This window comes from Clostridium malenominatum, from assembly GCF_039521365.1.
Taxonomy (GTDB): domain Bacteria; phylum Bacillota; class Clostridia; order Clostridiales; family Clostridiaceae; genus Clostridium_AW; species Clostridium_AW malenominatum.
In genome coordinates, this window is the sequence record NZ_BAAACF010000001.1 from 288,358 (window position 1) to 403,700 (window position 115,343).

General features: G+C 31.6%; 101 protein-coding genes, 22 tRNA genes, 1 pseudogene, 2 riboswitches and 1 other annotated feature (2 of these 127 only partly in view). Of the genes and pseudogenes, 97 read left to right on the forward strand and 27 right to left on the reverse strand.

What is annotated here, in order from left to right; genetic code table 11:
* Positions 1-1,111, forward strand: partial view of a glycoside hydrolase family 94 protein gene (locus ABDZ69_RS01485; RefSeq protein ID WP_343765721.1) — the end only. It extends 7,325 nt beyond the left edge of the window; only the last 1,111 of its 8,436 coding nucleotides appear in the window; its start codon lies off the left edge, out of view; it ends in the stop codon at positions 1,109-1,111.
* A 126-nt stretch (positions 1,112-1,237) separates the two neighbouring features.
* On the opposite strand, the gene ABDZ69_RS01490 is transcribed toward ABDZ69_RS01485, so the two are convergent.
* Positions 1,238-1,441 (reverse strand): hypothetical protein, encoded by a 204-nt coding sequence (locus ABDZ69_RS01490; RefSeq protein WP_343765723.1) that lies wholly within the window; start codon positions 1,439-1,441, stop codon positions 1,238-1,240.
* A 184-nt stretch (positions 1,442-1,625) separates the two neighbouring features.
* Here ABDZ69_RS01490 and ABDZ69_RS01495 point away from each other — a divergent pair, with 184 nt between their 5' ends.
* From ABDZ69_RS01495 to ABDZ69_RS01510, 4 genes are all read left to right on the forward strand, one after another.
* Positions 1,626-2,000: a desulfoferrodoxin gene (locus tag ABDZ69_RS01495; RefSeq protein ID WP_343765726.1), complete on the forward strand. Its 375-nt coding sequence runs from the start codon at positions 1,626-1,628 to the stop codon at positions 1,998-2,000.
* Between the two features lie 46 nt (positions 2,001-2,046).
* Positions 2,047-2,276, forward strand: a binding site (T-box leader).
* A gap of 58 nt (positions 2,277-2,334) precedes the next feature.
* Complete coding sequence (gene trpS / locus ABDZ69_RS01500; protein ID WP_343765728.1) at positions 2,335-3,330, forward strand: tryptophan--tRNA ligase; 996 nt, start codon at positions 2,335-2,337, stop codon at positions 3,328-3,330.
* 175 nt (positions 3,331-3,505) lie between these two features.
* On the forward strand, positions 3,506-5,248 hold the full coding sequence (locus ABDZ69_RS01505; RefSeq protein WP_343765730.1) for a sensor histidine kinase: 1,743 nt from the start codon (positions 3,506-3,508) through the stop codon (positions 5,246-5,248).
* A gap of 86 nt (positions 5,249-5,334) precedes the next feature.
* Positions 5,335-6,927 carry a peptide chain release factor 3 gene (locus ABDZ69_RS01510; protein ID WP_343765732.1) on the forward strand — a complete coding sequence of 531 codons (1,593 nt, stop codon included), beginning with the start codon at positions 5,335-5,337 and terminating at the stop codon, positions 6,925-6,927.
* Positions 6,928-6,942: 15 nt separating this feature from the next.
* Here ABDZ69_RS01510 and ABDZ69_RS01515 read toward each other — a convergent pair whose 3' ends face one another.
* The 3 genes from ABDZ69_RS01515 to ABDZ69_RS01525 form a co-directional block, all read right to left on the reverse strand.
* Complete coding sequence (locus ABDZ69_RS01515) at positions 6,943-7,098, reverse strand: DUF5670 family protein (protein ID WP_343765734.1); 156 nt, start codon at positions 7,096-7,098, stop codon at positions 6,943-6,945.
* Positions 7,099-7,208: 110 nt separating this feature from the next.
* On the reverse strand, positions 7,209-7,376 hold the full coding sequence (locus ABDZ69_RS01520; protein ID WP_343765736.1) for a zinc-ribbon domain-containing protein: 168 nt from the start codon (positions 7,374-7,376) through the stop codon (positions 7,209-7,211).
* Between the two features lie 154 nt (positions 7,377-7,530).
* On the reverse strand, positions 7,531-8,631 hold the full coding sequence (locus ABDZ69_RS01525; protein ID WP_343765738.1) for an endospore germination permease: 1,101 nt from the start codon (positions 8,629-8,631) through the stop codon (positions 7,531-7,533).
* Between the two features lie 93 nt (positions 8,632-8,724).
* Here ABDZ69_RS01525 and ABDZ69_RS01530 point away from each other — a divergent pair, with 93 nt between their 5' ends.
* From ABDZ69_RS01530 to ABDZ69_RS01580, 11 genes are all read left to right on the forward strand, one after another.
* Positions 8,725-10,140, forward strand: a complete 1,416-nt coding sequence (locus tag ABDZ69_RS01530; protein ID WP_343765740.1) for a spore germination protein — start codon at positions 8,725-8,727, stop codon at positions 10,138-10,140.
* A complete protein-coding gene (locus ABDZ69_RS01535; RefSeq protein WP_343765742.1) occupies positions 10,121-11,230 on the forward strand; it encodes a Ger(x)C family spore germination protein in 1,110 nt (369 codons plus the stop codon). Before ABDZ69_RS01530 ends, ABDZ69_RS01535 begins: the two co-directional genes overlap by 20 nt.
* A gap of 59 nt (positions 11,231-11,289) precedes the next feature.
* Positions 11,290-12,441 (forward strand): AlbA family DNA-binding domain-containing protein, encoded by a 1,152-nt coding sequence (locus ABDZ69_RS01540; protein WP_343765744.1) that lies wholly within the window; start codon positions 11,290-11,292, stop codon positions 12,439-12,441.
* Between the two features lie 121 nt (positions 12,442-12,562).
* On the forward strand, positions 12,563-12,982 hold the full coding sequence (locus tag ABDZ69_RS01545; RefSeq protein WP_343765746.1) for a hypothetical protein: 420 nt from the start codon (positions 12,563-12,565) through the stop codon (positions 12,980-12,982).
* A gap of 188 nt (positions 12,983-13,170) precedes the next feature.
* A complete protein-coding gene (gene tyrS, locus ABDZ69_RS01550) occupies positions 13,171-14,391 on the forward strand; it encodes a tyrosine--tRNA ligase (protein ID WP_343765748.1) in 1,221 nt (406 codons plus the stop codon).
* Between the two features lie 264 nt (positions 14,392-14,655).
* Entirely contained in the window at positions 14,656-15,036 is a 381-nt protein-coding gene (locus ABDZ69_RS01555; RefSeq protein ID WP_343765750.1) for a RidA family protein, read from the forward strand.
* Positions 15,037-15,065: 29 nt separating this feature from the next.
* Positions 15,066-16,286, forward strand: a complete 1,221-nt coding sequence (gene dpaL, locus ABDZ69_RS01560; RefSeq protein WP_343765752.1) for a diaminopropionate ammonia-lyase — start codon at positions 15,066-15,068, stop codon at positions 16,284-16,286.
* 31 nt (positions 16,287-16,317) lie between these two features.
* Positions 16,318-17,502, forward strand: a complete 1,185-nt coding sequence (locus ABDZ69_RS01565) for a YgeY family selenium metabolism-linked hydrolase (protein ID WP_343765754.1) — start codon at positions 16,318-16,320, stop codon at positions 17,500-17,502.
* A gap of 27 nt (positions 17,503-17,529) precedes the next feature.
* On the forward strand, positions 17,530-19,002 hold the full coding sequence (locus tag ABDZ69_RS01570; protein WP_343765756.1) for a sodium:solute symporter family protein: 1,473 nt from the start codon (positions 17,530-17,532) through the stop codon (positions 19,000-19,002).
* Between the two features lie 35 nt (positions 19,003-19,037).
* Complete coding sequence (locus ABDZ69_RS01575) at positions 19,038-20,630, forward strand: N-acyl-D-amino-acid deacylase family protein (protein ID WP_343765758.1); 1,593 nt, start codon at positions 19,038-19,040, stop codon at positions 20,628-20,630.
* Between the two features lie 154 nt (positions 20,631-20,784).
* The gene (locus ABDZ69_RS01580) at positions 20,785-22,815 is read left to right on the forward strand and encodes a methyl-accepting chemotaxis protein (protein WP_343765761.1); all 2,031 of its coding nucleotides are present in this window, start codon (positions 20,785-20,787) and stop codon (positions 22,813-22,815) included.
* A gap of 147 nt (positions 22,816-22,962) precedes the next feature.
* On the opposite strand, the gene rimI is transcribed toward ABDZ69_RS01580, so the two are convergent.
* From rimI to ABDZ69_RS01600, 4 genes are read right to left on the reverse strand one after another with little or no spacing between them, the layout of a single operon-like run.
* Positions 22,963-23,406, reverse strand: coding sequence for a ribosomal protein S18-alanine N-acetyltransferase (gene rimI, locus ABDZ69_RS01585; protein ID WP_343765764.1), 444 nt, complete (start codon positions 23,404-23,406; stop codon positions 22,963-22,965).
* Positions 23,396-24,094, reverse strand: a complete 699-nt coding sequence (gene tsaB, locus ABDZ69_RS01590; protein WP_343765768.1) for a tRNA (adenosine(37)-N6)-threonylcarbamoyltransferase complex dimerization subunit type 1 TsaB — start codon at positions 24,092-24,094, stop codon at positions 23,396-23,398. Before tsaB ends, rimI begins: the two co-directional genes overlap by 11 nt.
* Positions 24,091-24,549, reverse strand: coding sequence for a tRNA (adenosine(37)-N6)-threonylcarbamoyltransferase complex ATPase subunit type 1 TsaE (gene tsaE / locus ABDZ69_RS01595; protein ID WP_343765771.1), 459 nt, complete (start codon positions 24,547-24,549; stop codon positions 24,091-24,093). Before tsaE ends, tsaB begins: the two co-directional genes overlap by 4 nt.
* A gap of 16 nt (positions 24,550-24,565) precedes the next feature.
* Positions 24,566-25,810: an HD domain-containing phosphohydrolase gene (locus ABDZ69_RS01600; RefSeq protein WP_343765774.1), complete on the reverse strand. Its 1,245-nt coding sequence runs from the start codon at positions 25,808-25,810 to the stop codon at positions 24,566-24,568.
* A 133-nt stretch (positions 25,811-25,943) separates the two neighbouring features.
* Between ABDZ69_RS01600 and ABDZ69_RS01605 the strand changes: the two genes are divergently transcribed.
* The 3 genes from ABDZ69_RS01605 (at position 25,944) to ABDZ69_RS01615 (ending at position 27,367) form a co-directional block, all read left to right on the forward strand.
* Positions 25,944-26,837: a metal ABC transporter substrate-binding protein gene (locus ABDZ69_RS01605; RefSeq protein ID WP_343765776.1), complete on the forward strand. Its 894-nt coding sequence runs from the start codon at positions 25,944-25,946 to the stop codon at positions 26,835-26,837.
* Between the two features lie 17 nt (positions 26,838-26,854).
* Positions 26,855-27,211, forward strand: coding sequence for a zinc ribbon domain-containing protein (locus ABDZ69_RS01610; protein ID WP_343765779.1), 357 nt, complete (start codon positions 26,855-26,857; stop codon positions 27,209-27,211).
* An 80-nt stretch (positions 27,212-27,291) separates the two neighbouring features.
* Positions 27,292-27,367, forward strand: a tRNA-Trp gene (locus ABDZ69_RS01615).
* Positions 27,368-27,434: 67 nt separating this feature from the next.
* On the opposite strand, the gene ABDZ69_RS01620 is transcribed toward ABDZ69_RS01615, so the two are convergent.
* Entirely contained in the window at positions 27,435-27,827 is a 393-nt protein-coding gene (locus tag ABDZ69_RS01620) for an HD-GYP domain-containing protein (protein ID WP_343769550.1), read from the reverse strand.
* A gap of 165 nt (positions 27,828-27,992) precedes the next feature.
* On the opposite strand from ABDZ69_RS01620, the gene ABDZ69_RS01625 reads away from it, so the two are divergent.
* Positions 27,993-29,714, forward strand: a complete 1,722-nt coding sequence (locus tag ABDZ69_RS01625; protein ID WP_343765782.1) for a methyl-accepting chemotaxis protein — start codon at positions 27,993-27,995, stop codon at positions 29,712-29,714.
* A 50-nt stretch (positions 29,715-29,764) separates the two neighbouring features.
* Here ABDZ69_RS01625 and ABDZ69_RS01630 read toward each other — a convergent pair whose 3' ends face one another.
* Genes ABDZ69_RS01630 through ABDZ69_RS01640 form a run of 3 tightly spaced genes read right to left on the reverse strand, consistent with a single transcriptional unit; the run spans position 29,765 to position 33,419 of the window.
* Positions 29,765-31,195: a spore germination protein gene (locus ABDZ69_RS01630; RefSeq protein ID WP_343765785.1), complete on the reverse strand. Its 1,431-nt coding sequence runs from the start codon at positions 31,193-31,195 to the stop codon at positions 29,765-29,767.
* Between the two features lie 12 nt (positions 31,196-31,207).
* A complete protein-coding gene (locus ABDZ69_RS01635; RefSeq protein WP_343765788.1) occupies positions 31,208-32,344 on the reverse strand; it encodes a Ger(x)C family spore germination protein in 1,137 nt (378 codons plus the stop codon).
* Positions 32,325-33,419 (reverse strand): GerAB/ArcD/ProY family transporter, encoded by a 1,095-nt coding sequence (locus ABDZ69_RS01640; protein WP_343765790.1) that lies wholly within the window; start codon positions 33,417-33,419, stop codon positions 32,325-32,327. Before ABDZ69_RS01640 ends, ABDZ69_RS01635 begins: the two co-directional genes overlap by 20 nt.
* A gap of 63 nt (positions 33,420-33,482) precedes the next feature.
* Here ABDZ69_RS01640 and ABDZ69_RS01645 point away from each other — a divergent pair, with 63 nt between their 5' ends.
* From ABDZ69_RS01645 to ABDZ69_RS01660, 4 genes are read left to right on the forward strand one after another with little or no spacing between them, the layout of a single operon-like run.
* Positions 33,483-35,048 carry a spore germination protein gene (locus ABDZ69_RS01645; RefSeq protein WP_343765793.1) on the forward strand — a complete coding sequence of 522 codons (1,566 nt, stop codon included), beginning with the start codon at positions 33,483-33,485 and terminating at the stop codon, positions 35,046-35,048.
* 6 nt (positions 35,049-35,054) lie between these two features.
* Complete coding sequence (locus tag ABDZ69_RS01650; RefSeq protein WP_343765796.1) at positions 35,055-36,218, forward strand: Ger(x)C family spore germination protein; 1,164 nt, start codon at positions 35,055-35,057, stop codon at positions 36,216-36,218.
* A complete protein-coding gene (locus ABDZ69_RS01655; RefSeq protein ID WP_343765798.1) occupies positions 36,218-37,330 on the forward strand; it encodes a GerAB/ArcD/ProY family transporter in 1,113 nt (370 codons plus the stop codon). Before ABDZ69_RS01650 ends, ABDZ69_RS01655 begins: the two co-directional genes overlap by 1 nt.
* Before the next feature lie 55 nt (positions 37,331-37,385).
* Complete coding sequence (locus ABDZ69_RS01660; RefSeq protein ID WP_343765801.1) at positions 37,386-38,648, forward strand: NAD(P)/FAD-dependent oxidoreductase; 1,263 nt, start codon at positions 37,386-37,388, stop codon at positions 38,646-38,648.
* Between the two features lie 18 nt (positions 38,649-38,666).
* Here ABDZ69_RS01660 and ABDZ69_RS01665 read toward each other — a convergent pair whose 3' ends face one another.
* Complete coding sequence (locus ABDZ69_RS01665; protein WP_343765804.1) at positions 38,667-39,287, reverse strand: RusA family crossover junction endodeoxyribonuclease; 621 nt, start codon at positions 39,285-39,287, stop codon at positions 38,667-38,669.
* Between the two features lie 118 nt (positions 39,288-39,405).
* Here ABDZ69_RS01665 and tsaD point away from each other — a divergent pair, with 118 nt between their 5' ends.
* Positions 39,406-40,437, forward strand: coding sequence for a tRNA (adenosine(37)-N6)-threonylcarbamoyltransferase complex transferase subunit TsaD (gene tsaD / locus ABDZ69_RS01670; protein ID WP_343765807.1), 1,032 nt, complete (start codon positions 39,406-39,408; stop codon positions 40,435-40,437).
* A 16-nt stretch (positions 40,438-40,453) separates the two neighbouring features.
* Positions 40,454-41,260 carry a pyrroline-5-carboxylate reductase gene (proC, locus tag ABDZ69_RS01675; protein ID WP_343765809.1) on the forward strand — a complete coding sequence of 269 codons (807 nt, stop codon included), beginning with the start codon at positions 40,454-40,456 and terminating at the stop codon, positions 41,258-41,260.
* A 136-nt stretch (positions 41,261-41,396) separates the two neighbouring features.
* Here the strand turns inward: proC and ABDZ69_RS01680 are convergent, their stop codons facing one another.
* The 4 genes from ABDZ69_RS01680 to abc-f form a co-directional block, all read right to left on the reverse strand.
* Positions 41,397-41,723, reverse strand: coding sequence for a DUF1904 domain-containing protein (locus ABDZ69_RS01680; RefSeq protein WP_343765811.1), 327 nt, complete (start codon positions 41,721-41,723; stop codon positions 41,397-41,399).
* Positions 41,704-42,663: a DMT family transporter gene (locus ABDZ69_RS01685; protein WP_343765813.1), complete on the reverse strand. Its 960-nt coding sequence runs from the start codon at positions 42,661-42,663 to the stop codon at positions 41,704-41,706. The genes ABDZ69_RS01680 and ABDZ69_RS01685 overlap by 20 nt, the downstream gene beginning before the upstream one ends.
* Before the next feature lie 51 nt (positions 42,664-42,714).
* Positions 42,715-43,179 (reverse strand): response regulator, encoded by a 465-nt coding sequence (locus ABDZ69_RS01690; protein ID WP_343765816.1) that lies wholly within the window; start codon positions 43,177-43,179, stop codon positions 42,715-42,717.
* A 194-nt stretch (positions 43,180-43,373) separates the two neighbouring features.
* Positions 43,374-45,290: a ribosomal protection-like ABC-F family protein gene (abc-f, locus tag ABDZ69_RS01695; RefSeq protein ID WP_343765819.1), complete on the reverse strand. Its 1,917-nt coding sequence runs from the start codon at positions 45,288-45,290 to the stop codon at positions 43,374-43,376.
* Between the two features lie 165 nt (positions 45,291-45,455).
* On the opposite strand from abc-f, the gene ABDZ69_RS01700 reads away from it, so the two are divergent.
* The 11 genes from ABDZ69_RS01700 to ABDZ69_RS01750 all read left to right on the forward strand — a co-directional run bounded on the left by ABDZ69_RS01700 (position 45,456) and on the right by ABDZ69_RS01750 (position 56,990).
* Positions 45,456-46,088 carry a redox-sensing transcriptional repressor Rex gene (locus tag ABDZ69_RS01700; RefSeq protein WP_343765821.1) on the forward strand — a complete coding sequence of 211 codons (633 nt, stop codon included), beginning with the start codon at positions 45,456-45,458 and terminating at the stop codon, positions 46,086-46,088.
* 263 nt (positions 46,089-46,351) lie between these two features.
* Positions 46,352-47,131 carry a short-chain-enoyl-CoA hydratase gene (locus ABDZ69_RS01705; protein ID WP_343765823.1) on the forward strand — a complete coding sequence of 260 codons (780 nt, stop codon included), beginning with the start codon at positions 46,352-46,354 and terminating at the stop codon, positions 47,129-47,131.
* A gap of 12 nt (positions 47,132-47,143) precedes the next feature.
* Positions 47,144-48,283, forward strand: coding sequence for an acyl-CoA dehydrogenase (locus ABDZ69_RS01710; protein WP_343765825.1), 1,140 nt, complete (start codon positions 47,144-47,146; stop codon positions 48,281-48,283).
* Positions 48,284-48,299: 16 nt separating this feature from the next.
* Positions 48,300-49,079, forward strand: coding sequence for an electron transfer flavoprotein subunit beta/FixA family protein (locus ABDZ69_RS01715; protein ID WP_343765828.1), 780 nt, complete (start codon positions 48,300-48,302; stop codon positions 49,077-49,079).
* Between the two features lie 19 nt (positions 49,080-49,098).
* The gene (locus tag ABDZ69_RS01720; protein ID WP_343765831.1) at positions 49,099-50,106 is read left to right on the forward strand and encodes an electron transfer flavoprotein subunit alpha/FixB family protein; all 1,008 of its coding nucleotides are present in this window, start codon (positions 49,099-49,101) and stop codon (positions 50,104-50,106) included.
* Between the two features lie 39 nt (positions 50,107-50,145).
* Entirely contained in the window at positions 50,146-50,994 is an 849-nt protein-coding gene (locus ABDZ69_RS01725) for a 3-hydroxybutyryl-CoA dehydrogenase (RefSeq protein WP_343765834.1), read from the forward strand.
* Positions 50,995-51,197: 203 nt separating this feature from the next.
* Positions 51,198-52,097, forward strand: coding sequence for a sulfide/dihydroorotate dehydrogenase-like FAD/NAD-binding protein (locus tag ABDZ69_RS01730; protein ID WP_343765837.1), 900 nt, complete (start codon positions 51,198-51,200; stop codon positions 52,095-52,097).
* Positions 52,090-53,481 (forward strand): NADPH-dependent glutamate synthase, encoded by a 1,392-nt coding sequence (gene gltA / locus ABDZ69_RS01735; RefSeq protein ID WP_343765840.1) that lies wholly within the window; start codon positions 52,090-52,092, stop codon positions 53,479-53,481. Before ABDZ69_RS01730 ends, gltA begins: the two co-directional genes overlap by 8 nt.
* A gap of 123 nt (positions 53,482-53,604) precedes the next feature.
* Positions 53,605-54,495, forward strand: coding sequence for a DNA-3-methyladenine glycosylase family protein (locus ABDZ69_RS01740; protein ID WP_343765843.1), 891 nt, complete (start codon positions 53,605-53,607; stop codon positions 54,493-54,495).
* A gap of 181 nt (positions 54,496-54,676) precedes the next feature.
* Positions 54,677-56,164 (forward strand): 4Fe-4S dicluster domain-containing protein, encoded by a 1,488-nt coding sequence (locus ABDZ69_RS01745; RefSeq protein ID WP_343765846.1) that lies wholly within the window; start codon positions 54,677-54,679, stop codon positions 56,162-56,164.
* Between the two features lie 304 nt (positions 56,165-56,468).
* Complete coding sequence (locus ABDZ69_RS01750) at positions 56,469-56,990, forward strand: TVP38/TMEM64 family protein (RefSeq protein WP_343765848.1); 522 nt, start codon at positions 56,469-56,471, stop codon at positions 56,988-56,990.
* Here the strand turns inward: ABDZ69_RS01750 and ABDZ69_RS01755 are convergent.
* Positions 56,987-57,613: a TIGR01906 family membrane protein gene (locus ABDZ69_RS01755; RefSeq protein ID WP_343765850.1), complete on the reverse strand. Its 627-nt coding sequence runs from the start codon at positions 57,611-57,613 to the stop codon at positions 56,987-56,989. The two genes, ABDZ69_RS01750 and ABDZ69_RS01755, sit on opposite strands and share 4 nt — an antisense overlap.
* Positions 57,614-57,926: 313 nt before the next feature.
* On the opposite strand from ABDZ69_RS01755, the gene groES reads away from it, so the two are divergent.
* Together groES and groL are read left to right on the forward strand one after the other, a co-directional pair.
* A complete protein-coding gene (gene groES, locus ABDZ69_RS01760; protein ID WP_343765852.1) occupies positions 57,927-58,211 on the forward strand; it encodes a co-chaperone GroES in 285 nt (94 codons plus the stop codon).
* Between the two features lie 30 nt (positions 58,212-58,241).
* On the forward strand, positions 58,242-59,867 hold the full coding sequence (groL, locus tag ABDZ69_RS01765) for a chaperonin GroEL (RefSeq protein WP_343765855.1): 1,626 nt from the start codon (positions 58,242-58,244) through the stop codon (positions 59,865-59,867).
* A gap of 40 nt (positions 59,868-59,907) precedes the next feature.
* Here groL and ABDZ69_RS01770 read toward each other — a convergent pair whose 3' ends face one another.
* Both ABDZ69_RS01770 and ABDZ69_RS01775 read right to left on the reverse strand, forming a co-directional pair.
* On the reverse strand, positions 59,908-61,668 hold the full coding sequence (locus ABDZ69_RS01770; protein ID WP_343765858.1) for a GGDEF domain-containing protein: 1,761 nt from the start codon (positions 61,666-61,668) through the stop codon (positions 59,908-59,910).
* Positions 61,669-61,746: 78 nt separating this feature from the next.
* Complete coding sequence (locus tag ABDZ69_RS01775) at positions 61,747-62,484, reverse strand: tRNA lysidine(34) synthetase (protein ID WP_343765861.1); 738 nt, start codon at positions 62,482-62,484, stop codon at positions 61,747-61,749.
* Between the two features lie 134 nt (positions 62,485-62,618).
* Positions 62,619-62,704, forward strand: a riboswitch (cyclic di-GMP riboswitch).
* A gap of 66 nt (positions 62,705-62,770) precedes the next feature.
* On the opposite strand from ABDZ69_RS01775, the gene ABDZ69_RS01780 reads away from it, so the two are divergent.
* The 13 genes from ABDZ69_RS01780 to guaA all read left to right on the forward strand — a co-directional run bounded on the left by ABDZ69_RS01780 (position 62,771) and on the right by guaA (position 76,437).
* On the forward strand, positions 62,771-63,226 hold the full coding sequence (locus tag ABDZ69_RS01780) for a prepilin-type N-terminal cleavage/methylation domain-containing protein (RefSeq protein WP_343765864.1): 456 nt from the start codon (positions 62,771-62,773) through the stop codon (positions 63,224-63,226).
* A gap of 15 nt (positions 63,227-63,241) precedes the next feature.
* Complete coding sequence (locus ABDZ69_RS01785; protein ID WP_343765867.1) at positions 63,242-63,739, forward strand: prepilin-type N-terminal cleavage/methylation domain-containing protein; 498 nt, start codon at positions 63,242-63,244, stop codon at positions 63,737-63,739.
* A gap of 157 nt (positions 63,740-63,896) precedes the next feature.
* Positions 63,897-64,454, forward strand: a complete 558-nt coding sequence (locus ABDZ69_RS01790; RefSeq protein WP_343765870.1) for a type II secretion system protein — start codon at positions 63,897-63,899, stop codon at positions 64,452-64,454.
* Between the two features lie 122 nt (positions 64,455-64,576).
* Positions 64,577-65,014 carry a type IV pilus modification PilV family protein gene (locus ABDZ69_RS01795; protein WP_343765872.1) on the forward strand — a complete coding sequence of 146 codons (438 nt, stop codon included), beginning with the start codon at positions 64,577-64,579 and terminating at the stop codon, positions 65,012-65,014.
* A gap of 100 nt (positions 65,015-65,114) precedes the next feature.
* Positions 65,115-65,552 carry a hypothetical protein gene (locus ABDZ69_RS01800; protein ID WP_343765874.1) on the forward strand — a complete coding sequence of 146 codons (438 nt, stop codon included), beginning with the start codon at positions 65,115-65,117 and terminating at the stop codon, positions 65,550-65,552.
* A 2-nt stretch (positions 65,553-65,554) separates the two neighbouring features.
* Entirely contained in the window at positions 65,555-67,381 is a 1,827-nt protein-coding gene (locus tag ABDZ69_RS01805) for an Ig-like domain-containing protein (RefSeq protein WP_343765877.1), read from the forward strand.
* Positions 67,382-67,409: 28 nt separating this feature from the next.
* Complete coding sequence (locus ABDZ69_RS01810; RefSeq protein WP_343765880.1) at positions 67,410-69,083, forward strand: GspE/PulE family protein; 1,674 nt, start codon at positions 67,410-67,412, stop codon at positions 69,081-69,083.
* Positions 69,073-70,263: a type II secretion system F family protein gene (locus ABDZ69_RS01815; RefSeq protein ID WP_343765883.1), complete on the forward strand. Its 1,191-nt coding sequence runs from the start codon at positions 69,073-69,075 to the stop codon at positions 70,261-70,263. Before ABDZ69_RS01810 ends, ABDZ69_RS01815 begins: the two co-directional genes overlap by 11 nt.
* 24 nt (positions 70,264-70,287) lie before the next feature.
* Positions 70,288-71,676: a hypothetical protein gene (locus tag ABDZ69_RS01820; protein WP_343765886.1), complete on the forward strand. Its 1,389-nt coding sequence runs from the start codon at positions 70,288-70,290 to the stop codon at positions 71,674-71,676.
* A gap of 13 nt (positions 71,677-71,689) precedes the next feature.
* Positions 71,690-72,355, forward strand: coding sequence for a hypothetical protein (locus ABDZ69_RS01825; protein ID WP_343765889.1), 666 nt, complete (start codon positions 71,690-71,692; stop codon positions 72,353-72,355).
* 38 nt (positions 72,356-72,393) lie between these two features.
* Positions 72,394-73,155: a prepilin peptidase gene (locus ABDZ69_RS01830; RefSeq protein WP_343765891.1), complete on the forward strand. Its 762-nt coding sequence runs from the start codon at positions 72,394-72,396 to the stop codon at positions 73,153-73,155.
* Positions 73,156-73,229: 74 nt separating this feature from the next.
* Positions 73,230-73,327: riboswitch (purine riboswitch) on the forward strand.
* 104 nt (positions 73,328-73,431) lie between these two features.
* A complete protein-coding gene (gene guaB / locus ABDZ69_RS01835; RefSeq protein ID WP_343765893.1) occupies positions 73,432-74,886 on the forward strand; it encodes an IMP dehydrogenase in 1,455 nt (484 codons plus the stop codon).
* Between the two features lie 18 nt (positions 74,887-74,904).
* Positions 74,905-76,437, forward strand: coding sequence for a glutamine-hydrolyzing GMP synthase (guaA, locus tag ABDZ69_RS01840; protein WP_343765896.1), 1,533 nt, complete (start codon positions 74,905-74,907; stop codon positions 76,435-76,437).
* A gap of 538 nt (positions 76,438-76,975) precedes the next feature.
* Here the strand turns inward: guaA and ABDZ69_RS01845 are convergent.
* Positions 76,976-77,920: a hypothetical protein gene (locus ABDZ69_RS01845; RefSeq protein WP_343765899.1), complete on the reverse strand. Its 945-nt coding sequence runs from the start codon at positions 77,918-77,920 to the stop codon at positions 76,976-76,978.
* Positions 77,921-78,426: 506 nt separating this feature from the next.
* On the opposite strand from ABDZ69_RS01845, the gene ABDZ69_RS01850 reads away from it, so the two are divergent.
* On the forward strand, positions 78,427-78,711 hold the full coding sequence (locus ABDZ69_RS01850) for a hypothetical protein (RefSeq protein ID WP_343765902.1): 285 nt from the start codon (positions 78,427-78,429) through the stop codon (positions 78,709-78,711).
* 232 nt (positions 78,712-78,943) lie between these two features.
* On the opposite strand, the gene ABDZ69_RS01855 is transcribed toward ABDZ69_RS01850, so the two are convergent.
* Entirely contained in the window at positions 78,944-79,888 is a 945-nt protein-coding gene (locus ABDZ69_RS01855; RefSeq protein WP_343765905.1) for a LysR family transcriptional regulator, read from the reverse strand.
* A 221-nt stretch (positions 79,889-80,109) separates the two neighbouring features.
* Here ABDZ69_RS01855 and glsA point away from each other — a divergent pair, with 221 nt between their 5' ends.
* Both glsA and ABDZ69_RS01865 read left to right on the forward strand, forming a co-directional pair.
* The gene (gene glsA, locus ABDZ69_RS01860; protein WP_425544636.1) at positions 80,110-81,042 is read left to right on the forward strand and encodes a glutaminase A; all 933 of its coding nucleotides are present in this window, start codon (positions 80,110-80,112) and stop codon (positions 81,040-81,042) included.
* A 113-nt stretch (positions 81,043-81,155) separates the two neighbouring features.
* Entirely contained in the window at positions 81,156-82,559 is a 1,404-nt protein-coding gene (locus ABDZ69_RS01865; protein WP_343765911.1) for an alanine/glycine:cation symporter family protein, read from the forward strand.
* Positions 82,560-83,094: 535 nt separating this feature from the next.
* Here the strand turns inward: ABDZ69_RS01865 and ABDZ69_RS17095 are convergent.
* Together ABDZ69_RS17095 and ABDZ69_RS01875 are read right to left on the reverse strand one after the other, a co-directional pair.
* Positions 83,095-83,208 (reverse strand): annotated as a pseudogene (locus ABDZ69_RS17095) (GNAT family acetyltransferase); the annotation flags it as partial.
* A gap of 76 nt (positions 83,209-83,284) precedes the next feature.
* Positions 83,285-84,046 carry a Nif3-like dinuclear metal center hexameric protein gene (locus ABDZ69_RS01875; RefSeq protein WP_343765915.1) on the reverse strand — a complete coding sequence of 254 codons (762 nt, stop codon included), beginning with the start codon at positions 84,044-84,046 and terminating at the stop codon, positions 83,285-83,287.
* A gap of 495 nt (positions 84,047-84,541) precedes the next feature.
* On the opposite strand from ABDZ69_RS01875, the gene ABDZ69_RS01880 reads away from it, so the two are divergent.
* From ABDZ69_RS01880 to ABDZ69_RS01895, 4 genes are all read left to right on the forward strand, one after another.
* Positions 84,542-85,870: an MATE family efflux transporter gene (locus ABDZ69_RS01880; RefSeq protein ID WP_343765918.1), complete on the forward strand. Its 1,329-nt coding sequence runs from the start codon at positions 84,542-84,544 to the stop codon at positions 85,868-85,870.
* Between the two features lie 79 nt (positions 85,871-85,949).
* Positions 85,950-86,762, forward strand: coding sequence for a DUF368 domain-containing protein (locus tag ABDZ69_RS01885; RefSeq protein WP_343765922.1), 813 nt, complete (start codon positions 85,950-85,952; stop codon positions 86,760-86,762).
* Between the two features lie 70 nt (positions 86,763-86,832).
* Positions 86,833-88,185 carry a glucose-6-phosphate isomerase gene (locus ABDZ69_RS01890; protein WP_343765925.1) on the forward strand — a complete coding sequence of 451 codons (1,353 nt, stop codon included), beginning with the start codon at positions 86,833-86,835 and terminating at the stop codon, positions 88,183-88,185.
* Positions 88,186-88,191: 6 nt separating this feature from the next.
* Positions 88,192-88,641 (forward strand): YaiI/YqxD family protein, encoded by a 450-nt coding sequence (locus ABDZ69_RS01895; protein ID WP_343765928.1) that lies wholly within the window; start codon positions 88,192-88,194, stop codon positions 88,639-88,641.
* A gap of 120 nt (positions 88,642-88,761) precedes the next feature.
* On the opposite strand, the gene pulA is transcribed toward ABDZ69_RS01895, so the two are convergent.
* On the reverse strand, positions 88,762-90,846 hold the full coding sequence (gene pulA, locus ABDZ69_RS01900) for a type I pullulanase (protein ID WP_343765930.1): 2,085 nt from the start codon (positions 90,844-90,846) through the stop codon (positions 88,762-88,764).
* Between the two features lie 134 nt (positions 90,847-90,980).
* Here pulA and ABDZ69_RS01905 point away from each other — a divergent pair, with 134 nt between their 5' ends.
* The 14 genes from ABDZ69_RS01905 (at position 90,981) to ABDZ69_RS01970 (ending at position 109,100) form a co-directional block, all read left to right on the forward strand.
* Positions 90,981-92,984: a triple tyrosine motif-containing protein gene (locus ABDZ69_RS01905; protein ID WP_343765932.1), complete on the forward strand. Its 2,004-nt coding sequence runs from the start codon at positions 90,981-90,983 to the stop codon at positions 92,982-92,984.
* Positions 92,985-93,000: 16 nt separating this feature from the next.
* Positions 93,001-93,576 carry a lytic transglycosylase domain-containing protein gene (locus tag ABDZ69_RS01910; protein WP_343765936.1) on the forward strand — a complete coding sequence of 192 codons (576 nt, stop codon included), beginning with the start codon at positions 93,001-93,003 and terminating at the stop codon, positions 93,574-93,576.
* A gap of 21 nt (positions 93,577-93,597) precedes the next feature.
* Positions 93,598-94,317, forward strand: coding sequence for a pseudouridine synthase (locus ABDZ69_RS01915; protein WP_343765938.1), 720 nt, complete (start codon positions 93,598-93,600; stop codon positions 94,315-94,317).
* 306 nt (positions 94,318-94,623) lie between these two features.
* On the forward strand, positions 94,624-94,926 hold the full coding sequence (locus ABDZ69_RS01920; protein ID WP_343765940.1) for a YerC/YecD family TrpR-related protein: 303 nt from the start codon (positions 94,624-94,626) through the stop codon (positions 94,924-94,926).
* A 181-nt stretch (positions 94,927-95,107) separates the two neighbouring features.
* Positions 95,108-96,430: a M20 family metallo-hydrolase gene (locus ABDZ69_RS01925; RefSeq protein WP_343765942.1), complete on the forward strand. Its 1,323-nt coding sequence runs from the start codon at positions 95,108-95,110 to the stop codon at positions 96,428-96,430.
* 43 nt (positions 96,431-96,473) lie between these two features.
* Positions 96,474-97,997, forward strand: a complete 1,524-nt coding sequence (locus ABDZ69_RS01930) for an AbgT family transporter (protein WP_343765944.1) — start codon at positions 96,474-96,476, stop codon at positions 97,995-97,997.
* A 6-nt stretch (positions 97,998-98,003) separates the two neighbouring features.
* A complete protein-coding gene (locus ABDZ69_RS01935; protein WP_343765947.1) occupies positions 98,004-99,197 on the forward strand; it encodes a M20 metallopeptidase family protein in 1,194 nt (397 codons plus the stop codon).
* 341 nt (positions 99,198-99,538) lie between these two features.
* Positions 99,539-101,773 (forward strand): DNA helicase PcrA, encoded by a 2,235-nt coding sequence (gene pcrA, locus ABDZ69_RS01940; protein WP_343765950.1) that lies wholly within the window; start codon positions 99,539-99,541, stop codon positions 101,771-101,773.
* A gap of 18 nt (positions 101,774-101,791) precedes the next feature.
* Positions 101,792-103,795: an NAD-dependent DNA ligase LigA gene (gene ligA / locus ABDZ69_RS01945; protein WP_425544637.1), complete on the forward strand. Its 2,004-nt coding sequence runs from the start codon at positions 101,792-101,794 to the stop codon at positions 103,793-103,795.
* Positions 103,796-103,826: 31 nt separating this feature from the next.
* Complete coding sequence (locus tag ABDZ69_RS01950; protein WP_343765953.1) at positions 103,827-104,090, forward strand: hypothetical protein; 264 nt, start codon at positions 103,827-103,829, stop codon at positions 104,088-104,090.
* A gap of 143 nt (positions 104,091-104,233) precedes the next feature.
* Entirely contained in the window at positions 104,234-104,527 is a 294-nt protein-coding gene (gene gatC / locus ABDZ69_RS01955) for an Asp-tRNA(Asn)/Glu-tRNA(Gln) amidotransferase subunit GatC (protein WP_343765956.1), read from the forward strand.
* Positions 104,528-104,551: 24 nt separating this feature from the next.
* Positions 104,552-106,009 (forward strand): Asp-tRNA(Asn)/Glu-tRNA(Gln) amidotransferase subunit GatA, encoded by a 1,458-nt coding sequence (gene gatA / locus ABDZ69_RS01960; RefSeq protein ID WP_343765958.1) that lies wholly within the window; start codon positions 104,552-104,554, stop codon positions 106,007-106,009.
* Between the two features lie 33 nt (positions 106,010-106,042).
* A complete protein-coding gene (gatB, locus tag ABDZ69_RS01965) occupies positions 106,043-107,473 on the forward strand; it encodes an Asp-tRNA(Asn)/Glu-tRNA(Gln) amidotransferase subunit GatB (RefSeq protein ID WP_343765960.1) in 1,431 nt (476 codons plus the stop codon).
* 133 nt (positions 107,474-107,606) lie between these two features.
* Complete coding sequence (locus ABDZ69_RS01970) at positions 107,607-109,100, forward strand: peptide ABC transporter substrate-binding protein (protein ID WP_343765962.1); 1,494 nt, start codon at positions 107,607-107,609, stop codon at positions 109,098-109,100.
* A gap of 10 nt (positions 109,101-109,110) precedes the next feature.
* On the opposite strand, the gene ABDZ69_RS01975 is transcribed toward ABDZ69_RS01970, so the two are convergent.
* Positions 109,111-109,269, reverse strand: a complete 159-nt coding sequence (locus tag ABDZ69_RS01975) for a hydroxymyristoyl-ACP dehydratase (protein ID WP_343765965.1) — start codon at positions 109,267-109,269, stop codon at positions 109,111-109,113.
* A gap of 99 nt (positions 109,270-109,368) precedes the next feature.
* Positions 109,369-110,763, reverse strand: a complete 1,395-nt coding sequence (locus ABDZ69_RS01980; RefSeq protein WP_343765967.1) for a hypothetical protein — start codon at positions 110,761-110,763, stop codon at positions 109,369-109,371.
* A 146-nt stretch (positions 110,764-110,909) separates the two neighbouring features.
* On the opposite strand from ABDZ69_RS01980, the gene ABDZ69_RS01985 reads away from it, so the two are divergent.
* The 24 genes from ABDZ69_RS01985 to ABDZ69_RS02100 form a co-directional block, all read left to right on the forward strand.
* Positions 110,910-111,515 (forward strand): XTP/dITP diphosphatase, encoded by a 606-nt coding sequence (locus ABDZ69_RS01985; protein WP_343765969.1) that lies wholly within the window; start codon positions 110,910-110,912, stop codon positions 111,513-111,515.
* Between the two features lie 3 nt (positions 111,516-111,518).
* Positions 111,519-111,992 (forward strand): metallophosphoesterase family protein, encoded by a 474-nt coding sequence (locus tag ABDZ69_RS01990; protein WP_343765971.1) that lies wholly within the window; start codon positions 111,519-111,521, stop codon positions 111,990-111,992.
* A 99-nt stretch (positions 111,993-112,091) separates the two neighbouring features.
* A tRNA-Pro gene (locus ABDZ69_RS01995) sits at positions 112,092-112,167 on the forward strand.
* Positions 112,168-112,177: 10 nt separating this feature from the next.
* A tRNA-Gly gene (locus ABDZ69_RS02000) sits at positions 112,178-112,251 on the forward strand.
* A gap of 5 nt (positions 112,252-112,256) precedes the next feature.
* Positions 112,257-112,333, forward strand: a tRNA-Arg gene (locus tag ABDZ69_RS02005).
* 6 nt (positions 112,334-112,339) lie between these two features.
* Positions 112,340-112,415: transfer RNA gene (locus ABDZ69_RS02010), tRNA-His, on the forward strand.
* An 11-nt stretch (positions 112,416-112,426) separates the two neighbouring features.
* Positions 112,427-112,501, forward strand: a tRNA-Gln gene (locus ABDZ69_RS02015).
* A gap of 5 nt (positions 112,502-112,506) precedes the next feature.
* Positions 112,507-112,582 (forward strand) — tRNA-Lys (locus ABDZ69_RS02020).
* 122 nt (positions 112,583-112,704) lie between these two features.
* Positions 112,705-112,788, forward strand: a tRNA-Leu gene (locus ABDZ69_RS02025).
* Positions 112,789-112,793: 5 nt separating this feature from the next.
* Positions 112,794-112,868, forward strand: a tRNA-Gly gene (locus ABDZ69_RS02030).
* Between the two features lie 7 nt (positions 112,869-112,875).
* Positions 112,876-112,949 (forward strand) — tRNA-Gly (locus tag ABDZ69_RS02035).
* A 3-nt stretch (positions 112,950-112,952) separates the two neighbouring features.
* A tRNA-Arg gene (locus ABDZ69_RS02040) sits at positions 112,953-113,029 on the forward strand.
* Positions 113,030-113,035: 6 nt separating this feature from the next.
* Positions 113,036-113,111: transfer RNA gene (locus ABDZ69_RS02045), tRNA-Lys, on the forward strand.
* A gap of 34 nt (positions 113,112-113,145) precedes the next feature.
* Positions 113,146-113,221: transfer RNA gene (locus tag ABDZ69_RS02050), tRNA-Pro, on the forward strand.
* A 10-nt stretch (positions 113,222-113,231) separates the two neighbouring features.
* Positions 113,232-113,305 (forward strand) — tRNA-Gly (locus ABDZ69_RS02055).
* A 3-nt stretch (positions 113,306-113,308) separates the two neighbouring features.
* Positions 113,309-113,385 (forward strand) — tRNA-Arg (locus tag ABDZ69_RS02060).
* A 5-nt stretch (positions 113,386-113,390) separates the two neighbouring features.
* Positions 113,391-113,466: transfer RNA gene (locus ABDZ69_RS02065), tRNA-Lys, on the forward strand.
* A gap of 9 nt (positions 113,467-113,475) precedes the next feature.
* Positions 113,476-113,551, forward strand: a tRNA-His gene (locus ABDZ69_RS02070).
* Between the two features lie 10 nt (positions 113,552-113,561).
* Positions 113,562-113,637: transfer RNA gene (locus ABDZ69_RS02075), tRNA-Lys, on the forward strand.
* A gap of 3 nt (positions 113,638-113,640) precedes the next feature.
* A tRNA-Leu gene (locus ABDZ69_RS02080) sits at positions 113,641-113,724 on the forward strand.
* A gap of 5 nt (positions 113,725-113,729) precedes the next feature.
* A tRNA-Gly gene (locus ABDZ69_RS02085) sits at positions 113,730-113,804 on the forward strand.
* Between the two features lie 7 nt (positions 113,805-113,811).
* Positions 113,812-113,885, forward strand: a tRNA-Gly gene (locus ABDZ69_RS02090).
* Between the two features lie 24 nt (positions 113,886-113,909).
* A tRNA-Arg gene (locus ABDZ69_RS02095) sits at positions 113,910-113,986 on the forward strand.
* 193 nt (positions 113,987-114,179) lie between these two features.
* On the forward strand, positions 114,180-115,343 hold the 5' portion of the coding sequence (locus ABDZ69_RS02100; RefSeq protein ID WP_343765973.1) for an ABC transporter ATP-binding protein. 549 nt of this gene lie beyond the right edge of the window; only the first 1,164 of its 1,713 coding nucleotides appear in the window; its start codon is at positions 114,180-114,182; its stop codon lies off the right edge, out of view.

Sequence of the window (115,343 nt, forward strand, 5' to 3'; positions counted from 1 at the left end):
AACTCCTTATTTAGAGGATGAACCTTTAAGAGAAGGAGAAGATGAAAGATATAATATTGCAAGAAAATCCGAAAGAAAAGGAAGTATATATGAACATTGTGTTAAGACTATTGATAGAGCTTTGAAATTTGGAGAACATAATATACCACTTATGGGATCTGGAGACTGGAATGACGGTATGAGTACCGTAGGAAATAAAGGCAAAGGTGAAAGTGTATGGCTTGGGTGGTTTTTATATACCATCATTAAAGATTTTATTAATCTATGCAGAGTGCAAGGAGATTTTGAAAGAGAAAAAATATATAAGGAAATGTTAGAATTCATCTCAGAAAATATAGAGAAAAATGCTTGGGATGGTAATTGGTATAGAAGGGCCTACTTTGATGATGGAACCCCGTTGGGTTCAGCGCAAAATGATGAATGTCAAATAGACTCTCTTTCACAATCTTGGTCAGTTATTTCAGGAGCGGCTAGGGAAAGTAGAAGTAAAGAGGCTATATTATCCGTTGAAAGATATTTAGTGAAATATGATAAGGGTATAGTAATGCTGCTATCACCACCTTTTAATGAATCTTCTTTAGAGCCGGGGTATATAAAGGGATATGTACCAGGAGTAAGAGAAAATGGTGGGCAATATACTCACGCAGCGGTGTGGTATATACTAGCCTTAGCTATGGCTGGCTTTAACGATAAGGCTTGGAATATATATAATATGATTAACCCTATAAATCATACTGCTTCATATTTAGACTGTGAAAGATATAAAGTAGAGCCTTACGTAATATCAGCAGATGTTTATGCCATAGAACCACACATAGGAAGAGGAGGTTGGAGTTGGTACACAGGAGCAGCAGGATGGATGTATACTACTGCTATAAATGGAATACTAGGGTTTGAGTTAAAAGAAGATAAGGGATTTATATTGGAGCCAAGAATACCAAAAAGTTGGAATGGTTACAAAATGACTTACAAAAGAGGAGAAAACACATATTATATAGAGGTAGAAAGAGGAGAAGAAAAGGAAATAACTTTAAATGGAGAAAAGTTAGATGGAGAAGTGATTCCATTTTTAGAAAGTGGGGAACACAGAATTAAAATGATTATAGAATAAAAGTTGCAGAGCAACTTTTATTCAGTTTTTTAGTTGGTTAGTTAACGAAGAAATTTCCCAAAGGGAATTTCCACCATAACTAAAGCACTAAAAAACTAAAACACTAGAAAAATTGCCCTGCAATTTTTAAAACAAATCGTCGGTTTTCCACATGTCCTTTGAAGTGTTATCAAATTCCCAGGTGGCGATATTATTTGCAACAATATCATCCCTTACGTTGTCTGGTAGTTTTGTGTAGTCTTTTTTCTTTGCAGAATAAGATTTAAGCACCTTTTGGCTGGCTTCTAAATAATCTCTACTATCAGGTAAATAAGTTTTCCCTCTATCCATATTAAGACCTCCTTTTTATTTTCTATGTTTTTATTATTTGAAGGGTGAGAAATACTATTCACCCATTTAGTAAATAAATTTATTTGTAAAATTTTCGTAAACTAAGAAGGGGAAAAAGAACTTATATGGAATTAGTACTATATACTAATAATGTTTGAAATTTTATTATTAAGGAGGTTTTTTTATGACAGAATTAAGACAAATTTATAAATGTGAAGTATGTGGAAACATAGTTGAGGTGGTTCATGCATCTGGTGGAGTTTTAGTATGCTGCGGCAAGCCAATGACACTACAAGTTGAAAATACTGTAGATGCTTCAAAAGAAAAGCACGTTCCTTATGTAGAAATGGTAGAAGGTGGAGTTTTAGTTAGAGTTGGAGAAGTTGAACATCCAATGCTTGATGCCCACTATATTGAATGGATAGAAGTTATTACAGAAAATAAAACTTATAGAAAATTCTTAAATCCAGGTGAAAAACCGGAAGCGTTCTTTAAGCTTGACGAAGAAATAATAGCTGTTAGAGAATATTGTAACCTACATGGTTTGTGGAAAAAATAATGATGTTGACAAAAAATTAAAAGTATAATATCATGATTTAAATAATGTTAACCTAATGAGAGAAAGCAAGTAAGCTTAAAAACAGATTTAAAGAGAGTTGTATGTGGTGGAATTACAACAATTATGATTAAGCTGAATGGGTTCTGGAGGGGCGAGATGAAGTTAAGTAGTTGTAGACGTTGGTCTCCCGTTATAGAGACAGGATATTTTGTATCCTTTAAGGAAAAAGTATTGCTTTTTCGAAAATAGGTGGTACCGCGTTATCACGCCCTATAGATTTGCTATAGGGCTTTTTTATTTTAAGTAAATAATGTTTAAAAATAGGAGGATTACAATGGAAGAAAATAAAAAAGTTATATTCAGTGGAATTCAACCTTCAGGAAATTTAACTATAGGAAATTACTATGGTGCTCTAAAAAATTGGGTGAAACTACAAGAGCAATATGACACATATTATTGCATAGTAGATTTACATGCTATCACTGTTAAACAAGAACCAAAGGATCTTAGAAGAAGGACACTAGAAGTTCTAGCTATTTATTTAGCAGCGGGACTAGATCCAGAAAAAAATACAATATTTATACAGTCTCACGTACCAGCTCATAGTGAGGCTGCATGGCTTTTGAATTGCTATACTTACATGGGAGAACTTTCTAGAATGACTCAGTTTAAGGACAAATCTGCAAGGTATGGAGAGTCCATAAGTGCAGGATTATTTAGCTATCCAGTTCTTATGGCAGCAGACATCCTACTGTACAATACGGATTTAGTGCCTGTAGGAAGTGATCAAAAACAACATTTAGAAATAACTAGAGATATTGCTGATAGGTTTAATAATATATATAGTCCTACTTTTAAAATTCCAGAACCTTATATACCAGAAGTAGGAGCAAGAATAATGGATTTGCAGAGTCCAGAAAAGAAAATGTCAAAATCCGCTGATAATCCAAACAGTTATATACTTATAATGGATTCACCAGAAGTGATAAAAAACAAAATAAGTAGAGCTGTTACGGATACTATAGGAATTGTACAGTATACTAATGATCAACCAGGTATAAAAAACCTAATGGATATTATGAGTGTTGCTACAGGAAAAACTATAGATGAAATACAAAAAGAATATGAAGGATTAGGATATGCTCAGTTTAAAAAAGATGTAGCAGAGGCTTTAATTACAGAGTTAAAACCAATTCAAAGTAAAATAAAAGAATATCTAGATAATAAAGAACTATTAGAAGAAATATATACAAAAGGCGCTGAAAAAGCAAACTATGTTGCCAGAAAAACCTTGTCAAAAATGCAAAGAAAAATAGGATTTATAAAATAAAGAGAATTCCAGCAGGAGTTCTCTTTATTTTTGTAAATAGTAATGAAAAATCCACAATAAACTGTTGATAAACTGTTGATAAGTTGTTAATAAACTGTTGAATATATATGTAATTATTGGTATAATTTTCTTGAATGGTGACGAAATAATACTTTGTATACTTGGAGGGATTGTCATGGAGAAGAATAAAATTAGATGGAGAATGATATTATTAATTTTTATTACATTAATTCCTTTATCGATTTTACAGGCAATAAGTGTAAAGTCTAATTTCGATTCTATGATAGAAATGGATTTAAAGTCTAGCCAAGAGTATGCAGAAGCAATTAAGGTTTCTTTTTTAAATTATTTAGACAGAACTTGGGCTAATCAACTTGTTATGGGAAAAGTAATTATCTCAAATCCTGAGTGGAGCTCAGAAGACATAGAAAAATACTTGAAAAATACAATGTCAGAGGATTTAGTAGGTGGAAGATACCTTTGGGTAAGCCCAGAAGGGACCGTGATTACCACCACAAATCCTGAAGAAGAAAACTTAAGCTTATTAGATAGACCATATATTCAAAGGATACTCCAGGGAGAGGACAAGACTATATCGGATTTAAGAGTGTCTGCAAACAGCGAAGAACTAATTTTCCCATTAGCTAGAGCTATTAGAGTAGAAGGTGAATTAAAGGGCATAATTGTAAATGTCATCGATGCAAATAAAATTCAGGGTATTTTTCCAGTAAAAAATTTAAATGAAGGAAGTAGGTTTGGATTAATTGATAGCAATGCTAGATTGGTTTATAGAAATGAGATGACACAAATGCCTTTCTCAGAAAGGATAATTAGTGAAGAATCTCCTTCAAGAAGAGCTTTAAAGGGAGAAATAGTAAAATTCTATGAAAGAATTTCTGAGATTGATGGCGTCAAAAGAATAGGGGTAGACTATCCAATAGAGGAAATTGGCTGGAGCTGCTTTGTGGCAAATTCTTCAGAAGTCTTATTAAGGGATAAAATTGAACAGAGGAATAAGCAATTATTGATTTTCTTTTTCGTTTGTACCATGTCTTTTTTTGGAGCAATTTATATAGGAAATGAGTTTATTAACTCATTAAATAAAATTAAGGATGAGTCTCATGAAATCGAGGAATATAACAACTTAAAAGCTCAGTTTTTATCAACTATGTCTCATGAGTTAAAAACCCCTCTTAATATTATTTTAGGGTGTGTTCAACTAATGGAAAAGTTAGATTTTAATGATGTTTCTTCTAAACAAGGTTTTACTAAATACATAAAAATGCAGAGACAAAATAGTTACAGATTACTAAGACTTATAAATAATTTTATTGATGTAACTAAGGCGGAAGTAAATAGTATGAAGCTCAATTGTATTAATGGTGATATCGTAAAAGTTGTGGAGGACATCACCATGTCTGTAGTGGAGTATACAAAACTTAAGAATATAGATATAATTTTTGACACTGAGGAGGAAGAAAGAATAATAGCCTTTGATGGAGATATTATAGAAAGAATTATGTTGAATTTATTATCTAATGCAATTAAATTTACAGAAACTAGAGGGATTATTCAGGTTAATGTTTATAATAGAGAGGATAAAGTTGTAATTTCTGTAAAAGATAGTGGTATAGGAATTCCAGAAGATAAACTAGCAACTATTTTTGAAAGATTTACCCAGGTAGATAATACCCTTAGAAAAAAATCAGAGGGGTCAGGAATTGGTCTTTCCTTAGTTAAATATTTAGTTGAGCTTCAAGGAGGGAAAATATCTGTTAAAAGTGAGATGGGAATGGGAAGTGAGTTCCTTGTAGAACTTCCTGCAAAGATTATAGAAGATGAAAAAATTAATACATATCAAATGGATTCGGGATATGTAGAGAGAATAAGTATAGAGTTTTCCGATATTTATATGTGAACTTCTTAATTAAATATAATTGACAGCTAAATTAGTTAAAGTTAAAATCATTGTAGTACAGATTTTTATAAAGAGGAGAGAAAATAGTGGAAGATATATTTAAGGAAATAGAGAGAAGAAGAACCTTTGCAATAATATCTCACCCTGACGCAGGAAAAACTACGTTAACTGAAAAGCTATTATTATATGGAGGTGCCATTAGACTTGCAGGTTCAGTAAAATCAAGAAAAGCTTCAAAACATGCAGTTTCTGACTGGATGGAAATAGAAAAACAAAGAGGAATTTCTGTTACTTCATCAGTTATGCAATTTAACTATGAAGGATATTGTATAAATATATTAGATACCCCAGGCCACCAAGACTTTAGTGAAGACACTTATAGAACCTTAATGGCTGCAGATAGCGCCGTAATGGTTATAGACGGAGCAAAAGGGGTAGAGGAACAAACTAAGAAACTGTTTCATGTTTGTAGCTTAAGAGGAATTCCTGTATTTACCCTTGTAAACAAAATGGATAGAGAAACTAGAGATCCATTTGAACTTATGGAAGAAATAGAAACAGTTCTTGGCATAAAATCTTATCCAATGAACTGGCCTATAGGTGCAGGTGCAGATTTTAAGGGAGTATACGATAGAAAGAAAAAGTTAATAGAAGTATTCAACGCAGGAAAACATGGTCAGACAAGAATTGAAGCTATGGAAGGTCAAGTTGATGACCCTGTATTTAAAGATCTTTTAGGAGAAGGATTACACCAAAAGCTAATAGAAGACATTGAGCTTTTAGATATAGCTGGAGATGAGTTCGATATTAAGAAAGTAAGAAGCGGTGAATTGACTCCAGTATTTTTTGGTAGTGCATTAACTAACTTTGGAGTTGAGCCTTTTTTAGAAGAATTTCTAAACTTAACTACACCACCTCTTGGAAGAGATTCAAGTATTGGAGAAATAGATGCTTTTTCGCCAGATTTTTCAGCTTTTGTATTTAAAATACAAGCAAATATGAATCCAGCCCATAGAGATAGAATAGCGTTTATGAGAATATGTTCAGGTAAATTTCAAAAGGGTATGGAAGTATTCCACATGCAAGGTGGAAATAAAATGAAACTAGCTCAACCTCAACAGTTTTTAGCACAAGATAGAGAAATAGTTGAAGAAGCTTATGCTGGTGACATAATAGGGGTATTTGATCCAGGTATATTTAGAATTGGAGACACTTTATGTACAGCAAATAATAAATTTTCTTTTGAAGGAATACCAACCTTTGCTCCTGAATATTTTGCTAGAGTAAGAACCATAGATACTATGAAGAGAAAGCAATTTATAAAAGGAATGACAGAAATATCTCAGGAAGGGGCTATCCAGGTATTTAAGGAAATTAATATAGGTATTGAAGAAATAATAGTTGGAGTAGTTGGAGTCTTACAATTTGAAGTATTAGAGTATAGAATGAAATATGAATATAATGTAGATATAAAGATGGATAGACTTCCATTTAAGTATGTAAGATGGATAGAAAGCTCTAATTTAGAAGTGGAAAAATTAAGTATAACCAGTGATACTAAAATAGTAAAAGATTTTAGAGACAGGGCATTACTATTGTTCCAAAGTGAGTGGGCAATAAGCTGGGCTTTAGATCATAATAAGGATATAGTTTTATCTGATGTAGGGAAAAGTGAGTAAAAAAGAGGTGTAATTTTACACCCCTTTTTTACGTCCAAATAAAATATCTAAAATAAACACCACGGCAGCTACTAACAATAATAAATTTATTAGGCTACCTCCGATTCTAAAAATTAGCCCTATTAGCCAAAATAAAACTACGATTCCACCTAACCATCTTAAAAATACCATAAAAAACCCTCCAGTTATCAAGTAAATTACTCTACATTAAACTAGTATTAGCAGAATATTAGTTAATTATGAATTTAATAGTGCAAATAAAAAAGAGAGGAAAACCTCTCTTATCTTCTTGGTCTGCTATTATTTTTTTCTGCTTTTCTAGCTTTTCTGCATTCTGGGCATCTTACAGGATCATTTTCAAATCCTTTTTCTTTGTAGAAAGCCTGTTCTCCTTCAGTGAATACAAAGTCTTTTCCACAATCTTTACATGCAATTGTTCTGTCTGCCATTTGTATAATCCTCCTTTAATCATAGGGTAATTTTTCATGGATAGTGCCTCCTATGATTAAGGAGTTGAGTACCTGAAAATTACCTATTAACTTATTGATAACATACCATAATTATACCATGGAAAGGCCTAAATATTCAACATTGAAATAGCAATTATGAAGGCAAATCAGCTCTCTTTTGTAAGGGTTTTTTCTTGTTTTTGAACTTGAAAATTATCATAGCAATTATCGGTATTATCAGGAAGTTTATTAGAGAATTGAAGCTAAATAAATTTAAATATTCGAAGAAAAATAACAAGTCATCGGCTATGTAATTTGTAAGCCCAAATATTATTAAAGTTATTATATATATGTTGTATTTGCTCCTAACTTTTATTTTCTGCAAAGCTGCTAAAGTTATATTCAATATAAGTATGTATTTTACATACCAACCACCTATAGTTTGTAACATTACAAAAAATTCCCCGCTTTCAAGAAATCTCCAATAACTTACTAACTGTGTTTGAGTAAGCTTTGGATAAACTAGTCTTTTTAGTCTCTCTATCTGGAAAGTGCTAAGCATTCCTAGAACAGATACTATTTGCATTTGTATTACAAAAATCATACCTATTATACTGTGTTTTAAAAGCTTACTCTTATCTTCTATGTGTTCTATATAAGGAAAAGCTAGTGTTAAATGAGCATATAATCCTAATATCTTGCCAATGCAAATTAAAAAATCTAAAGAAAATACCTTTTGAAAAACAGGGAAAACATAATATGAATGTTTATAAGTGCTGGTAAGTATGCCTAAGTTAATTCCTGCCATTGTCATTAATATTATACCAATTAAAGTTACTGAAATAATACTTCTAAGTCCCTTTTTCACTACATATATAGCTGGCAGGGTTAGAAATATAAGCAAATACCAGATTGGCGTTTCTAGTAATAAATTTGTATGCATAGAGCTAGATTCAATTCCAGCGCACTCTATTAAGGTCGTCATTAATGAAAAGATATATAATGCATATAAAATGGTACCAATTATTTTCCCAAAGGATTTTATATATATAGTATATAAATCGTAAGTACCAACATTTTTAAAGAATTTAAGAGATAAAATAAGATATAAAAGTATTATGGCAGAAGCAATTATCATAGCAATCCACGTGTCTCTTTCGCCATTTACTATGTAAATAGTAGGATAAGTTTTTAAAGAAACTATTGTTAAAGCTGCTATTATAAAGCCTAATTGTTTTGAAGTTATTTTTTCCATTTAATCCACCTTTTACTAAGTTTTTATTTATATTATTTACCAATTAGTGAATAATATTCTCTATAATACAAATAATAATTTTGGGTGATTATTATGAGTAAATATTTTGATTTAATTAAAGATAAATTAAAAGATAATTTTGATTTAAAGCATAGAGAAATAGAAACTGCTGGAGGCTTAATATATTTAATTTATATTGATGATTTATGTAATGTGAGTTTTATAAGTGAATACATTGTTACCCCTATAGTAGAAAATAAGGATATCATTAAAAGTGTGGAAAATCTTAAAAGAGGAATTTTACGTACGAATTCTGTAAATGATGTAAAGGATTTTAATGATGGCATTTTACATATACTATCTGGAGATGTATTAATAATATTAGAAAACGAAGAAAAAGCAATTTATTGCGAAGCAAAGGGTTTTGTAAAAAGAGCTATTGCAACACCTCAATCAGAAAATGTTTTAAAAGGCCCGAGAGAAGCCTTTGGAGAAGCCTTTGTGGATAATGTATCTTTAATAAGAAGAATAATTAAAAATCCCGATTTAAAATTTGAAAGTTTTTATATAGGAAAAAAATCGAATACAGTAGTGGTTATGGCTTATATTAAAGATGTGGCTGATGAAAGTTTAATAAATAAAGTAAAAGAAAAACTTGAAAAAATGGATAATGATTTTATTTTAGGTAGCAACTATGTATCTGAGGAATTGAGTAGCAACAAGAAAACCTTTTTCGATACCGTTGGCTCTACTGAAAAAGCAGATATCGCAGCCTCTAGACTACATGAAGGAAGAGTTGTAGTCATCGTAGATGGGTCGCCTTTTGTAACATCTATGCCCCATTTCTTTTTTGAAAACTTTCATGCCCCAGATGATTACTATCTTAATAAATATTATGCAAACTTTACTAGGATATTGAGGGAAATTGCTTTTTTGGTGGCTATGTTTTTGCCAGGCTTATATCTAGCTATAACAACCTATCATTTTTCCTTGATACCTTCAGTTTTTGTTTTTAGGCTTGCAGTATCTAGAGCTGGAGTCCCTTTTCCATCAGTAATAGAGCTGTTTTTAATGATATTTTTCTTTGCTATATTGAGGGAGTCAGGAATAAGGCTTCCTCAGCCCATAGGTCAAGCAGCTAGTATAGTAGGGGCTTTAATACTTGGAGATGCAGCCATTGGGGCAGGGCTAGCTTCTCAAATAGGACTAATAATTGTAGCAGTATCTTCTATATGCTCATTTTTAGTGCCAAAGCTATATGGACCTATTGCTTCTTGGAGTGTAATTATTATAATTTTTTCTTCTCTTTTGGGGCTACCAGGTTTTTACATAATACTTCATACTTTTATAGCTCATATGGCTAGCTTAGAATCTTTAGGTTATCCTTATCTATATCCATTAGGAACAGCTAAAGACTTTAAATTTAGAGATATTTTAATAAGAGGAGATTTAAAAAATATATCTAAAAACATAGGAAAGGATGATTTAAATGCTAAAAAGGCTAATTAGTATTATAATACTTTCCTGTTTTTTATTTACTGGTTGCTTTAATTACAATGATATAAATAGAGTACTATTTGCCACAAGTCTTATAATAGATGTAGACGAGGATAATAATCCTGTAATATATATAGAAACCTTTAAACCCTACAGAAGTGCTATGAGTGGTTCTGAAAAGGGAGAGAGAATTATTATTAAAGGGCAGGCTAAAACTATTTTTGAAGCAGTAAGAAATGCAGGTTTATCCTCTAGTTATAAAATAAATTTTACTCAAAACAAAGCTCTTATATTCACGGAAAAAGCTGCAGGATATGGAGTACATGATTTTGTAGATTTTATAGCAAGGGATCAAGAACTTATAATAAGACAATACATAGCAGTTTATGAAGGAGATGTAGAGAGGCTTTTAAAATCTAAAATAAAGGCAGAGGAGTATATAGGGATATTTTTGGCAGATCTAATACTAAATATCGGAACCTCATCAAGATCCGTAAAACTTAGTATTAATGACTATTTTAATATGAGGTTAATTCCCTCTAATGCCCCCGTAACTACTCTATTAAAGATGAGTGATGACCAATTAGAAGATTTAATAACTATAGATGGTGGAGCTGTATTTAAAGATGATAAGCTGGTGGATAAACTTCCTAGGGAGCGTAGTCAAGGTTTTAACTTTTTAGTTAACAAAGTTAAAACAGGTACTTTGGAAGTTCCTATTATTGAGGAAGAAAATAAATATGTTACCTTAGAAATAAGAAATAGTAAAACTAAAACTAAAATGGAGTATGACGGGGAAAAATTAAAGTTAATTAAAATTATTAAAGTAAGAACTACCTTTGGAGAAACACAATCTAATTTTGTATTTACTGATGAAACCTTACAGAAAATTGCAAAAGGAGCAGAAGATAATATAATAAGAGCCTGCAAAGATGTATTTGAAGAATATAAGAGTAAAGAATTAGATATATTTAACATACAAAGGGACTTTAACATTAAATATCCAAAGGCCAATAAAGAAAATATAATACGAGATACCTCTTTAGAAGTTAAAGTGGAAGTGGAAATAGAAGGTTCATCAACTAAGCTTGGCTTCCATTAACATATGATATAATATATCATATAATAAAGTAAGCAGTAATTTTGTAGAGGGTATTTAATATGGATAATAAAAAGTTAATGAGTTTGATTAAAAGAGGAGAAGGTAGAAAGGTAGACTTTAAGCAGATTCTAGATCTTGAATTAGAAGGAAATAGAAAAGAATTGGCTAAAGACATTTGTGCACTGGCCAATTCTAAGGGTGGAAGAGGATATTTAATTATCGGTGTTGAGGATAAGACTAAAAATATTCTAGGCACTGATGAGGGAAAATATAGCGAAGAACAAATCCAGCAAATTATAAGCTCTAGATGTGAACCTCCTATTCCCGTTTCTTTGGAATTTGTAAATATTGAAGATAAAAAGATTGGAGTAATAAACATTTATGATGGTCCTCAAAGGCCGTATCAATTAAGGGAAAATGGTGCTTTTTACATAAGAAGAGGTTCCACTACAGATACCATGAGGAAAGAAGAAATAATTTCTGCATTAAATGAAAATTTAAGCCTAAACATAGAGTTATCTCCTATTGTAAGAAGCAGTATTGATTTTATTGATAAGGATTTGGTGAAGAAATACTTTAATTTAAAAGGAATAGAAGTGGATGATAATAATATAGTTACTCTTATGGAAAATGCATCAATAATAACTTTTGACAAGGAAATAGGGAAATATTTAGCTACTTTAGGAGGTATTTTAGTTTTTTCAAAGGACAATAGTATATTTCTTCCTCACAATATGATTAAGATTGTGAACAATATAAATAAAAACTATGCTGATAATATAATAATAACTGGAAGTTTATTATCTATGCTAGATGAAGCTGAGGAATATTTAGTGAAAATACTTCCGAAAGATTATCCTGTAAAAGCAATACATGAAGGATTAAGTAATGCTATACTTTATAGAGATTACACATTATGTTGCAGTGAGATTGAAATAATTATAAATACTAATAGCGTATCTTTATTAAGTCCTGGGGTACTACTTAATGGAAAAGATATTAATACAAGCAAGTATTTAAAAAGAAATATGTGGATTTATGAAAAGTTAATAACTTTAGATAACAAAAAAAGATTTTTTAATACAGGAAGAGGATTTTTAAGAATGAAAGGATATTTTAAGGGAAAAGGCAAGGTTAGCTTTATAAACTCTATAAAAGATAACACTTTTAAAATTATTTATCCTGGAATTTATACAAAAAAAGATATGTAGAATTATGTAATATATAAGTAGGTTTTTGGGCATAATTGCCCAAAATACTTATTGCAAAAAAATTCAGAATATTATATAATCTATATTATAAAACCTAAAAAAATAAGTTAGGGGTGGTAATATGATTCAAGTACTTTGCGGCCAAAGAGGCGCAGGAAAAACAAAGGCATTAATAGAAATGGCAAACAAAAGGGTGGATGGAAATAAGGGTCATATCGTGTTTGTTGATGATGACAAGAGAATCATGTTTGAGCTTCATAGGGACATCAGATTTGTTTCTACAAGTGATTATAACTTAAGAAATCACCATAGTTTTTATGGTTTTTTGTGCGGCATACTTTCAAGTAATTATGATATTGATACCATTTTTGTAGATGGTTTAGCAAATATTATAAACCTTGATATAGAGGATGCTGCTTATTTATTTTATGAGCTAGAAGTTCTAGAGAAGGAATATGGTGTAGATTTTATAATTAGTGTAAATGAAGAAGAGATGGTAGAATGTATGAGAAAGTATGTTAAGGATTTAGTCGCCGTTTAATGGAGACCCTTTGATTAAGTAGAAAATAATATTATTAACATAGATAATTGATAAAGTGTATATTTTTATTGATAAAAAGCTAGGATTAAACCTAGCTTTTTTTGTAAGTAAAAGTTGATTAAAATAAGGTTTATATATATACTATAAAGAAGAAAATAATTACAAGACATAGAACTGGAGGGTTAAATATGACAAATGTATACGATATACTTTTAGAACGTGGATACATAAAACAAACCACTCATGAAGATGAAATAAAAGAGTTATTAGCTAAGGAGAAAGTTACTTTTTATATAGGATTTGATCCTACAGCAGATTCTCTTCATATAGGACACTTTTTACCATTAATGATGATGTCCCATATGCAAAAGGCTGGACATAGGCCTATTGCATTAGTAGGTGGAGGAACCGTTATGGTAGGAGATCCTTCTGGAAAAACAGATATGAGAAAAATGCTTACAATAGAATCTATTAATGAAAATGCAGAGGCTATAAAAAAACAGCTTTCAAGATTTATAGATTTTTCAAATGACAAAGCTATAATGGTTAACAATGCTGATTGGTTGTTGAAATTAAATTATGTAGAATTTATAAGAGACATAGGGGTTCACTTCTCCGTAAATAAAATGCTTACTGCAGAGTGTTTTAAACAAAGATTAGAAAAGGGTCTATCCTTTTTAGAATTTAACTATATGCTTATGCAAGGATATGACTTTTTAGAATTATATAAAAGATATGGCTGTACTATGCAATTAGGTGGAGATGATCAGTGGAGTAATATGTTAGCAGGAGCAGATTTAATTAGAAGAAAAGAAGGTAAACCTGCCTTTGCTATGACTTGTACTTTATTAACGAATAGTGAAGGAATGAAGATGGGTAAAACTGTAAACGGAGCTTTGTGGCTTGACAAAGAAAAGACCACTCCTTATGAGTTCTACCAATATTGGAGAAATGTTGATGACGCAGATGTGGAAAAGTGCCTAGCATTACTTACTTTCTTGCCAATGGAAGAGGTAAGAAGATTAGGGGGACTCCAAGGTTCGGAAATAAATGAAGCTAAAAAAGTTCTTGCTTACGAGGTAACGAAATTAATTCATGGAGAAGAAGAAGCTCAAAAAGCATCAGCGGCTGCGGAAGCTCTTTTTGGTGGGGGAAAAGATATGAGCAATGTTCCTACTTCATACATTACTAAAGCTCAATTAAATGCCTCGCTATTAGATGTATTGGTGGAAACAAAAATAATTCCATCTAAAGCAGAAGGAAAAAGATTAATACAACAAGGTGGATTAAATCTAAATGACAATAAAGTTACGGATATAAATGCTATTATTACTAAAGAAGATTTTCTTGACGGTAGTGCTATTATAAGAAGAGGCAAGAAAAATTACAACAGAATAGTGTTAGAATAAAATTGTATTTAAATAGCCTGAGGTTTTCCTCGGGCTATTATCATTATGATAATTAAAAGGATAAGAAAATGCTAAATATTAAGAATATGCTTGAAAAGTCAGACTATTATCATAATGATAAAATTTATCGTTATGATAATAGTCTTTTTATATATTTTTAGTAATAAAACCAGAAGATAGCTAATTATTAAAGATTTTTTTGTGTTGGCACGGATATTGCTTATAATAATTCTGCGAAATTAAATTACAAAGGAGGAGTTAAAGTTGAATAAAAAAATTATATGTAGTAAAAATGCACCTGCAGCCATAGGACCATATTCACAAGGAGTTAAATTTTCGAATTTAGTTTTTGTATCAGGTCAACTACCTGTTAACTCAGTTACAGGAGAAATACCAAATAGTATAGAAGATCAGACTAAGCAATCCCTTGAGAATGTAATAGCAGTATTAAAAGAAGAAGGCTTAACACTTAAGGATGTGGTAAAAACTACAGTGTTTTTAAAGGACCTAGAAAACTTTTTAAAAGTTAATGAAATATATGGTCAGTATTTTGAAGGCTTTTATCCTGCAAGAAGCTGTGTAGAAGTAGCAAGGCTTCCAAAGGATGCTCAAATAGAAATTGAGGTTATAGCAGTTAAAGAATAGCATAAAAATTATTATGGAGGTACGAAGGCATGTTAGAAAAGAATTTAATAAAATACGTATTCAATGATAAGGCTAGAAATGATGATTGTAAAAAGGCAGATACGGATTTTATTTCAGATGAAGTAATTGGAAAGGTAAGAGATTTTCATAAAAGTTTCTCAGAGTATTCAGTTACTCCATTACACAAGCTAGATAATCTAGCTAAAGAATTAGGAGTTAAGAGTATATTTTTAAAAGATGAATCCTATAGATTTGGACTTAACGCATTCAAGGTATTAGGAGGGTCTTATGCTATAGGCAAATATCTAAGTGAAAAGCTTGGAATGGATATTTCAGAGGTTTCCTTTGATTTGTTAAGATCAAAAGAAATTAAAGAGAAGCTGGGCGACATAACCTTTGTAACTGCCACAGATGGAAATCATGGAAGAGGAGTAGCATGGGCAGCTAATCAACTAGGACAAAAGTCAGTAGTTTATATGCCAAAGGGCTCATCCGAAACTAGACTTCAAAACATCAGAAAAGAAGGAGCAGAAGCTAGTATCATAGAGGGAAACTATGACGATGCAGTTAGACTTTCTGATGAAATGGCTAAAAAGCATGGATGGGTAGTAGTACAAGATACTGCTTGGGAAGGATATGAAGATATTCCTACATGGATAATGCAAGGGTATGGAACTTTAATTCATGAAGCTATGGAGCAGCTAGTGGAATATGGAGTAGATAAACCAACACATGTACTTGTACAAGCTGGTGTAGGATCCTTTGCTGGAGCAGTACAAGGGTATTTAGCATCGAAATTTGGAGAAGAAAGACCAATTACAATAGTGGTAGAGCCAGACCTAGCACCTTGTATATATGAGTCTGCAAAGCTAGGGCAAAGACATATAGTTACAGGAGACATGCAGACAATAATGGCAGGACTTGCCTGCGGAGAACCAAATACAATAAGCTGGGAAGTTTTAAAAGATTACTCTGATGCATATTTCTCTTGTCCAGATTATGTAGCAGCAAGAGGAATGAGAATACTTGGAAGTCCACTTAAAGGAGACTCACAAATAATATCAGGAGAATCAGGTGCAGTAGGAGCTGGAGTAATAAGTCTACTTATGGAAAAGGACTATTACAAAGATTTAAGAGAAAAATTAGGATTTAGCGAGGACTCAAAAATACTTATAATAAGTACAGAAGGGGATACAGATCCAAAGAAATATAGAGATATAGTATGGGATGGAGACAACACTTCAATTTAATAAATAAATTTTTTTTAGAGGAGGACTGTAAATGTTATCAGTAGAAAAACAAGAAAAAGTTGTTAAGGTATGTCAAGAGCTTATACAAGCTAAAAGTTACTCAGGTGGAGAAGAAGTAGTAGTAGAAAGAATAAAAAAAGTATTCAACGAATTAGGATTTGATGATTTCTATGTAGATGAATATGGAAATATAGTAGGACACATAAAAGGAAATAAACCAGGTAAAAAAGTATTGTTCGATGCTCACATAGATACTGTAGAAGTTTCAGATCCATCAAAATGGACAGTAGAACCTTTTGCCGCAGAAATAAAAGATGGAAAGATATATGGAAGAGGAGCCTCTGATATGAAAGGCGCTCTTGCAGCTATGATTTGTGGAGTAGCAAGCTTTGCAGAAGCTACAAAGAAAGATTTCGCTGGTGAAGTTTATGTTGCAGGAGTTGTTCATGAAGAATGCTTTGAAGGGGTTGCAGCAAGAAAAATTAGCGAAAGAGTAAAGCCTGATTATGTTGTAATTGGAGAAGCTTCAGAATGTAACCTAAAAATAGGACAAAGGGGAAGAGCAGAAATAGTTGTTGAAACTTATGGAAAACCTGCTCACTCAGCAAATCCACAAAAGGGAATAAATGCTGTATATAAGGCTTCAAAACTTATTGACAGAGTAAGAGAAATGGAAATGACCTATGATGAGGAATTAGGAAATGGAATACTTGAACTAGTTGACATTAAATCTGCACCGTACCCAGGAGCTTCAGTAGTACCTGACTACTGCAAAATCACTTATGACAGAAGACTTTTAGTTGGAGAAAGTAAAGAGAGTGTATTAAAGCCAGTATTAGATTTAATTGAAGAAATGAAGAAAGAAGATCCAGAATTTGATGCAAAAGCTTTCTATGCAAAAGGTACCGAAAAATGCTACACAGGCGAAATAATCTCTGATGAAAGATTCTTTCCAGGATGGAAATATTCAAAGGAAGAAGATTTTGTAAAAAATTCCTTCAACTCATTAGTAGAATCAGGATTAAACCCAGTAATAACTTATTATTCCTTCTGTACAAACGGAAGCCATTATGCAGGAGAAGCTGGAATAAAGACCATTGGATTTGGACCATCAAGGGAAAATCTAGCTCATACAATTGATGAATATATAGAGATAGAACAATTAGCAAAAGCCACTGTAGGTTATGAAGCGATAACAAAAGCTTTATTAAAATAAATAAAAAAATACAAGGGGGAAACTAATATGAACAGTACACAAATTACAGCATTGGTAATAATTTTGTTATACATGGCGGCAACGGTTATCATTGGTCTTGTTGTATCAAATAGTAAAAAGAAAAAGTCAGAAAAGCAAAGTAACGATGATTTCTTGATGGCAGGTAAATCATTAGGACCTATAGTTCTTGCAGGTACACTCTTTGCAGCTAACACTGGGGGAGCTAGTACTACAGGTGTTGCAACAAATGTTTATAAATATGGACTATCAGCAAGCTGGTATGTTATTGCATCGGGTATAGGATTCATTTTGGTTTCATTTATCGCTCCTTATTTCAGAAGAACATCTGCTAATACTGTTCCAGAAATAATCAAAAAAAGATATGGAAAACCATCACATATTTTTACAGCTATTACTTCCATTGCTGCTTTATTTATGGCGACAGGTGCACAGATAATAGCTACTGCTTCAATAATTAACGTTGTTACAGGACTTCAATTTAAGACAGCGGCTATAATTACTACAATAGTTGTTATTCTTTACACAATGGTAGGAGGTTTTACCTCTGTTACAGCAACAAACATTATGCACGTTTTATTTATAACCGTTGGTATGGCAATTGCTATGGTTATAATTGTTAACAACAGTGCCGTTGGAGGTTTCTCAGCACTATTTGAAAAAGCTAGGGCACTTACTGATAATTCAGGGAATAACCTTAATCTTACTAGTATGACTAAGGTAGGAATTCCAACTATAATCGGATATATTGCTATGTATTTCATGACTTTCCCAACAGGACAGGAAATAGTACAAACTTATTGTTCTGCAAAAGATGGAATGTCCGCTAAGGTAGGTTCTGTTATAGCTGGTGTTATATCCGCTGCTTATGCTATCGTTCCTGGTATAATAGGTCTAGTAGCTTATGTATGTATTGATGGTTATGCAGCAGGCGGTGCGCAGAAAAATGCTTTAGCACAAGCAACACTAACATTTGCTCCTGCTGTGGTTGCAGGTATAGTACTTGCAGCTATCGTAGCAGCAACTATGAGTAGTGCTTCTGGTAATATGATAGGTACTGCTACAATGTTTACTAACGATATTTTTACACCTTATTTAAATAAAGGCGTTAAAGATGATAATAAAGAAGTTTGGGTTTCTCGTATAACAATGGTAGTAGTAGGACTTGTGGGACTTGTAATTTCTATAACAGCTTCAAATATCATTAGCGTTATGATGGGAGCCTTCGCACTGAGAAGTGCAGGACCTTTCGCGGCATTTATCTGTGGTATCTTCTATAAAAATGTTACAGAAAGGGCAGGATTCATATCAATTGTTGCAGGTACTTTAGTTGCTGGAATATGGATTTACGGATTTAAAACACCTTGGGGATTAAATGCAATGGTTCCTGGTGGTATCGTAGCTTTCATAGTAATATTCCTTGTATCAGCAATAGATAGAAAACTTGGTATTAAACCTGCAAAACCACTAGAACTTGATTAACAACTATAGAGACAATTCAGAAAGGGGTTAGTATTATGGCTAAATTATTAATTAAGAATGGTATAGTAATTGATGGTACAGGAAAAGAAAGATTTAAAGCCGATATAGCAGTTGAGAACGATATAATAGTTAAAATAGGTGAAATATCAGAAGAGAACTTTGATAGAGTTATCGATGCAGCTGGTAAAGTAGTAACACCAGGATTCATAGATACTCACAGCCACTCAAGTATGCTTTTATTTAAAGACGCTTTCTTAACACCTAAGATTCGTCAAGGTATTACTACAGAATTAGTAGCTCAAGATGGTATGGGACCAGCTCCAGTTAATGAAGAAACTCTATCACCTTGGATTAAGGCTATGAAAGGTTTAGAAGGAGAATATCCAGTAGAGTGGACTTGGAGAAGTGTAGCAGATTATCTAGAATTAATCGAAACTTTAGATTTAGGTCCAAATATTGCATACCTTGCACCACATGGAAATGTAAGAATGGTATCTATGGGACTAGACAACAGAAAGCCAACGGAAGAAGAAATGAAATTAATGCAAAAAAATCTTGCTAAAGCAATAGATGAAGGTGCATTTGGTATGTCAACAGGTATGATTTATCCACCATGTTGCTATGCTGAAATTGATGAATTTATAGAGCTAGGAAAAGTTTTACATGAAAAAGGTGGAGTATTTGTAACTCATCAAAGAAGTGAAGCTGATTCAATCCTAGATTCAATGGAAGAAATATTAACAATAGGAAAAGAAAGTGGATGTAAGGTACATTTCTCACACTTTAAAGTTTGTGGTAAAAACAACTGGGACAAATTCCCTAAGGTTTTAGCTAGACTTGATAAGGCTAAAGAAGATGGAATGACAGTATCCTTTGACCAATATCCATATGTAGCAGGAAGTACAATGATGAGCGTTATACTTCCACCTTGGGTACATGATGGAGGCACAGATAAATTAATTGAAAGATTAAAAGATGAAAAGTTAAGAGAAAAGATGATAGAAGATATAAATAATGGCATTCCAGGATGGGACAACTTTGTTGACTTTGCTGGTCTTGAAGGAATATTTGTTACATTCGTTGGTTCAGAAAAGAACCAGGCTGTAGTAGGTAAAAACCTTGTTGAAGTTGGACAAATTAAAGGCAAAGATCCATTAAATGCAATATTTGATGTAATCATGGAAGAAGAAAATATAGTAGGATTAGTGGACTTCTATGGTACAGAAGAACACGTAAAATTAATAATGAGCCGTCCAGAACAAAATGTTTGTACAGATGGAATCATGGGAGGAAAACCTCATCCAAGACTACATGGTGCGTTTCCAAGAGTACTGGCTAAATATGTAAGGGAAGAAAATGCATTTACATTAGAAACAGCAATTCACAAAATGACAGGAAAATCTGCTGCAGTACTTGGCTTAACAGACAGAGGGGTATTAAAAGAAGGACTAGCAGCTGATATAGTAGTATTTGATCCGGAAAAGATACAAGATACAGCTGATTATACAGATCCAATTCAATATCCATTAGGAATTGATTATGTATTAGTAAATGGTAAGGTTTTAATCAATGAAGGGGAACCACAACCTCAAAAAGCTGGTAAAGTTCTAAAGTTTAAAAAGAGGTAATAAGTACAATTAAATATTTGAAATACTAATTTATAGTTAGTGTTTTAAAAGGAACAGCCCCCTATGGTAAACCTATGCCATAGGAGGCTACTTTACTTAGCTAGGGTTTACATTATGACATTTTATAGAAGTAACTAGAAAAGGTGGGAATTATATGAAAAAATATATTTCTATTAGAACTAAGTTTGTTAGCGGAGTTCTAGTAGTATCATTAATATCTTATTTTTTATGTGGTTTATATTTAAACAACGTTATTACAAATAATATAAATAACACTACACTCCAAAATACAAACAAAACATTATCAGAAGTTGCTAGATATATAGAGTCTTCCATTCTTAATCCTATGACAGAAAACGTGAAAATGATTGCTACTGATGAAAGAGTGCTAAATATTGATAATACGTTAAATACATACACTAAGTTTGACTCTAATAATTTTGTTTATAAAAATAGTAATACAGAAATAGCAATTAGTAAATATTTCGAGAGTGTTAAAAATTCCCATAAAGATATAGGTTTTATATTTTATGGAACAGAATATAGCGGATATATGGAGTATCCTAAATTTTCTCCATCAAAACCATATAATCCGAAGGAAAGACCTTGGTATAAAGATTCTTCAATAAATAAAGGTACATCTTTAATTGGAACTCCTTATCTTACATCGGTGTCTAAAGAAATGATATTAAGTATTACTCATCCAGTTGAAAAAAATGGAGTGTTACAAGGGGTTGTTGGAATAGGAGTAAAATTAGAAAGTCTTCAAAAAACCATAGAAAGTATTCAAATAGGAAAGACAGGTTACTTAATAGTTTTAGATAAAAATAATACAATTATTGCAAATCCAAAACATAAAGATTGGATATTAAAAACACCAGATGAAATAGGAGTGGAAACTTTAAAGGAACTGGAGAGTAAAGTAGGGATTAGTACAGATTATGTAGCAGATGGAATTCATCAAGTAATGAATGTAGCAATTTCACCTTCTAATGGATGGAAAATAGTTTCCGTCATGGATTATTCAGAAGTTATAGAACAAGCTCGTTCTCTTACAATAACCATTGCAGTAGTTTTTACAGTTACCTTAATTCTTGTTCTTCTTATGATAGGTTTTGTTTCTAAAAAATTAATCTTACCGATACATTCTTTAATTAAAACAATGAAGGAAGTAGAAAATGGTAATTTAGACGCAGTAAGTACAATTAAATCTAATGATGAATTAGAATTATTAAGTGATGGATATAATGCAATGATTGGAAAAGTTAAAGGGATAATACATTCGGCAGAAAATATTATCAATGATGTTCAAATTTCTGCAAACGAATTAAAATCTCTTTCAATGACAAATACAGATGTGTTTTCTGACATTACGGATTCATTAGGTCAAATAAATATTAGCATGACTAGCCAAACCTATGATTTACAAGATATCAATAAAGCTTCAGAAATTATTTCGGAAAACTCAAATAAGTTAGTAAAGCTATTTGAAAATATGAAAAACGCTTCTAATGATGTGATTGAAGTAAGTAAGAAAGGAAAAGAAGTGATTCTAACCCTTAAAAATAAGTCAAGTGAAACTGAAAATCTCACTCATTGTTTATCTAATAGAGTATTAAAATTGGAAGAAAATATAAAAAAAATAAGCGTCATTATCGATACTATTACAAATATTTCTTCTCAAACTAATCTATTAGCTTTAAATGCTGCTATAGAAGCTGCTCGTGCTGGTGAATCGGGGAAAGGATTTGCTGTAGTAGCTGATGAGGTAAGAAAGCTTGCAGAGCATTCTTCAAATTCTGCTTCTGAGATTAATAGCATTGTAACAGAAATTCAAAAAGAATCCTTAAATGTGATAAAAGAAATGAATAATATATCTCAGTTTGTACATTCTCAAAATGATTCTGTTAATGATACCGATAATGCTTTTACTAACATCCAATTTGCTTTAAATGAAGTTATAGAAAAAATTTCCCTTTCCTCTGAAACTTCATTAGAAATGTCTACTCAAATTGATGGTACACTTAAAAATATTGACTCTTTATCGAACATATCAGCAGAAACACTTGCTTCTGTTGAAGAAATATCCTCTGCCTCTAATCAACAAATAACAAGTATGGAACAGGTGGTTAGGGTTTCAAACAATTTAGAGAAACACATTAACAATTTAAAAGAACATATATAATAGAAAAGAGTGCTGAGACTAGTTCACAGCACTCTTTGCTGTTATAATAATTAAGAAAGTATAAAAATTTTAGAACCTAAAGGAATTGAAAATGATTAGAATGCTTTGTGAAGTGAAAGGTTCTGTAAATGCATACCCTTTCATAATCTATATATCATATTTCCACATAATTATAGCATCCTCACCATTGTCGCTATAATAATTTTTCCTAATTCCTTCGTTAGTAAATCCAAACTTCTTATAAAGGTTTTGTGCAGAAGTATTTGATGCTCTAACCTCTAAAGTCATATGATGAATTGCATAGTCCTTACATTGCTCCATGAGTTCTTTTAGTAGGTAAGAACCAACCCCTAGAGATCTAAATTTAGGGTGGACGGCTATGTTAGTTATGTGACCTTCATCTAATATAAGCCAAGTACCAGCATATCCTATAACTTCGTTATCTTTTAAGGCTACAATGTATAAAGAATTTTCATTTACTATTTCATTTTCTATAGCAGCTCTGCTCCAAGGTATAGGAAAACATAAAGAGTTAATTAGGCATATACCATCTACATGACTTAAAGTAGCAATATTAATATTAAACTCCATGCTTGTTTTCATACTCCCTTTCGGCTTGAGACTTTCTTAAATATATAGGAGCAAAGGTATTTATATCTTCCCAATGCTCTGATTTTATAAGCTCCATGCCTAATTTTCCTAAAGATGAGGCTTTTGCCACATTTAAAAAATTGGGTGCAAAATAACTGTCATTAACAGAAGTCTTCAATTTCTCTTTAAACTTTTCTATCTCTCCAACAAAAGTAATCTTTTCATCGTAGCTATTTAAAATCCCTATTAATTCTTCTATGGATATAGCAGAGTAGTCAATTAATCTTTCTAGCTTTTCTCCATTAAATTTATATATAGAAGTATAAACATTATCTCTTAAAGCGTCTAAAACAGGGCATATTATACCATCAGTGTATGCCATGTTAAAGGCTAAGGAATCTAGGGTTGAAACAGAAACAAAGGGTTTGTTTGAGCCTGCACTTAATCCCTTAATAGTTGCAGCACCTATTCTAAGACCAGTAAAGGAACCAGGACCTTTAGATACTGCAAAGCCATCTAAATCACTAAGTTTAAGGTTTAAATTTGTTAATAAATAATCTATTATGTTCATTAAGACAATTGAATGTTGTTTTGTATAATTAAAAACTACTTCTCCAAGGAGTTTGTCGTCTTCTAATATAGCACAAGTTGCAGACTCTGTTGCAGAATCTAAACTTAAAATTTTCATATTTTTATCTCCTTTACGTATGCATATCTATGGCCAGAGTAATTTATAGTTATTTTACGATAATCTTCATTTTTGGGGATTTTTTCAATAACTATAGACATATGTTCCTTAGGAATAAGTTCTTCTATGTAGTTTGCCCATTCAATAATACTTACTCCATTAGAGAAAATATATTCATCAAAGCCAATGGCAGCTATTTCATCAGGGTCATTTACTCTATAAACGTCAAAATGATTCATTTTCAATCTGCCAGTATCATATTCATTTACAATATTAAAAGTAGGGCTGGTTATATGCTCATTTATACCAAGACCTTTAGCAATGCCTTTAGTCATATGGGTTTTTCCAGTACCTAAATCACCTATAAGACATATAATATCACCTTCATTGCAAAGGGTGCCTATTTGAAATCCGATATTTAAAGTTTTTTCAACACTATCAATAATAAATTCCATTTAATTTACCTGCCTTCTAAATACCATTATATCCAATTAATTTTTTTAAATTCCCTAAAGCATAAGGACATATAAGATTTTTATTACACATTTCGTCCATTATTCTAATTGCTTTCTCTATTGAAAATCCATTTTTATATGGTCTATTTTCAGTAAGAGCTTGAAATATATCACAAATTGCCATTATTCTAGATTCCTCAGATAAATCCTCGGCTCTTAGAGCCCTAGGATATCCAGTTCCATTTAACTTCTCGTGATGGTTACAGGCCCAATTACTTATATCAGGAATGTCTTGAATTCTATCTAAAATAATTTTAGAATAATAAACATGAGACTTTATAATTTTAAATTCATCTGGAGATAAACCAGAAGCCTTGTTTAAAATTTTTACTGGTATTGCAAGCTTACCAATATCGTGAAGAAGTCCTGCAATTTTCATTTTCCTGCATTTTTCCTCATCATAATTTATAGATTTTGAAAGGTTATAAGCTAAATCTGCGATACTTACTGAATGAGACGCAGTATGGTTATTTTTATTATCTATTATATTAGAAAAAATATAAGCTATTTTTTCTAATTGAGCTAAATTTATAGTTTGATTTATTTTTGGAGCTACAGAATCTAAGATAAAGCCCATGGAGTTTAAGTTTTCTAAATTAAACCAAAAGGCATCTTTCTTAGAACATCTTAAAAAAGCATCTTTAATCTCTGAAGAATAAATTTTATCTGAGTATTCTCTAATCCACTTAATAATTCTATCTTTTTGAACTAAAGAGGGTTTTGCTTCATTAAAGTTAAGCTCTATTAAATCTGCAATTCTTATAAGTTGGCTTTCTATAGGTATACTATTTCCACTTAGCTTTAGAGCTCCAGAGCCATCGAAGTTTTCATGATGACAAAGAATTATGTTAGACAAGCCGTTTAATAAAGGGAAGTCCTTAGTTATTTTACTTCCTATTACAGAATGTTCATAAATAAAATCATGTGAATAGTGGCTTATATTAAAAAAATTAGTAGCACCTATATCATGTAGCAATGAAGATATATACACCATTTGAAGTGTATTCTCAGGTAGGTTTAATTCTCTACCTATTTCAAGAGCCACATAGCATGTCCTTAATGAATGATTCATAAAATTATGTTTAGTATAATTTATATTAGATACTTCTTCAATTATATTTGTTCCATCAACGGAGCTCATTTGAGATAAGTCTAGAGCAATAGAGATTGCTCGAATTACCTTGTTTAAGCTGATTTCCATATAGTACCTCACTTATAAAAAAATATTTAACATAATATTACCACAACCCATGGTAATATTAAACATTAATTTGCATTGAGTATATAACTTAGGTAAAATATATATCATAAAGTAATTTACGAGGTGAAATGATTTGAAAAAATTTAAATATATATTTCTTATTTTAATAATTACAAGTATATTATGGGGTTGTGAAAATGGAAATGACAATATTAATATAGATTTAAAGGTAAATAAAGATAATGATGTAATATTAAATATAATGACCACAGATAAAATGCTATTTTATATGACTAAGGATGTAGTAGGCGATAAGCATTTAGTTGAATTTATGTTTAGAAATAGAGAAGAAGAATTAAATTACTCTTTTTCTGAAGATGCTATAAGCAATATAAGTAAATATGATTTGTTTATATATAATGGAGAAGGGCTTGAGCCTTGGGCTAGTGACTTTGTAGGAAAACTTAGTAAAGGGAAGTTAGGAATAATAAATCTTTCTCGAGGAATAAACATACTTTCTTATAGTAGTAATATAAAGTACAAAGGGTATATCTTTAAGGAAAATCCTTATTACTGGATGAATATAGATAATTATAAAATAGCTCTGCTTAATATTAAAAACGCTATACAGGATAAAGATCCTAAAAATAGAGAGTTTTATGAAAAAAACTTTAATGATACGTTAAAGGATTTAGATGATTATGAAAAGATTATGAAAGAGATAAGCTCAGCCTTTAAGGACTTAGATACATATTATGTTGAAGAAGATTTAGAGTATTTCCTAAAGTATTTAAATATAAAAAGTGTAAAATTAGAAGAAGACAAGAAATTTGAAATATCTAAAGAAAAGTTTTTCTTCTATTATGATGAAAAAAAATTAGAAGAAATGAAAGATGCAATTAATAAGTATAATCTTGTACCTGTAAAAATACTAATCCACAAGGAAGATGCAAAGTACATAGATATCGTTAAACTTAATTTAGATGTTTTAAGCAAGATTGTTCCAGCAAAGGAGGAGAAAAAATAGTGTTCTTTTTCGGAATAATGGGGATAGAGGAGAGAAAGAAGTCAATTAAATATATTCAAAATATAATATGTAAAAGTTGCGAAGTTATGTCCTCCTACGAATTAATAAAAATCTACACAATATTTCACTTTTTCTTTATTCCTTTAGCAAAGTTTAATAAGAAGTATTATATAGTATCGCGATGCTGTGATTCAGTATTTCTCCTAGCTAGTGATATTGGTGAAAGAATAGAAAATGGCGAGAATATACATATTGAGGATTCCTATTTGAAAGAAGTTCATGTAAACAGAAATAGAAAGAATGTGTGCAATAGTTGTGGTAGAGAAATTGATGAAACATTTCAGTTTTGCCCACATTGTGGAGGAAAGTTATAAAAAAATTTTTTAAGGACTAAATAATTAAAAGTGGTTGACGAGTATAGGGGCTTATGCTATAATAAAATTCGTCACTACATAGGGGTATAGCTCAATTGGTAGAGTAGCGGTCTCCAAAACCGTTGGTTGTGGGTTCGATTCCTACTGCCCCTGCCAAAAAAGACTAGGAAATTTAAGAGTTCCTAGTCTTTTTTATATATTTATAGTTAAAGTTGATATAAAGTTAGAATAAAATATCTCGAAGACGAGCAACGATTTCTGGATCAAATTGACTTCTGGCATTTCTTTCTAATTCCAATAGAGCTTCCTCTCTTGTAAGAGTTGCTCTGTAAACTCTTTTTATAGTCATGGCAGAAAAGGCATCTGCAATTTGAATAATTCTAGCTTCTATAGGGGTATCACATCCTAAAATTCCATAAGGATATCCTTTCCCATCATAACGTTCATGGTGATACTTAATTCCATCTTTTACAAAGTTGGATAATTCAAAGTCATATTCTTCTTTTGTTAATCTACCTCTTTTTCTTTCCTCTATTAACTTTTGTCTAAAGTAAAAAAATAAGAATCCTAGGATTAAAGCGTTTATAATTATTAAATTTATTATTGTTTGAAATATTCATACATAAAATAAATTATACTGATTTAGGTAACATATTTTTACAAATTACCTATTTTCAACTATGTTGACATGTGATATAATTAATATAAATTAGGGAAAAATGTAGAAAAAGCAAAAAAAACCTCATATTACCACGAATATTTATGAAAGGGAGTTGAAAAGGTGGAACTAGTTAAAAATTTAAAAATCAAAACTAAATTGATAGCTTCTTATTTACTGTTGACTTTAATAATTGGAGTTATAGGAAGCTTAGGGGTTTATGGCACCAAAACAATGAGTAGTAACTCTGGGAAGATGTACGGATACAATTTAAGAAGTATTAATCTATTGCATTCAATAAATGAGAATTTATTAGAGATTCGTTCTGAATTACAAGGTATAGTATTCGTTAGTGAAAAGGACGATTCTAAAACTAAAAGTGAAAGAGCGAAAAACATTGGCACTTTAACGGAAAAAAATACTGAATTAATTGAAGAATATGAAAAGGATTGTTTAGCGGAAAAGGAAAAGGAAAAGTGGGGAAAGTTTAAGGAAAATCTAAAAATATATAGGGAAAAACGTCAGGAGTTAATTGATTTATCATTACAAAATAGACAAGGTGAAGCTACTGAAAGATGGAATAGTGTTTTAACCATTAGAGATGAAATGAGTAAATTATTAGGTGAATTAATAGATATGAATGAAAAAGATGCTGAGGATACAAATATACAAAACCTTGGTATATATAACAAAATCAGTTTGATAATGTATGCTACCATCGCAATTACCGTTATACTTGCATTTATAATTGGGCTAATTATATCAAAATATATAGGAAATTCAATAAAGCTTGGTGTTGAATTTGCAGAAGCTATTGGAAATGGAGATTTATCTCAGAGTATTAATTTACATAGCAAAGATGAATTTGGACAACTTTCTAAGGCATTAAACAATGCAAAAGATAATATAAAAGTACTTATTCAAAATATAATGAATCAATCTAGAGAAATGAATAGAATGAGTAGTGAATTATATTCTACAGTAAATGATATAAACTCGAAGATGCAAAGTATAAATAGTTTTACGAAGGATATAGTAAAGGAAACCCAGGAATCATCTGCTATAGCTGAAGAAGTTTCAGCCTCTGTAGAAGAAATAAATGCTGGAGTTAATCAGCTTTCAACTAAAGCTACAGATGGAAGCGGTGAATCTATGAAGATAAGAGATAGAGCAGAAACCATAAGGGATAAGGGATTTGCCTCAAGGGAATATGCGGTAAAGCTTTATGATAATAAGCAAGAGAATATCATGAAGGCTATTGAGGAAGGTAAGGTTGTGGAAGAAGTAAAAATCATGGCAGATTCCATAGCTCAAATAGCTGAACAAACCAATCTGCTTGCACTAAATGCAGCTATAGAAGCAGCTAGAGCGGGGGAACAAGGTAGAGGTTTTGCAGTAGTTGCAGATGAGATTAGAAAGCTTGCAGAGCAATCTTCCAATAATGTTAATAGTATAAAGGGTGTAATAGAAAAGGTGCAAAATGCATTTAAAAATATATCTTTAAATTCTCAAGATGTACTAGAATTTGTAGACAAAGATGTGAGAGGGGACTACGATCTCTTAGTGCAAACAGGAGATAATTATGAAAAAGATGCTCAGTTTGTAAGCGATATGTCTGAGGACATAGCATCTATGTCCGAAGAAATTAATTCAACAGTGGAGGAAATCTCAAAGGTAATTCAAAGTATAGCCTTCTCTACGCAGGTTACCTTTGAAAATTCTAATAACATATTAGGAAATATAATTGAAGCTACAGAAGGAGTTAATCAAGTAGTAGAAGCTACTAAGAATCAAGCTGAAGTATCTAATGAATTAAATAAATTAATAGAGCAATTTAAAATGTAGTTTTAACGGCGTTCCATTAAGGGAGCGCCGTTGTTTTTATAATTAAACAATCACTGACGTTTTTTATCTTTTGGATTTAAAAAGTTTGGTCTTTCTTTAGATGATTTAATATTGCTCATAATATAATTCTTCATATCATTGTAGTTAAATGGGGAAACAGGAGCTGTATATGGTATGCCAAAACTATTTATGGAGGCTATTTTAATTATTATTAATGTATATCCCATAATAAAGCCAAATAGTCCAAATACACCAGTGAGAAAAATCATCATAAATTTTAGTAATCGTATTGAAGCCATAATAGTATAATCAGGCATAGCAAAAGAACACATTAATGATAGGGATACAATTATAACAATAAGTGGACTTACAAGTCCGGCTGAAACTGCCGCTTGACCTATTACAATAGTTCCTACTATACCAATGGCAGGGCCTATTGCTTTAGGAAGTCTTATGCTTGCTTCCCGTAATAATTCAACTATTATCTCCATTAGGGTAACTTCTACTAATGCATTTACAGGAACTGTGACCCTTGAAGAGGCAAGGGTTAGAATATATTGAGCCGGTAAAATATCTGCATGAAAGGCAACTACTGCAACATACAAAGCTGATAGACTAAGGGTTGTGGTCAAAGCAAGAAATCTCAGTGACTTTGTAAAAATTCCTACATATATACTATCGTAATGATCATCACCTGCATCTAAAAATTCAATAAAACTTTTAGGAGCTATTAATGCTAAATTACTACCATCAACAATTATACATACTTTTCCCTCTAATATATTTGCGCAGGCTGAGTCAGATCTTTCACTAATACCTATTTGAGGAAATAGCGTATTGTTTTTTTCAGATATAAATTTTTGTATATATCCTGATTCCATAATTCCATCTATATGTATATTATTTAATTTCGATTTTATCTCTTCTACATATTTTGAATTGGCAATATCCTTTATATAAATTACTGCTACAGAGGTTTTGGTTCTTACCCCAACTTTAAAATAATCTATTTTTAAAGCTTTATCCTTTATTCTATATCTTATAAGAGATATATTTGAATCAATGCTTTCAGTGAAAGCGTCCTTGGGAGAACGTATGGAACTTTGTATTTCTGGAGATTCAGTAGTCCTTTTTTCAACTTTAAAGGTGTTAGCTATTATATATTCATTGCTATTTAAAAGTATAATTATTGTTTTACCTTCTAAAAGATAGTCGGCGATTTTAGATTCATCTAATTCAACAATAATATCATCTACAAACATAATTGAACTTACTATTTTTTCGATAGTGGGCTTCGATGTATAATTATATTGCAATAAAGGCTTTATTATATTATTGGAAAGGCTATTTCTATCAGTAAGTTGTTGTATGTAAATTATAAAAACATCTTCATCTACAAGTTTTAAATTTCTTATGCATATATCTGTAATATTAGTTTTAATATCGTCTATTATTTGTATATACTTATTTTCCTTATTCATAATAACAATCCTCTAATTATTCTTAGTAGGTTCAGTTTCAAATAGATTAAAATTAACAATTTTTAATTCAACATCAACATTAAAATTTGCCTTTAGATATTCTTCTTGCCAATTAATATTTTTATATATATTATAATTATCTGCTTTGAAATATTTGCCAAAGCCAAATATATCACACTGAAATTCTGTTTGAGAACGTTCTATAGCAGAAAGTACAGCTTTTTTTATGTTATTTGAAAGTTCTTCTTCTAAAGTTTTAATATCATCACTATTTATGGACTCCATATAATATGGATATATAAGCTGAGTATTAATGTTTAGTTTCATGTCTATATTAACTTTATTATCAACGTAACTGGTAGTTATTTTTCTTTTCTTTAAAATTGATTTTAAGGACAATGGATTTTCAATATTCCTAGGATGAGAAATAACATTTTCATGTTTAGTTTTTTCCCCTAATATTAATAAGTAACCAATACTATCTCTGCTATCGATAATTCCAACTAATTTTGAATCTTTCATTGCAGCCAATCCAAGGTACTTTATAGAATCATTTTCCTTTGTTATATATGGGATTACATATCCAATATCTTTAAATTGTATACTAGATTGTATATCTTGAAGGGTTGTATATATACTCATTCCTTCTCTTTCAAGGGTTCTTATAGTGTTTTCTATGGCATACCCCACAGAGATGTCATTTTTTACTGGCTTCAAAAATAAGTCTCTAGTAGGTTCCATGCAGGCAGTAATTAGAAGAGACTTTCTCATGCCAGGAAGAAAATCAATTCTATTTATATAGGACTCAATTCCTTTTTGGGCATATTTCTTGCTAAAGGTAATTACTCTTAGTGCACCAGAAAAATCTTCAGAAGGTACATGTGTATCAAAATCAAATCTAGCTTTTTCAAAATTATAACCCGTTGATTGAAAAAAATATGTATCTGATAGCTGAGCTTCTCCTTCAGTTGCACTTGATTTAGAAGTAAGATTTGCAATTCTTCCAGTAATCTCTACGTTGCCATTAATTTCATCTACTCCTACGGAAAGAGTAATACTTCTTCGATTTATATCATTATAATCCCAGCATCCTGTTAATAATGCAGGTATTATTAAGATGAGAATTAGTTTAATGTATTTTTTTGCCATGGTTTTTCACCTTCGTCATTATCAATAAAATAAAGGGTATTATTAATGTTGTTACAATGCCTAAATAACCGCTAAATTTAAGCAACTGTTCTACATCCTTTGTAGTTTTGGGGATTTGAGAAGCTATAAAAGATATTATTACTACAAGTTTTATTAAGGTATTATATTGTAAGTTTTTAAAAAACTTATTTATACAAAGTGTTAATACATATCCCCATATAGAGATACTACAAATTATATTCATTGACCAATAAATTATATATATACCATCAAGTCTTCTAAAAAATTCGAGATAGGGTACGTCTAAACCTTTAACTACAGAAAATAAAGGAGTTTTGTAATGTATTATAGATTCAACTCCAATTACGGAAATACTTGATTCTACAGTATAAAAATATAAAAGGGTTATAAAAAACAAGGTGCAAATTGTGTATTTTAATATTTTTTTATTGTATTTTCTATTAATAGGAATAAAAAAAAGAATTTCCATTCCTAAGAAAGGGAAAACTAATTTAAATGAGTCTTTTATGTAGCTAACTATGCTTTTAGATATAAAAAGAGGTCTTATGTTTACTAACTTCCCTTGACTAGCTAATATAGTATTCAAGAAAATAAAGCCTAAAAGACTCATAAATCCATAAAGTAGACTAATTCTTCCGATGGTCGGTAGTCCTTTTGATAGTGCATAGTATATAACTATAAAAAACAATAGTGAAATTGACCATACAGGAGTTCTATTTAAAATAGTTAGATTTATAGTTTCTGCATATATTCTAGTAAGCATGGTAAAGCTTATAAAAAAGTATATTATATAGATTGTCAAAAAAATATAGGTAAATATTTTACCCACTAATATTTCGCTGAATTCATAAAAGACCTTATCTTCATGAACATAAGAAATATAAGTAATCATATAAGTAACTATAATTGCTACACTGCCCATAATAAACATAGAAATCCATCCGGAAGTTCCAGAAGCCTCTGCTACAGTTTTGGGAAGATTAATAACGCCGTATCCAACAATTACACAGTAAAGTACAAAGGATATTTCTTTATTTGTTAGTGAGTTATTCATTTATTTTCCCCCTTGTATAATATAGCTAAAGTATATCCATTTTTACGAATAAAAATCCATTATGTGAAAAAACTACTAATGGGTGATAATATGCTTAGCAAAGTAAAAAAGATATTTAATTATATAAAGCTTAAGGGAAAAAATAATAATTTTAGTAATGGACAAAATGAAATATACAGAATACCTAGTTCAATAGACAAGGTAAAAGAAAAATTTAAGAGGGACTTAGAATTATGTAGTGACTTAAATTTAAGAGAAATAGCATTTGGCAAAGATAGAAGGCGAGGATTAATATGTTATTTTTCAATACTCGCTAATAAAGAGATAATTGATAATATAATTATTAAATCCATGATGGATGAAAAATTAGAAATACCAAAAGAAGGAATTGTTGATTTTATTATAGAGAGCGTAATTAATGAGTGTGAAGTTAAAAAAACAGAGGATTATACTGAAGCAATAGATGAAATGCTTTCAGGTAATACTTTAATTTTCATAGATGGACAAAAGGAAATAATTCTAGTAAATACTCATTCTAATATAGGAAGAGCTATCGAAGAGCCTCAGAATGAAATGGTAGTAAGAGGACCTAAAGAGGGTTTTACTGAGGATTTAGATTTGCAAATTGCCTTAATAAGAAAAAAAATCAAAGATAAAAGATTAAAGTTTGAGGAATTTAAACTTGGAGAGAAATCTAAAACCACTGTAGTATTATGTTATGTAAAGGGAATAGCAAAGGAAAATATAATAGATGAAGTGAAAAAAAGACTTAGTAAGATAAAAATAGATGCAATTTTGGATTCTGGATACATAGAGCAATTTATAGAAGAAAACCCTTATTCACCCTTTTCTACCGTAGGAAATAGCCAAAAGCCTGATGTGGTGGCGGGGAGGATATTGGAAGGAAGAATTGCCATACTGTGTAATGGAACTCCACATGTACTTACCGTACCATATCTTCTAATAGAAAGTATCCAAGTAAGTGAAGATTATTATAATAGAACTTTGATATCATCTCTTTTAAGAATTGTTAGAGTTTTAGCGATTCTTATAAGTGTATTTTTACCAGGGATTTTTGTGGCTCTTCAAAGCTTTCATCAAGAGATGATAACCACTGTGTTACTTATAACTATGGCTGCCGCTAGAGAAGGGGTACCTTTTCCGGCAGTTATAGAAGCTCTACTTATGAACTTCTTTTTTGAAATTCTAAAGGAATCAGGAACTAGACTTCCCAGAGCTATAGGTTCTTCTATTAGTATAGTAGGAGCCTTGGTGCTAGGAGAGGCAGGGGTTAATGCAGGTATAGTAGGTGCTCCGATGGTAATGGTTATAGCTCTCACTGGAGTATCTGCCTTTATAGCTCCAGATTTATCAGATGCTATAACTATATATAGGGTTATTTTTATAATTCTTGGGGGAAGTGCAGGGTTTTATGGTATAGCTCTTGGGGTATTCGTTATTTTAACTCACCTACTTTCCATGAAATCTTTTGGTATACCATATACCATGACCATATCACCCTTTACAAACTTTAAAGACTCCCTGTTTAAACCTCCGATTTTTAAGATGAAAAAAAGGCCAGAGTATATGGTAGGATATGATATTAATAAACAAGAGGGAGAGGAGTAAAGTAAAATGAATAAAAGAAAAATAATGTTTTTAATAGTAATTATGTTTACTGCCTCCCTAATGGTAAGTTGTATAGGGGCCATGGAATTAAATGAGTATGGAATTGTAACCATGGTAGGTCATGATAAAATTGATGATGAGATTCTTCTAACTATGGAAATAGTAAATCCTGTAGGTAAAAAAGAGATTATGAATCCGGAAAAAGCAATAATAACTCAAACTAAAGGAAGTACTATTTTTGAGGCTATAAGAAATATCACCTTGTTTTTCGATAGAAAGCTTTACTTCCCCCATACGAAGGTTTTTGTATTTTGTGATGAAGTAGCAAAGGATGGAATTTCAAAATACTTAGACTTTTGGCAAAGGGATTATGAAATAAGATTAAACAGTTATGTCTTAGTTTGTATAGAAGGAAATGCTTCAGAGTTATTTGGAACGCCTCCCGCTTCCGAAGATCTTTTGGGAGATTATGTAGAATATTTAATAAATAATACTAAGTATTCTGGGAAGTCTCTTAAAGTAAATTTGAGGGAGCTGGCTAAACAATATTATAGTGAGGGATCTAATGTTTATGTAACGGGTGTGATTAAAAAGGAAGCTAAAACTTCTACTCCTGGATTTCGATTGAATGTGGAGGGGATGGCAGTATTTATAAAGGATAAGTTAGCAGGGTATTTAGATGGGGAAGAAACTAAGGGGTATAATATAATAAAAAACAATATAAAAAGCGCTTTAATAGTAGCACCTAGTGGAGATGATTTAAGATTTTATACCATAAAGATATTAAATTCAAAGGCGAAAAGTTCTGTAAAGCTAAAGGAAGAAAAGTGGGAAATAAATATTGATGTTAAAATGGAAACTCTGATGAATGAAATTATGACAGACGAAAGACTAAGGGATGTAAAAGTTATAGACAAAATAGAAAAAGCTACGGAGGAAGTAGTAAAAAGTAACTTGGAAAGTTTGATAGAAAGGGCTCAAAATGAGTTTAAAGCGGACATATTTCATTTTAATGAATATGTTTATAGAAATGATTATGAAAATTGGAACAAGGTTAAGGGGAAGTGGGATGAAGTCTTTTGCAATGCCAGTGTTAAAGTAAATGTAGATGTAGATGTAGATAGAGATGCTTTATTAGAAGAGAGTTTTTTAAAGGAGGAGGTAGAATAATGCTGAAATCCTATTATAAAATCTCCACCTATCAAGCTATAATGCTACTTGTTTTAACTAAATTAATAGATGCTTACACATATTTACCTATAATTTTACCTCCACCTGGAAATCAGGATGTTTGGGTAGTTGGCCTAGGGACTATGTTATATAATGGCATATTGTCGTTGTTAACTCTATTTTTGCTTAATAAATATAAAAATTTATCTATTATACAAATTGGTGAATTACTATTAGGTAAGGTAGGGGGTAAAATAATATCCCTCTTAACAGCTATATTTTTATTCTATCATTGCACTTATAGAGTGGCATTGATAGGATATTTTACTAGGAGTTTTATGTTACCCGACACACCATTATATTTAATTATTGGTGCAACTCTGATTTGCTGTTGCTACTCTGCTTATAAGGGACTTTCTATTCATGGAAGGTTAGCGGAAATAATAACTCCTATTATATTAATAGATATAATTATAGTTTTATTATTAAACCTTAGAATTACAGACTTTAAAGTATTTCTTCCTATATTAAAAACCACAACCTTTAAAGAACTAAATTTTGCATCTATAGTTACAGCTATTACCTATGATCAAATTTTTTTATTAGGATTAATATTTCCTAATTTAAAGAAAAGAGAAGAAGTAAATAAAATATATATTTACTTCTTAATTATAATTACAGCTTTTCATTTAATGATTATTATAAGCACCTTAGGAGTATTCGGAGTTAAGCAAGCGCTACATCAATCACTGCCTTATTTAGCTTCTTTGCAACAGATATCTGTACTGAAATTCGTTCAAAGATTAGAAGTTTTTAGTATATTTAGCTGGATAATAGGAATGTATATTGATTTATCCTTATCCATATATCTTGCTTCAAAAATCACTTCATATGTTGTAAGTGTAAAAAAATTTAATATATTTATTATACCTTATGCAATTTTAACATATATAGTATGTAATTTAGAGCCGTTTAAAAAAAATATTTATATAAGAAAAATGATGACTTATAAAATTAAAACTCCATTAATGAGTGTATTTATCATTGTGATTCCTGTCATATTGATAATAATGTATTTTATAAGGGGAAAACCTAGCGCTGATAAAAAATAATTTTATTTAAAAAAATATTTACTATGGTAAAATTGTATTAGAGGGGGTTTTAAGAATGATGGAATATGATGTAGTTATCATAGGTGGAGGAGCAGCAGGTCTTGCGGCAGCCATTTCAGCAAAAGAAGAGGGTATTGATAATATTATTATATTAGAAAGAGAAAATTCCTTAGGTGGAATATTAAATCAATGTATACATAGCGGCTACGGTCTTTATAATTTTAATGAAGAGTTAACGGGTCCAGAATATGCCCAAAGATATATAGATAAAATCAAAGATATGAATATTTCATATAAATTAAATACTATGGTAATGAATCTAGCTAAAGATAAAACTATAACTTTATTAAATAGCGAAGAAGGAGTTTTTGAAATAAAGGGTAAGGCTATAGTTTTAGCCATGGGTTGTAGGGAAAGGCCAAGAGGCGCTTTGAATATACCAGGTAGCAGAAGTGCCGGAATATTTACTGCGGGTACCGTACAAAGGTTTATAAATCTAGATGGATATCTGCCAGGGAAAGAAGCGGTTATACTAGGTTCTGGAGATATAGGATTAATAGTGGCAAGAAGAATGACTTTAGAAGGAGCAAAGGTTAAAGTAGTAGTTGAACCAATGCCTTATTTTGGGGGACTTAAAGAAAACATAGTTGGATGTTTAAAGGACTTTAACATACCACTAAAGCTTAGTCACACCGTGATTAGTATAAAAGGTAAGGATAGGTTAGAAGGAGTAACCATAGCTAAAGTGGATAAAGATAGAAAACCTGTTGATGGCACAGAAGAGTTTATAGAGTGTGATACCTTAATTTTATCCGTTGACCTTGTACCTGAAAATGAACTTTCAAAAGAAGTGGGTATAAAAATATGCGATGAAACTAACGGTCCCCTAGTTAATGAAAGTCTAGAAACTAGTATAGAAGGTATATTTTCCTGTGGTAATGCACTGCATGTCCATGATTACGTTGATAGTATTAGTATAGAAAGTAATCTAGCTGGTAGGAATGCTGCAAAATATGTAAAAGGCGACAGGTTTAAAAATAAGGGAGATAGTATAGCGATTTTATCAGGAGAAGGACTTAAATATACTGTGCCTAACTTTGTAAATAAAGAAAATGTAAATGATTTTTTGAAAGTTAAATTTAGAGTGGATAATGTGTATAACGAAAAAAAAATATCTGTATATTTTGATGAAAAGAGAGAATTTACTTTCGAGAAAAGTATATTTACTCCAGGGCAAATGGAAGATGTAATAATTCACAAGGAAGTGATAAATAAATATCCTTCTTGTAAAAATATTACATTGAAAATAGAGGAATAGTAAAAGGTTAAAGAGTGTTTAAAAAAGTTTTTTTAAACACTCTTTACATATTTTCATTTTTCCATTATTGGCAGATAGTAGCTGTCCATTCCCATTACCCTTACCGCATATATAACAGGTGTTATTACAATCCCTAGGAATAGTTTCCTTAGCTTTGGTTAAAGAAGAGTTTTTCTTATTACTAGGAAGGGAATATTCAATGGGTTTGTCTTTTACGTCTTTTTTAACTATTTCGTAATTAATAGTATAGAAGCTTTCTCCAAAAAGTTCTAATTCAAATCTAGGATTATCTTTATCATAATATTCTTCTATAATCATTCTTCTAATTTGAGCATCGTTTATAATAAGACCGCTTTTTTCTATACCATCAAAAATACTTTTGGTTATATTATTTGTATCTGGATGTCTTTTTTCGCTTTTATAATAAACTTTAAGTACTGCAATCAAAGACTCTGTAAGAACAGTACTAGGATTTTGAATTCTCGCCTCATATGCAATTTCCTCTTCGTAAAGGGCGTATCTATCATGGTATTTTCCAGAGTTATAGGGAAGTATAGCTCTTCCGTTAAGATTAAAAAGCTTAAAGTTTGACTTAGATATTGGAGAACCTGCTACAATTATTTTTGCGTAATTATTCATTATCATCACCTTATTATATGTTATCATCTATTAGGGAAAGCTTTCAATAGAAGGTTGATAAGAAAAATTTATTAAAGTATAATTATTGTATTAAATTCACACATGAGGAGTTAATAAGATGAAAAAAGACGTAGTAATACTAGCTATAGAGAGCAGTTGTGATGAAACCGCTGCTGCCGTAGTAGTTAATGGAAGAGAAGTATTGTCAAATATAATATCTTCTCAAATAGATATACATAAAAAATTTGGAGGAGTAGTGCCAGAGGTTGCTTCTAGAAAACATATAGAGGTTATAGGAGCTGTGGTACAGGGAGCATTAGATGAAGCTAAGTTATCCTTTGATGATATTGATGCTATTGGAGTAACCTATGGGCCAGGGCTGGTTGGAGCATTGCTAGTAGGACTTCAATATGCAAAAGGTCTTGCCTATGCTTTGAATAAACCGTTAATTGGAGTAAATCATATAGAAGGTCATGTAAGTGCAAATTTTATACAACATAAGGAATTAGAACCTCCTTTTGTATGTCTTATAGTATCGGGAGGAAATAGTAACATTGTTTACATGAAGGACTATGGTGAGTTTGAGATTTTAGGGCAGACTAGAGATGATGCTGCAGGAGAAGCCTATGATAAAATTGCAAGAGCTTTAGGTCTTGGATATCCAGGAGGGCCTAAGATTGATAAATTAGCTAAGGAAGGAAATCCAGATGCAATAAAATTTCCAAGAGCAAATTTTCATGACAATGATATCTTAGATTTTTCTTTTAGTGGGTTAAAGTCTGCTGTGTTAAATTATTTAAATGGAAAAGCCATGAAAAATGAGGAAATAAACAAAGCGGATGTGGCGGCTTCCTTCCAAAAGGCTGTGATAGATTTTCTTGTAGATAATTCTATTAAGGCCTGCAAGTTGAAAAAGGTAGATAAAATAGCCATAGCGGGGGGAGTTGCTGCAAATTCTTCTTTAAGGGATAATCTTTTTAAAGAAGGGGAGAAAAATGGAATAAAGGTTTTATTTCCTGAATTGATTCTTTGCACGGATAATGCAGCAATGATAGGAAGTGCAGCTTATTATGAATTCGTTAAAGGAAGAGTAGCTTCTTTAGATATAAACGCTGTACCTAATTTAAAATTAGGTGAAAGAAGAATATAAAATAGGGGGTATATTTATGAATAAAACCATTGGTATTATAGGCGGAGGGAATATGTCCCAGGCAATAGTTTCAGGCCTTGTAAAGTCTGAAATTATTAAGGGCAGAAATATTATAGTAAGCGATAGAGATGAAGAAAAGCTGAACCATATGAAGGAAAACTATGGTATAAACATTACTAATAACAATGAGGACGTATCAAAGGGTTCCGACATAATTATATTAGCGGTAAAACCTAATATCTATGGTGTAGTTATAGAGGAAATAAGGAATAAAGTAAAAGAAGATGTAGTAATTGTATCTATAGCTGCAGGAATTACTATGGAATTTATACAAAATAAGTTTGAAAAAAATATAAAGATAGTTAGAACCATGCCAAATACTCCTGCTTTGGTAGGAGAGGGGATGACAGCTTTATGCTACAATGATTTTTCAAGTGAAGAAGATGTTGAAAATGTAATGAATATATTTAAGAGCTTTGGAAAAGTTGAAACTATAAGTGAAAAACTTATGGATGTGGTACCAGGAATTAGCGGTTCTTCACCGGCTTATGTATATATGTTTATAGAAGCTTTAGCAGATGGAGGAGTTCTTGGTGGGTTGCCTAGAGACAAGGCTTATAAAATGGCAGCCCAAGCAGTACTTGGTGCTGCAAAAATGGTATTAGAAACAGGAGAACATCCAGGAGTTTTAAAGGATAAGGTTTGCTCTCCTGGAGGAACTACCATAGAAGCGGTGTACTCTTTAGAAGAAAGCAATTTTAGGGGAGCAGTAATTAAAGCCATGGAGAAATGCAGAGAGAAAACTATTAAGATGAGCAAATAGTTCTTTAGTTTTTTAGTTTTTTAGATTTTTAGTGATTTAGTTAAGGAAAAATTCCTATGGAATTTAAATTATGAAAATTCCATAGGAATTTTGTCGCTAACTAGGAAACTAAACAACTATTAACTAAAACACTAGCTTAAAAGTGTTCTCCATTTTCATAGTAACTTTCTTTTTTTAGCATGATAAATATAATATCTAAGTTATCATATCCTACAGAATTAAAGAATTTTGTTATAGTTTTAGCTACTTTGTCTTGGATTTCCTGGCCTCTATCAAACCAAGCCACTTCAATAAAAGGATATCCTTGATTCATTTCGCCATCTTTTATAAAAGTACTGTTTATATGTTCTATTGAAAAATAATCTCTTGGACATTCTAACAAAGCTTCTAATTCATCAATTAATTCCTTACTTACCTTACAAACATCCTCTACTTTAATTCCTTTAACCTTGATTCGTGGCATAATTATTACTCTCCTTTATTTCTAAATTTTCCTTTGGTTTTGCATTGAAATAGTTAGTTCCAATTATTCCTGATAATATCATTAAAGAGCCTATTACATGATAAAAATAAAAGTTTTCATTTAAGAAAAATACTCCAGTAAAGATAGAGATTACTGTTGATAAATTACCAAAAACTGTAGACCTAGAAGCTGGTAATTTTGATAAAGCATAATTTGCTAAAAAGAATGCTACTATGGAAGATAATATTCCTAAGAACAATAGTGATATAATAAAATTACTGTTTGAAAGAGGCTTGAAGAAGTCACCCATATTCCCATTTATTATATCTAAAACAAGAGCTATAATGTTGAAAACAATTGCTGCTGTTCCCATCATGAAATATGTAATTTCCATAGATGAAAAATTAGTAGAGCTTTTTCTAGACAATATATTGTAAATTGAACCAGCTACAATAGCTATAAGTAAACAAACTGTTCCTAAAAGGGTGTTGGAACTTCCAGAATTATTGTCATTTAATACAATATAGATAACTCCAGACACGGATAAAAGTATAAAAAACCATTGAGATTTACTAGGCACTTCATTTAGGAAGTAAATACCAATTATAGATACGAGAACTGGTATTAATGCAATTAATACTCCAGCATAAGAAGATGAGGAATATTTAATGCCATAGGTTTCGAATATGAAATATACAACAGGTTGCAACAAACTTAATATTAATAACTCTTTTAGTTTTTTGCCTTTATAGTTAACCTTTATTACTTTAAACAATATTAGTACGGACATAGTTAAGAAAGCTAATAAGAATCTAAAGGATATAAGCTTAAAGGGGGAAGCTACTTCTAGGGCCATTTTAGAAAACAGAAAGCTCAATCCAAAGATTATAGAATATCCAATAGAAGCTAAGTAGGGTAGAGTGTCTTTTTTGTTAAACATGGTTACCTCCGAAAATATTATATATTAAAATAAGAGTATGAATGTTAAGGATCATACTCTTGCTTCTATTCTACTAACTTTTTCTCCACAATAAGGGCAGAAGGAATAGGTTCCCTCTCCAAACTTACCACCGCAGTAAGGGCAAAAGGTAAAGATGGTGTTGGAATCTTTGGGAGAAAATTTTTTTAATAGTTTATTTAACTCTTCTACATTCACAGGAGTTTTTATAATATCGTCTACTTTATTATACTTATAATCTTCTATATGCAAATTGCTACAGGAGGATAAAAAACATACCATGTCTTTATGTACATCTTTTATTTTCTTAATTAATAAGTCTCCAGAAGTCTCTTTCATAATAAGGTTAGATATAACTATATTAGGTAAGTAATTGTTAACTTCTTGAAGAGCTGAATACTCATTAGCGGTTTTAACGTCATATCCAAGTTTTGTTAACAAATCTTTTAATATAGCACTTTCGAATCTAGAATCGTTTATAACTAATACTTTTTTCATAGCTTACCTCACAATGAGAAGTTATTGTTAATTTCATTCTATCCTATAATACAATTATTTTCAACATCCTTACATAAACAGAGTTCTTGAATCAGATGGAGTTTTACTCCAGCTGATTCTTAGAAATCGTTATCCAGGGACGTACCCGCTCTTAGCTCCAACTTAAGAGAAGAAGGGAGTATTAGAGCGGGTAATCATCGGATAAAGCGTTCCCACTGACTATAAAGTTCTTCCAATTCCTTTTCTACCTTTAAAATTTCCTTGTTTACTTCCTCACTCTTTGTAGGATTAGAATATACTTCTTCTAAACACAAGTCATTTTGAAGTTCCACTAGATAACTTTCTTTATTAGAAATTTCATCTTCAATATTTTTAATTTTTTGTTTAAGTTCTTTTTCAGCCTTTTCTACCTCTCGTTTTTTACGCTTTTCTTGTTGAATTTGAGTTTTTGATTTTCCTTCAATTTCTTCTTCATAGGCAAAACGAAGGGGATTTTTTTTCTTTTCTACATAATAATTATAATTACCTAGATACTCTTTAACCTCTGTTTCTTTTAGCTCATAAATTCTATTAATAACCTTATTTAAGAAATATCTATCATGGGAGATTAGCAATACAGTACCATCATAGCTCATGATAGCGTCTTCTAGTGCCTCGCGGGACATGATATCTAAGTGATTTGTTGGTTCGTCTAGTAATAATAAATTTGACTCTGATAGCATTAGTTTTAAAAGATTAATTCTACACTTTTCTCCTCCGCTTAGGGTTGAAATCTTTTTAAAAACTTCTTCACCTCTAAACAAGAAGGCTGCTAGGGCAGAGCGTATTTCTGTAGTAGTCATATTAGGGAATTCATCCCAAACCTCATCAATTATGGTGTTTTCTATATTTAAGTTAGATTGTTCTTGGTCGTAATAGCCTATAAATACGTTTTTTCCAAGGACTACTATTCCATTATCTTTATTTTCTTTTTCCATGATAATTTTTAAAAGAGTAGTTTTGCCTCTTCCATTCTCTCCAATTAGGGCAATTTTTTCACCTCTTTTTATATCCATGTTTATATTAGAAAATAATTTTTTATCTCCAAAGCTTTTAGACAAGTTTTCCATGTATAAAACGTCATTTCCGCTAGTTATTTGAGCCGTAAACTTTATTTTGGCTCCCGTAGGATCTTTATCTGGACTATCAATTCTCTCAATTTTATCTAATGCCTTTTGACGACTTTCTGCGGCTCGTATACTTTTTTCTCTATTAAAGGATCTATATCTTTCTATTATATCTTCCTGTCTTTTAATTTCAGCTTGTTGAAGGTTATAAGCTTTTAATCTATTTTCAAAGTCCTTTTTCCTAAACTCTATAAATTTTGTATAGTTACCATCATAAGAAAGCATTTTACCATTTAGAAGTTCCATAGTCCTATTAGTTACAGCATCTAAAAAGAATCTATCGTGGGATATAATTATTATAGAACCCTTATAGGACTTTAAATATTCTTCTAGCCATTCAATAGCATCTAAGTCAAGGTGGTTTGTAGGTTCATCCAATAAAAGTATTTCAGGATTAACAAGAAGAAGTTTGCAAAGTGCAACTCGGGTTTTTTGTCCCCCACTTAATATTCTTATTTCTTTATCAAAATCCTCTTCATTAAAACCTAAGCCTTTTAACACACGAGAAATTTCACCTTTGTAGGTATATCCATTTTTATTAGTGTATAACTCAGTGGAAATAGTGTATTCATTTATGATTTTATTATGATAATCTGCATTGTTAGCATCATAGGGTTCATTCATCTTTAACTCAAGGTCTTTTATTTTTTCTTCAAGGGCAAGTAGTTCGCTAAATACAGAAAGCATTTCAGAATAAATAGTATTATTAGAATCTAAGGAAAGATGCTGAGATAGATAGCCTACTTTCTTATTTTTATCTATGAAGAGCTCTCCATCATCATAATCAATAATCCCAGATATTATTTTCAATAAAGTTGATTTTCCTGCACCGTTGGCCCCTATAAGACCTATTTTGTCACCTTCATTAATTCCAAAGGTGACTCTATCTAAAATTGTATCTATGCCATAGCTTTTAAATAAATCTTTGCAACTTAAAATAATCATTTAATTTCACCTCTTACGTTTATTATTGTACTACGTAAAAGATAAAATTTGTAGTTTAAATTTATTTATTATATAATAAACTTTGATGGATAAATATGTAGAAGATTTATCAATGTTATGATAAAATAAATTGAGTGTAAAAATTAATTCGCAAGAGGTGTAAGGATGGATAAGAAAAAAAATATATCAATGGCGGTTATAAAGAGATTACCTAAATATCATAGATATTTATCTGAGCTACTAAAAAATGATGTAGACAGAATCTCCTCTAAAGAATTAAGTAGGAAAATTGGATTTACTGCTTCACAAATTAGACAGGATCTAAACTGCTTCGGAGACTTTGGACAGCAAGGATATGGATACAATGTAAAAGATCTCTATAGTCAAATTAGTAATATTTTGGGTATTGACAGAGAATATTCTATGGTATTACTTGGAGCAGGTAATATAGGTCAGGCCATAGCAAACTATACGTACTTTGAAAAATTAGGATTCAAGTTAAAGGCTATTTTTGATATAAATCCAAAGCTTGTAGGTATCAAGATCAGAGATATAGAAATAAAAGATATTGATACTTTAGAGGGATACTTAAAGAATAATGCAATTGATATTGGTGTATTATGTGTGCCTAGTAGAAGCGCGCAAAGGGTATGTGATATTTTAATTAAAAATGATGTTAAGAGTATATGGAATTTCGCACCAGTGGATTTGATAGTCCCTGAAGGAATCCACACTGAAAACGTACATTTAAGTGATAGCTTATTAACTTTAAGCTACTTAATGAGCCACGAAGAATAGTATTTTAATGATAATTAATTGTCAATACAATAACAATAAAAAGTCCTATGGTTAGATAAGTCTAATTGTAGGACTTTTTATTGTTAAGTATATGTTAATTAAAGGGCTGATGTATAAATTAAAAGTAAAATTAAATTTGATATTGAAAAATAAAAAGTAAGAGTATATAATATAGAAAGAGTGTGATTGATATATTTTTTTAAATAATTTGTTATATTATTAACAAATTGGTCGAAGAAAAAATAAGGAGGGACGGGATACTTATGGAGTTTAAGAATATCTTAGTCGAAAAAGAGGGAAATGTTGCGATAATGACCATTAATAGACCAGCTTCATTAAATGCTTTAAATTCAGAAACTTTAAAAGAGTTAGACATAGCAATTGATGTTTTAGCAGAAGATGAAGAGGTTCTAGCAGTAATTCTTACAGGAGCTGGAAAAGCTTTTGTAGCTGGAGCAGATATAACTGAAATGAAGGACTTAAATGTTAATCAAGGCAGAAAATTTGGATTACTTGGAAATAAAGTGTTTAGAAAATTAGAAATTATGGAAAAACCAGTTATAGTAGCTGTAAATGGCTTTGCCCTAGGTGGAGGATGCGAAATATCCATGGCATGTGATATCAGATTAGCTTCCGCAAAGGCAAAGTTTGGACAACCTGAGGTAGGACTTGGAATTACACCAGGTTTTGGTGGAACTCAAAGATTGCCAAGACTAGTTGGAGCTTCTATGGCTAAACAATTAATTTTTACTGGAGAAATAATTGGAGCAGAAGAAGCTTTAAGAATAGGTCTTGTAAACAAAGTTGTGGAACCAGAGAAATTAATGGAAGAAGCTAAAGAAATGGCTAAGAAAATAGCTAACAATGCTCCAATAGCTGTAAAACTTTGTAAGGCAGCTATAAATAGAGGAGTGCAATGCGATATTGACACAGCTATATCTTATGAAGCAGAAGTTTTCGGTGAATGCTTCTCAACAGAAGACCAAAAAGAAGGAATGACAGCATTTGTTGAAAAAAGAGATAAGTGCTTCAGAAATAAATAGGAGGTAAGGGTAATGAATTTTGCATTAACTAGAGAACAAGAATTTGTAAAGCAAATGGTTAGAGAATTTGCTATAAACGAAGTAAAACCAATAGCAGCAGAAGTAGATGCTAAGCATATGTTCCCAGTGGAAAACGTTGAAAAAATGGGTAAATTAGGAATGCTAGGAATACCATTCCCTAAAGAATATGGCGGAGCAGGTGGAGACATATTATCCTATATACTAACCGTTGAAGAATTATCAAAGGTATGTGGTACTACAGGTGTTATAGTTTCAGCCCATACTTCATTATGTGCTTCAGTAATATATGAAAATGGAACAGAAGCTCAAAGGCAAAAATATTTACCAGACCTTTGTTCAGGTAAAAAGCTTGGTGCTTTCGGATTAACTGAACCAAATGCAGGAACAGATGCTGCAGGACAACAAACCATAGCAGTTGATATGGGAGATCATTACTTATTAAATGGAACTAAAATATTTATAACAAATGGTGGATACGCAGATGTATTCATAGTATTTGGTATGACAGATAGAAGTAAGGGTGTTAAGGGAATAACAGCATTTGTATTAGAAAAAGGAATGCCAGGATTCTCCATAGGTAAAGTTGAAGAAAAGATGGGTATAAGAGGTTCTTCAACAACTGAGCTTATCTTTGAAGATGTTAAAGTTCCAAAAGAAAACATGATTGGAAAAGAAGGAAAAGGCTTTGGAATAGCAATGAAAACTCTTGATGGAGGAAGAATTGGTATAGCAGCTCAGGCTCTTGGTATAGCAGAAGGTGCTTTTGAAGAAGCTCAAAACTACATGAAAGAAAGAAAACAATTCGGGAAAGAATTATATAAATTCCAAGGATTATCTTGGATGATGGCAGATATGGAAGTAGCTATTGAGTCTGCAAGACTATTAGTTTACAAAGCTGCTTGGAAGAAACAAAATAAGATGCCATATTCAGTAGATGCAGCTATGGCTAAATTACATGCAGCAAACGTTGCTATGGATGTAACAACTAAGGCGGTTCAATTATTCGGAGGATATGGATATACTATGGACTACCCAGTTGAAAGAATGATGAGAGATGCTAAGATAACTGAAATTTACGAAGGAACTTCACAGGTTCAAAAGATGGTTATTTCAGGAAACATATTTAAATAGTAGGAGGGTTCAAGTAATGAATATAATTGTTTGTTTAAAACAAGTTCCAGATACAACAGAAGTAAAAATTGACCCAGTTACAGGAACTCTTATAAGAGAAGGGGTTCCATCAATAATAAACCCAGATGATAAAAATGCTTTAGAAGAAGCTTTAGTATTAAAAGAAAAAACTAATGGTAAGGTTACTATTATAACAATGGGACCTCCACAAGCAGAAGTTGCTTTAAGAGAAGCATTATGTATGGGAGCAGATGAAGCTATATTAATATCAGATAGAGCATTTGCTGGTGCTGATACGTTAGCTACTTCAAGAGTTCTTGCAGCAGCTATAGGAAAATTAGAATATGATTTAGTATTTGCAGGAAGACAAGCAATAGATGGAGATACAGCTCAGGTTGGTCCAGAAATTGCTGAACACTTAAACTTACCACAAATAACTTATGTTGAAAAAGTTGAAGTGGCTGGAGAAGAATTAAAGGTTAGAAAAGCTTGGGAAGATGGATATGAAAATATCACAGTTAAAATGCCAGTGCTTTTAACAGCTATAAAAGAATTAAACGAGCCAAGATATATGCATGTAAGCCATATATTTGGAGCTTTCGATAAGGAAATAAAAGTTTGGAATGCAGATTTCCTAGGAGTAGAAAAATCCCTTCTTGGACTTGCAGGTTCACCAACAAAGGTTAAAAAATCAACTACTAAAGAAGCTAAGGGTAAAGGTGAAATTGTTAACTTACCAGCTAAAGAAGCAGCAGCGCTTGCAGTTGCAAAATTAAAGGAAAAACACTATATCTAATAGTAGGAGGGATTTTAAGATGAATATAGCAGATTACAAAGGCGTTTGGGTATTTGCTGAACAAAGAGACGGTAAATTACAAAAGGTTTCTCTTGAATTAGTTGGAAAAGGAAGAGAAATTGCAGATAAATTAGGAGTAGAATTAACAGCTCTGCTTCTTGGAAACAACATGGAAGAAGCTTGCAACGAATTAATAGCTTACGGAGCTGATAAGGTTGTATATGCTAAACATCCATTATTAAAACATTACACTACAGATGCATACACAAAGGTAATTTGTGAAATAGTAAATGAAAAGAAACCTGAAATAATTTTAGTTGGAGCAACTTACATAGGAAGAGATTTAGGACCTAGAGTTGCTGGAAGACTAGAAACAGGATTAACAGCTGACTGTACAGGACTTGATATAGAAGAAGGACCAAATCATTTATTAATGACAAGACCTGCTTTTGGTGGAAACTTAATGGCTACAATCATCTGTACTGAACATAGACCACAGATGTCAACGGTAAGACCAGGAGTTTTTGAAAGATTAGCTAAAGACCCTTCAAGAAAAGGAGAAATAGAAACTATTTCTGCGAACTTAGAAGCAGCTGATATAAGATTAAAAGTTGAAGATGTAGTTAAAATAGCTAAAAATGTTATGGATATTGGAGAAGCTGAAGTTCTTGTATCCGGTGGTAGAGGTGTAGGTTCTAAAGAAGGTTTTGATATATTAAAGGAATTAGCTGACCTTATGGGTGGAAGCATTGCTGGTTCAAGAGCTGCCATTGATAATGCTTGGATTGATAAATCCTTACAGGTAGGTCAAACTGGAAAAACTGTTAGACCTAAGGTATATATAGCTGTTGGTATCTCAGGGGCAATTCAGCACTTAGCTGGTATGCAGGATTCTGATTTCATAATCGCTATAAATAAAGATGACTCAGCTCCATTAATGAAAGCAGCAGACTTAGCATTAGTTGGAGATTATAAGAAAATAATTCCTGAATTAATAGAAAGCTTAAAGGCTACAATAAATAACTAGCATAGAAATATATAAAATTAATATTGGGAGGGAAATTTCATGGAAAAAATATTTGTTTTAGGCGCGGGAACAATGGGAGCAGGTATTGCTCAGGCTTTTGCGGCAAAAGGATATGAAGTAATATTAAGAGATATAAAAGATGAATTTGTTGATAGAGGGTTAACTGGAATTAACAAAGGTTTAGCTAAATTAGTTGCAAAAGGAAAAATGACACAAGATCAAATGGATGAAATTCTTTCAAGAATAAGCGGAACTACTGATTTAAATATGGCTGATGACTGTGATTTAGTTATTGAAGCTGCTGTTGAAAATATGGCGATAAAGAGAGAAATATTTGCTGAACTAGATAGAATTTGTAAACCAGAAACTATCTTAGCATCAAATACTTCATCATTATCAATAACTGAAATAGCTACAGCTACAAAAAGACCAGATAAAGTTATAGGAATGCACTTTTTCAACCCAGCTACAGTAATGAAGCTAGTTGAAATAATTAGAGGAATGGCTACATCGCAAGAAACTTTTGATGCAGTTAAAGAAGCATCCTTAGCAATTGGAAAGGATCCAGTTGAAGTTGCAGAAGCTCCAGGATTTGTTGTAAACAGAATATTAATTCCAATGATTAATGAAGGGGTAGGAATACTTGCAGAAGGAATAGCTTCAGCAGAAGATATTGATAAGTCAATGATGCTTGGCGCTAATCATCCAATGGGACCTCTAGCTTTAGGAGACCTTATAGGATTAGATGTATGTCTTGCTATAATGGATGTATTGTATAATGAAACTGGAGATACAAAATACAGAGCTCACTCCTTACTTAGAAAATATGTAAGAGCAGGATGGCTTGGAAGAAAATCAGGAAGAGGATTCCACAATTACGCAAAATAATATATTTCTATAAAAGAAAAGTCACTGGATTGTTCCGGTGGCTTTTTTTGTACCTCGGAGATAGTACCATAAAATGGCATAACCTCCGAGGTAATTAAGAGAATTAGCTTGATAAACAGTATTAAAGTTTTATATAATTAATATTAAGACAATAAAAGTAGTTTGATTATCAAAATAATTATTGAGAATTCGGAGGAGTTGTAATGTATAAAATATTAGAAAAGGAACTTTTAGCTCCAAATATTTATAAGATGGTTGTTCATGTGCCAAGAGTGGCTAAATCCGCTAAACCAGGCCAGTTTATTATTGTAAGAGTAGATGAAAAAAGTGAAAGAATTCCTCTTACAATTTGTGATTATAATAAAGAAAAAGAAACAGTTACTATAGTGTTTCAAACACTAGGGGCATCTACCATTAAAATGAGCAAATTAGAAGAGGGAGAGAGTTTTAAAGATTTTGCAGGTCCACTCGGAAATCCTTCTGATTTTATATACGAGGATATTGAAGAATTAAAAAATAAAAAAATAATGTTTATAGCTGGTGGCGTGGGAATTGCACCTATTTACCCTCAGGTAAAATGGTTAAACTCTAAAGGAATAAAAGTGGATGTTATACTTGGAAGCAAAAATAAAGAGCTATTAATTATGGAAGAAGAAATTAGAAGAGAAGTGGGAAGCTTATATATAGCTACTGATGATGGTTCTAGTGGTTTTAAGGGGCTAGTAACGGATTTGTTAAAAGACCTTATAGAAAAGGAGGAAAAAAAATATGACTTAGTTATAGCTATAGGACCTATGATTATGATGAAATTTGTAGCAAAACTAACTAAGGAATATAATATAAGCACTGTGGTTAGCTTAAATACCCTTATGGTAGATGGTACAGGTATGTGTGGTGCTTGTAGAGTAACAGTAGGTGGAGAAACTAAGTTTGCTTGTGTTGATGGACCTGAGTTTGATGGGCATCTTGTGAATTTTGACGAAGCATTAAGAAGACAGGGCATGTATAAAGGAGAAGAAGCTAAGAGGCTTTTAATTCAAAAGGAAAGAGAAGAAGGACATGTATGTCGCATTGGATTAGGAGGGGACGAGAAGAATGATTAGTTTAAAGAAAACTCCAGTAAGGGAGCAGGGGGCAGAGGAAAGAATAAAGAATTTTACTGAGGTGTCTTTAGGATATACAGAGGAAGAAGCCATTAAGGAAGCTGAAAGATGCATAAATTGTAAAAATCCATTATGTGTACCAAAGTGTCCTGTAGCTATAAATATTCCGGCTTTTATTAAAGCTATAAGAGATAAGGATTTTAAAAAGGCCGCTGAAATAATAAATGAAGATAGTTCTCTTCCAGCAATTTGCGGAAGGGTTTGCCCTCAAGAAACTCAGTGTGAAGAAAAATGTGTTTTGGGAATAAAAGGGGAGCCTGTAGCAATAGGAAAGCTAGAAAGATTTATTGGAGACTGGTCTAGAGAAAATAATATAAATTTTACTGTTAAAAGTGATAGAAAGAATGAAAAGGTAGCTGTTATAGGTAGTGGTCCAGCAGGGCTTGCTTGTGCAGGGGAATTAGCTAAAATGGGATATGGTGTAACCATATTTGAAGCCTTACACGAACCGGGAGGAGTATTGGTTTATGGTATTCCAGAGTTTAGATTGCCTAAGGAGACTGTGGTTAAATATGAAATAGACAATGTAAGAAAGCTTGGAGTAGAAATAGAGACAGACGTTATAATAGGTAAAACCCTTACGGTAGAAGAACTTTTAGAAGAAGAGGGTTTTTCGGCGGTATTTATAGGTTCAGGAGCAGGACTTCCTAAGTTTATGGGTATTGACGGAGAAAACTTAAATGGAGTATTTTCTGCTAATGAATTTTTAACTAGAAGTAATTTAATGAAAGCCTTTAGGGAAGACTATGATACTCCAATTAGAACGGGAGATAAAGTAGCTGTAGTTGGCGGTGGAAATGTAGCTATGGATGCTGCAAGAACTGCAAGAAGACTAGGAGCAGAGGTTCATGTTATTTATAGAAGATCAATTGATGAACTTCCAGCAAGAGTAGAGGAAGTTCACCATGCAAAAGAAGAAGGAATTATCTTTGACCTACTTACAAACCCAATAGAAATAATGGGGGATGAAAATGGATGGGTTAAAGCTATAAAGTGTATTAAAATGGAGCTAGGAGAACCAGATAAATCAGGAAGAAGAAGACCTGTTGAGGTTAGGGATTCTGAGTTTGTTATGGCAATGGATACAGTAATAATGGCTCTAGGAACCTCACCAAATCCTTTAATATCTTCCACTACAAAGGGATTGAACGTAAATAAATGGGGATGTTTAGAGGTGAATGAAGAAACAGGAGAAACAACTAAAGAAGGAGTATTTGCAGGAGGAGACACAGTAACAGGAGCAGCTACGGTTATTCTAGCTATGGAAGCAGGAAAAAAAGCTGCTAAAGGTATAGATGAATATCTAAAAGTAAAGAATAAATAATAAGGAATAGAGAACAGATTTGGTGAGAACTTACTAAAGGTAATTTCATCCTTATTTGTTCTTTGTTCTATGTAATTTGTCAGTTGAAAAAATATTTAGTAATTTTTTAAGGGGGTAATAAAATTGGATTTTAACTATGTAGAAGAAACTGTAATAGATGGTTTTCCTACTGTTATAGTAAAGGATATAGAAAACTTTGAACTAGCACATATTTTTGAGTGTGGCCAATGCTTTAGGTGGAATAAAACAAAGAATGGCAGCTATATTGGAGTGGCCTTTGGAAGGGTTATTGAAGTGGAGAAAAAGGATAGCGATATATACATATATAATTCTACTGAAGAAGATTTTCAAAAGATTTGGGTAGAGTATTTTGACCTATATAGAGATTATTCAGAAATAAAAAATATTCTCAAAAAAGATAGTCTGCTAGAGAAATCTGTTATATTCGGAGAGGGGATTAGACTATTACAGCAAGAACCTTTGGAGATAATCATATCTTTTATAACATCAGCAAATAATAGAATTCCAATGATAAAAAGAGCTATAGAAAATATAAGTAAAGCATGGGGAGAGCCTTTAGAATATAAGGGGAAAACTTATTACGCTTTTCCAACTATAGAAAAACTAAAAGAGGTGCAGGAAGAAGATATAGAGCCTTGTGGAGTGGGATTTAGAGGAAAGTACATTGTGGATACTGTAAATAAAATATATAGGAATGAATATGATATAGAACAGATTAAGAGTGCTACTGATGATGAGTGTCACAAGCAGTTACAAAATTTTATGGGAATAGGCCCTAAAGTGGCGGATTGCATTATGTTATTTTCTATGGGTAAATACTCAGCTTTTCCTGTAGATGTATGGGTTAAGAGGGCTATGCAACACTTTTATCTTGCGCCAGACGTTTCCTTAAAGAAAATTAGAGACTTTGGTAGGGATAAATTTGGACCATTATCAGGTTTTGCTCAACAATATCTTTTTTATTATGCAAGAGAAAATAATATATTGGAGTAAGGTGTTCTAAAACTATACTATTTATATGGGAATTAAAGATAATTTAAGTTTTTGAAAGAGAATGAGGAATTATGCAGTTAAATAGACTTTGAAACTGTATTACTTTTTAAAGAGTTTCTGTTATAATGTATATGATAAGAATTTAACAAATTTATTCGTATATATTTAGGGGGTATGGCATATGATAATCTTTGAAACTCAATTAAAAAAATTAAAATATTTAGTTTTAAAAGAAGTAGCAGAAATGACTTTAGAAAATAGATTAACTAAAGAAGAACTTGAAAAGATTCCTTTTGATATTATAAAAAGTGATAGAGCAGAATATAGATGTTGTGTTTATAAAGAAAGAGCCATAGTTTATGAGAGAGCAAAGCTTGCTATGGGATGTTTGCCTAATGGACAAATATCCGAAGAATTTGTAAATGTTGAAAATGAAGATCAAATTATTTATGTAATAGATGCTGCCTGTGACAAGTGTCCAATTAATAGATTTGTTGTAACAGAAGCTTGTAGAGGATGCATACAGCATAAATGTAGAGAGGTATGTCCAGCAGGATCTATTACAACAGCAGGAGGAAGGGCTTATATAAATCATGAAACCTGTAAGGAATGTGGTTTGTGCAAGGAAGTTTGTCCGTTTAGTGCTGTAGCTGAAGTTATGAGACCTTGTAGAAGAGTGTGCCCAACAGGGGCTCTTCAAATGAATCCTGAGGATAATAAGGCTCAAATAGCTAAAGAGGATTGTATAAACTGTGGAGCTTGTATGTCTGCTTGTCCTTTTGGAGCTATATCGGACAAAAGCTATATAGTAGATGTTACTCGTGATTTGATGGAGAAAAAGAAACTTTACGCAGTGGTAGCTCCTTCTATAACAGGTCAATTCGGACTAAATGTTAAGGTTGGGCAAATAAAAGAAGCTTTTAGAAGAATAGGTTTCTTAGATATGATAGAGGCAGCCTGTGGAGCTGATGTGGTAGCTGTCCATGAAGGCAATGAACTGTTAGAAAGATTAGAAAAGGGAGATAAGTTTATGACTAACTCCTGTTGTCCGGGTTTCTTTGGTTATATTGAAAAGAAATTCCCAGAGTTAATGGATAATGTTTCTGATACAGTATCACCTATGATTGCTACAGGAAGAATGATTAAAAAAATGGATAAGGATGCTGTAGTAGTTTTTGTAGGACCATGTACAGCTAAGAAAAATGAGGTTAAAAGACCTAGCGTTAAAGATGCTGTAGATTATGCTATGACCTTTGAGGAAATTGTAGCCCTTATGGGAGCTTTTAAAATTTCACCAGAGGAATGTGAAGAGCTAGAAATAAAAGATGCTTCATCCTTTGGAAGAGGATTTGCTCAAAGTGGTGGAGTAACGGCAGCTATACAGAACTATGCAAAAGATTTAGATACCCACATTGAATTTAAACCAGTAAGAGCGAATGGACCAGATGAAATAAAAAGAACTATGATTATGGCTAAAGTAGGGAGATTATCAGGAAACTTTATAGAAGGAATGATGTGTGAAGGTGGATGTGTAGGAGGACCTGCTACAATGGTTCCAATGACAAAAGCTAAAGCACAGCTATCAAAGTTTACTAAAGAATCTCCTGCAAAAGACGTAATTGAAAATGAGTATTTAGAAAGATTTGAAGGAATAAACTTAAACAGATAACAAAGAATAAATAACAAAGGACAAATGAGAAATTGATTTCCCTAGGGAAACTTCACATTATCTATTCTTTGTTATTTGCTATTTATTATTTGAAAAATTGCTTGCAATTTTTCGGAGGTGTACTATGGATAAAATTGATTTAAGAGAATACAAATCAGAAATAGTTTTAGGAATTCTACTTATATTTTTTGTATTTATAGGATATGAGTATTTTTATTAATATCGTTATTTAATTAAAAACCCTAGCAAGTTAAAGGAAATTATTATGTCCTATGGTGAGTACGGAGTTTTAGTGTTTTTCTTTATGCAATTTTTTCAAGTTATAGTTTTTTTTATCCCAGGAGAGGTGGTACAAATAGCAGGCGGCTATATTTATGGAACGGTTTATGGTAGTATAATATCTTTACTTGGTATATGTGCAGGGGGAATGGCTTCCTATTTTATATCTAGAAAATATGGTAAGCCTTTTGTATATAAAATAATATCTAAAAAGCAGGTTAAGCATTTTCATAAAATACTTAAGTTAGGTAGTGTTAATTATATAGTGTTTTTACTTTATTTAATACCAGGGATACCTAAGGATGCTTTAGCTTATATATGCGGCATTTCAAATATTAATTTTAAAAATTTTGCACTGTATTCTACCTTCGGAAGAATTCCAGGTATAGTAATTTCCGCTTATTTTGGTTCTAGAATATACACAAAGAATACTACTATGCTAATTATAATAGGAGTGACTATGACGGTACTTTTCCTATTAGGAGTGTTAAAAAGTGAGAGGATAATAAAAGATATATTGAAAAAAGATGAAAACCAGATTATTTAAACCTGGTTCTTTATATATATTAGATTACAAATAAAGCTAAAAAATACTATAAATAAATTTATTAAAATACCGCAGTACATAAAGAAATCTTGTGGAAGCATTGTAATAACAGGATCTTTTACTATATCAAATATCCAGTAGTCATTTCTAAAAAATATCTTATGGAAAATAACAAAAACCTTGTCAAAGTTAATAAAAAAGGTAATAAGCAAAATTATTGGTATGCTTATTAAAATAATACTGGAATATTTAAAAGGAGTATAAATTCTATTCTTTATGGAAAAATATATAGCTATTAATGAAAGCAATCCGCTTATTATTAATAAGTAATCTAATTTTATAAATATATTCTTTACCTCTTCAAAGTGAACGGCACCCTCTCTAGAGGAAGGAAGGTTTGGAATTTTAAACTCACTTTTACTGTGAGAGGAAATATAGTTTATTAAATAATTATAATCTTTCTTGATATTATCTAAAGGAAAGCCAGAAGTTTCTACTATTTTTAAATGGCTAATACTAAAATAATAAAGAGGCTTAAACATAACCGTTAATTTAACAGAGGAAGTTATGAAGAAGATGGAAATGAAAATAGAAAAAAATATTTTACTGAAACTTTTACTCATAATATGTACTCCTTTAAACTTGGATTATAAAATGTTCTATTTTAATTATAGAGCTTTATAAGAAGATGTAAATACTGAGTTTTTTAAGTGAAAAAAGGAAAGTGAAGGAAAGTTCAGAAATATAACAAAAAACAAAGATATATATGAATATTTTGCCATAATGGTGATATAATAGGGAATAGCGTAGCTAGTGAAGGTTGCTATTATAAAGTCTATTATTTATTATTATATTGTATTAGCACTCAAGGTTGTTGAGTGCTAACAATAAAGTTTCTAATTTAATTAATATAAAAAACATTAAGGAGGGGTTTAAATGAGAATTAGACCACTTGGTGACAGAGTTGTTATTAAAAGAATTGAAGTTGAGGAAACTACAAAAAGCGGAATAGTACTTCCAGGAAGTGCTAAGGAAAAGCCACAAGAGGCTGAAGTAGTTGCCGTTGGACCAGGAGGAATGGTAAACGGTAAAGAAGTTAAAATGGAACTTAAAGCAGGAGACAGAGTGTTATTTTCTAAGTATGCTGGAACTGAAGTTAAAGTTGACGGAGTAGAGTATTCCATTTTAAAACAGGATGATATCCTAGCTGTTTTAGAATAAGCTAAATTAGTATTTAAGGAGGTTTTGTAAATGGCAAAAAGCATATTACTTGGTGAAGAAGCAAGAAGATCCATGCAAAGAGGTGTGGATAAATTAGCTGACACAGTAAAAATCACACTTGGACCAAAGGGAAGAAATGTTGTTTTAGATAAAAAATTCGGTACACCACTAATAACAAATGATGGTGTTACTATAGCAAGAGAAATTGAACTTGAAGATACTTACGAAAATATGGGAGCTCAATTAGTTAAAGAAGTTGCTACCAAAACAAATGATGTAGCAGGGGATGGAACTACTACAGCTACATTACTTGCTCAAGCAATAATTAGAGAAGGCTTAAAGAATGTTACAGCAGGAGCTAATCCAATGCTTATTAGAAAAGGAATACAAATCGCTGTAGATAAAGCTGTTGAAGAAATTAAAAAGATTTCAAGACAAGTAGATGGAAAAGAAGACATAGCAAGAGTTGCTGCAATTTCTGCTGGAGATGAAGAAATCGGTAAGTTAATAGCTGATGCTATGGAAAAAGTAGGTAACGAAGGTGTTATAACTATTGAAGAATCAAGAAGCTTTGGAACAGAATTAGACGTTGTTGAAGGTATGCAGTTTGATAGAGGATATGTAAGTCCATACATGTCAACAGACGGAGAAAAAATGGAAGCTAATTTAGATTCTCCATATATATTAATAACAGATAAGAAAATATCAAACATACAAGATTTACTTCCAGTTTTAGAACAAATAGTTCAACAAGGAAAGAAACTTTTAATTATAGCTGAAGATGTTGAAGGGGAAGCTCTAGCTACTTTAGTTGTAAATAAATTAAGAGGAACCTTTACTTGTGTTGCTGTTAAAGCTCCAGGATTTGGTGATAGAAGAAAAGAAATGCTTGAAGACATAGCAGTTCTAACTGGTGGAGTAGTTATCACTGAAGAATTAGGAAGAGATTTAAAAGAAGTTACATTGGAAATGTTAGGTTCAGCAGAATCTGTTAAGGTAACTAAAGAAACTACTACTATTGTTAATGGTAAAGGCGATAAAGCAGCTATTAAAGATAGAGTAAATCAAATAAAGGCTCAAGCAGAAGAAACAACTTCTGAATTTGATAAAGAAAAGTTAATGGAAAGACTTGCAAAGCTTGCAGGTGGAGTAGCAGTTGTAAAAGTAGGTGCTGCTACAGAAACTGAATTAAAGGAAAGAAAATTAAGAATAGAAGACGCTCTAGCAGCTACTAAAGCAGCTGTTGAAGAAGGAATAGTTCCAGGTGGTGGAACAGCTTACATCGGTGTAATCGAAGAAGTTGAAAAATTAACTTCAGATGTTGCAGACATAAAAGTAGGTATAAACATAATAAGAAAAGCTCTAGAAGAGCCAGTAAGACAAATTGCTCACAACGCTGGAGTAGAAGGTTCAGTTGTAATTGAAAAAGTAAGAGCTAGCGAACCAGGAGTAGGATACGATGCTTTAAATGAAAAGTATGTTAACATGATTAAAGCAGGTATCGTTGACCCAACTAAGGTTACAAGATCAGCACTTCAAAATGCTGCATCCGTTGCTGCTACATTCTTAACAACAGAAGCCGCAGTAGTAGATATTCCAGAAAAGAACAGCCCAGCTATGCCAGGACCAGGAATGGGAATGGACGGAATGTACTAAAAAATAAGGAAGGACTTCTCATAGGAGGAGCCCTTCTTTTTTATACTTCATTTATTAAAAAACTGCTGTATGTAGCTAATTTGCATTTGCTTTTTAAGGCAGAAATATCTTTAGATAAATCATATATATAGGAATAAGTATATGTTTTTCCCCATATTCCTGCTATGGATATAGAGGTTAATTTATAGTTTTCTAAAACTCCTTTTCTATTTAAACCTTCAATATAGCCCATATTCAAATGTTCTTTATTAAAAAAGTCTTTTATACCCATATCAAATTCTTGTATTATGATGTTACATAAATCTTCGCATTGTATATGAGTGCAATCTTTAATAATAACAACAAAATCATCTCCACCGATATGTCCTATAAAGCTACTTAAAGGAAAAAGGTTTTGTGTGGTGTTTTCTATTAAAGTTGAAGTAAATTTAATAACTTTATCACCATGTTCAAATCCGTATATGTCATTATATATTTTAAAATTATCTAAATCAAAATATAAAACACAGTTATTTTCTTTAGTGTTAATAATATCATTTAGATAGTCTTCAATTAATGAGTTCCCTGGAAGACCAGTTAATGGATTTAACTGTCGACAATAATTAGTTTTTAAATAAGTGGTGTGCTGCAGTAAATTCTTAATAGTAACCATACCATAATAGCATCCATCTTTAGTTATAATCACTTTGTCATATATGTTGTTTTCCTCTCTATTCATAGCCATATCACATACTTCATAAATAGAAGTATAATAATCAACAATCAACGGATTTCTATCCATTACAGAGGTTACAGCCCTTTTAGAAAATACAGAAACTCCGTATTGAGTGGATAAAATAGCATCTAAAGAATGTTTCATTATTAGCCCAATAGGTTTATTATTTGAAATAATGCAAGCACCAAAAACAATATTTTCTTCTAGGTGTTTCTTTAAAAATCCGCAAGAGGTATCTGTATTGAAGGGAGGATAATAAGAGGATATATCACCTATTATATTCCGTTTATGATAGTCAGAATAAGTTTTCTTTTCCCTAAATAATTTACTAATTAAATTTTTAATCTGCGCATCAATGTCTTGAAAACCTTCTCGAGGTTTTTCAATAAAGTAACCTTGTCCTGCAAAAACTCCCAATTCAATAAGCTCTTTAAGTTCATGCATGTTTTCAATGCCTTCTGCGATTAATTTTATATTGGTATCTTCGCAAAGGCAAACTAAAGATTTGATTAATGAACGTTTAAAGGAATCTACATGAACATTTCTAACTATATCCATATCAATTTTTATATAATTAGGTTTAGTTTCAGCTATGGTTCTTAATCCAGAATATCCAGCGCCAGTGTCATCTATAGCTATTTTAAAGCCTTGTTCAACATAATTATTTAAGGCATGCTTAAAACTTTTATAGTCATCTATAGATGTTTTCTCAGTAATCTCAAATATAATTATATTCGGAGAGATGTCATGTTTTCTTAAAAATTCTTTTGTAAATCCTTTTATAAACTTTTCATCTTTTAGAGTGTGAGGATCCACATTTAAAAATAAATAGGTATTTTTATTGATTTTACTGCTTCGTTCTATGGCTTTCACTCTACAAAGCTTTTCGATTTCCCAAAGCTTATTATACTCTTTTGCACAGCTAAACAGCTTATCAGGAGAATTTAAGGGGGAATCCTTAGGACCTCTGGACAAAGCTTCGTAGCCTAAAATACTGCCATCTTTAAGAGAAACTATGGGTTGAAATACAGTGCTTATAGCTTCATTAATTAGTATATTTTCCAGTTCGTGAAAAAAATTATTCAATATATCACCCCTATTTAACACATAGTATATCAAAGCTATGTTATAACTAAAGGCAAGTTTGTTAATTACAGGTTAATTTTACCTCTGGTCCCAGAGGTTTTTCATGTCTAGATTTGTTAATGATGTTAGTATTTTTCTTTGAGCATCGGGATAACTTTCTTCTAATTTTATAAGGATGTTTTTCATTTCTTCACGAGTAGTTTTTTTATCTACAGGGCAAAGGCTTTTAATAACGGGAAGATTATTATCTTTAACGAATTTTTCGATAAAATCCTCTCTTATGTAAACTAAAGGTCTTATTATATTAATGCCCTTATCTTTATAATGTATATTTGGGTGGAAGGTTCCAAGTTTCCCCACCTTTAAAATATTCATAAATAAAGTTTCTATAACATCATCACTATTATGACCTAAAGCTAATTTGTTAATATTGTTACTTTCGCAAATTCTAACTAAAGCGCCTTTTCTTAAGGTAGAGCAAAGGGAGCAAGGATTTTTTTCTTTTCTATCATTGAAAACTACTTCTCCAATATTAGTTTTTTCTATAATTAAAGGTATATGATTTTCTTCACAAAAGGATTTTAAGGGAGAAAGATCCATACCTAAGTCCATATCAATATTTATTCCAATTATAGAGAAATCCTTTATAGCGGTAAGTTGAATAAGCTTTAAAACGTATAATAAAAATATACTATCTTTACCACCAGAAAGGCCAACTCCAACTCTATCGCCAGGTTCTATCATGTTATAAGTGGAAATTGCTTCTCTAGCATTTTTGAGAAACATTCTATTATATTTTCGTTGAAAAATTATCATAAATTTCCTTCCTCTCGGTAAATTTTACATGTACATAATATTTATAAATGATATAATAATATAGGCAAGTTGTCCATATATTATCTATTGTTTTTACAAAATAAAGATGGTAAAATAATAATCAACTAATATTAATTATTAAGGGGAACGGAGAAGTGCATGTTGTATTTGGGCATCTTGGACATGCATGGAGTTAGTGATGCAACCTACCCTATATTCATAGTGCTATGAATATAGGTTTTTTTATAGAATTTTACATACAAAAAATAGAAGGGATGGGTAAAATATGAAAAGAACTAAAAAAGGTTTTACACTAGTAGAACTACTAGTAGTTATCGCAATCATAGCTATTCTTGCAGCGATTATAGCACCAAATGCATTTAAGGCAATAGAGAAGAGTAAGGTGGCAACAGCGGAGTCGGATTATAGAGCGGTTAAGACAGCGACGCTTAATTATTATGCGGATACAGGTAAATGGCCAGCAAGTATGGATAATTTAACTAGCGATCCACCCGTAGCTGGATGGAATGGTTCATATCTAGAAAAGTTGCCTAGTAAAAATCCTTGGGGTGGGACTTACGCTTTAGGTGCAAGTGGTAAATTTTTAAAATTAACTAATGTTCCTAAAAGTGCAGCTGAAAAAATAGATTTGGACTTAGATGGAACTGTTAGTAATGTAGGTGGAAGTGTGACATACACAACATCATATCCAACGACAGTAACAATTATTATTTCTGAATAAAGGATGGTGTTAATTATGAAAAATATTAAAAAAGGTTTTACACTAGTAGAATTACTAGTAGTTATAGCTATAATTGCAATTCTTGCAGCTATAATAGCACCAAATGCATTTAAAGCAATTGAAAAGAGTAAAGTAGCTACAGCAGAGTCAGACTATAAAGCAATTAAAACAGCAGCATTGGGTCATTATGCAGATAATGGACAATGGGCTACTACTCCAGCTACAAATGCGAATCCAGCTTTTGTAACTGATTACTTAGAAAAGTGGCCAAGTAAAAATCCTTGGGGTGGAACTTATACATTTAAAAATAATGTAGGAGTAGAGAATGATAGTTTGCCAGTAACTACTCCAGAGGTCAATAAAAACTATAAATATCTAGAATTAAATAAAGTGCCAGCAAAAGCAATACAAAGACTTGATGCTGATTTAGATGGAAATGAAAATGGAAACACTGGTATAGTTAGATATAATTCAAATTCAGACATTGTATACATCATAATCTCCGAACAATAACATTCAAAAAAGCATTAGGGCTTTAATGCTCTAATGCTTTTTTTCTCAGTTTACTAATTAATAGTTTTTTAGTTGAATAGTTCGAGATGAAATTCCTAGGGAATTTCCACTACAGCTAACAAACTAAAAAACTAATAAAAAAAGGATGGATAAAATCATGCGTTTAAAAAAACATAAAAAAGCTTTTACTCTAGTGGAGCTTCTTGTGGTAATAGCAATTATTGCAATTTTATCAGCTATTATAGCTCCAAAAGCCTTTACTGCCATAGAAAAGTCTAAGGTTAGCAGAACTATTAATGATATGAAAGTTTTTAAGACAGCGGCATTGCAATATTATGCAGATGTAGGGAGTTTTCCAGGTGATGTAAATGAAGGAAAAGATCCTGGATTTGGAATAACACCTTCTTCATTACCCAATGGATGGAACGGGCCATATTTAGATGCTCCATTAAGCAAAAAAACTGCATGGAGTGGAACTTATGATTATGAATCTTGGGCGCCAACTACAGATGGTAGTAATAATAATGCAAATGGAGTTAAGGCAGGGATATATATAACTATACATGGAGTTACGGAAAAGGGTGCAGAACAGTTGATAAAACAAAGCCCTTTTGAGGTTGCTGTAGGCAATGGTAATCCTAACGGTATACAAAGTGATGATGTATATCCAGGTAAGAAAAAAGTTACGTTAAAAATATCGGACTGGCTATACTAACTAGTTTCCTAGTTGATAGTATTTTAGTTAAATAGTTTAGGACGAAATTCCTTTGGAATTTCCACACTAACTAACCAACTAAAAATTTAAAAACCTAATCATCTTAAAGAAGGATTGATTACATGATTAAAATAAACAAAAGCAAAAAAGGTTTCACTTTAGTAGAAGTAATTATAGCTATGGTATTAATAATGGGTACTGTGGCTATTTTTTCCACAGTAGCTTATTCAAGTATTAAAGTTGGCAATAGTAATAAGCAAAGTTTAGAAGGCAGTATTATTGCTCAAAACTATTTAGAAGTGATAAAATCTAATAAAGAAAGCGGTTCTATAAAAGATTTTGCTACCCTAGAGAGTTTTATTAAAACATCGGATTTTACTTTAACTGAAGGAAGATATTTTAAAACCCATATTAAAGATAACATAAAATATGATGTATATATTAGACTGACTATAACAGAAAGCAGTGAAGTGGGAGAACTTATAGATATTATTATGGAAGTTAAACCTCAGGACGGAAAATTGATAAAGATGGGAACGAAACTTTATTTAGTTAATTAGTTAATAATTTTTTAGACAATAGATAATGAAGAAATTCCGTAGGAATTTCCACTATAACTAAGGAACTAAAACACTAAAAATCTAAAAAACTCAAAATGGGGTGAGGGTTATAAATAAAAACAAAAAAGGCTATGCACTAGCTATTGCAATTATTGTGGGTATTGTTATTATAAGCTTAAGTGCAGCCCTTCTTATATCTATAAATAATGAGATTGTTATTAATAAAAGGTCAAGGGAGAAAATTGCTGTCAAAAAGTTGGCGGAAGCAGGAGTTGAGGAGGTTTTTTATCTTTACAATAATAAACTTATCAATTTGACTCCTACGGAAGAAGAACCAGACCCTCAGGTGGAAGATTTTAATGGTTTAGGAAAGATAGATGGCATAGGGGATTATGACTATTCTTACAGAAATATAAATAAAGAAAGCAAAATAGGAGAAATTATTTCCCGGGCTATAGTTAATGGTAGCGTTAATTATACTATAAAAGTACAATTTAATTTACAAACTGGAGATATAATTACTTGGGAAGAGGGATGATTATGAAGAGGAGAAAAAGCTATAAAAAAGGATTTACTCTAGTAGAACTTGTTATAGCTATAGGCATATTTGCTTTCGTTGTAGGTACCTCCTATTCTCTTATGCACTCCTCTACCTTATTTGTTAATAAAGGAATAAACAATGTAAATAAACAAAATGATATAAGATTAGCAGTAGAATGGATTACTAAGGATTTAAAGAGCAGTGATAAGCTTACTAAATTTGATACAGGGAGTACTTTATATTCCATAGAAGAAAAAGGAAATAAAGTTGAGTATATTAGAGAAGAATTAGGAGAAATAAAAGGGGAAAAAGTATATAAAATATTTAGGCAAGATAGTAAAGATAAATTTGTTTTGATTGAAAATATTCCTGATTTAGGGTTGAAGATAGAAAGTTTGGAAAACTTATTCGATGTTACAATTACTCATAAGGATAAATTTAATGAAGATAGAGTAACTAATTTTAAGGTTAGTACAAAAAAGAATGTAGCTTTAGTAGAGCTTCCCAATCCAATAATTAAAACAAATACTCCTACTATAGATATACCTCTTTTTGAAGGAGAGAGAACTATAAGTGGAACTGCAGAGCCTAATTCTAATATTACCATTAGAAAAGGTAGCAACATAATAGGTACGGGGGTGACGGATGGTAGTGGTCATTATATAGTCACATTAAATTCACCATTGATAAATAAGGATGTTATTGCTGTAACAGCTTTAGCTCCAGATAAAATAGAAAGTGACCCCGCTACAGCTATAGTTATTTCAGGAGAGGACATGCTTACGGCTTCACCTATAGTCTTAAAAGAATCTTCATCCAATGACGGAAGCTTGGAGAATAATATAATAAAAGTTGTATTGAATTATGGTGCTGGAAATTTCGATAACCATATTAATAAAAATGATGTTATTATTGATGGCTTACCTCAAGGTATGGATTTTATAGTTTATAGATCCAGTTCAAAGGAATTAACTATTACTTTAACAGGGAAAGCAATAAACCATAGTGATTCTAATGATGTTAATATTACTATTATTGTAAAGAATACCGGATTTACAGGGAACTCATCTCATGGTATAGATGGTGTTAGTAACCCAGTTTTTATTGACTTCATGGACAAAAGTAAATGGGAAGATGTTGTAGTATTGACAAAAAGGATAAAAATGGATGGAAGTGCTGCTATAGAGGCACCTAATTCTACTGTAATTATAAAAGAAAATATATTGGACTCTGGAAAGTTAGCCAATAATATAAAAATTCTATCTGATAAAATTTTTATCAATAATAATCTATATTTAACTGGTAGTGCAACCATAGGTAATTATAATAATACCAGCAGTATATATCTAAATGGAAATTTTAAGATAGATGGTGGAGCAGATGTTTATGGAAAATTATATTATACAGGGGATTTTGATGTACCAAGCTGGTGGACTAAACCTATAAATAGCACAGAGGCTTCTAGTATAAACTTTCCAATAGCTTCAATACCTTCTTTAGAGATGGATGCTTGGTATGCAGGAAGAGGATTTACTAGTGATAGGACAGCTAGAAATGGTATGAAGCTTTTATCCTCTACTAGCTATAGTTATAACTTTCCGACATGGCAAAGCTTTGAAAACGTAAATGTAGTTAGTAAAAGTAATATAATTTTATCTGGGAATGTCCATGTTAGTGGCATGTTATTTGCACCTAATGGCAAAGTTACAATAGAAGGAAGCTCAACTTTTACAGGCATTATAGTGGCAAGTGAAGTGGAGTTAACTGGGAATGTAAGAGTAAGATTTACACCCTTTAACTTAGGAGATTTACCTTTCAAAAATTGATTTTAAAATACATTATAAGGAGGGACTTATGGTGAAAAAAAGAAAAAGACTTGGAGAAATACTAATAGACTCTGGACTTATAACAGAGGAAATTTTAAATAAAGCATTAAAAGTTCAGAGAGAAACAGGAGAAAAACTTGGAACTCTTCTTATAACAAAGGGATTTGCTACAGAAGAACAAATTGTAGATGCGGTAAAAAGGCAATTAGGAATAGATTATATAAATTTATATGAATTAACCATAAGGCCTGAGATAATAGAAATAATTCCAGAAAATATGGCTAGAAAATATGAATTACTGCCTATAGATATTATAAATGGTAGACTGCTTGTGGCTATGGCGGATCCACTTAACTATTTTGCCATAGAGGATATTAAAGCTGTTACAGGGTATGTAGTTAAAACCGCTATATCGTTAAGAAATATTATATTAGAAAATATTGAAAGATATTATGGAAAGAGTAAGGCGGAAAAGGCAGCGGAGAATTATGGGAGAGTATACGGATATAAAAAACCAGTGGGGGAAGTAGAAGAGGAAGTGGAGGAAGAGGCAGCTCCTATAATTAAGTTTATTAATACAGTAATAGATAATGCTCTACTCAACAATGCTTCAGATATACATATAGAGGCAGAAGAGAATGAAATGCGAGTTAGGTATAGGATAGATGGTGTTTTAAGAGAGATGATTAGAGTTGATATCGGAATGATTGAAGCTGTAATAAGTAGAATTAAAATTATGGCAGAGTTGAATATAGCAGAAAAAAGAATGCCCCAGGATGGAAGGGTCAATTATAGGGGAAAGGGAAAAAATATTGATTTAAGAATTTCCATAATACCTACTATTTTAGGTGAGAAAGTCGTTATGAGAATACTTGATAAGAGTAATTTTTCCTTTGGACTAGATAAAATAGGTTTAAATCCTAAAGAAGAAAAGCAGGTTAAAAAAATTATTGAAAAGCCTTATGGGATCATATTAGTTTGTGGTCCAACGGGTAGCGGTAAAACTACCACCTTGTATTCCGTATTAAATTTATTAAATGATCAATCTAAAAATATTGTAACCATAGAAGATCCTGTGGAGTATAACCTTAAAGGAATAAATCAAATGCAGGTCAATAATAAAATAGGCTTTAACTTTGCTTCAGGACTGAGAAGTATTTTAAGGCAGGACCCTGATATTATACTTGTAGGAGAAATAAGAGATAATGAAACCGCAGAAATTTCTGTGAGGTCAGCCCTTACAGGTCACTTAGTTTTATCTACTATTCATACAAACAATGCATCGGGAGCTATAACTAGATTAGAGGATATGGGAGTGGAGCCATTTTTGCTTTCTTCAACTGTAATAGGAATGGTGGCTCAAAGGCTTGTAAGAAAAATTTGTCCAAGTTGTGTGGAAGAATATATGGCTGAAGAAAAGGATATGAGAATTTTAGGGTTGAATGAAAAAATCCTTTTAAAGAGAGGTAAAGGTTGTAATATTTGCAATAACACAGGATATAAAGGAAGAACGGCTATATTTGAAATAATAGAAGTAAGTAGAGAAATGAAGGATATAATTGATTTAAGAAAAGGTGAAAGAGCAATAGAGGAGGAGGCTATGAAAAATGGCACTCTATTACTTAGAGATTCCTGTATTGAAAAAGTTATTAAAGGAATAACTACCGTAGAAGAAATGTTGAGGGTAACCTATGGCTATTAAATTTGTATATAAAGCAAGTGATGAGAACTTTAAAATTGCAAAAGGATATATAGAAGAGCAATCTTTAGAAACTGCAACACAGGGATTGAGAGAAAAAGGATTAAAGATAATCTACATCAAAAAGAGTCTTAAAGAAAATTTAAAGCTAGGTGAAAAAATTCTAAAGGATGAAGATATAGCAAGCTTTTCAGGGCAAGTAGCCATTGTAATTAGCACAGGGGTAAGTATTATAAAGGGACTGGAAATAATATCTCACCAGGATAAAAAGCTTAAGAAGGCAGCGGAGGAAGTACTTATAGGATTAAGAAAAGGGCAAACTTTTGCTAGCTCAATGAGGGCTACAGGAATATTTCCAAAACTACTTATAGACATGGTGTATTCAGGAGAGCTTAGTGGAAACCTTGATGAAGTGCTATATAATATGGAAAGTTTTTATAGAAGAGAGGCTCAGGTGAAGAGTAAAATTAAGGGAGCGGCTATTTATCCTGGGATTTTGTTTATGTTAACCATTGGTATGATGCTTTTCTTTAACTTTTTTATATTAACTAAGCTTACGGATATATTTTCAGATGTAGAAAACCTTCCTTTAATAACTAAAGTTATATTAGGGGCTATGAATTTTGTGAACAAAAATATGATATTTATTTTAATAGGAATAGTTTTACTTCTTATTTTATTAAATTATATTTTAAAAATACCTTCAGTTAAAATTAGTATAGATAGGATGTCTTTAAATTTGCCAGTAATAGGTGAAGTGAAAAAGAATGTGATTATAAATAGATTTTCTAGAAGCATGGCTATTTTTACAAAATCAGCAGTGCCCATAATAAATTCACTAGAGAGTGTGGAGCAAATTATTGAAAACAAATATATTGGATATAAGATTAACGTTGCAAAGGGCGAAATTATAAATGGAATAAGTATAGGAGAAGCTTTAGAGAGAGAAGGACTTTTTGATGCTCTTACTATACAAATGATTAAAATTGGTGAAGAAACAGGCATGCTTGAGGAGATGTTTTTTAAATTAACGGATATTTATGATAAAAAGGTTGAGAGTAATATAAATAAATTAATGACTTTAGTGGAACCTGTATTTACTCTAATTATAGGACTGTTTGTAGGAATTATTATAATTGCTATAGCTATGCCAATATTACAAATGTCAAATGGTATAAACTAATAGTTTCAAATGGGGGAGTTGACTTTGGCTAAAGAAAAAATAGTATTTAGATTTAATGAAGATAATATCGATATAGTTCTAATGAAATATTCACTTAAAAAGTCTACACTAATGGAATATAAGACATTAATGATTAATCCATCGCAAGGTGGTGCTTATAATGGAGAAAGCCTTATTAACGAATCTAAAAAGTTTATAGAAGAAAGTAAGGTAAAGAGCAGAAAAGCAGTAGCAATACTTGGATTAGATGGAGTAATTACAAGGTTAGTAGAAGTTCCTTATATGAAGAGGAAGGAATTAAAGTCATTTATAAAAAACAATATAAATGATTATTTTACAGTAAACATACAAGAGTATTACTATGATTATAGAATAGTTGAGATATCTAAGGATAAGGTAAAAAAGATTAGCTTATTATTAGCAGTAATCCCGAAAATTAAATTAGATGATATACATGGGTATTTACAAAGTTTAAATGTGGATACAGAAAAAATTACAATATATCCTGAAGCTTTAGCTAGTCTACTTCAAAAAAGAACGGAGAAGAGTATAGCTATAGTGGATTATGTCAAGGATGTTAATAACATTACTATTTTAGAAGGAAATAAATTGTTTTTGAACTCTACTTCCCATGTAGATGGAGATATTTACGATAACTATGATGAAATTGTAGACAATATAAGTTATTTTCTAAATTTTTACTCCACAAGACATTTTGGAAATAGAGTAGACAAGATAATTCTATTAGGTAAACTAGCTGAACATGAAGAAATTATTGAAAACTTAAGAGAGCAAATTGACATACCTATGGAAGTAGGTATAAGAACTGTTTCTAAAGGAGCTCTTTTTTCAGATGTTTTTGCCCAGGATTTTAAGGGTATTGATTTCAAGAAAGCTCTTAAATTAAGTAAGTTCGATGAGGGAACCAGAGATAAGAGACAATATATAGCATTAACTGTCACTTTGATTATTTTAACCATTACATGGATAGGTGTGTCAAATTATTTAATAAGGAAAAAAATATTAAGTTATGATTTAGCAGGTATAACTAAGAGAATAGAATCCTTAGGGGAATTTGAAGAGGAACACAATTTTATTATGCAGGAAAGAGCTTCCTATGAAAAGGATAAGGAATTTTTAAGAAAGGTTAAATTAGAAGGGGTAAACCATATATACTATTTAGAGGAACTAAGAAAAGGATTACCTTCTAATATTTTAATAGAGAGTATTTATATAGAGAAAGATAAAATAGAGCTAGAGGTAAATATTAATAATAGTACTATGGATAGAGTTAATTTATATGTAGCTTTAAATAAAATGAATTTATTTAAAAAACTAGAGATAGAAAGTATTAAGCTAGATGATACAGAAAATAAAGATACTATTTTACTAGAGATAAGAAATCCTCAATAAAGGGGGGGAATTTGTGAAAAAAAGCAATAGAAGCATAGTAATATTTTTAATAATTATAATTGCTTTACCTTTAAATTATCTACTTTACCAATACATTTTTCTTCCTAAATATAGTGAGCTTAAGAGTGTGGAAGAAGATTATAAAAAAAAGGAAAGTAAACTAGAAGAGCTTATAAAAATTAAAGGTAGTATAGAGAAGGAGAAGGAAGAAAATCAGGTTTTAAAAAAAGAGGCAGAAGAAATAGAAAAGTTAATTGCTAGAGAGATAGACACTCCACAGCTAGTCTATGATTTTTATAAATCTTGCCAAGATTATGATATAAGTGGAGAGGAAGTTAAGTTTTCTTTAGCAGAGTTAGAACCTGGTAAAGAAGAAGATATAACCACTTTAGAGATTATTTTAAAAGTAAACGGGGAAAAAAGTAAGATAGAAAAATATATAAAAAGCTTAGACAAAATAACCCAAAGAAAGTTAAATGTAAAAAGTATCAGACTTTCCTCCATAGGTTTAGGAGGAGAAAATAAGGGTTTACTTCTTCTAAGGGGTAATAATATTGAAAGTGAAATAACTTTTTATCATTATATGAAACTTACCAATGAAGAAGTAAATAAGTTAAAAGAATATAAGTTTTATCCTAACATAATAGGTTTTGACTCTATTCCAGCAATGTTTAGATAAAGGAGAAGATATTTTTGTTCTATATAATACTGATGTATATGTTTGTGTTTATTATAGGAATATGTATAGGTAGCTTTTTGAATGTGTGTATTTATAGAATACCAAGAGAGGAAAGCATAGCCTATCCACCCTCTCATTGTACTAGTTGTGGACATAGGTTAGGGGTTAAGGATCTAGTTCCTATATTTAGCTACTTGTTTTTAAAGAAGAGATGTAGATATTGTAGTGATGAAATATCTTCTAGATATGCTTTAATTGAGCTTGCTGTAGGGATAATATTTCTTTTAATAAGCTTAAAGTATGGCTTTTCTCTAGAAACTTTAAAATATACAACTCTTATGTCTATAATGTTTGTAATTGCTTTAATAGATTTAGAAACCATGGAGGTTTATTTTAAAATAACTTTTTTTGGAGCGGTCTGTGGAGTAATTTTTTTAGTAATAGAAGGAGTTACTAAGGGATATAGCCTTAATAATTATTTGTACTATCTTTTAGGAGCAGTGTTTCCTGCTCTTATTATTACAGTTATTATATTATTAACTAAAGGTATGGGCTGGGGAGATGTAGAAATAATTTTTGTTTCTGGACTATTTTTAGGTTTTAAGCTTTCTTTTTTAATGATATTTATATCCTTTATAATAGGTGCTGTAATTTCTATATTTCTTCTTTGGTCTAAAAGGAAAGGTAGAAAGGATCCTATTCCTTTTGGTCCATTTATTGCATTAGGTACTTTTTTTGCAATTTTAATGGGAGATTCCATTATAAACCTTTACATTTCACATTATATAAATATGATATAAAATCTTTCAAAAACCTTGCATAAAATAATTGACAAAATGCAAAAATATCACTAAAATAGTGTAAACAGTTCGTTTTTTATCGAAATATACATACTCATATATCCCCTGAATATGGCAGGGAGTATCTACCGGGAGCCGTAAATTCCTGACTATGGGTGAAATTGTTGCATGGAAATTGTACATGCTAATTTCACTTATGGAGAAATTAGCATGTTTTTTTCTATTTAGGCAAAAATAAAATATAATTTACTTAAATATAAAGGAGTGTAAATAATTATGGCGATTATTTTAAAAAAGGGATACACCTTCGATGACGTTTTATTAGTTCCTAACAAATCTGAAATATTACCTAAGGACGCAAGCTTAGCTACTTACTTAACTAAAAAAATCAAGTTAAATATACCATTAATGAGTGCGGGAATGGATACAGTAACGGAATCAAAGATGGCTATTGCTATGGCAAGAGAAGGCGGCATTGGTATTATACATAAAAATATGTCTATAGAGCAGCAAGCCTATGAAGTTGACAGAGTTAAAAGACAAGAAAATGGTGTTATAACAGATCCTTTCTTTTTATCCCCAGAAAATTCAGTACAAGATGCATTAAATTTAATGAGTAGATACAGAATTTCAGGTATTCCTATAACAACTAATGGAAAACTAGTAGGAATTATTACAAATAGAGACATAGTATTTGAAGACAACTATTCTAAAAAGATTTCAGAAGTAATGACTAAAGAAAACTTAGTTACAGCTCCAGGAAATACTACTATAGAAGAAGCAAAAGATATATTGATGAGACATAAAATAGAAAAATTACCTCTAGTAGATGATGATTTCAATTTAGTAGGATTAATAACTATTAAAGATATTGAAAAAGTTAAGCAATTCCCAAATAGTGCTAAGGATTCTAGAGGAAGACTTTTATGTGGTGCTGCAGTGGGAGTTACTGGGGATATGCTAGAAAGAGTTAAGGCTTTAGTAGATGCTCAAGTTGACGTAATAACTATAGATACAGCTCATGGACATTCAAAGGGAGTTTTAGATGGAGTTAGAAAAATAAAAGAAGTATATCCAGAACTTCAAGTTATTGCAGGAAATGTTGCAACAGCAGAGGCGACAAGAGACTTAATTCTTGCAGGAGCAGATTGCGTAAAAGTAGGTATAGGACCAGGATCAATTTGTACTACTAGAGTAGTAGCGGGAGTAGGGGTGCCTCAACTTACAGCAGTTATGGATTGCGTAGAAGAAGCTGAAAAACATGGAGTGCCAATCATTGCTGACGGTGGACTTAAATACTCAGGAGACTTAGTAAAAGCTTTAGCAGCAGGAGCTAAGGTATGTATGATGGGTTCGATGTTTGCAGGATGTGAAGAATCTCCAGGAGAAACAGAAATATATCAAGGAAGAAGCTATAAAGTATATAGAGGAATGGGTTCCTTAGCGGCTATGGCTTGCGGAAGTAAGGATAGATATTTCCAAGAAGAGGGTAAAAAGCTTGTACCAGAAGGAGTAGAGGGAAGACTTCCATATAAAGGAGTAGTAGCAGATACAATATATCAGCTAATAGGTGGAATACGTTCAGGAATGGGATACTTAGGAGCTAGAACTTTAGAGGATTTATATAAAACATCTACATTCGTAGAACAGACTTCTTCAGGTCTAAGAGAAAGCCATCCTCACGATATAGTAATAACTAAAGAAGCACCAAATTATAGTGTAGGACAATAATAATTGGAGGGTAACTTAATGAAAAGAGAATTAGTTCTTGTTGTAGACTTTGGCGGACAATATAATCAGCTTATTGCAAGACGTGTTAGAGAAAATCATGTTTATTGCGAAATAATACCTTACACTTATACAATAGAGCAAATAAAAGAAAAAAATCCTAAGGGAATAATTTTTACTGGTGGACCTAACAGTGTTTATGGTGAGGATTCTCCTCAAATAGACAAGGGAATTTTTGAGTTAGGAGTTCCTGTACTTGGAATATGCTACGGTCACCAACTAATCTCCCATACTTTAGGGGGAGTAGTTCAAAGTGCTGAAATAAAAGAATATGGAAAAACTGAAGTAAAGTTAAATAATACTTGCTCCTTATTCGAAGGAATAAATATGGAAGAAAGCTGTTGGATGAGTCATACAGATTTTGTATCCAAAACTCCAGAAGGCTTTACTATAGTTGGAGATACAAAGGTATGTCCAGTTGGAGCTATGGCTAATGAAGAAAAGAAAATATATGGTGTTCAGTTCCACCCAGAGGTAGAGCATACACCTTTTGGTAAGAAGATGTTATCAAACTTCCTTTTCAACATTTGCGGATTAAAGGGAGATTGGTCCATGGCTTCCTTTGCTGAAGAAAAAATCAGAGAAGTAAAGGAATTAGTGGGAGATAAAAAGGTAATATGTGCTTTATCTGGTGGTGTTGATTCCTCAGTAGCAGCCCTTATAGTTCATAAAGCTATAGGAAAAAACTTAACTTGTATATTTGTTGACCACGGTCTACTTAGAAAAGATGAAGGAGACCAGGTTGAAAGCATATTTAAAAAGCAGTTTGATATGAATTTAATAAGAGTAAATGCTCAGGATAGATTCTTAGGAAAGCTAAAAGGAGTATCAGATCCTGAAAGAAAGAGAAAAATCATTGGTGAAGAATTCATAAGAGTGTTTGAAGAAGAAGCAAATAAACTAGGAAAAATTGATTTCTTAGTTCAAGGAACCATTTATGCTGACGTAGTAGAAAGTGGAACAAAAACTTCTGCCACAATAAAGAGCCATCACAACGTAGGTGGACTTCCAGAAGACATTGAATTTAAACTAATAGAACCATTAAGAGAGTTATTCAAAGATGAAGTAAGAGCCGTTGGGGAAGAGTTAGGAATACCTCACAAATTAGTTTGGAGACAGCCATTCCCAGGACCAGGCTTAGCTATAAGAGTACTTGGAGAAATTACAGAAGAAAAACTAGAAATAGTAAGAGAAGCAGATGCTATATTTAGAGAAGAAATAGCTAATGCACAGCTAGATGAAGTTATTTGGCAGTACTTTGCCTGCCTTCCAAACGTTAGATCTGTAGGAGTTATGGGAGATGAAAGAACATATTCCCATACAGTAGCTTTAAGAGCTGTAAATTCCAGCGATGGAATGACTTCAGATTGGGCAAGAATTCCTTATGAAGTATTAGATAAGGTTTCAAGAAGAATAGTTAATGAAGTTAATGGAGTAAATAGAATAGTTTACGATATAACTTCAAAACCACCTTCAACTATCGAGTGGGAATAATACCCACTGGTTACGACTATACAACAAAATATGCAAATATACAGAAAGCAGGGTCTTGTGACCCTGTTTTTACTTGTTTTATGCAGTTTTGCGGTTTATTATGCAATTAAAATTCAGCTGGCAACACCAGTAATAACAAAATGATAACATTTCAAAAATTTAGATATAGTATCAGCAGATTTGATAACGGAAAAATATGCAAGAATTAAGGCACACATCTAAATATTTAAGTTTAGCTGTGTGCCTTATTATGGCTATTACATTGATAATGATTAATAATTTAGTGGTTTCTTAAATATCTTATAAGTATCCAAACTAACCATAACCCTCCAGTGCATATAACTAGTATAAAATCAACTATAAGTCCCAAAGTGCCTCTATTTTTCATTTGCATATCCTCCTATCTTTAAAATATTGAGAACAATTATTATATTTCTCATAAAAGGATATGTAATTTTTGCGAAAAGGCATTTAATGATTTAAAATACCAAGTGATAAGACTTAAGTTTTTGTAGTTTTATATTTAACAAAATCACAATTACATCTCTTGAATACTGCAAATAATAAGGTTTTCTTCATCTGTTTCGTTGTGAAGTGGATTGCTTAACAATGTATCTTGTAATGATGATTTTAATTTATCACAACAAGGTTTAAATGAAACAAATGTAATAGTTGCACCTATTACACCACCGACAAATGGAATTGCTTTTTTGAAGAAACCAGCAAATACTTTTTTAGTCAAATTTACATTAAACCATTTCATAACATTTTTTACGATTGGATAAATAGTTCCTTTGGTGAGGGCAGTATTTATTAATTTTTTCTCGACACCGTTTGCCAATGCTTTTGACATAGCTAATAATGCATTTTTAGTGCCTGCTACCCCATACATTACTCCCAAACAAAGTATAAGGATATTAATTGTTTCTGAATCAAATTTTTGTTCTTTTTCATTGGCATCTATTTGTGGAAATCCATATAAGTATAATAATTTTTGTGTTGCTCTTAACATGTAAGCATAATATTGAACAATATCAGCCGGAATTGTAGCAGCCATAGCAAAAGCACCAGGTGTACCAAGTGCGGCAGAAATGCCAGATACACAAGTTCTTTCGAATTTAATTACTTCATCAGCTATTTTATCTATTTCTGCTACTGGAATTTGAGCATATGCAGGTGTATTAGCAATTGCGTCATCAATAACTTCTTGTGCGTAATTTTTATATAATTCTTTTTGTAAAAACTCACTTCGGTTAATTTTGATGCCAGGAGTTTTTAAGCCTAAAATAATGATATCTTCAATATCAATTTCGCCATTTCCGTTTTGGTCAATTGTACTTACAATTGTTTCTTGTGATTTTACTGCTATATTTCTTGATTTGTCAGCAAGCTCTGTAATAGCTCCGCCTACATTTTCCACCATTTTTTGAAATGCTTTATCTTTTTTCTTATTAAATGAAAAATTTTCTGATTGTTTTTCCATAAATGAGACCTCTTTTCTTTTATTTTCATAACATACTATGTAATTTTCGCGTGACTTCGTAGTAAGAGGCAATATAAATTCGTCATATGCGACCATTCTTTCATTGCCTGCTGTTTCAATAAAATTTTATTTGGTATAAATATACAATAATTTTAGCACACACAAAGTATAATATTCAACATATTGCTTGTAAATATTTATACATCTATGTACAAAAGTAACAATTAAGGTTGTAAGATCCGTCATAATCAAAGAGGTGATTCAAAACGAAAACACCCCTTAATTTTATTTCCTCTTCCTATTCACAAAGCTACCAAACAAGAACTCTTCAAATTCCAGTTCAGAAACTTTGCCCTCGGCACATTAATCTCTCATAGCTGTAGCTTTATACTGCCACTTTTTAAAAACATCACTTTCAATATTACCGGCTTCCTACTTGTTTAGGAGAACAAGTTTTTTCAAAAGTTAGCATAGTAGTTTCAAATAAGGAATTAATTGAACGTATAATGGATGTAGAGAAAACTGTAACAGTATTATCTGATGTTAATGAATATAATTTATTAGATTGTTTGAAAAGAGCATATACAAAGTCAATGTCTAGTACTGAAATTGATTGCTCGTGGCAATTTGTTAATAAAAGAGCTGATAAGCTAATAGAGAAAGCATTAATTGAAATTGATGATAGTAAAAGTAATAAAAAACGATACTATAGAATAACTAGAAAGCCTAGGAATTTAATATTTACTAGAGAGAATATTGCTGAAGAGAGTGTAGCAGCAACATTAGAATAAATTAACTACGTATAAATTTGATTCTAAAATGATTCTACAAAGTTTTAAATAGCTCAATTACCATAAATAATGTAAGTAAAATAAATAATAAAAATACATAAAACAAGCATATATTAATTGAAGATAATATTAAAGAGTAGAGTGGGAATAGAAAACAGAAACCTGATAATGGCTAGAGATAGCTGTTATCAGGTTTCTGTTATGTATAGTGATTCTAAAGGACCTTGTCCTGTTATTTTACTCTCTTGTGTTCAGATAGTCTACTAAATCGTTCTGTAACATTATCAATGAATTCCTGTGTCGTATCATTTAATTGTGCATTGTTTTTTGTTATCACTTCAAATATGACACTATTTTCGCAGCATTCTATGGGAACTGATATAACATCGAACATTGATTCCTGTTTTTTGAATTCTCTAATTCCTATAGTATAAAAATTACTTGTTGAAATGAGACTCATTAAGGTTGCTCGTCCATATACATAGATTATCTTACTTGAGTTATTGAGATCCTTATGAGATCCTTTTTTCATGATATTGTATATGAAATCCTCATATTGTCCAAGGTATCGAACAAAACCGTACTTTTTAAGGGTATCTAGTGATATTATCTTTCCTTGCTTAATTAATTCATGATGCTTAGAAACACAGATTTCCGGTGTAAACTTTGCAATCGTTTTCCAAGTCAATCCGTTTTTTTCAATAAAAGCACGAATGTTCTTGGCTTCATGTATATCGTAATGGATAACTCCCACATCTGTGTATCCGTTGGCCACATCTGTAATTACATCCCTAGTAGTTCCTTCATTTAAAAGATAGGTGAATTCATCGATGTTTTCTGTTCTGCTACAAACTTCATTGAAGCTTTCCATGATGTGGGTGAATTTAGTCATGGAAACACGTAACTTGTCTGAAATCTTAATATTTGTAGGTGTGAATTTCCTTAAAGCTTCTATTTCGCTTAGTATGGATTTGGAGTGCTTAAGAAAATACTCCCCGGCAGAGTTCAGACTTACTCCTCTGTTGGTTCGATTGAATAATTCAAACCCGATGGCCTTTTCCAAGTCTCTGATTATATTGCTCAAATGAGGCTGTGATATGTATAATTTCTTTGCCGCTTTGTTAATGGATCCACATTCCGCAACTGTTACAAAACTTTCAAGTTGATTAACATCCAAGTTATTACAACCCCTTCCTGACCTTAGTAATGGTTAAAATATGTATATTATACAGAATTATATTAGAGTTTATCATATTATTAAAGATATAGCTATAACTTTTCCAGATAATAGTTATATATTTTAAATATTACCAAATGTTTATCAAGTAGGTTATTATAATATATAATAAGGAGATTGAATATATTAGGAAGTAGGTTCATAATATGGAAATTAAAAATATTGCTGAAGTATTAAATGATGCATTAGAATATGGTCGCAAGTACATAAATAAAGGAAATGTTGCAACGTATATTCCTGAATTAGCTAAAGTGGACAAGAATTTGCTTGGAGTTAGTATAGTTACGATGGGTGGTAAGAGATACCATGCAGGAGATTGGCAGCATGAATTCACTATTCAAAGCATCTCTAAAACGATTTCTCTGATCTTTGCTCTAGAGCATTTTGGATCAGAATATGTGTTTAGTAAAGTAGGTATGGAATCTTCGGGGGATCCATTTAATTCTCTGGACAAACTTGAAATAAAGAATAAATATCCATCAAATCCTTTTATCAATGCTGGTGCCATTGCTGTAGCTGGATTGATTGCTGATAAATATGAATTTGAGGATTATCTAGTATTAGTACGTAGGCTTTGCGGAAGAGATTTAATTGAGGTTGATAAAAACGTATACATATCAGAAAATGAGACAGGCTTGTTGAATCGCTCTATGGCATATCTGATGAAGAATAGCGGTGTTCTTGATACGGATGTGGAAGAGACGTTGAAATTTTATTTCAGAATGTGTTCGATTAAGATGAATACCAATGACTTGGCTAATTATGCATCAATCCTAGCAAACGATGGAGTTGAAGTTAAATCTGGAATTCGATTGATTGATAAATCTACTATAAAAATCCTAAAATCTCTTATGGTGACCTGTGGGATGTATGATGGATCGGGGGAATTTGCTATTAGGGTAGGTATGCCAGCAAAGAGTGGTGTAGGCGGAGGTATCGTAGCTTCCGCTGAAAATAAAATGGGAATCGGAATTTTTGGACCTGCAATTGATACCCAGGGAAACAGTGTAGGAGGTTATCATATTCTTGAATACCTTTCAAATGAGTTAGGATTACATTATTTTAGTAGAGAATTAAGTAATGTGGTGTATTAATTGAAAAATTTTTGTTTCAGTGTCATGGAAAGAAGGTGATTTATGCAGAATTAATTAAATAGCACTTAGAAAATAACTAACAAAAATGTCACAAAATTTTAAGGAGGGATATTATGTATGCAAAATTTATTGGTAGTTTAAGTGGTTATCTATATACTTATCTTTTACCACTACTATTAATTGGAGGGGGACTGTACTTTTCATTTAAAACTAAATTTGTTCAACTACGTTTGTTAAAGGAATCTATAAAAGTTGTAAATGAACCTGCAGAAAATGAAAAAGCTATGTCCTCATTCCAGGCTTTGATGGTTTCTACAGCTTCCAGAGTTGGAACGGGAAATATTGTTGGTGTATCTACAGCAATATGTATAGGTGGAGCTGGATCAGTATTTTGGATGTGGGTTGTAGCTTTTCTAGGTGCATCATCTGCTTTCGTTGAAAGTACCCTTGCACAAATCTACAAGAAACGTGACAAGGATGGAGGTTCATATGGTGGACCAGCACATTATATTGAAGATGGATTGAAGAACAAGACTTTAGGTATGATTTTTGCAATAATTTTAATTCTAACATATATGGTGGGCTTTAACATGCTAGCAGCATATAATATTAATTCTGCATTTGCAACATATAGTTTTTACAATCCTAAATCAACTCCAATGATTGTAGGAGCAGTTTTAGCAGTGTTGACTGGAGCTAGTATTTTTGGTGGTGGAAAGAAATTAAGTGAAATTGCTTCATTGCTTGTTCCAATAATGTCAGTAACGTATATTATCATAGCATTTATCATAATATTTAAAAATATAGGTATTATTCCAGCCATGTTTGCTGATATATTCTCACAAGCATTTGACTTCAAGGCTATATTTGGTGGTTTCGCTGGATCAGCTGTAATGATGGGATTAAAAAGAGGATTATATTCCAATGAAGCGGGTATCGGTTCGGCACCAAATGCTGCAGCTGCAGCTGATGTATCCCATCCAGTAAAACAGGGATTGGTTCAGATGATGTCAGTATATCTAGATACATGGATAATTTGTACAGCAACTGCAATCATGCTTTTAGCTTCAGGAGTTTCTCCAACTCCAGAAATTGCTGGTGCAGCATATAATGTAGCTGCATTGACTAATAACTTTGGAGTATTTGGACAGCATTTCTTCACATTTGCATTATTTCTATTTGGATTTACAACCTTAATTGGAAACTATTTCTACTCGGAAGCTAACTTGAAATATATATTTGGTGAAAAGACAAGCAAAAGCACTTTGAATGTTTTCCGTACTATAGCAGTACTTGTTATATTACTTGGTACAGGAATGGAATTCGGTGTTGCATGGGATACAGCGGATGTATTTATGGCAGCAATGGCATTAATTAATATTCCAGCAATATTCATATTAAAAAATCCAGTAATTGCTTGTATGAATGACTATATTGAGCAGAGAAAAAGTGGAGAGAACCCAGTGTTCAAAGCTTCCTCAATCAAATTGAAAGATAAGACAGATTTCTGGAATTAGTTACTCAAGCAAATAGAATATTAGGTATTGATTTAAATTAATGTGAAATAAAGACCTTAAGAATTTATAATCCTAAGGTCTTTTGTCAATTAATATATTTCTAATATTCAATATTAGACCCTTTAGTTTTCTTCGATGTGTCATATCCTAACTCATAATATTGATTATTATTGAATTGAAAAGTTTTAATTACGTCAAGTCCAAGTTTTTTAGTATGGGCATTATAAGAACGAGGGTTGATTTGATTAATAAAGGTAATTAAAATAGGGTATCTTTTATTCATTTGAATTCTTGAGAACTCAAAAAGATTTAAAAGGACTTCAGAACCACGATAATCCTTATGAATGCAAACTGGTCCATATTGATAAGAGTTTTCTGTAGAAAGAATTTGACCTAGATATTTTGTAGCTGGTAAGTCGTTTATCATATGTTGAAACAGAGGCCATGCAGACCAATATTTCCAAGATGCAGCCATGGCATAAGCTATTACTCTGTCACCATCACAGGCTATAGCAAGTCCATTTTCTATTTGGATTAATTCCTTAAACTGCTCTTCTGTAAATAAAGTTGTAACAAATCCATCAGCTTTATCCTCTTCACTTATAGTTGACACATGATACCTTTGTTGTAATTCTGAAATAGCAGGAATATCTTCTAATGTGGCATTTCTATATTTCATTAAAATCTCTCCTTTTCATATTTAGTGTAGTGCACCCTACACTGACTTATTTTATATTTGCTTCATAATGCTCTTCATTAAGTCTCACTACTTCAAGTTCTTTTTTATTCTCATTCAATTTCAATGCTAAACTTTGAATTCCAAAGAATTCTGTGAAAGTATGACTCCCAATGATAAGATTTATCCTTTTAAACTTAGCATATTGAATCGTATATAAATTACATTCACCTGTAATGTATACATCACACTTATTTTCAACTGCTTCCTTAAGGCAAGTTGTTGGCCCTCCATTACCACAGACTAAGCCCACTCGCTTCACCTTTTTATCATTAAACCGCCAAAATTTAACTGGTTCTTCAAGTAGATTTTCAATATTTTTTACTAATTCATTAAATTCAATTTCTTCATCATATTCTGCGACTCTACCAAAATATAACCCTTCCCATTCGTGGGTTCTTTTAACATTTTCTAAATTCAATTTTTTTAATAAACTATCATTTGTTCCAAAGTTACAGTCATCAAGTGGCAAGTGATTATAGTAGTGACTTATACCATACTCTGCTAGTTTTTCTATGCATGCCTCTTTTAATCCATATATTTCATCCCATGCATCGTGGTGTGTCATCATCATATCAACTCCATGAATTCTTGCTTCCTCTATAGTTTCAAGCGTTAGGTTAACACAGTATCCTAATTTTTTAACTTTTTTATCTGCATGGTATGTAATTCCAGATTCACTAGAATAGATTTCCTTACTTGTTACATTAAAAAGATCATTAATTCTTTCAACAATATGTGAAACATCCATATACTTACCACCTCATTTTCATCATGTTTTGCCTTCAATTCTCATTATTACCTTGGTTGTAATTAATTTTTTTGTATTACATCATAATACAAAAAAAATTTGTGTACTTACATTTTTTCATACAGCTTACCTCTTAGTATCTCTAATTGGGATTTTAAGTTGTGCAATACCTGTTTTAGTTATTTCACCACAAAGATAATAGTTATATTTCAGTTCTTTACTGTTCCAAATTTGTTCTAAGCAATTGTCATGCCTAAGATTAATATGTCAGTACCACACCATCCTGTTTCTCTTAGTAAAATATAAATAGCTAAATTTGTATTTATTTTCAGTTAATTTATATTGTAGTTGATTAACAATATTATGTCCATAATTGTTTTTAATTAATTTATTAATAATCTGTTGACAATAGATCTTTGTTTTTATCTTATTACTCTTATATGCTATACTTAAATAATAAAAATAATTTTCATTTAAAAGACAGGAAGTGAGTTTATGAAAGGTGATATGACAAGGGGGAATACCTCAAAACTTTTAGTATCTTTTGCGGTTCCTATGATGCTTGGAAACATATTTCAGCAATTATATAATACTGCGGACTCAATAATAGTGGGTAGATTTGTTGGTAAGGAGGCTCTAGCTGCGGTGGGAGTTGCCAATCCCATTATGTCACTGGTGATTTTCTTTATTGTAGGAATTTGCATGGGGGCCCTAGTTCTTATGGCACAATTCTTTGGTGCTGATGAAAAAGAAAAGTTAAAAAGGGAAGTTTCTACAGCTTTAGTTGCAGGAACTATATTTACTTTATTTTTATCAGTCATGAGTATAATGCTTTCTAAAAGGGTTCTTATATTAACGGGAACTCCGAATAATATAATTAAAGATGCAGATATTTATTTAAAGATAGTTTTTGGTGGGCTTATATTTTCCTTTATATATAACTTTTACTCATCAGCACTTAGAGCCACTGGAAATTCTAGAACCCCAGTAAATTTTCTTGTTATTTCCGCTATAATAAATGTGGTTTTAGATTTGATATTTATAAGAGTTTTCCACTGGGGGGTAGCAGGGGCGGCTATTGCTACAGTGGTTGCACAAGCTATATCAGCAATACTTTGTATTTTATATGTATACTTAAAGGTTCCTATATTACATATAGAAAGAAAGGAATTAGTTGTTGATAAGGAGCTTCTAAAAACTACCATAAACTATAGCTGGGTTTCTGCTATGCAACAAACCTGTTTGTATATTGGCAAAATATTAGTACAAGGTGTAGTCAATTCTTTTGGAACAGATGCCATTGCTGCCTTTAGTGCAGTTACAAGAATAGAGGCCTTCGCCATAGCACCAGCTGGAAGCATTGCAGATGCGGTTACTACTTATACAGCTCAAAATAATGGTGCAGGAAAGAAAGATAGATTAAAAGAAGGCTATCGTCAGGGAAGTATAATTAGTGCCACTTACAGTATTTTTATAACTTCAATTATTTTCTTTGGTGGAAATTTAATCATGCAGTTTTTTGTTCCAGAGACGGAAGTTGGGGTAATTTCAATTGGGGTGGAATATTTAAAGATAATGGGATTATTCTACATGCTCTCTGCACTTTGCAATATATTCCAAGGATTTTTCCGCGGAGTAGGAAAGCCAAGAATAACTTTAATTGCTACACTAATTTCAATATCTTTTAGAGTTATTATTTCCTATGTGCTTGCACCTTACTTTGGCATGACAAGTGTTGCTTACGGAGTTATTGCAGGATGGATGTCTATGCTTTGTTATGAAATGATACAATTTAGAAGTTACTTAAGAAAAAATATGATGTAATATTGAGTAGTATAATATATAATAAATCAGTGATAATGGCAAGAACTAAAAATATATTTGATTTACTAGGAGTGATGAAGTGAAAGGCTTAAAAAATTTTTTAAAAGGTATAGCTGTAGGAGTTGCTACTTTGGTTCCAGGAGTAAGTGGGGGTACTATGGCAATTATATTAGGTATTTATGATGATTTAATTCATGCTATAAGCTCATTTTTTAAGGATTGGAAAAAGCATACTAAGCTACTATTAGAGATTGGATTTGGAGGAATTTTAGGTATATTGCTTTTTAGTCGTTTGTTAGAAAATGCTCTAAATAAATATCCTCATATAATGAGATTTTTATTTATGGGTATAATTATTGGAGGATTACCACTTCTTTATCGCAAGGCCACTGCCTCTGGTAAAAGGGATAAAAAGGATTTTATATTTGCTATATTAGGATTTACAATGGTTTTATTACTATCTGCAGAACCTACTGTAACTACCACTATGGCTACTTCTCAAGGTATATTAAGCATGGTATTTTTGTTTATTGCAGGAATAGTTATGGCCATAGCTTTAGTATTACCAGGAATAAGTGGTTCTTTTATGCTATTAGTTTTAGGGTTATATAATGTTACCCTTAATGCAATAAATGATTTAAATATTCCATTTTTAATTCCATTTGGTTTAGGTATAGTAGTAGGTACTTTAGCTACCACAAAAATTATAGAAAGTTTTCTTCAAAAGCACCCTAATAAAGCTTATATGCTTATAATAGGGTTCGTGGTAGGCTCTTTGCTTCCAGTATTTCCTGGGGTGCCATCAACCTCTCAGCTTATACCATCTGCTATGGTATTTATTATAGGCTTTATAATGATATTTTGGTTAGGTAAAAAAGGCATTACAGACTAATATAATTTACTCAATTTACAAATACTGTTATAATAAAATCAATATTATAAAATTTGTGGGAGGATTATATATGAGTAAGATAACTTTGGATCTAAGTTATACAAAGCCTTATCTAAGGGAAGAAGAAGTTGGGTATTTAGAGCCTTATATAAACGAAGCTCATGACATGCTGCATAATGGCACAGGTGCAGGTAATGATTATATAGGATGGATAGACTTACCTTTAAATTATGATAAGGATGAATTTGAAAGAATTAAAGAAGCTGCAAAAATTATAAAAAGTAATTCAAAGGCTTTGATAGTTATAGGTATAGGTGGATCTTATTTGGGAGCTAGAGCAGCTATTGAAGCTTTAGGTAATAGCTTTTATAACAATTTATCAGGGGAAGAGAGAAAAACTCCAGCTATATTTTATGTTGGAAATAATATAAGTTCTACATATATTTATGATTTAATTAATTTAGTTAAAGATATGGATTTTTCTATTAATGTTATTTCAAAATCAGGTACTACCACAGAACCTGCTATAGCATTTAGATTATTTAAAGATTTAATTGAAAAGAAGTATGGGAAAGAGGAAAGTAAAAATAGAATATTTGTAACTACAGATAAGGAAAAGGGAGCACTGAAGTCTCTAGCAGACAAAGAAGGATATAAAACCTTTGTAATTCCAGATGATGTAGGGGGAAGATATTCTGTTCTTACTGCAGTTGGATTACTTCCCATAGCTGTAGCTGGTATAGATATAGATAAGATGATGAAGGGTGCCTTTGATGCTAGAGAAGATTTTATGGCTAAGGATTTACATAAGAATCCTTGCTATAGATATGCCGCAGCAAGAAATGCTCTCTATAGAAAAGGTAAATCTATAGAGATTATGGCTAACTTTGAACCTTGTTTGCATTATTTTGGCGAGTGGTGGAAACAGTTATATGGCGAAAGTGAAGGAAAGGACGGAAAGGGTATATTCCCAGCAGCAGTTGATTTGTCAACGGATCTACATTCCATGGGACAATATATTCAAGATGGTCTTAGAATAATATTTGAAACCTTTATAAATGTAGAAAAGCCTAGAGAAGAAATTATAATAGAAAAAGATAAGGAAAACTCCGATGGGTTAAACTTCCTAAGTGGAAAGACTATGGATTTTGTAAATAAACAGGCTTTAAGAGGAACCGTATTAGCTCATAATGATGGAGGAGTTCCTGCTATAATTGTGAGTATTCCAGAGTTAACGCCTTATTATTTTGGTTATGCTGTATATTTCTTTGAAAAAGCTTGTGGAATTAGTGGATATCTTTTAGGGGTTAATCCTTTTGACCAACCAGGAGTAGAAGACTATAAAAAGAATATGTTTTCACTTCTTGGGAAACCAGGATTTGAAGATTTAAAAGAAAAGTTAGAAGAAAGGTTAAATGATTAAAATAATATGCGTATTTTAGTAGATGCAGATGCTTGCCCTGGAAGAAACTTAATTGAAAAGGCAGCAAAGGAAAATAATATATCCGTAATAATGTATTGTGATATGAATCATATATTAAATAGCGACTATAGCGAGATAAAATATGTAGAAGCAGGTTTTCAAAGTGTAGATATGGTTATTGCCAATGAGACTAAGGCGGGAGATATAGTTGTTACTCAAGATTTTGGAGTAGCAGCCATGTGTCTAGGCAAAAAGGCTTATGCCGTAAGTCCTAAGGGATTTATCTATGATAATGACAATATAGATAGATTATTATTTGAAAGACATATTGGAGCAAAGGTTAGAAAAGCTGGAGGAAGAACTTCCAATCCCAAAAAAAGAAGCAAGGAAGATGATGAGAGGCTTTATAGGAATTTAGTAAAACTTATTGAAGGAGTTTTGCTAGAGAATAGATGAATATTACTCGTTTTTTAGATAAGTAGTTGAAAGTGTAAAAAAGTCCTGCGGAATTTTATTAATATAAAAATTCCGCAGGACTTTTTCATTAACTAATCATCTAGAAATCTAAAAAACTATTTAACTAAATAAAACCGTCATACTAACTCCGTCTACCTCTATATAATCACCAGAAAATGTTCTTATAGCAGTAGAGCTTATTAAGTCTCTTGTGCCCACTAAATTCCATTCTTTTTCAGGTATATTTATCCACTGCGAATTTTTATTGGAATTATAAATTATTAGAATATCTCTCCAAGAGTCTCCATTAGCATGGTCTTTTAATAAGAAGGCTACTACATTGCTAGGAGTATTTTCTATGAATTCTAAGTCATTGTCTATAATTTCTTTACTATTCATTCTAAAGGCAGGATGTTCTTTTCTAAGTTTTATTAAGTCTTTATAGTAGGAAAATACATCGCCGAATTTATATATTCTATCATAATCCATCCAATTTATATGATCCGATGAACGGAAACTATTTTCTACAAAGCTTTTACTTCTACAAAATTCCACTCCTGAATGAATAAAAGGTATGCCTTGACTAGTAAATACAATAGCATTACATAATTTATGCATATATTTCTTATCTTCCAAGCTATCATATTCGCAGTTTAAATTAATCCTATCCCATAGAGTATGGTTGTCGTGACAGGAAACATAATTTATTCCTTGATAAGGAGAAGAAAAAATCCCTTTAACACAGGCTTTTATATTATTTTCCATGCCTTGTTTTCCTGTAGCAAATCCAGTATCCCTATAATTAAAAACATGTCCTTTAATACTATCTCTTATTAAGTCATTGAAATGACCTACTTTAGGCATTTGATAATGGTGGTCTTTTATAGCTCTTTTTTCTATAGGTAGTGTTGTGGAAAGATTCCAACCTTCACCATAAAGCATTAAAGATTCATCTATCTTGTCTAGGGTATATCTAATAAGATTAACAGTTTCTATGTCATGAAGTCCCATTAAGTCCATTCTAAAACCATCTATATGATATTCAGTAACCCAATATTTAATTGAATCTACTATAAATTTTCTCATCATCAAATGCTCAGATGCAGTATCATTACCACAGGCACTTCCGTTACTAAGAAAACCTTCATTGTTATACCTTAAATAGTAACCTGGAAATATTTTTTGAAAATTATTATCCTGGGCATCCCATAGATGATTGTAAACCACGTCCATATTTATTCTAAAGCCATTTTCATGAAGAGATAAAACCATTTTCTTTAATTCGTAAATTCTGATATAAGGGTCATAAGGGTTTGTGGAAAGGCTTCCTTCTGGAGCATTATAATTTTGAGGGTCATATCCCCAATTATAGAAGGATAAGGGGTTTTGCTCGTCAACACTTCTATGAGAAAAATCATAAAAAGGCATTATTTGAAGGTGGGTTATTCCTAGCTCTTTCAAGTGATTTAAAATGGGGTACTCAGTCAATCCTAAATATTTGCCTTTATGGAAAACTCCACTATTAGGATACATAGATATGTCTCTTATGCTGACTTCGTATATTATGCTATCTGTAAAATTATTAAGAGTAGGGGAAGTAACTTCTTTCCAGCCAGGAGGATTAGTTTTATTCATATCAATAATAGCTCCCCTGTGGCCATTAATACCTAGCGCTTTAGCATAAGGGTCTACCGCTTCGTAAGTTTCATTATATACATTTACTTTGTAAGTATAAAAATGACCTTCTAGGTTTTCTTCTAAAGTACAGGTCCATACTCCAAAATCTCCTTCCTTCATAGGAATTTCTCTTGGAATTTCCTCCACTCCTATGTTTCCGCTATAGTATATTAATAGGTTTATGGAAGTGGCAGCGGGGGACCAAATATTAAAGGTTGAACTATTACCATTATACTTAAATCCTAATTCCCCTTCAAAATAATATCTGGAGTTGAAGGCTTCAGAAGAATAAAGAGGATAGTAATGCACTTTATACTCTACCTTATCATAATATAGGTAGGTTTCATTTTTTATATTTATATCTTCTATTAAAAAAATTTCTATATTATTTTCTTTTATGGTGTAATTAGCTATAGATATGGGGAAATAGCCGTTATAAATAAATAAATTATTTATATTAAAATTATCTAAGTTTATAAATTTTAATATGATTTTGGAAAAATTTGATAAAAATGCTATATTAATCAAAATTTTATCCTCCTTAAATTTTTATATAATATTATAATATTAAAGATATTACTAAATGTAAACAAAGACCTATGACAATATATGGATACATAGTATAATATATAATAGGGAAATTGTGGTGGGGAGTTGATTACATGGATGAAATAAATATTTTATTTAGTTTTAATAGTCCTCAAGAAAAGGGAAAAGAAATAAAAATAACTGTGGAAAATAATATAAAAGAAGAAATGCTATATAAATTTTTTGTAGGGGCTAACGGAGTATGGGATATTATAAAAGATTTTAATGAAGAAAATTGGACAAGCTGGACGCCAAAGGAAGATGGAAAATACACCATAATGGTACAAGCTAAGAAAAAGGATAGTAATAAATTATTTGATTACGTTATAAGAAATGATTATATTATTGGAAAAGCTGAAGGGAATTTAATAGCTAACTTTAACATTGATAAAAAAACCGTTAAGGTGGGAGAAAAAATTAGGGTTAAAGTTAACTCTAATAAGGATTCTTTAATGTATAGATATTGGATTAGAGAAGAATATAGCTGGAATTTGATAAAGGATTATTCTCCAGAGAATGTCATGGTGTTTACGGCTAAAACTCCTGGGATAAATGAAATATTAGTTGAATGTAAAGAGGCTAATTCAAGTAATAATTATGATGATTTTGCTAAGATAGAATTTGAAGTATTTCCATTAGAAAAGGTAGATATAAAAAATTTCAAGTGTTTAACAAAGGAATTATTAGTAGAGAAGGAACTAATATTCCAAGTAGAGGTAAATTCCTCGGATAACAGAACAATTCTTTATAAATTTGTAAAACTTAATCCTGATGGCTCAAACCTGTGCATGCAAGATTATTCTAACAGAAGAATGGTGAGTTTTGAAGAAAAGGAAAGTGGAGAGTACAAGCTTTTATGTTATGTAAAGGATATGTATTCTCAAAAGGAATATGATGATGTGGCAGCAATTAATTATAAGGTAAAAAAATATAAAGGTATAGAAATAAAAAGTTTTACTACAGATAAAATATCACCTCAAATCTGCGATACTGAAATATTATTTAAAGCTGTTGTTTCAGGAGGAAAGGATTTAGTTTATAGGTACATAATTGATGGTAACTATGGTGAAGACTCAGGATTTATAAGGGAAGACAGCTATGTTTGGACACCTAAAATGGCAGGGGACTATAAGATTACTCTTTGGGTTAAGGATAGTTCTTATAATAGTAACTATGAAGCTAAAGAAGAGATTAATTTTATTATTGACGAGAAGAGTAAGGATAATGTATATATAGAAGAAGTTATATTAGATAAGGGAAATAATATTATTATTGGAGAAAGCTTAGTGGCTAAAGTAAGAGCTTTTGGGGGAATGAATTTAAGATATAGCTTTATTTTAAAAAAAGACAATATTATAAAGTCTATTATTGATTACGGTAGTAGTAATTGGGCAAGATTTGCCCCCGCTGAAGAAGGAAAATATGAACTTCAAATTAGAGTAAAGGATAAATACTCAAAAAGAGAATATGATAGTCACCAAATTATTTATTTAAATGCTTTTGAATATTTCCCAGCATCTATACAGTATATATTATATCCCTCTAAAGATTATTTTTTATGTGGAGATAATATAGTATTTGATGTGGTAACTACCAGTAATAAGGATACTTTAGTAAAGTATGTGCTAAAAATTAACGGGCATAAGGTGGAAGAAAGTGATTACACCTTTAACAAAAAATATAGTTTCCTTCCTAAGTGCAGTGGGGTATACTTATTACATATATATGCTAAAAATACAAAAAGCAAAGAAATTTTTGATAATAAAAAAGATATTAAAATTGAGGTTAGAGATGCTCTACCGATTACAGGAACAAAAATAAAATGTGATAGAAGAAAAATAAAGGTAAATGAACCTGTAATATTCTCTGTAGACAACAGCGGTGGTAAAGATGTATTATATGAATTTTATATGATGGATAATGAAGAGTGGATAAAGGTTCAAAGCTACAGCAAGCAAAACAACTACAGTTTAGTACCTTTTATTCAAGGAAACTTTAAATTACTGGCATTATGTAAAAGCAATTATAATAAATGCTCCTATGAAGATTATGATATGTTTGAGTTTGAAGTAGTTTAGATAGGTTGGTGATGAAATGAATATTAATGATTCAAAAAAGGTAGAACAGTTTCTTCAGTTGCAGTTAATGAAAGAAGTTTTACAAAAAAGCATAGGAGACTCTCCTGCTTTTTCATTAGTTATGGAAAGTTTAACAAATGCCATGATGGGAGAAGATAAAAGTTTAATAAATTATATAAAGGAAGAAAAGAAGAGTAATGGAAGTATTGAAGATATAGTTAAAAAGGCTTCTGAAAAATTTTCTATAGATGAAGATCTAATTTTGGCAGTAATAAAGCAAGAATCTTCTTTTGACCCTAATGCAACCTCTCATGCAGGAGCGATGGGACTTATGCAATTAATGCCAGGAACAGCAGATTACTTAGGGGTGAATAACCCTTATGATATTGAGGAAAATATAAATGGTGGTACAAAATACTTAAGAGAGCTTTTAGACCTTTATGGAAACAGAAAAGAAATGGCGCTAGCGGCTTATAATGCAGGGCCAGGAACATTGCAAAATAGAGGAGTAAAAGATCCTAATCAAATTGACAGATTACCTTATGAAACTAGGGATTATGTACAAAAGGTTATGAAGTACTACGGGAAGTAAAAATTACTTTGGAGGTAACAAATGGAAAGACTAGATAAAATACTAGCTAATTTAGGACATGGTACAAGGAAAGAAGTTAAAGTTTTGGTGAAAAGGGGAGCAGTAGAAGTAGATGGTGTTTTAGCAAAGGACCCTGGAATGAACTTAGATCCTAATTCATCTATAATAAAGGTAGACGGAGAAGAAATAAAGTACAGGAAGTATATTTATTTAATGATGAATAAACCACCTGGTGTTATTTCTGCTACGTATGACAATAGGGAAGAAACTGTTATAGACCTACTTTGGCCAGAGCATCAAGCCTTTGACCCATTTCCAGTGGGAAGATTAGATAAGGATACAGTGGGACTACTTTTATTAACTAATGATGGTGAATTAAATCATAAATTAATCTCTCCTAAATGGAATGTAAATAAAATTTATTATGCAGAAATAGATAAGGAAGTGGGAGAAGAAGATATAAAAGCATTCGAAGAGGGCATAGTATTAGATGACGGATATAAATGCATGCCAGGAAAACTTGAAATAAAACATGCAAATATTCATGGTTCTGAAGTATATGTTACAATACAGGAAGGAAAATATCATCAAGTTAAAAGAATGTTTGAATCCTTAGATAAAAAAGTAGTTTATTTAAAGAGAATTAAATTTGGAAACTTAGAGCTAGATAAGACCTTAGAAGAGGGCGCTTACAGAGAGCTTACAGAAGAAGAATTTGATATATTGAATAAGTTTGAATAAGGAACCATTTTTTTGAAGTTAACGAAAAATGAATTATTTCACGCATGTTAATAAAATATTAATATTTTTTCTTGCAATACATCTTGAAAATAAGCCATAAATTATATATAATAAGGTTGCAAGAATAAATAAAGGAATGAATAGCCCCCTTTTATTTATTGAACAACCCATGCCCCAATGGGTTGTTTTGCCTTTTTTGTGAGAATTATTTTGAAATGCAAAAAATTCAGTTTATAGATGTAGATATATTTCTATATTAATGTTAAAATTTAATTAGTATTATTAATTTGCAAGGAGCTGAATGTTGTGAGTGGATATAAGTCTAAAATTCAAAGCAATGAAATCGATTTTTTATGTGAGGCTATATTAAAATTACAGACCATAGAAGAGTGCTATAGATTTTTTGATGACCTTTGCACTATAAATGAAATTCAAGCATTAAGTCAAAGGATGCAAGTAGCAAAAATGTTAAAAGATAAAAGGACTTATCAAGATATATCTGTAACAACAGGGGCTAGTACTGCTACTATTAGCAGAGTTAATAGATGTTTAAACTATGGTAGTGATGGATATGAAATTGTATTATCAAGGTTAGAAGAAAATAAATAAATATATTATTAAAAGAACTGATTTAATTAACATTAAGTCAGTTCTTTTGGTTTTATATGTTTTTGAAAATTAAAAATTTACTAAAAATTATAAAAATAAAAAGGATAAAATTCATTAATGTAGAATAATTACTAAAATATGGTATTATATTGATAATAAGTGGAATATGGGAGGAAGATATATGGGAGATAATTTAAAATTAACTAATTATATTGATGAATTAGAAAATGAAATTATAGAAATAAGAAGAGATTTACATAAATATGCTGAATCAGGGTGGACTGAATTTAGGACTGCATCAAAAATAGCCAAATACTTAGATGACTTAGGTTATGAAATTAAACTAGGAGAGGACATTTTCAATAAAGAATATATGATGGGGTTACCTACTAAAGAAGAGTTAAAAGCACATAGGTCAAGAGCTTTATCTCAGGGAGGGATTAAAGAATATATAGAAAAAATGGAAGATGGATATACAGGGGTAGTTGGAATATTAGATACTGGACGACAAGGAAAAACTATAGCTTTTAGATTTGATATTGACTCTAATGATGGAGTAGAAAGTAACTCTTTAGAGCATAGACCCTTTAAAGAAGGATTTGTATCCGTTAATAAGGGAGCTATGCACACTTGTGGTCATGATGGACATGCTTCAATTGGACTTGCTTTGTCAAAGGTATTTAAAAAGTTCGAAGAGAAATTAAATGGGAAAATTATTTTAATATTTCAACCAGCGGAAGAAGGTACAAGAGGAGCAAAAGCTATGGCTTATAGCCATATATTAGATGATGTAGATTACTTAATTAGTGGTCACTTAGGATTTTCATCTAATACTGTAGGAGAAATAGTATGCAATACGGGAGGGTTTTTCTCCACAACTAAAATGGATGTAACTTTTAAAGGAAGAAGTTCCCATGCAGGAGCATCACCAGAGAAGGGCAAGAATGCATTATTAGGTGCAGCAACGGCTACTTTAAATCTTCATACCCTTTGTCAACATAAAGAGGGCATAGGAAGAATTAATGTAGGAGTTCTAAATGGAGGTACAGGAAGAAATGTAATTCCTGAGCTTGCAGAGATGAAAATAGAAACTAGAGGAGAAAATAATAATATTAATAATTATATAACAGAAAGAGCAATAGAAATTATAAAGGCATCAGCAATTATGTATGATTTAGAATGTGAAATTAAAATTGTTGGTGGAGCTGAAAGTGCAAATAGTGATACAGAATTATCTAAAATAATTGAAAAAGTAGGAAGGGATTTAGATGATATAAAGAGCATAGTAGAACAGGCTAAGCTTGGTGGTTCTGAAGATGTGACTTATATGATGAATAAGGTTCAACAAAATGGTGGTAAGGCAGTATATGTAATATTTGGCACAACTCTTGCTGCAGATCATCACAATAGCTCCTTTGACTTTGATGAAGGGGCACTAAAGATAGCTGCAAAGGTTTATGCAAGTACTGCTTTTGAATTAAATAGAAGGGAGGAAAAAGTTTAAGATTGAACCTTAATTATAAAAATTAAAGATAGGGGGTATGTTTGTGAATACAGAGAAAAAAATAGTTAATCAGAAAAAAGCTGGGGGTTTTTTAGGTTGGGTAGAAAGGGTAGGTAATAAAATACCTCATCCATTTATATTATTTTTATGGCTAATAGTTATAGTGTGGATAGCTTCCTTTATTTGTGCTAAAATGGGAGTTTCCGTTAAGAATCCCGTAGATGGAAAAGTTGTTGCAGTTAAAAACTTACTATCGGGAGAAGGCATAAGATATATGCTAGAAAATATGATTAAAAATTTTACAGGGTTTGCGCCTCTAGGATTAGTTCTAACCATGACTCTTGGTATAGGTATGGCAGAACAGGTTGGATTTATGACAACTTTCATGAAAGAAACCATTCTTGGTGCATCACCTAAAGTGCTTACGTTTATGATCATGTTAATTGGTATATGTGGAAATATAGCTTCAGATGCTGCTATAGTTGTTATTCCAGCCATTGCAGCAGTTATATTTGTTTCTGTGGGTAGGCATCCATTGGCTGGTATTGCCATAGGATATGCTTCTACTACAGCAGGATTCAGCGCAAACTTAATAGTAGCTGGAACAGATGCTTTACTTGCAGGTATTACTACAGAGTCTCTACAAATTGTCAATAAGGGTGGTTCCATAACTCCAGTAAGTAACTGGTACTTTATGGCTGCATCTACCATAATATTAGCAGTAATAGGTACATTAATATCAGAAAGAATAATAGAACCAAGATTAGGTGTTTATAAAGGAAAAAAACAAGTTACTCATGAACCTGTAAAAGCGGAAGAAAAGAAGGGGTTAAGAAAAGCAGGAATTGCTGCACTAATATATGTATTAGGCTTAATTGCAATATTAATTCCAAAAACTAGCTTTTTAAGAGATCCAAAGACTCATACTTTAGTACCATCTCCTTTCCTAAATTCAATAATACCATTATTACTATTCCTATTTATACTAGTATCCTATGTTTATGGTAAGGAAGTTGGAAAAATTAAAACTATGGCAGATGTACCTAAATACATGTCCATAGCTATAAAAGACATGGCATCATATATAGTTCTTGTATTTGTTATTGGTCAATTTATAGCATACTTTAACTGGAGTAACTTAGGATATGCTATAGCTGTAAATGGAGCTAATGGTTTAAAGGCGGCTAATTTAACAGGAATACCACTATTTATACTATTTATTTTATTTGTAGCTTTTGTAAATTTATTTATTGGAAGTGGTTCAGCAAAATGGTCATTACTAGCGCCAATATTTGTTCCGATGTTTTATTTATTAGACTATAATCCAGCATTAACTCAAATGCTCTATAGAATAGGAGACTCCACCACTAATATTATTTCTCCATTATTCCCTTATTTCCCAATAATTTTAGGATTATTTTATGAATATGATGAGGAATCAGGAGTGGGAACGGTATTATCTTTAATGATACCATACAGTATAATTCTACTAATTACTTGGATAATATTTGCTGTTATTTGGTATATGATTGGATTACCATTAGGACCAGGAGCCCCTATAAGATAAAGTGAGGTGTGTTATTTGACTAAAGAAATTATTAATAAATTAATTGAAGAAAACTTAGAGAAAGTTATAGATATAAGAAGAGATATACATGCTAATCCAGAGCTTGGAATGGAAGAGAATAGAACTGCTGAGGTTATTTATGATAATCTTCAAGGGTTAGAGCTTAAAATCCAAACAAGAGTAGGAAAAACAGGGGTTGTTGCTCTTTTAGAAGGAGACAAAGAAGGAAAAACCATCATGCTTAGAGCTGATATGGATGCTCTTCCTATTGAAGAGCAAACTAACTTACCCTATAAATCCTTAAACAAAAATATTATGCATGCCTGTGGACATGACTTTCATACAGCTATACTTTTAGGAGCAGCTAAGGTGTTATCCAATATGAGGGAGGAAATTAAGGGGAATATTAAATTTGTATTTCAACCTGCAGAGGAGTGTAACCCTACAGGTGGAGCAAATTATATGATTGAAGACGGAGTTTTGGAGAATCCTAAGGTAGATGCAGCTCTCGCCCTTCATGTGTGGGACATACCTTTAGGTAAATTAGCTTTAAAGCCTGGGGCTATGATGGCTCAATCGGATAGAATATTCATTAAAGTAAAAGGAAAAAGTGCCCATGGATCAGCTCCACATCAGGGGACAGATGCTATTGTAGGAGCAGCTCATGTTATAACTGCATTGCAAACCATAGTAAGTAGAAATATAAGCCCACTTGATAGTGGAGTTGTAACTTTAGGGGTTATACAAGGTGGATATAGATACAATGTAATACCGGATGAGGTGAATTTAGAGGGAACTGTTAGAACCTTTGCTCCTCACGTAGCTGCTATTATGCCAGGTAGAATTGAAACCGTTGTTAAAAATGTTTGTGAAGCCTTAGGGTGTGGTTATGAATTTCAATATGTCTATGGATACCCGTTAACATATAATGATGAAACTCTAACAGAACAGGTCACAGAATCTTTAAAGAAAACTTTTGGGGAAGAAAATATAATTATACCATTAAATCCTGCCACAGGAGCAGAAGACTTTTCATTCTTTAATAAACATGTACCCTGCACATTCATGTGGTTAGGATGTAAATCAGAATTAAATGAAGACTGTTGCGTAGTTCATAATCCTACCTTTACTGGAGATGAAAGGGCAATAAAAATAGGTATAGAAGCATTGTGTAATACAGCTTTAGATTTATTAAAATAAAAATGTTTTAATATTAACTTTTATAGTATGGAATTTGCATTATGAAAAACATTGATTAAGCATTAGAAAGTCTTTATTTCTGACTTTAAAATACCGTAAAAAGCCTTATATGTCCGAGCAAAGCGAGTTTATAAGGCTTAGGTATTTTAAACAAAAGAAATAGTAGACTTTCTTTGCGTAGCGAAGGTTTTAGGGAATGCAAATTCCATACTTTTATTTTAATCTTAAACAGAACATCTTCTTAACATTTAGTTAAAATAAATTAAAAGATGATTAAATAGGTGTTTAAATGTTATAATATAAACTAGTTTAAGTTATTAGAAACAGGGAGTGAAAATTTAATGGATTTAAGTAAATTATTAAATAAGGAGCAATTTGAAGCAGCCAGCACTGTAGAAGGTCCATTACTGATACTTGCAGGAGCAGGATCAGGAAAAACCAGAGTTTTAACTTATAGAATAGCCCATCTAATTAAAAATTTAGGGGTATACCCTTCACAAATATTAGCTATTACTTTTACAAATAAAGCAGCAAGTGAAATGAAAGAAAGAGTTAAAAATATTGTTGGAAGTGAAACTGACAATATGTGGATAACCACTTTTCACTCAAGTTGTGTAAGGATACTTAGAAGAGAAGGGGACAAAATAGGATACAATAAAAACTTTGCTATATATGACAGTTATGACCAAAAAACTTTAATGAAGGAATGTTTAAAGGAACTAAATATCAGCGATAAAGATATTGATGAGAAAACAGCTTTAAATAAAATAGGAGAGTTTAAAGACAATTTAATTACTACAGAAGAAGTAGTTAAAATGGGATATAGCAATTTTAGAGTAAAGAGATTAGGAGAAATATACTCTTTGTACCAAAAGAAGTTAAAATCCAATAATGCCATGGATTTTGATGATTTAATATTTAATACGGTAACATTATTTAAGAAAAATCCAGATGTTATAGATTTTTATAGAAGAAAATTTAAGTATATTATGGTAGATGAATACCAGGATACCAATAAGTCTCAATATGAATTTGCTAGATTGCTTGCTGAAGAGCATAAAAATATATGCGTTGTGGGTGACGATGATCAATGTATCTATGCTTGGAGAGGAGCGGACATAAGAAATATACTTGAATTTGAAAGAGATTACCCAAATGCTAAGATAATTAAGTTAGAACAAAATTATAGATCCGTTAGCAATATTTTAGATGCTGCTAATGTGGTTATAAAAAATAATAGTAATAGAAAAAGTAAAGTTCTTAGAACAAATAATGAAAAAGGTGAAAAAATTAAAATATATAGAGGATACTCGGATTTAGAAGAAGTTCAATTTATTTCCTCAGAAATAAAAAAGCTAGCTAAGGAAGAAGAGAGAAGTTTTAAAGACTTTGCCATATTATATAGAACTAATGCACAGTCTCGTATTTTTGAAGAATCTTTTATGAGAAATAACATACCTTATAAAATAGTTGGTGGGCTTAAGTTCTATGACAGAAAAGAAATAAAAGATATACTTTCATATTTAAAATTAATTAATAATCCTCTAGATGATGTAAGTTTAAAAAGAGTAATTAATGTTCCTAAAAGAGGAATTGGAGATAGTACCGTGGACAAGATTCAAGACTTCTCAAATTCCATGGAAGAGTGTATGTATAGTGTATTACTAGATGTGGATAACATAGGGTTATCCTCTAGGGCAGTGGCTTCAATTAATAAATTTATAAGCTTAATAAATAGTTTTATAAGAAAAAGAGATGACATAAATGTGTCAAAATTAATTGAGGAAATACTTCAAAGTACTGGATACATAGATGAGCTTCAAAAATCAAATAATATTGAGGATATAAGCAGAATTGAAAATTTAAAAGAATTAGTATCTGCTGCTGTACATTTTGAAGGTAATTCTGAAGATAAAAGTCTTTCAGCATTTTTAGAACAAGTTACTTTAGTTTCAGATATAGATAAATATGATGAGGATGCGGATGCGGTGGTTTTAATGACAGTTCATAGTGCTAAGGGACTAGAGTTCCCAGTTGTATTTATGGCTGGAATGGAAAATGGTATATTCCCAGGTGCTCAATCTTTAGAGGATGAGGAAGAGATGGAGGAGTCTAGAAGACTTTGTTATGTTGGAATAACAAGAGCAAAGGAAAAGTTATATATGACTTCTGCGGAGAGAAGAAATATTTTCGGAAGAACAGTAGCTTATGCAGAATCAGAATTTATCAATGAAATTGCTATGGATTTAAGGGAAAGTATTAGTCCGAAAAAGAATAGTTACAATGACTATTACAATAGAAGAAGCGTATATACAAATAATGAGTATTCTTCTGCTAATAGTGTGATATTGAATAAAGTGGAAATTAATAAAGAGACTAAAGCAGAAGAGGAAGAAAAAAGCAAATTAACCTCAAAGGAAGTAAGGCCAGGGTCAAAAGTAAGACACGAGAAATTTGGTATTGGAACTGTAATAAGTGCAATAGAAAGCGGAGAAGATGTAAAACTTACCGTTGCCTTTGACAAAATGGGAGTAAAAATATTGATGCTTAGCGTGGCACCTTTAGAAGCGGTTTAGGGGGTAAGTCTTTTGAGTATTGAAGATAAAAACAAAACGAGTATGGAATTGCTTGTAGAAGAATTAAATAAATATGCTTATGAATATTATGTTTTAGATAATCCATCTATATCTGATAAAGAGTATGATAAAAAATATGATGAATTAGTTAAATTAGAAAAAGAAACAGGAATTATACTTTCTTATTCTCCTACGCAAAGGGTAGGGGATAGGGTTTTATCCCAATTTGAAAAATATCAGCATAGGGGAAGGCTTTGGAGTTTAGATAAGGGACAAAATATAAATGCTATAAGAGAGTGGCATAATAGAAATTTAAAAGCCATCCTTCAGTATAATAGTATCAATGAAGATAAATTACCCATGCCTACATATATATTGACAAAAAAGTTCGATGGACTTAGTATAAATTGTACCTATGATGAAAGTGGAATTTTAATAAAGGCTGCTACTAGAGGAACGGGAGTAATTGGAGAAGATATTACAGAGCAAGTTAAAACTATAAAATCATTGCCTTTAAGAATTAAAAACAATTATCTTTTTGAAATTCACGGAGAAGCCATAATGACTAAGAGGGCTTTTGAAGAATATAATAAAAATGCATTGATTCCCTTGAAGAATCTTAGAAATGGAGCAGCTGGTGCTTTAAGGAATTTAAATCTTAGAGAAACAGCCAAGAGAAATTTATCTGCTTATTTTTATGATATAAAATATAGTGAAGGAGAACCTTTTGAGACCTATACTGAAATGTTAGCATTCATAAAAGAAATGGGTTTTCCTATGGATGACTATATAAAAAGATGTAGCTCTATAGAGGAGATCGAAGAGGAAATAGAGTATATTAATAGTATAAGAAGTAAGCTAGATTATGATATAGACGGCATTGTTATAGCAATAGATCATATGAAAACAAGAGAACTATTAGGATATACAATAAAGTTTCCTAAATGGGCTATTGCATACAAATTTGAGGCAGAAGAAGCTACTACTATTTTACAAGAAGTAGAATGGAATGTAGGGAGAAGTGGAAGAGTGACACCAACAGCTCTTTTAGAGCCTGTGGAATTATCCGGAGCTACGGTAAAGAGAGCTACTTTAAATAATATGGATGACATACAAAGGAAAGGTGTTAAAATAGGCAGTGAGGTATATATAAGACGTTCTAATGATGTTATACCAGAAATAATTGGAGTAGTAGAAGATAGTCTTCAAAATGGAAAAGATATAGAACCACCTAGCAAATGTCCTTATTGTCATAGCGAATTAATTCAAGAGGGGGTACATTTATTTTGTGAAAATACATTATCTTGTAAACCTCAAATGGTTAAGAGCATAGTTCATTTTGCTAGTAGGGAAGCTATGAATATAGAAGGATTTAGTGAGAAAACTGCAGAACAATTTTTTGAACAGCTAAATATTAAATCAATAGGAGATTTATATAGAGTAAAGAAGGAAGAATTACTAACCTTAGAAAAGTTCGGAGAAAAGAAGGCTAATAATATTTTAAACGCCATAGAGGGAAGCAAAACTCCGGAGTTATCTTCCTTTATATATGCATTAGGAATACCCAATGTAGGAAAAAAAACAGCAAAGGATTTAGTAAAAAGTTTTAAAACTTTGGATAATATAAAAAATGCATCCATTGAAGAACTCACCATGATTAAAGACATTGGAGAAAAAGTAGCTGAAAGTATAATAGAATTTTTTAAGCAGGAAAAAATAATTAATAGTTTAAATGAATTATTAGAACTTGGCATAAATCCAGTGACTGACACTTTAGAAGTAGAGGGGGATAATCCTTTTAAAGATAAGACTGTAGTTGTAACAGGTTCCTTGGAAAATTACGGAAGAGTAGAAATAAAAGAAAAGCTAGAGAGCTTAGGGGCGAAGGTTTCTGGGAGTGTTAGTAAAAAAACTCACTATGTGCTGGTTGGAAAAGAACCTGGTTCTAAGTATGATAAGGCTAAGGAATTAGGAATAAGAATATTAAATGAAGAAGAATTTAACCAAATGATTAAAAATTAGTTTTATATAGATAAGGAGTTGGAGAGTAGAAATGAGAAGAACTATTAGATTGTTGGGATGGGGAACTGTTTTTATTACAGTTATAGCTATAATATTAACCATGCTTACTACCTATCAATTTGTATATATTAAATATTTTAATAGCTACTATGTTCTACAGTGGTGCCTCTTCTTTACTATGATTATATGGGCAATAAACTTTATTGATTTAAAAAATATAAAAAAAGTTTACCCTATTGTTTGTGGTGCATTAGCTGCGGGAAGTATATTTTTTATAATTATGAAAGTGTATTAAAGGTGAAAGATATCGACAAACTCTTTCGAGATGTTGATATCTTTTTTGACTATGAATAACAATGTAAAAAAATAATTTTTATGATACAATATAAATGTTATTTTTAAGTATAGATAAATTTACCAAGAAAGTGAGGGAGTAAAATGTCAATTACTAGAAAAGATGTAGAGCAAGTAAGTCAATTAGCTAGAATTGAATTAAAAGAAGAAGAAAAAGAGGCTTTAATAGAAGACCTTAATAAAGTACTATCATACATGGAAAAATTAAATGAATTGGACACTGAAAACGTAGATATAGTGGTAAATCCTTATTATGTAGAAAATGTATTTAGAGAAGATAAAATAGAAGCTTCTATGGATATAAAAAAGGTGCTAGGAAATGCCCCTGGAAAGTTAGAAGAATACATATTAGTTCCACAAATTATAGATGGAGAGTAATTAGGAATAAAGGAGGTTAAAAATATGGAATTACATAATCGTACAGCTCATGAGCTTAAGAGTATGATAAAAAATAAAGAAGTAAAAGTAGAAGAAGTAGTAAATAGCTTTATAGATAGAATAGAAAAAGTTGACGAAAAAATAGGAGCCTATCTTTATTCAGGAAAAGAAGAAGCTATAATTATGGCAAAGAAACTTGATGAAAAGATTTCAAAGGGAGAAGAGTTAAAAGGTTTAGGAGGAGTTCCTGTATCTATAAAAGACAATATTAGTGTCTTAGGAATGCAAAATACCTGTGCTTCAAAAATATTAGAAGGATATGTGTCTCCCTACGATTCTCATGTAGTAGAAAGAATAAAAGAAGAAGACGGAATTATTCTTGGGAAGCTAAACATGGATGAATTTGCAATGGGTTCTTCTAATGAAAATAGCAGCTATAGAGCAGTTAGAAATCCATGGGATTTAGAAAGAGTTCCAGGGGGTTCTTCAGGTGGTTCTGCCGCTGCAGTATCAGCTATGGAAACTCCATTAGCCTTAGGTACAGATACAGGAGGTTCTGTAAGACAGCCAGCAGCTCTATGTGGAATTGTAGGGCTTAAGCCTACTTATGGTAGAGTTTCTAGATATGGAGTAGTAGCTTTTGGATCTACTCTTGATCAAGTTGGAGTCATGTCAAAGGACGTAGAAGATTCAGCACTTCTTATGGAACAAATTGCAGGTGGAGATAGAAGAGATTTTACTTCATCTAATATTGTTGTACCTAAATATAGTGAGTATTTAAATAAAGACATTAAAGGGAAAAAAATAGGTATACCTATGGAGTTTTTTGGTGAAGGATTAGATGAGGGTGTAAGAAAGTCTATAGAAGAAGCTATAAAGGTTTTAAAAGAGAATGGAGCAGAGGTTAAGGAATGTTCCCTTCCACTTACTGATTATGCTTTATCAGCTTATTACATAATATCTAGTGCAGAGGCTTCATCAAACTTAGGTAGATTTGATGGGATAAGATATGGATACAGAACAAAGAACTTTACAGATCCAGTAGACATATACTTTAACACAAGAGATGAAGGTTTTGGTAAAGAAGTAAAGAGAAGAATAATGCTTGGAACTTATGTATTATCTGCAGGATATTACGATGCATATTATAAGAAGGCTTTGAAGGTTAGAAAGCTTATAAAGGATGATTATGAGCGTATATTTAAGGAATTTGATGCTATAATTTCACCTACTTACCCAAGTAAGGCCTTTAAAATAGGAGAAAAGTCAGAAGATATAATGGCTATGTATTTATCAGACGCATATACTGTTCCAGTGAGCGTAGCGGGACTGCCAGCTATGTCTATTCCTTGTGGAATGTCAGAAGGTCTTCCGGTAGGACTTCAGATTATTGGAAATTACTTTAGAGAAGATACTATATTTAATATAGCCTACAGTTACGAACAAAGTACAGATTGGCATAAAATGAGAGCTAAACTATAATTATAAATGGGTAAGAAAAGGAGCTGAAGATATATGGAATTTGAAGCGGTGATTGGTTTAGAAGTTCATGCTGAATTATCAACGGAAACCAAAATATATTGTGGATGTACCACAGAATTTGGTGGAAAGCCAAACTCTCATGTATGTCCTATATGTTTAGGACTTCCAGGGTCACTTCCACAATTAAATAAAAAAGTAGTAGAATATGCAATTAAGGCTGGGCTAGCTCTTAATTGTGATATAAATAATCTTTGTAGAATGGATAGAAAAAATTATTTCTATCCAGATTGTCCTAAAAGCTATCAGATTACTCAAGATGAAATTCCACTTTGTCACGATGGATATATTGAGATTGAATTAGCTAATGGAGAGAAAAAGAAGATAGGAATTCAAAGAATACATATAGAAGAAGATGCAGGAAAACTTCTTCACACTAAAGCTGGTACTTTAGTTGACTTTAATAGAGCAGGAGTTCCTTTAATTGAAATAGTTTCTAAGCCTGACATGAGAAGCCCAGAAGAAGCAACTCTTTATCTTCAAAAACTTAGAAGCATATTAGCCGCTATTGAAGTGTCTGATTGTAAGATGGAAGAGGGCTCTTTAAGATGTGATGGAAATATTTCCGTAATGGAAAAAGGCTCTAAGGAATTTGGAGTAAGATCTGAAATAAAGAACATGAACTCCTTTAAGGCTTTAGAAAAAGCACTTACTTATGAATATGGCAGACATGTTGAAGCTATAAACAATGGTGAAAAGTTAAGACAAGAAACAAGAAGATGGGACGAGGCAAATGGCGTAACTATAATGATGAGAAGCAAAGAGGCTTCTAATGATTATAGATATTTCCCAGAGGGAGATTTAGTTGCTATTAATGTAGCGGAGGAATGGATAGAAGAAATAAGAAAAACCATACCTGAATTGCCATACCAAAAGGAAGAAAGATTTGTAAGAGAGTATGGAATACCAAAATATGATGCTTCAGTACTTACTCTAACTAAAGAAATGGCTAACTTCTTTGAGGAAACTGCAAAATTAAGTGAAGATGCTAAGGCTTCATCTAATTGGTTAATGGGAGATATTTCGAGACTGTTAAATGAAAACTCTATGAAAGTTGAAGAGTTGAAAATTAAACCAGCTCAATTAGGAGAATTAATTAAGCTTATAAATGAAGGAACTATTTCAAATAACATAGGTAAAAAAGTTATAGAGGAAATGTTCCAGAGTGGAAAGGATCCTAAAGTTATAGTAGAAGAAAAGGGATTAGTTCAAAATAACGATGAGGGAGCTATATTAGAAGTGGTTAAAAAGGTTATAGAGAGCAATCCTCAATCTATAGAAGACTACAAAAATGGTAAGAAAAAAGCTATAGGTTTCTTAGTAGGAATTGTTATGAAAGAAACTAAAGGAAAAGCAAATCCTCAAATAGTTAATAAGCTTGTAAATGAAGAAGTAGGAAAACTTTAATATTTATATAAAAACCTTATGGTGAAAAATCCATAAGGTTTTTATATTTTAAAATAATTTGTTTTAAATTTTATTCTATGGGGAATAATTAAAAGAATAGTAAGTGGTAAGAAATTGCATACGGGAGAATTATATGAAAAAATACATAAGTTTTATAATAAGTATAGTCTTACTTTTAAATGGTTGTGTAGTGAGAAAGGAGAATAGAAGTTATGGAACGACTACAATAGTATATGGTGTAGAGAGTTTCCCTAAAGATTTAATTTTAATGGAAGATATAAAAAATAAATATAATTATTTACTTGCTAATTTATTTGAGGGTTTAGTTAAAAAAGATGATGAAGGAAATATTATTCCTGGGTTAGCTTATAAATGGGATATAAGTGAAGATGGAAGCAAATATACCTTTAAGATTAGGCATGATGCAAAATGGAGTGATGGAAATGAAATAACCTCTCGAGATTTTGTGTATTTCTTTTCGGAAATTCTAAAACAGGATGTAAAAAATACATTTAATTATCATTTAGATTATGTTAATGGAATAGAGGAATATAGAAAAGGGAATTTAAGTTTTGATGAAACAGGAATAAAAGAAATAGATAAAAACACTCTTGAGATAAATTTAAAATATCCTTGTTTATATCTGTTAGATATACTTTCTAGCCCTTTATATGCCCTTAGAAAGGTTAATTACACCCTTGTAAGCTGGAAGGAAGATTTTCAGTATATACTTTATTCTGGCGCCTATAAAATAAATAATTTTAATAATGATATGTTAGAACTAGGAGTAAATAAAAATTATTGGGATGGAGAAAACACAAAAAACTATAAAATAATAATACAAAATGAAGAGAGTGAAGAAGGCGTTTTAGCAGCTTTCGAAACTTCAAGAATAGATTTTTTCAAAATATATTCTACCTCTACTAATTACACTACGAAAGAAGATACCTATATACTACAAAAGAATTCATCTTTTAGTAAAGCGTTAGCCTTTAACTGCGAAAGTGAGAAGGTAAAAGACGTAGAATTAAGAAAAAATATATATAAAAGTATTGATAGGGAGTACTTAGGAAAAAGTGTGCTAAAAGATACTGCACTCCCTTGGGAGTACAGTAACCCTGTAGAAGTTTTAGAAAAAGAATATGACAATATAAATTTACAATTAATTTATGAAAAAAACAAATATAATTATGAGGTGGCAAGAGAAATAAAAACCTTAATAAAAGATAAGTTAAATATTAATTTAACTTTGATTCCTTTGGAAGGTTTGGAAATTGAAGAAAAACTAGAGAAGGGAAATTATGATTTAGCATTGATAGATATTATTAAAGAGTATGATAATTCACTTTCCTTTTATGAAAAGTTAAGTTCTTATAATGCATTTAATACTTTTAATTATAAAAATTCAAATTATGATGATATAATTAATAAGGTAAAAAAAACAGCAGATGAAGCTAAATATAAAGAATTTTTAAGAGAAGGCGAAAAAATATTAATAAAAGATATGCCTATAATCCCTTTGTTTTCTGAAAAAAATCTTATTTATACGAAAAACAATATTTATAACATATTTTTAGATTATGAAGGGAATATACTTTTTAATAATATTAGTTTTAACAATATGTAAAAGCTTCCCATTAGGTCTTTTGGGAAGCTTTTTTAGGTAAATCTTTTTTTTCGAAGTAAGCACATTTATGCTCTTTGCTTACACTGTTTGAAATGTTAGAAACATAATTGAAGGTACAATTGCCATCATAGCAATGAATACAGTTCTCAGAGCAATTTATGTTCATCATATTTTACCTCCTTTAGAATAAAGTAAAGGAAAATATCAACATTTGTATTAAACATATTATATGCAGTTATAAAAAATATATAGTGATAAAATTTTTACTTTAATGGGAACTAATATTATTTAAATATATTATATAGAAAAATGGTATAATATTTTCCTCGCTATAAAAGGAAGACTTTCCTTGCTTAAATGAGGTTTTTCTTTCACTATATTTAACATTTTTTATAAACACTGAAGCTAAATTTATGCTGTCACAGGAGGCTACATAAGAAGGTTTAAAATCACTTTCATCTAAAAGGTCTTCTGAGTTTAGTGAGAAGTTATTATATCTTTCTCTGTCAGATAAATTAGGAGCTTCAGGCCAACTTAATATTACCCCAGAGTTTAATAGTTGTTTTTTGTAAACGCTAGCTATAATAGGAGATAAGCTAGGTGAATCTGTATCTGAGTGCTGAGATGCTAATGTTAAAGATAATAAATATAAGCATATTTCCGTTGGTGAAAATTTTAATGGATCTTTTTCTTTAACTTTTATAAATATGCCTAATTCTTCATTGTAATATTTAAGTAGTTCCATATTTAATTTATCCATTATATCTTTATACCTAATAAATCCTGTATTCTTATATAAGAGGTAAGCGTTTATATAGCATAAACACAAATTTTCAACCTTTAATTGAGAGTTTAATTCTATATGATTAACATAATTTTCGTTAATCAATTCAAAAAGGTCTATCATTAACAAGTAAGCATCCTCATTTTTAGAATAATCGTAGAAAATATTAAGTCCTAAAGATAGTTTCAAAAGCTCTTCTGTAGATAGATGGTATAGTTCTTGCTTATACTCTAAAAACATTTTTAATATATCTAGAGAAAAGCTATTATAAGCTAACGTATCCTTAGAGTCATCAAACAGCGATGATTTATAAAATGCAGCCATTAACAAAGCTTGATCTGAAAATTTGAATTTATCATCTTTAGATTCTAAAACATAATCCTTTGAGGAAGGTTCTGTTAAGTCCGTTTTATTAATAAATACTCCTTCTTCATTTCTCATGTTACTAGCATAAAACTGAAGTTGATTTTTGCATATGTTGTTGTAAACTGTATAGTAAGAATATTTATTTTTGTCTATCTCCTCAAATTTTCTGTAGTATTCTCCAAGCTCCAACAAGGCTAAAGTCAAAAATGCATTAGTTCCTATATTGATTTCCTTTTTTATTTTATCATCTGCCCAGTATAATTTATCGTTGGTTTGTTTTAGCTTAGGGTTAGATTTTCTGTAGATTGATATTAGAGGATAAGTATTCTTTAATATTTCAATTTCTTCATCAGAGAGTTTTTTGCTTCTTAATTCTTTGGAATTCATAAGTACACCACATTTCGAGTTAAACAATATATCCTTTAGAGATTCCTTTGCAAGGTGAAATAATTGATTTTTTATATTTTCCTTGCTTAAAGTGTTTAATCTTAGAAATGGACCGATATATTTCAAACACAACACCTACTTAAAATTAATCCTTATATAAATAATATGATAAATATAAGAAAATAGTGCTTAAGAAAACTTTAAAAATAAAAAAAATATTATATAATTATAGTTAAAGTAGTTATATTCTTAATTATAGGATGGTGTAAAGAATGAAGAAATTAGTTATTGCAAGTAACAATAAAAATAAAATAAAAGAAATAAAAGAAATATTAGGAAGATTAAACATCCATGTTATTTCTTTAAATGAAGCGGGAATAGATATAGATGTTGAGGAAACTGGGGAAAGCTTTATTGAAAATTCATATATTAAAGCTAAGGCAATATTTAATTTAGTTAAAGATAAAGGTTATATGGTTTTAGCGGATGATTCAGGTTTATCAGTAGAAGCATTAGGGGGAGCTCCGGGGATATATTCAGCAAGGTTTGCAGGAGAACATGGAAATGACAAAAAGAATAATGAAAAATTGCTTAGAGAAATGAAAAATATGGAGAATAGAAAGGGAAAGTTTATTTGTGCTATGTCACTTATTATAGATGAAAATAACAGTATAAAAGTGCAAGGAGAGATTGAAGGAATTATATTAGAAGAGGAAAGAGGGAAAAATGGATTTGGATATGATCCGTTATTTTATTATCCTCAATATGAAGTAAGCTTTGGAGAAATGAACGGAGAACTTAAAAATAACATAAGTCATAGAAGAGAAGCTTTAAATATGTTAGAGAGGGAAATAAAAGATTATTTTCAGGAGGAATAAGAAGTGTTAATTGGAGTAATCAGTGATACTCATAGACATACTTGGATTTTAGATAGAGTTATGGAAAAGTTTGTAGATATAGATTTATTAGTTCACTTAGGAGATAATATACAAGACATAAAAGACATAAGTGAATTATATAAAGGAAAAATCGTTAATGTAAAAGGAAACTGTGATTATTCTAATACAGTTCCATTAGAGATTATTGAAGAAATAGAAGGAAATAAATTTTTCATAACGCATGGACATAATTATGATGTAAAGAATGGATTATCTAGATTAAAATATAAAGCTATGGAGTTAGATGCTAAAGTAGTACTATTTGGTCATACTCATATATCCCAGATTATATACGAGGAAGGAATATGGTTTATAAACCCGGGAAGTCCTGTACTTGCTAGGGATGGCTTTAATAGCGTTGCTTTAATACAGGTGGACAAAGATAAGATAAATGCTAGTATAAAAGCAATTAGATAAAAAAAAATAAAAAAAATTAAAATAGGTATTGACGTATTTAAATATATCGTGTAGAATAATCTATGTCGTCAGGAGTTAGTAAGCTTCCTGAAAACATATCGGGGTGTGGCGCAGATGGGAGCGCGCGTGGTTTGGGACCATGAGGTCGCAGGTTCAATCCCTGTCACCCCGACCATAAAACCCATGCGGGTGTAGCTCAATGGTAGAGTTCCAGCCTTCCAAGCTGGCTGTGAGAGTTCGATTCTCTTCACCCGCTCCAAATATGCGTCTTTAGCTCAGCTGGATAGAGCAACGCCCTTCTAAGGCGTGGGCCAGGAGTTCGAATCTCTTAAGACGCACCAGTTGTGGTGGATGTAGTTCAGCTGGTAGAGCGCCAGATTGTGATTCTGGTTGTCGAGGGTTCGAATCCCTTCATTCACCCCAGAATATAATATTGGGATGTCGCCAAGCGGTAAGGCACGGGACTTTGACTCCCGCATCCGTAGGTTCGAATCCTGCCATCCCAGCCAAAGTTGATTCACTAGCTCAGTCGGTAGAGCACCTGACTTTTAATCAGGTTGTCCGGGGTTCGATTCCCCGGTGAGTCACCAAATTTAAGTAATTTAATAAGTAGTTAGTTCATAGAAAATAGTAACAAATGTAAGCTAAAAAAATTCCGTCAGGAATTTTATCTGGTTTATACTGTATAACCTATTCTCTATACTATATATATGCAGGCGTGGCGGAATTGGCAGACGCACTAGACTTAGGATCTAGCGCCATCGGCGTGGGGGTTCGACTCCCTTCGCCTGCACCAAATTTGCGGGAGTGGCTCAGTGGTAGAGCGTCACCTTGCCAAGGTGAACGTCGCGAGTTCGAATCTCGTCTTCCGCTCCAAAGATATGCGGGTGTAGCTCAATGGTAGAGTTCCAGCCTTCCAAGCTGGCTGTGAGAGTTCGATTCTCTTCACCCGCTCCAATTGCGTCTTTAGCTCAGCTGGATAGAGCAACGCCCTTCTAAGGCGTGGGCCAGGAGTTCGAATCTCTTAAGACGCACCAAATTATGCGCCATTAGCTCAGTTGGTAGAGCACCTGACTCTTAATCAGGGTGTCCCGGGTTCGATCCCCTGATGGCGCACCACAAAGTGTGGACATAATATAATATAATTAAATATCGGGGTGTGGCGCAGATGGGAGCGCGCGTGGTTTGGGACCATGAGGTCGCAGGTTCAATCCCTGTCACCCCGACCACAAAACTTATGCGGGTGTAGCTCAATGGTAGAGTTCCAGCCTTCCAAGCTGGCTGTGAGAGTTCGATTCTCTTCACCCGCTCCAATTGCGTCTTTAGCTCAGCTGGATAGAGCAACGCCCTTCTAAGGCGTGGGCCAGGAGTTCGAATCTCTTAAGACGCACCAGATATGCGCTATTAGCTCAGTTGGTAGAGCACCTGACTCTTAATCAGGGTGTCCCGGGTTCGATCCCCTGATGGCGCACCAAAGGTTTTGGTGAATGTAGTTCAGTTGGTAGAGCGCCAGATTGTGATTCTGGTTGTCGAGGGTTCGAGTCCCTTCATTCACCCCATTGTTTATATGATTCACTAGCTCAGTCGGTAGAGCACCTGACTTTTAATCAGGTTGTCCGGGGTTCGATTCCCCGGTGAGTCACCAAATGCAGGCGTGGCGGAATTGGCAGACGCACTAGACTTAGGATCTAGCGCCATCGGCGTGGGGGTTCGACTCCCTTCGCCTGCACCAAATTTGCGGGAGTGGCTCAGTGGTAGAGCGTCACCTTGCCAAGGTGAACGTCGCGAGTTCGAATCTCGTCTTCCGCTCCAAAGATATGCGGGTGTAGCTCAATGGTAGAGTTCCAGCCTTCCAAGCTGGCTGTGAGAGTTCGATTCTCTTCACCCGCTCCAATTTAATATGATACCAGGGCTTAAGCGCCCATAGCTCAGCTGGATAGAGTTACGGACTTCGAATCCGGAGGTCACAGGTTCGACTCCTGTTGGGCGCACCAATGTTGATTCACAGAAATCTTCGATTTCGTCTTGAATCAGTACTCATCAGCTTTAGCTGAGGGGTTTCCATAATAATTAAGCATTACGTGTATAGGGTTGATATACAAAAGGCATTGCAAAACAATTAAGTTTTGCAATGCTTTGTTTTATATTAATCCTCGTAAATTTTTTATATAAAAAGGGGGACAAGTTATGGTTAAAAAGTTTGCTAAATATTATAAACCGCATATAGGGCTATTTGTTTTAGATATGGTATGTGCTTTCATAATTTCTATGACAGATTTGGTTTATCCAATGGTTACTAGAAAATTTATGAATGAAATAATACCAAATAAGCAAATAGAACTTATTTTTAAATTTGGAGTTGGTTTATTAGTACTTTATATTATAAGAATGATATTAGAGTATATAGTAGGATATTATGGTCATTTACTAGGAATAAGAATGGAATATGATATGAGAAAAGAAGTGTTTAGTCATATTCAAAAATTGCCTATTAGCTTTTTTGATAATACAAAGATAGGTAAAATCATGTCTCGTATAGTAAATGATTTAAATGAAATATCAGAACTTGCACATCACGGACCAGAAGATTTGTTTATTTCCATTGTAATGCTGTCAGGGTCATTTCTACTGTTACTGACAATAAACATTAAACTTACCTTAATTACTTTCTCTATAGTACCTTTCATGATTTTATTTACTATGTTATATAACTCAAAAATGAGAAGTAACTTTAGAAAGATGAGAGAAAGTTTGGCGGATGTCAATGCTAGTTTAGAAGATAGTATATCAGGAATAAGAGTAGTAAAATCCTTTACTAATGAAGAGTATGAAGAGGAAAAATTTGATTATGGAAATGAAACTTTTAAAGTTATAAGGGGACAATCCTTTAAATATTTAGGAACTTTTCATGGAGGAATTAACTTTTTTACTAATATAGCTACTCTTATAGCACTGGTTGCTGGTGGATATTTTGTTGCAACGAATCAAATACAAAATGGAGATTTAGTTGCTTACCTAATATATATAAATCAGTTTTTACAACCTATAAGAAAGCTTGCTAATTTTGTTGAACAATATCAAAAGGGAATGGCCGGGTTTAAAAGATTTGATGAGCTTATGGAAATAGAGCCAGATATAAAGGATAAAGAAGATGCTGTAGAAATAGAAAAAATAAAAGGAAGAGTTACTTTCCAAAATGTTACCTTTAGCTATGATGACAAAAATGAAGTGTTATCAGATGTTAATCTTCAAGTTAATCAAGGAGAAACTGTAGCAATTGTAGGTCCTTCTGGTGCTGGAAAAAGTACTCTTTGCAACTTGATACCTAGATTTTACGAAATAGATGGTGGC

Excerpts from the sequence above, each read along its gene's own strand:
- ABDZ69_RS01895 (WP_343765928.1), top strand. The coding sequence starts at position 88,192 with ATGCGTATTTTAGTAGATGCAGATGCTTGCCCTGGAAGAAACTTAATT.
- ABDZ69_RS01780 (WP_343765864.1), top strand. The coding sequence starts at position 62,771 with ATGAAAAGAACTAAAAAAGGTTTTACACTAGTAGAACTACTAGTAGTT.
- ABDZ69_RS01610 (WP_343765779.1), top strand. The coding sequence starts at position 26,855 with ATGGGGATAGAGGAGAGAAAGAAGTCAATTAAATATATTCAAAATATA.
- ABDZ69_RS01700 (WP_343765821.1), top strand. The coding sequence starts at position 45,456 with ATGGATAAGAAAAAAAATATATCAATGGCGGTTATAAAGAGATTACCT.
- ABDZ69_RS01975 (WP_343765965.1), bottom strand. The coding sequence starts at position 109,269 with ATGATGAACATAAATTGCTCTGAGAACTGTATTCATTGCTATGATGGC.
- ABDZ69_RS01495 (WP_343765726.1), top strand. The coding sequence starts at position 1,626 with ATGACAGAATTAAGACAAATTTATAAATGTGAAGTATGTGGAAACATA.
- groES (WP_343765852.1), top strand. The coding sequence starts at position 57,927 with ATGAGAATTAGACCACTTGGTGACAGAGTTGTTATTAAAAGAATTGAA.
- ABDZ69_RS01805 (WP_343765877.1), top strand. The coding sequence starts at position 65,555 with ATGAAGAGGAGAAAAAGCTATAAAAAAGGATTTACTCTAGTAGAACTT.
- ABDZ69_RS01535 (WP_343765742.1), top strand. The coding sequence starts at position 10,121 with ATGCTAAAAAGGCTAATTAGTATTATAATACTTTCCTGTTTTTTATTT.
- ABDZ69_RS01690 (WP_343765816.1), bottom strand. The coding sequence starts at position 43,179 with ATGAAAAAAGTATTAGTTATAAACGATTCTAGATTCGAAAGTGCTATA.
- ABDZ69_RS01505 (WP_343765730.1), top strand. The coding sequence starts at position 3,506 with ATGGAGAAGAATAAAATTAGATGGAGAATGATATTATTAATTTTTATT.
- ABDZ69_RS01880 (WP_343765918.1), top strand. The coding sequence starts at position 84,542 with ATGAAAGGTGATATGACAAGGGGGAATACCTCAAAACTTTTAGTATCT.
- ABDZ69_RS01865 (WP_343765911.1), top strand. The coding sequence starts at position 81,156 with ATGTATGCAAAATTTATTGGTAGTTTAAGTGGTTATCTATATACTTAT.
- ABDZ69_RS01910 (WP_343765936.1), top strand. The coding sequence starts at position 93,001 with ATGAATATTAATGATTCAAAAAAGGTAGAACAGTTTCTTCAGTTGCAG.
- rimI (WP_343765764.1), bottom strand. The coding sequence starts at position 23,406 with ATGGAGTTTAATATTAATATTGCTACTTTAAGTCATGTAGATGGTATA.
- ABDZ69_RS01580 (WP_343765761.1), top strand. The coding sequence starts at position 20,785 with ATGAAAAAATATATTTCTATTAGAACTAAGTTTGTTAGCGGAGTTCTA.
- ABDZ69_RS01985 (WP_343765969.1), top strand. The coding sequence starts at position 110,910 with ATGAAGAAATTAGTTATTGCAAGTAACAATAAAAATAAAATAAAAGAA.
- abc-f (WP_343765819.1), bottom strand. The coding sequence starts at position 45,290 with ATGATTATTTTAAGTTGCAAAGATTTATTTAAAAGCTATGGCATAGAT.
- ABDZ69_RS01715 (WP_343765828.1), top strand. The coding sequence starts at position 48,300 with ATGAATATAATTGTTTGTTTAAAACAAGTTCCAGATACAACAGAAGTA.
- gltA (WP_343765840.1), top strand. The coding sequence starts at position 52,090 with ATGATTAGTTTAAAGAAAACTCCAGTAAGGGAGCAGGGGGCAGAGGAA.
- ABDZ69_RS01850 (WP_343765902.1), top strand. The coding sequence starts at position 78,427 with ATGGATGTAGAGAAAACTGTAACAGTATTATCTGATGTTAATGAATAT.
- guaB (WP_343765893.1), top strand. The coding sequence starts at position 73,432 with ATGGCGATTATTTTAAAAAAGGGATACACCTTCGATGACGTTTTATTA.
- ABDZ69_RS01600 (WP_343765774.1), bottom strand. The coding sequence starts at position 25,810 with ATGGAAATCAGCTTAAACAAGGTAATTCGAGCAATCTCTATTGCTCTA.
- ABDZ69_RS01635 (WP_343765788.1), bottom strand. The coding sequence starts at position 32,344 with ATGGCAAAAAAATACATTAAACTAATTCTCATCTTAATAATACCTGCA.
- ABDZ69_RS01705 (WP_343765823.1), top strand. The coding sequence starts at position 46,352 with ATGGAGTTTAAGAATATCTTAGTCGAAAAAGAGGGAAATGTTGCGATA.
- ABDZ69_RS01530 (WP_343765740.1), top strand. The coding sequence starts at position 8,725 with ATGAGTAAATATTTTGATTTAATTAAAGATAAATTAAAAGATAATTTT.
- ABDZ69_RS01650 (WP_343765796.1), top strand. The coding sequence starts at position 35,055 with ATGAATAAAAGAAAAATAATGTTTTTAATAGTAATTATGTTTACTGCC.
- ABDZ69_RS01915 (WP_343765938.1), top strand. The coding sequence starts at position 93,598 with ATGGAAAGACTAGATAAAATACTAGCTAATTTAGGACATGGTACAAGG.
- ABDZ69_RS01875 (WP_343765915.1), bottom strand. The coding sequence starts at position 84,046 with ATGGATGTTTCACATATTGTTGAAAGAATTAATGATCTTTTTAATGTA.
- ABDZ69_RS01775 (WP_343765861.1), bottom strand. The coding sequence starts at position 62,484 with ATGATAATTTTTCAACGAAAATATAATAGAATGTTTCTCAAAAATGCT.
- ABDZ69_RS01925 (WP_343765942.1), top strand. The coding sequence starts at position 95,108 with ATGGGAGATAATTTAAAATTAACTAATTATATTGATGAATTAGAAAAT.
- ABDZ69_RS01720 (WP_343765831.1), top strand. The coding sequence starts at position 49,099 with ATGAATATAGCAGATTACAAAGGCGTTTGGGTATTTGCTGAACAAAGA.
- groL (WP_343765855.1), top strand. The coding sequence starts at position 58,242 with ATGGCAAAAAGCATATTACTTGGTGAAGAAGCAAGAAGATCCATGCAA.
- ABDZ69_RS01680 (WP_343765811.1), bottom strand. The coding sequence starts at position 41,723 with ATGCCACGAATCAAGGTTAAAGGAATTAAAGTAGAGGATGTTTGTAAG.
- ABDZ69_RS01730 (WP_343765837.1), top strand. The coding sequence starts at position 51,198 with ATGTATAAAATATTAGAAAAGGAACTTTTAGCTCCAAATATTTATAAG.
- dpaL (WP_343765752.1), top strand. The coding sequence starts at position 15,066 with ATGTTAGAAAAGAATTTAATAAAATACGTATTCAATGATAAGGCTAGA.
- ABDZ69_RS01545 (WP_343765746.1), top strand. The coding sequence starts at position 12,563 with ATGATTCAAGTACTTTGCGGCCAAAGAGGCGCAGGAAAAACAAAGGCA.
- gatC (WP_343765956.1), top strand. The coding sequence starts at position 104,234 with ATGTCAATTACTAGAAAAGATGTAGAGCAAGTAAGTCAATTAGCTAGA.
- ABDZ69_RS01540 (WP_343765744.1), top strand. The coding sequence starts at position 11,290 with ATGGATAATAAAAAGTTAATGAGTTTGATTAAAAGAGGAGAAGGTAGA.
- ABDZ69_RS01525 (WP_343765738.1), bottom strand. The coding sequence starts at position 8,631 with ATGGAAAAAATAACTTCAAAACAATTAGGCTTTATAATAGCAGCTTTA.
- tsaB (WP_343765768.1), bottom strand. The coding sequence starts at position 24,094 with ATGAAAATTTTAAGTTTAGATTCTGCAACAGAGTCTGCAACTTGTGCT.
- ABDZ69_RS01790 (WP_343765870.1), top strand. The coding sequence starts at position 63,897 with ATGCGTTTAAAAAAACATAAAAAAGCTTTTACTCTAGTGGAGCTTCTT.
- ABDZ69_RS01515 (WP_343765734.1), bottom strand. The coding sequence starts at position 7,098 with ATGGTATTTTTAAGATGGTTAGGTGGAATCGTAGTTTTATTTTGGCTA.
- ABDZ69_RS01785 (WP_343765867.1), top strand. The coding sequence starts at position 63,242 with ATGAAAAATATTAAAAAAGGTTTTACACTAGTAGAATTACTAGTAGTT.
- ABDZ69_RS01630 (WP_343765785.1), bottom strand. The coding sequence starts at position 31,195 with ATGAATAAGGAAAATAAGTATATACAAATAATAGACGATATTAAAACT.
- ABDZ69_RS01655 (WP_343765798.1), top strand. The coding sequence starts at position 36,218 with ATGCTGAAATCCTATTATAAAATCTCCACCTATCAAGCTATAATGCTA.
- ABDZ69_RS01890 (WP_343765925.1), top strand. The coding sequence starts at position 86,833 with ATGAGTAAGATAACTTTGGATCTAAGTTATACAAAGCCTTATCTAAGG.
- ABDZ69_RS01815 (WP_343765883.1), top strand. The coding sequence starts at position 69,073 with ATGGCTATTAAATTTGTATATAAAGCAAGTGATGAGAACTTTAAAATT.
- ABDZ69_RS01710 (WP_343765825.1), top strand. The coding sequence starts at position 47,144 with ATGAATTTTGCATTAACTAGAGAACAAGAATTTGTAAAGCAAATGGTT.
- pcrA (WP_343765950.1), top strand. The coding sequence starts at position 99,539 with ATGGATTTAAGTAAATTATTAAATAAGGAGCAATTTGAAGCAGCCAGC.
- ABDZ69_RS01795 (WP_343765872.1), top strand. The coding sequence starts at position 64,577 with ATGATTAAAATAAACAAAAGCAAAAAAGGTTTCACTTTAGTAGAAGTA.
- ABDZ69_RS01725 (WP_343765834.1), top strand. The coding sequence starts at position 50,146 with ATGGAAAAAATATTTGTTTTAGGCGCGGGAACAATGGGAGCAGGTATT.
- ABDZ69_RS01570 (WP_343765756.1), top strand. The coding sequence starts at position 17,530 with ATGAACAGTACACAAATTACAGCATTGGTAATAATTTTGTTATACATG.
- ABDZ69_RS01750 (WP_343765848.1), top strand. The coding sequence starts at position 56,469 with ATGCAATTTTTTCAAGTTATAGTTTTTTTTATCCCAGGAGAGGTGGTA.
- tyrS (WP_343765748.1), top strand. The coding sequence starts at position 13,171 with ATGACAAATGTATACGATATACTTTTAGAACGTGGATACATAAAACAA.
- ABDZ69_RS01830 (WP_343765891.1), top strand. The coding sequence starts at position 72,394 with ATGTTTGTGTTTATTATAGGAATATGTATAGGTAGCTTTTTGAATGTG.
- ABDZ69_RS01810 (WP_343765880.1), top strand. The coding sequence starts at position 67,410 with ATGGTGAAAAAAAGAAAAAGACTTGGAGAAATACTAATAGACTCTGGA.
- guaA (WP_343765896.1), top strand. The coding sequence starts at position 74,905 with ATGAAAAGAGAATTAGTTCTTGTTGTAGACTTTGGCGGACAATATAAT.
- tsaD (WP_343765807.1), top strand. The coding sequence starts at position 39,406 with ATGAAAAAAGACGTAGTAATACTAGCTATAGAGAGCAGTTGTGATGAA.
- trpS (WP_343765728.1), top strand. The coding sequence starts at position 2,335 with ATGGAAGAAAATAAAAAAGTTATATTCAGTGGAATTCAACCTTCAGGA.
- gatB (WP_343765960.1), top strand. The coding sequence starts at position 106,043 with ATGGAATTTGAAGCGGTGATTGGTTTAGAAGTTCATGCTGAATTATCA.
- ABDZ69_RS01520 (WP_343765736.1), bottom strand. The coding sequence starts at position 7,376 with ATGGCAGACAGAACAATTGCATGTAAAGATTGTGGAAAAGACTTTGTA.
- proC (WP_343765809.1), top strand. The coding sequence starts at position 40,454 with ATGAATAAAACCATTGGTATTATAGGCGGAGGGAATATGTCCCAGGCA.
- ABDZ69_RS01565 (WP_343765754.1), top strand. The coding sequence starts at position 16,318 with ATGTTATCAGTAGAAAAACAAGAAAAAGTTGTTAAGGTATGTCAAGAG.
- gatA (WP_343765958.1), top strand. The coding sequence starts at position 104,552 with ATGGAATTACATAATCGTACAGCTCATGAGCTTAAGAGTATGATAAAA.
- ABDZ69_RS01660 (WP_343765801.1), top strand. The coding sequence starts at position 37,386 with ATGATGGAATATGATGTAGTTATCATAGGTGGAGGAGCAGCAGGTCTT.
- ABDZ69_RS01905 (WP_343765932.1), top strand. The coding sequence starts at position 90,981 with ATGGATGAAATAAATATTTTATTTAGTTTTAATAGTCCTCAAGAAAAG.
- ABDZ69_RS01845 (WP_343765899.1), bottom strand. The coding sequence starts at position 77,920 with ATGGAAAAACAATCAGAAAATTTTTCATTTAATAAGAAAAAAGATAAA.
- ABDZ69_RS01970 (WP_343765962.1), top strand. The coding sequence starts at position 107,607 with ATGAAAAAATACATAAGTTTTATAATAAGTATAGTCTTACTTTTAAAT.
- ABDZ69_RS01685 (WP_343765813.1), bottom strand. The coding sequence starts at position 42,663 with ATGTTTAACAAAAAAGACACTCTACCCTACTTAGCTTCTATTGGATAT.
- ABDZ69_RS01745 (WP_343765846.1), top strand. The coding sequence starts at position 54,677 with ATGATAATCTTTGAAACTCAATTAAAAAAATTAAAATATTTAGTTTTA.
- ABDZ69_RS01490 (WP_343765723.1), bottom strand. The coding sequence starts at position 1,441 with ATGGATAGAGGGAAAACTTATTTACCTGATAGTAGAGATTATTTAGAA.
- ABDZ69_RS01640 (WP_343765790.1), bottom strand. The coding sequence starts at position 33,419 with ATGAATAACTCACTAACAAATAAAGAAATATCCTTTGTACTTTACTGT.
- tsaE (WP_343765771.1), bottom strand. The coding sequence starts at position 24,549 with ATGGAATTTATTATTGATAGTGTTGAAAAAACTTTAAATATCGGATTT.
- ABDZ69_RS01575 (WP_343765758.1), top strand. The coding sequence starts at position 19,038 with ATGGCTAAATTATTAATTAAGAATGGTATAGTAATTGATGGTACAGGA.
- ABDZ69_RS01755 (WP_343765850.1), bottom strand. The coding sequence starts at position 57,613 with ATGAGTAAAAGTTTCAGTAAAATATTTTTTTCTATTTTCATTTCCATC.
- ABDZ69_RS01665 (WP_343765804.1), bottom strand. The coding sequence starts at position 39,287 with ATGAATAATTACGCAAAAATAATTGTAGCAGGTTCTCCAATATCTAAG.
- ABDZ69_RS01950 (WP_343765953.1), top strand. The coding sequence starts at position 103,827 with ATGAGAAGAACTATTAGATTGTTGGGATGGGGAACTGTTTTTATTACA.